This is a genomic window from Nitrobacter sp. CN101 (assembly GCF_055390255.1).
Genome location: NZ_AP038833.1, coordinates 2525553 through 2637662 on the forward strand (window position 1 = coordinate 2525553; position 112110 = coordinate 2637662).

Annotated in this window: 114 protein-coding genes, 3 tRNA genes and 2 pseudogenes (1 of these 119 cut by a window edge); 91 read left to right on the forward strand and 28 right to left on the reverse strand. The window is 59.4% G+C overall.

Annotated elements, in window-relative coordinates; genetic code table 11:
- On the reverse strand, positions 1-904 hold the 5' portion of the coding sequence (locus ACZ5IL_RS12750; RefSeq protein WP_464591943.1) for a FecR family protein. The gene continues 860 nt to the left of window position 1, outside the view; 904 of the gene's 1764 nt are visible here — the first part of the coding sequence; the start codon lies at positions 902-904; its stop codon lies beyond the left edge, outside the window.
- Between the two features lie 427 nt (positions 905-1331).
- On the opposite strand from ACZ5IL_RS12750, the gene ACZ5IL_RS12755 reads away from it, so the two are divergent.
- Both ACZ5IL_RS12755 and ACZ5IL_RS12760 read left to right on the forward strand, forming a co-directional pair.
- Entirely contained in the window at positions 1332-2273 is a 942-nt protein-coding gene (locus ACZ5IL_RS12755) for a DUF2155 domain-containing protein (RefSeq protein ID WP_464591945.1), read from the forward strand.
- Between the two features lie 194 nt (positions 2274-2467).
- Entirely contained in the window at positions 2468-4225 is a 1758-nt protein-coding gene (locus ACZ5IL_RS12760; protein ID WP_464591947.1) for a methyl-accepting chemotaxis protein, read from the forward strand.
- 66 nt (positions 4226-4291) lie between these two features.
- On the opposite strand, the gene aat is transcribed toward ACZ5IL_RS12760, so the two are convergent.
- The 9 genes from aat to ACZ5IL_RS12805 all read right to left on the reverse strand — a co-directional run bounded on the left by aat (position 4292) and on the right by ACZ5IL_RS12805 (position 13441).
- Entirely contained in the window at positions 4292-4966 is a 675-nt protein-coding gene (gene aat, locus ACZ5IL_RS12765; protein WP_464591948.1) for a leucyl/phenylalanyl-tRNA--protein transferase, read from the reverse strand.
- A 247-nt stretch (positions 4967-5213) separates the two neighbouring features.
- A complete protein-coding gene (locus ACZ5IL_RS12770; protein ID WP_464591950.1) occupies positions 5214-6302 on the reverse strand; it encodes a sensor histidine kinase in 1089 nt (362 codons plus the stop codon).
- Entirely contained in the window at positions 6299-6739 is a 441-nt protein-coding gene (locus ACZ5IL_RS12775; protein WP_464591952.1) for a response regulator, read from the reverse strand. The genes ACZ5IL_RS12770 and ACZ5IL_RS12775 overlap by 4 nt, the downstream gene beginning before the upstream one ends.
- Positions 6736-8274: a sensor histidine kinase gene (locus ACZ5IL_RS12780; RefSeq protein WP_464596903.1), complete on the reverse strand. Its 1539-nt coding sequence runs from the start codon at positions 8272-8274 to the stop codon at positions 6736-6738. The genes ACZ5IL_RS12775 and ACZ5IL_RS12780 overlap by 4 nt, the downstream gene beginning before the upstream one ends.
- 121 nt (positions 8275-8395) lie before the next feature.
- A complete protein-coding gene (accC, locus tag ACZ5IL_RS12785; protein WP_464591954.1) occupies positions 8396-9751 on the reverse strand; it encodes an acetyl-CoA carboxylase biotin carboxylase subunit in 1356 nt (451 codons plus the stop codon).
- Positions 9752-9776: 25 nt separating this feature from the next.
- Positions 9777-10262: an acetyl-CoA carboxylase biotin carboxyl carrier protein gene (accB, locus tag ACZ5IL_RS12790; RefSeq protein WP_464591956.1), complete on the reverse strand. Its 486-nt coding sequence runs from the start codon at positions 10260-10262 to the stop codon at positions 9777-9779.
- Between the two features lie 44 nt (positions 10263-10306).
- Positions 10307-10768, reverse strand: coding sequence for a type II 3-dehydroquinate dehydratase (aroQ, locus tag ACZ5IL_RS12795; protein WP_079446879.1), 462 nt, complete (start codon positions 10766-10768; stop codon positions 10307-10309).
- 466 nt (positions 10769-11234) lie between these two features.
- A complete protein-coding gene (locus ACZ5IL_RS12800; protein ID WP_464591958.1) occupies positions 11235-11999 on the reverse strand; it encodes a DsbA family protein in 765 nt (254 codons plus the stop codon).
- A 38-nt stretch (positions 12000-12037) separates the two neighbouring features.
- Entirely contained in the window at positions 12038-13441 is a 1404-nt protein-coding gene (locus tag ACZ5IL_RS12805) for a M48 family metalloprotease (RefSeq protein WP_464591960.1), read from the reverse strand.
- A 133-nt stretch (positions 13442-13574) separates the two neighbouring features.
- Between ACZ5IL_RS12805 and ACZ5IL_RS12810 the strand changes: the two genes are divergently transcribed.
- Together ACZ5IL_RS12810 and ACZ5IL_RS12815 are read left to right on the forward strand one after the other, a co-directional pair.
- Positions 13575-14762, forward strand: a complete 1188-nt coding sequence (locus ACZ5IL_RS12810) for a pyridoxal phosphate-dependent aminotransferase (protein ID WP_464591962.1) — start codon at positions 13575-13577, stop codon at positions 14760-14762.
- Positions 14763-15102: 340 nt separating this feature from the next.
- The gene (locus ACZ5IL_RS12815) at positions 15103-17223 is read left to right on the forward strand and encodes a sodium-translocating pyrophosphatase (RefSeq protein ID WP_464591964.1); all 2121 of its coding nucleotides are present in this window, start codon (positions 15103-15105) and stop codon (positions 17221-17223) included.
- Positions 17224-17491: 268 nt separating this feature from the next.
- Here ACZ5IL_RS12815 and ACZ5IL_RS12820 read toward each other — a convergent pair whose 3' ends face one another.
- Complete coding sequence (locus ACZ5IL_RS12820; protein ID WP_464591966.1) at positions 17492-17767, reverse strand: GCG_CRPN prefix-to-repeats domain-containing protein; 276 nt, start codon at positions 17765-17767, stop codon at positions 17492-17494.
- A 231-nt stretch (positions 17768-17998) separates the two neighbouring features.
- Here ACZ5IL_RS12820 and ACZ5IL_RS12825 point away from each other — a divergent pair, with 231 nt between their 5' ends.
- The 3 genes from ACZ5IL_RS12825 (at position 17999) to ACZ5IL_RS12835 (ending at position 25403) form a co-directional block, all read left to right on the forward strand.
- Positions 17999-18814: an isocitrate lyase/PEP mutase family protein gene (locus tag ACZ5IL_RS12825; protein WP_464591968.1), complete on the forward strand. Its 816-nt coding sequence runs from the start codon at positions 17999-18001 to the stop codon at positions 18812-18814.
- 281 nt (positions 18815-19095) lie between these two features.
- The gene (locus tag ACZ5IL_RS12830) at positions 19096-22590 is read left to right on the forward strand and encodes an indolepyruvate ferredoxin oxidoreductase family protein (protein ID WP_464591970.1); all 3495 of its coding nucleotides are present in this window, start codon (positions 19096-19098) and stop codon (positions 22588-22590) included.
- A 131-nt stretch (positions 22591-22721) separates the two neighbouring features.
- Positions 22722-25403, forward strand: coding sequence for a PAS domain S-box protein (locus ACZ5IL_RS12835; RefSeq protein ID WP_464591972.1), 2682 nt, complete (start codon positions 22722-22724; stop codon positions 25401-25403).
- 72 nt (positions 25404-25475) lie between these two features.
- Here ACZ5IL_RS12835 and ACZ5IL_RS12840 read toward each other — a convergent pair whose 3' ends face one another.
- Positions 25476-25826, reverse strand: coding sequence for a GrlR family regulatory protein (locus ACZ5IL_RS12840; protein WP_464591973.1), 351 nt, complete (start codon positions 25824-25826; stop codon positions 25476-25478).
- A 333-nt stretch (positions 25827-26159) separates the two neighbouring features.
- On the opposite strand from ACZ5IL_RS12840, the gene ACZ5IL_RS12845 reads away from it, so the two are divergent.
- The 3 genes from ACZ5IL_RS12845 (at position 26160) to ACZ5IL_RS12855 (ending at position 30576) form a co-directional block, all read left to right on the forward strand.
- Positions 26160-26236 (forward strand) — tRNA-Arg (locus ACZ5IL_RS12845).
- Positions 26237-26597: 361 nt separating this feature from the next.
- Positions 26598-27938: a tetratricopeptide repeat protein gene (locus ACZ5IL_RS12850; protein WP_464591975.1), complete on the forward strand. Its 1341-nt coding sequence runs from the start codon at positions 26598-26600 to the stop codon at positions 27936-27938.
- A gap of 376 nt (positions 27939-28314) precedes the next feature.
- On the forward strand, positions 28315-30576 hold the full coding sequence (locus tag ACZ5IL_RS12855; protein WP_464591977.1) for a CHASE2 domain-containing protein: 2262 nt from the start codon (positions 28315-28317) through the stop codon (positions 30574-30576).
- 63 nt (positions 30577-30639) lie between these two features.
- Here ACZ5IL_RS12855 and ACZ5IL_RS12860 read toward each other — a convergent pair whose 3' ends face one another.
- Together ACZ5IL_RS12860 and ACZ5IL_RS12865 are read right to left on the reverse strand one after the other, a co-directional pair.
- Positions 30640-31767, reverse strand: a complete 1128-nt coding sequence (locus ACZ5IL_RS12860; protein WP_464591979.1) for an S-(hydroxymethyl)glutathione dehydrogenase/class III alcohol dehydrogenase — start codon at positions 31765-31767, stop codon at positions 30640-30642.
- A 193-nt stretch (positions 31768-31960) separates the two neighbouring features.
- A complete protein-coding gene (locus ACZ5IL_RS12865; protein ID WP_464591981.1) occupies positions 31961-32620 on the reverse strand; it encodes a peroxiredoxin in 660 nt (219 codons plus the stop codon).
- Positions 32621-32984: 364 nt separating this feature from the next.
- On the opposite strand from ACZ5IL_RS12865, the gene ACZ5IL_RS12870 reads away from it, so the two are divergent.
- Positions 32985-33557 (forward strand): hypothetical protein, encoded by a 573-nt coding sequence (locus ACZ5IL_RS12870; RefSeq protein WP_464591983.1) that lies wholly within the window; start codon positions 32985-32987, stop codon positions 33555-33557.
- A gap of 15 nt (positions 33558-33572) precedes the next feature.
- Here the strand turns inward: ACZ5IL_RS12870 and ACZ5IL_RS12875 are convergent, their stop codons facing one another.
- Positions 33573-33719 (reverse strand): hypothetical protein, encoded by a 147-nt coding sequence (locus ACZ5IL_RS12875; RefSeq protein ID WP_464591985.1) that lies wholly within the window; start codon positions 33717-33719, stop codon positions 33573-33575.
- Positions 33720-33866: 147 nt separating this feature from the next.
- Here ACZ5IL_RS12875 and ACZ5IL_RS12880 point away from each other — a divergent pair, with 147 nt between their 5' ends.
- Both ACZ5IL_RS12880 and ACZ5IL_RS12885 read left to right on the forward strand, forming a co-directional pair.
- Positions 33867-35882, forward strand: coding sequence for an acetyl-CoA carboxylase biotin carboxylase subunit (locus ACZ5IL_RS12880; RefSeq protein ID WP_464591987.1), 2016 nt, complete (start codon positions 33867-33869; stop codon positions 35880-35882).
- A gap of 75 nt (positions 35883-35957) precedes the next feature.
- Positions 35958-36257, forward strand: coding sequence for an acylphosphatase (locus tag ACZ5IL_RS12885; protein WP_464591989.1), 300 nt, complete (start codon positions 35958-35960; stop codon positions 36255-36257).
- A gap of 71 nt (positions 36258-36328) precedes the next feature.
- Here the strand turns inward: ACZ5IL_RS12885 and lipB are convergent, their stop codons facing one another.
- Entirely contained in the window at positions 36329-37054 is a 726-nt protein-coding gene (gene lipB / locus ACZ5IL_RS12890) for a lipoyl(octanoyl) transferase LipB (RefSeq protein ID WP_464591991.1), read from the reverse strand.
- Positions 37055-37119: 65 nt separating this feature from the next.
- Here lipB and ACZ5IL_RS12895 point away from each other — a divergent pair, with 65 nt between their 5' ends.
- The 12 genes from ACZ5IL_RS12895 (at position 37120) to ACZ5IL_RS12950 (ending at position 52667) form a co-directional block, all read left to right on the forward strand.
- Entirely contained in the window at positions 37120-37362 is a 243-nt protein-coding gene (locus tag ACZ5IL_RS12895; RefSeq protein WP_464591993.1) for a FliM/FliN family flagellar motor switch protein, read from the forward strand.
- A gap of 246 nt (positions 37363-37608) precedes the next feature.
- Positions 37609-37693, forward strand: a tRNA-Leu gene (locus ACZ5IL_RS12900).
- Positions 37694-37761: 68 nt separating this feature from the next.
- Positions 37762-38784 (forward strand): IS110 family RNA-guided transposase, encoded by a 1023-nt coding sequence (locus ACZ5IL_RS12905; RefSeq protein ID WP_464591995.1) that lies wholly within the window; start codon positions 37762-37764, stop codon positions 38782-38784.
- Positions 38785-39397: 613 nt separating this feature from the next.
- Positions 39398-39589, forward strand: a complete 192-nt coding sequence (secE, locus tag ACZ5IL_RS12910) for a preprotein translocase subunit SecE (protein ID WP_079446310.1) — start codon at positions 39398-39400, stop codon at positions 39587-39589.
- A 33-nt stretch (positions 39590-39622) separates the two neighbouring features.
- Positions 39623-40153 carry a transcription termination/antitermination protein NusG gene (nusG, locus tag ACZ5IL_RS12915; protein ID WP_009797155.1) on the forward strand — a complete coding sequence of 177 codons (531 nt, stop codon included), beginning with the start codon at positions 39623-39625 and terminating at the stop codon, positions 40151-40153.
- Positions 40154-40329: 176 nt separating this feature from the next.
- A complete protein-coding gene (gene rplK, locus ACZ5IL_RS12920; protein ID WP_079446311.1) occupies positions 40330-40758 on the forward strand; it encodes a 50S ribosomal protein L11 in 429 nt (142 codons plus the stop codon).
- Between the two features lie 6 nt (positions 40759-40764).
- Entirely contained in the window at positions 40765-41457 is a 693-nt protein-coding gene (gene rplA, locus ACZ5IL_RS12925; protein ID WP_079446312.1) for a 50S ribosomal protein L1, read from the forward strand.
- A 707-nt stretch (positions 41458-42164) separates the two neighbouring features.
- Entirely contained in the window at positions 42165-42683 is a 519-nt protein-coding gene (rplJ, locus tag ACZ5IL_RS12930) for a 50S ribosomal protein L10 (protein WP_464591999.1), read from the forward strand.
- A 54-nt stretch (positions 42684-42737) separates the two neighbouring features.
- Complete coding sequence (gene rplL / locus ACZ5IL_RS12935; RefSeq protein WP_079446315.1) at positions 42738-43115, forward strand: 50S ribosomal protein L7/L12; 378 nt, start codon at positions 42738-42740, stop codon at positions 43113-43115.
- A 568-nt stretch (positions 43116-43683) separates the two neighbouring features.
- The gene (gene rpoB / locus ACZ5IL_RS12940; RefSeq protein WP_464592002.1) at positions 43684-47817 is read left to right on the forward strand and encodes a DNA-directed RNA polymerase subunit beta; all 4134 of its coding nucleotides are present in this window, start codon (positions 43684-43686) and stop codon (positions 47815-47817) included.
- A gap of 159 nt (positions 47818-47976) precedes the next feature.
- Complete coding sequence (gene rpoC / locus ACZ5IL_RS12945; RefSeq protein ID WP_464592004.1) at positions 47977-52176, forward strand: DNA-directed RNA polymerase subunit beta'; 4200 nt, start codon at positions 47977-47979, stop codon at positions 52174-52176.
- A gap of 233 nt (positions 52177-52409) precedes the next feature.
- Positions 52410-52667, forward strand: a complete 258-nt coding sequence (locus ACZ5IL_RS12950; protein WP_464592006.1) for a PilZ domain-containing protein — start codon at positions 52410-52412, stop codon at positions 52665-52667.
- Positions 52668-52817: 150 nt separating this feature from the next.
- On the opposite strand, the gene ACZ5IL_RS12955 is transcribed toward ACZ5IL_RS12950, so the two are convergent.
- Positions 52818-54014 carry an FAD-dependent oxidoreductase gene (locus ACZ5IL_RS12955; RefSeq protein WP_464592008.1) on the reverse strand — a complete coding sequence of 399 codons (1197 nt, stop codon included), beginning with the start codon at positions 54012-54014 and terminating at the stop codon, positions 52818-52820.
- Positions 54015-54185: 171 nt separating this feature from the next.
- Between ACZ5IL_RS12955 and ACZ5IL_RS12960 the strand changes: the two genes are divergently transcribed.
- From ACZ5IL_RS12960 to ACZ5IL_RS13170, 43 genes and pseudogenes are all read left to right on the forward strand, one after another.
- Complete coding sequence (locus tag ACZ5IL_RS12960) at positions 54186-55304, forward strand: GNAT family N-acetyltransferase (protein ID WP_464592010.1); 1119 nt, start codon at positions 54186-54188, stop codon at positions 55302-55304.
- Between the two features lie 155 nt (positions 55305-55459).
- Entirely contained in the window at positions 55460-56170 is a 711-nt protein-coding gene (locus ACZ5IL_RS12965; protein WP_464592012.1) for a Crp/Fnr family transcriptional regulator, read from the forward strand.
- 84 nt (positions 56171-56254) lie between these two features.
- Positions 56255-56500 (forward strand): hypothetical protein, encoded by a 246-nt coding sequence (locus ACZ5IL_RS12970; protein ID WP_079446322.1) that lies wholly within the window; start codon positions 56255-56257, stop codon positions 56498-56500.
- A gap of 1178 nt (positions 56501-57678) precedes the next feature.
- Positions 57679-58050: a 30S ribosomal protein S12 gene (rpsL, locus tag ACZ5IL_RS12975; protein WP_009797142.1), complete on the forward strand. Its 372-nt coding sequence runs from the start codon at positions 57679-57681 to the stop codon at positions 58048-58050.
- Positions 58051-58065: 15 nt separating this feature from the next.
- On the forward strand, positions 58066-58536 hold the full coding sequence (rpsG, locus tag ACZ5IL_RS12980; RefSeq protein WP_464592014.1) for a 30S ribosomal protein S7: 471 nt from the start codon (positions 58066-58068) through the stop codon (positions 58534-58536).
- A gap of 32 nt (positions 58537-58568) precedes the next feature.
- Positions 58569-60641 (forward strand): elongation factor G, encoded by a 2073-nt coding sequence (gene fusA / locus ACZ5IL_RS12985; protein ID WP_425909113.1) that lies wholly within the window; start codon positions 58569-58571, stop codon positions 60639-60641.
- A 39-nt stretch (positions 60642-60680) separates the two neighbouring features.
- The gene (gene tuf / locus ACZ5IL_RS12990) at positions 60681-61871 is read left to right on the forward strand and encodes an elongation factor Tu (RefSeq protein WP_425909092.1); all 1191 of its coding nucleotides are present in this window, start codon (positions 60681-60683) and stop codon (positions 61869-61871) included.
- Positions 61872-61973: 102 nt separating this feature from the next.
- Positions 61974-62282, forward strand: a complete 309-nt coding sequence (gene rpsJ, locus ACZ5IL_RS12995; RefSeq protein WP_002712302.1) for a 30S ribosomal protein S10 — start codon at positions 61974-61976, stop codon at positions 62280-62282.
- A 102-nt stretch (positions 62283-62384) separates the two neighbouring features.
- Positions 62385-63125, forward strand: coding sequence for a 50S ribosomal protein L3 (gene rplC / locus ACZ5IL_RS13000; protein WP_425909120.1), 741 nt, complete (start codon positions 62385-62387; stop codon positions 63123-63125).
- A 1-nt stretch (position 63126) separates the two neighbouring features.
- Positions 63127-63747, forward strand: coding sequence for a 50S ribosomal protein L4 (gene rplD, locus ACZ5IL_RS13005; RefSeq protein WP_464592018.1), 621 nt, complete (start codon positions 63127-63129; stop codon positions 63745-63747).
- Positions 63744-64040: a 50S ribosomal protein L23 gene (locus ACZ5IL_RS13010; RefSeq protein ID WP_464592020.1), complete on the forward strand. Its 297-nt coding sequence runs from the start codon at positions 63744-63746 to the stop codon at positions 64038-64040. The genes rplD and ACZ5IL_RS13010 overlap by 4 nt, the downstream gene beginning before the upstream one ends.
- A gap of 28 nt (positions 64041-64068) precedes the next feature.
- Complete coding sequence (gene rplB / locus ACZ5IL_RS13015; protein WP_079446330.1) at positions 64069-64902, forward strand: 50S ribosomal protein L2; 834 nt, start codon at positions 64069-64071, stop codon at positions 64900-64902.
- A 15-nt stretch (positions 64903-64917) separates the two neighbouring features.
- The gene (gene rpsS, locus ACZ5IL_RS13020) at positions 64918-65196 is read left to right on the forward strand and encodes a 30S ribosomal protein S19 (protein ID WP_309774077.1); all 279 of its coding nucleotides are present in this window, start codon (positions 64918-64920) and stop codon (positions 65194-65196) included.
- A 9-nt stretch (positions 65197-65205) separates the two neighbouring features.
- Positions 65206-65592, forward strand: a complete 387-nt coding sequence (rplV, locus tag ACZ5IL_RS13025) for a 50S ribosomal protein L22 (RefSeq protein WP_079446332.1) — start codon at positions 65206-65208, stop codon at positions 65590-65592.
- 19 nt (positions 65593-65611) lie between these two features.
- Positions 65612-66307, forward strand: coding sequence for a 30S ribosomal protein S3 (gene rpsC / locus ACZ5IL_RS13030; RefSeq protein WP_009797132.1), 696 nt, complete (start codon positions 65612-65614; stop codon positions 66305-66307).
- 27 nt (positions 66308-66334) lie between these two features.
- Positions 66335-66748 carry a 50S ribosomal protein L16 gene (rplP, locus tag ACZ5IL_RS13035; RefSeq protein WP_464592023.1) on the forward strand — a complete coding sequence of 138 codons (414 nt, stop codon included), beginning with the start codon at positions 66335-66337 and terminating at the stop codon, positions 66746-66748.
- A 5-nt stretch (positions 66749-66753) separates the two neighbouring features.
- Positions 66754-66960 carry a 50S ribosomal protein L29 gene (gene rpmC / locus ACZ5IL_RS13040; protein ID WP_464592025.1) on the forward strand — a complete coding sequence of 69 codons (207 nt, stop codon included), beginning with the start codon at positions 66754-66756 and terminating at the stop codon, positions 66958-66960.
- Between the two features lie 10 nt (positions 66961-66970).
- Entirely contained in the window at positions 66971-67219 is a 249-nt protein-coding gene (gene rpsQ, locus ACZ5IL_RS13045) for a 30S ribosomal protein S17 (RefSeq protein WP_009797129.1), read from the forward strand.
- Positions 67220-67258: 39 nt separating this feature from the next.
- The gene (rplN, locus tag ACZ5IL_RS13050) at positions 67259-67627 is read left to right on the forward strand and encodes a 50S ribosomal protein L14 (RefSeq protein ID WP_009797128.1); all 369 of its coding nucleotides are present in this window, start codon (positions 67259-67261) and stop codon (positions 67625-67627) included.
- The gene (gene rplX, locus ACZ5IL_RS13055; protein ID WP_079446335.1) at positions 67627-67941 is read left to right on the forward strand and encodes a 50S ribosomal protein L24; all 315 of its coding nucleotides are present in this window, start codon (positions 67627-67629) and stop codon (positions 67939-67941) included. The genes rplN and rplX overlap by 1 nt, the downstream gene beginning before the upstream one ends.
- Complete coding sequence (gene rplE / locus ACZ5IL_RS13060; protein ID WP_464592028.1) at positions 67934-68491, forward strand: 50S ribosomal protein L5; 558 nt, start codon at positions 67934-67936, stop codon at positions 68489-68491. The genes rplX and rplE overlap by 8 nt, the downstream gene beginning before the upstream one ends.
- Positions 68492-68534: 43 nt before the next feature.
- Positions 68535-68840 (forward strand): 30S ribosomal protein S14, encoded by a 306-nt coding sequence (rpsN, locus tag ACZ5IL_RS13065; RefSeq protein ID WP_079446337.1) that lies wholly within the window; start codon positions 68535-68537, stop codon positions 68838-68840.
- Positions 68841-68853: 13 nt separating this feature from the next.
- Positions 68854-69252 (forward strand): 30S ribosomal protein S8, encoded by a 399-nt coding sequence (rpsH, locus tag ACZ5IL_RS13070; protein ID WP_079446338.1) that lies wholly within the window; start codon positions 68854-68856, stop codon positions 69250-69252.
- Positions 69253-69267: 15 nt separating this feature from the next.
- Positions 69268-69801, forward strand: a complete 534-nt coding sequence (gene rplF, locus ACZ5IL_RS13075; RefSeq protein WP_464592031.1) for a 50S ribosomal protein L6 — start codon at positions 69268-69270, stop codon at positions 69799-69801.
- Positions 69802-69812: 11 nt separating this feature from the next.
- Complete coding sequence (gene rplR / locus ACZ5IL_RS13080) at positions 69813-70175, forward strand: 50S ribosomal protein L18 (protein ID WP_079446340.1); 363 nt, start codon at positions 69813-69815, stop codon at positions 70173-70175.
- A gap of 111 nt (positions 70176-70286) precedes the next feature.
- The gene (rpsE, locus tag ACZ5IL_RS13085; protein WP_079446341.1) at positions 70287-70862 is read left to right on the forward strand and encodes a 30S ribosomal protein S5; all 576 of its coding nucleotides are present in this window, start codon (positions 70287-70289) and stop codon (positions 70860-70862) included.
- A 78-nt stretch (positions 70863-70940) separates the two neighbouring features.
- Positions 70941-71135: a 50S ribosomal protein L30 gene (gene rpmD, locus ACZ5IL_RS13090; RefSeq protein WP_079446342.1), complete on the forward strand. Its 195-nt coding sequence runs from the start codon at positions 70941-70943 to the stop codon at positions 71133-71135.
- A gap of 120 nt (positions 71136-71255) precedes the next feature.
- Positions 71256-71741, forward strand: coding sequence for a 50S ribosomal protein L15 (gene rplO, locus ACZ5IL_RS13095; protein ID WP_464592034.1), 486 nt, complete (start codon positions 71256-71258; stop codon positions 71739-71741).
- A 150-nt stretch (positions 71742-71891) separates the two neighbouring features.
- Entirely contained in the window at positions 71892-73223 is a 1332-nt protein-coding gene (gene secY / locus ACZ5IL_RS13100; RefSeq protein WP_464592036.1) for a preprotein translocase subunit SecY, read from the forward strand.
- A 337-nt stretch (positions 73224-73560) separates the two neighbouring features.
- Positions 73561-74145: pseudogene (locus ACZ5IL_RS13105) on the forward strand (adenylate kinase); the annotation flags it as partial.
- A 356-nt stretch (positions 74146-74501) separates the two neighbouring features.
- The gene (gene rpsM, locus ACZ5IL_RS13110) at positions 74502-74870 is read left to right on the forward strand and encodes a 30S ribosomal protein S13 (RefSeq protein ID WP_079446346.1); all 369 of its coding nucleotides are present in this window, start codon (positions 74502-74504) and stop codon (positions 74868-74870) included.
- A 108-nt stretch (positions 74871-74978) separates the two neighbouring features.
- Positions 74979-75368 (forward strand): 30S ribosomal protein S11, encoded by a 390-nt coding sequence (gene rpsK / locus ACZ5IL_RS13115; RefSeq protein ID WP_006021048.1) that lies wholly within the window; start codon positions 74979-74981, stop codon positions 75366-75368.
- 82 nt (positions 75369-75450) lie between these two features.
- The gene (locus ACZ5IL_RS13120) at positions 75451-76482 is read left to right on the forward strand and encodes a DNA-directed RNA polymerase subunit alpha (protein ID WP_079446347.1); all 1032 of its coding nucleotides are present in this window, start codon (positions 75451-75453) and stop codon (positions 76480-76482) included.
- Positions 76483-76599: 117 nt separating this feature from the next.
- On the forward strand, positions 76600-77013 hold the full coding sequence (rplQ, locus tag ACZ5IL_RS13125) for a 50S ribosomal protein L17 (protein ID WP_079446348.1): 414 nt from the start codon (positions 76600-76602) through the stop codon (positions 77011-77013).
- Between the two features lie 462 nt (positions 77014-77475).
- Complete coding sequence (locus ACZ5IL_RS13130) at positions 77476-78870, forward strand: DegQ family serine endoprotease (RefSeq protein WP_464592039.1); 1395 nt, start codon at positions 77476-77478, stop codon at positions 78868-78870.
- On the forward strand, positions 78867-80198 hold the full coding sequence (locus ACZ5IL_RS13135; RefSeq protein WP_464592041.1) for a replication-associated recombination protein A: 1332 nt from the start codon (positions 78867-78869) through the stop codon (positions 80196-80198). Before ACZ5IL_RS13130 ends, ACZ5IL_RS13135 begins: the two co-directional genes overlap by 4 nt.
- A 66-nt stretch (positions 80199-80264) precedes the next feature.
- Positions 80265-81002 (forward strand): tetratricopeptide repeat protein, encoded by a 738-nt coding sequence (locus ACZ5IL_RS13140; RefSeq protein ID WP_464592043.1) that lies wholly within the window; start codon positions 80265-80267, stop codon positions 81000-81002.
- A 173-nt stretch (positions 81003-81175) separates the two neighbouring features.
- A complete protein-coding gene (locus tag ACZ5IL_RS13145) occupies positions 81176-82429 on the forward strand; it encodes an RluA family pseudouridine synthase (RefSeq protein ID WP_464592045.1) in 1254 nt (417 codons plus the stop codon).
- A gap of 50 nt (positions 82430-82479) precedes the next feature.
- Positions 82480-83265, forward strand: a complete 786-nt coding sequence (locus ACZ5IL_RS13150; RefSeq protein ID WP_464592047.1) for an ATP12 family chaperone protein — start codon at positions 82480-82482, stop codon at positions 83263-83265.
- A gap of 48 nt (positions 83266-83313) precedes the next feature.
- Positions 83314-84978 carry a flagellar hook-length control protein FliK gene (gene fliK, locus ACZ5IL_RS13155; protein WP_464592048.1) on the forward strand — a complete coding sequence of 555 codons (1665 nt, stop codon included), beginning with the start codon at positions 83314-83316 and terminating at the stop codon, positions 84976-84978.
- Positions 84975-85244, forward strand: coding sequence for an EscU/YscU/HrcU family type III secretion system export apparatus switch protein (locus tag ACZ5IL_RS13160; protein WP_464592050.1), 270 nt, complete (start codon positions 84975-84977; stop codon positions 85242-85244). Before fliK ends, ACZ5IL_RS13160 begins: the two co-directional genes overlap by 4 nt.
- A gap of 98 nt (positions 85245-85342) precedes the next feature.
- Positions 85343-86875, forward strand: coding sequence for an acyl-CoA carboxylase subunit beta (locus tag ACZ5IL_RS13165; RefSeq protein WP_464592052.1), 1533 nt, complete (start codon positions 85343-85345; stop codon positions 86873-86875).
- A gap of 203 nt (positions 86876-87078) precedes the next feature.
- Positions 87079-88506 (forward strand): DUF1254 domain-containing protein, encoded by a 1428-nt coding sequence (locus ACZ5IL_RS13170; protein ID WP_464592054.1) that lies wholly within the window; start codon positions 87079-87081, stop codon positions 88504-88506.
- A 45-nt stretch (positions 88507-88551) separates the two neighbouring features.
- On the opposite strand, the gene ACZ5IL_RS13175 is transcribed toward ACZ5IL_RS13170, so the two are convergent.
- The gene (locus tag ACZ5IL_RS13175) at positions 88552-89025 is read right to left on the reverse strand and encodes an outer membrane protein assembly factor BamE (protein WP_464592056.1); all 474 of its coding nucleotides are present in this window, start codon (positions 89023-89025) and stop codon (positions 88552-88554) included.
- Positions 89026-89130: 105 nt separating this feature from the next.
- Here ACZ5IL_RS13175 and ACZ5IL_RS13180 point away from each other — a divergent pair, with 105 nt between their 5' ends.
- The 8 genes from ACZ5IL_RS13180 to ACZ5IL_RS13215 all read left to right on the forward strand — a co-directional run bounded on the left by ACZ5IL_RS13180 (position 89131) and on the right by ACZ5IL_RS13215 (position 94174).
- Complete coding sequence (locus ACZ5IL_RS13180; RefSeq protein ID WP_464592058.1) at positions 89131-89670, forward strand: ubiquinol-cytochrome C chaperone family protein; 540 nt, start codon at positions 89131-89133, stop codon at positions 89668-89670.
- Positions 89671-89680: 10 nt separating this feature from the next.
- Positions 89681-90268, forward strand: a complete 588-nt coding sequence (locus ACZ5IL_RS13185) for a YceD family protein (protein WP_464592060.1) — start codon at positions 89681-89683, stop codon at positions 90266-90268.
- 242 nt (positions 90269-90510) lie between these two features.
- Positions 90511-91572, forward strand: a complete 1062-nt coding sequence (gene plsX / locus ACZ5IL_RS13190; RefSeq protein WP_464592062.1) for a phosphate acyltransferase PlsX — start codon at positions 90511-90513, stop codon at positions 91570-91572.
- On the forward strand, positions 91569-92546 hold the full coding sequence (locus ACZ5IL_RS13195; protein ID WP_464592063.1) for a beta-ketoacyl-ACP synthase III: 978 nt from the start codon (positions 91569-91571) through the stop codon (positions 92544-92546). Before plsX ends, ACZ5IL_RS13195 begins: the two co-directional genes overlap by 4 nt.
- A 128-nt stretch (positions 92547-92674) precedes the next feature.
- Positions 92675-92995, forward strand: a complete 321-nt coding sequence (locus ACZ5IL_RS13200) for an integration host factor subunit alpha (RefSeq protein ID WP_079446363.1) — start codon at positions 92675-92677, stop codon at positions 92993-92995.
- A gap of 38 nt (positions 92996-93033) precedes the next feature.
- On the forward strand, positions 93034-93630 hold the full coding sequence (locus ACZ5IL_RS13205; RefSeq protein ID WP_464592066.1) for a MerR family transcriptional regulator: 597 nt from the start codon (positions 93034-93036) through the stop codon (positions 93628-93630).
- A gap of 81 nt (positions 93631-93711) precedes the next feature.
- Positions 93712-93789, forward strand: a tRNA-Pro gene (locus ACZ5IL_RS13210).
- A gap of 172 nt (positions 93790-93961) precedes the next feature.
- The gene (locus ACZ5IL_RS13215) at positions 93962-94174 is read left to right on the forward strand and encodes a helix-turn-helix transcriptional regulator (RefSeq protein ID WP_464592068.1); all 213 of its coding nucleotides are present in this window, start codon (positions 93962-93964) and stop codon (positions 94172-94174) included.
- A 16-nt stretch (positions 94175-94190) separates the two neighbouring features.
- Here ACZ5IL_RS13215 and ACZ5IL_RS13220 read toward each other — a convergent pair whose 3' ends face one another.
- Positions 94191-94406, reverse strand: a complete 216-nt coding sequence (locus tag ACZ5IL_RS13220; protein WP_464592069.1) for a hypothetical protein — start codon at positions 94404-94406, stop codon at positions 94191-94193.
- Between the two features lie 267 nt (positions 94407-94673).
- On the opposite strand from ACZ5IL_RS13220, the gene ACZ5IL_RS13225 reads away from it, so the two are divergent.
- The 9 genes and pseudogenes from ACZ5IL_RS13225 to ACZ5IL_RS13265 all read left to right on the forward strand — a co-directional run bounded on the left by ACZ5IL_RS13225 (position 94674) and on the right by ACZ5IL_RS13265 (position 100430).
- Positions 94674-94820 carry a hypothetical protein gene (locus ACZ5IL_RS13225; protein WP_464592071.1) on the forward strand — a complete coding sequence of 49 codons (147 nt, stop codon included), beginning with the start codon at positions 94674-94676 and terminating at the stop codon, positions 94818-94820.
- Positions 94821-95145: 325 nt separating this feature from the next.
- Positions 95146-96485 (forward strand): annotated as a pseudogene (locus tag ACZ5IL_RS13230) (DUF3987 domain-containing protein).
- Positions 96486-96961: 476 nt separating this feature from the next.
- Positions 96962-97963, forward strand: a complete 1002-nt coding sequence (locus ACZ5IL_RS13235; protein ID WP_464592073.1) for a hypothetical protein — start codon at positions 96962-96964, stop codon at positions 97961-97963.
- Positions 97964-98060: 97 nt separating this feature from the next.
- A complete protein-coding gene (locus ACZ5IL_RS13240) occupies positions 98061-98285 on the forward strand; it encodes a hypothetical protein (RefSeq protein ID WP_464592074.1) in 225 nt (74 codons plus the stop codon).
- Positions 98286-98452: 167 nt separating this feature from the next.
- Entirely contained in the window at positions 98453-98986 is a 534-nt protein-coding gene (locus tag ACZ5IL_RS13245) for a hypothetical protein (protein WP_464592076.1), read from the forward strand.
- Complete coding sequence (locus ACZ5IL_RS13250; RefSeq protein ID WP_464592078.1) at positions 98986-99552, forward strand: hypothetical protein; 567 nt, start codon at positions 98986-98988, stop codon at positions 99550-99552. The genes ACZ5IL_RS13245 and ACZ5IL_RS13250 overlap by 1 nt, the downstream gene beginning before the upstream one ends.
- Positions 99545-99733 carry a hypothetical protein gene (locus ACZ5IL_RS13255; RefSeq protein WP_464592080.1) on the forward strand — a complete coding sequence of 63 codons (189 nt, stop codon included), beginning with the start codon at positions 99545-99547 and terminating at the stop codon, positions 99731-99733. Before ACZ5IL_RS13250 ends, ACZ5IL_RS13255 begins: the two co-directional genes overlap by 8 nt.
- Positions 99726-100217, forward strand: a complete 492-nt coding sequence (locus ACZ5IL_RS13260; protein WP_464592082.1) for an HK97 family phage prohead protease — start codon at positions 99726-99728, stop codon at positions 100215-100217. Before ACZ5IL_RS13255 ends, ACZ5IL_RS13260 begins: the two co-directional genes overlap by 8 nt.
- 3 nt (positions 100218-100220) lie before the next feature.
- The gene (locus ACZ5IL_RS13265; protein ID WP_464592084.1) at positions 100221-100430 is read left to right on the forward strand and encodes a hypothetical protein; all 210 of its coding nucleotides are present in this window, start codon (positions 100221-100223) and stop codon (positions 100428-100430) included.
- A gap of 779 nt (positions 100431-101209) precedes the next feature.
- On the opposite strand, the gene ACZ5IL_RS13270 is transcribed toward ACZ5IL_RS13265, so the two are convergent.
- The 3 genes from ACZ5IL_RS13270 to ACZ5IL_RS13280 all read right to left on the reverse strand — a co-directional run bounded on the left by ACZ5IL_RS13270 (position 101210) and on the right by ACZ5IL_RS13280 (position 102611).
- Positions 101210-101557: a hypothetical protein gene (locus ACZ5IL_RS13270; protein ID WP_464592086.1), complete on the reverse strand. Its 348-nt coding sequence runs from the start codon at positions 101555-101557 to the stop codon at positions 101210-101212.
- A gap of 331 nt (positions 101558-101888) precedes the next feature.
- A complete protein-coding gene (locus ACZ5IL_RS13275; RefSeq protein ID WP_464592088.1) occupies positions 101889-102125 on the reverse strand; it encodes a hypothetical protein in 237 nt (78 codons plus the stop codon).
- Between the two features lie 3 nt (positions 102126-102128).
- Entirely contained in the window at positions 102129-102611 is a 483-nt protein-coding gene (locus ACZ5IL_RS13280) for a hypothetical protein (RefSeq protein WP_464592090.1), read from the reverse strand.
- A 579-nt stretch (positions 102612-103190) separates the two neighbouring features.
- On the opposite strand from ACZ5IL_RS13280, the gene ACZ5IL_RS13285 reads away from it, so the two are divergent.
- Positions 103191-103352, forward strand: a complete 162-nt coding sequence (locus tag ACZ5IL_RS13285; protein ID WP_464592092.1) for a hypothetical protein — start codon at positions 103191-103193, stop codon at positions 103350-103352.
- Between the two features lie 358 nt (positions 103353-103710).
- Here ACZ5IL_RS13285 and ACZ5IL_RS13290 read toward each other — a convergent pair whose 3' ends face one another.
- The gene (locus tag ACZ5IL_RS13290; RefSeq protein ID WP_464592094.1) at positions 103711-103929 is read right to left on the reverse strand and encodes a hypothetical protein; all 219 of its coding nucleotides are present in this window, start codon (positions 103927-103929) and stop codon (positions 103711-103713) included.
- Positions 103926-104126 (reverse strand): hypothetical protein, encoded by a 201-nt coding sequence (locus tag ACZ5IL_RS13295; protein WP_464592096.1) that lies wholly within the window; start codon positions 104124-104126, stop codon positions 103926-103928. Before ACZ5IL_RS13295 ends, ACZ5IL_RS13290 begins: the two co-directional genes overlap by 4 nt.
- Here ACZ5IL_RS13295 and ACZ5IL_RS13300 point away from each other — a divergent pair.
- Positions 104125-104841 (forward strand): hypothetical protein, encoded by a 717-nt coding sequence (locus tag ACZ5IL_RS13300; protein WP_464592097.1) that lies wholly within the window; start codon positions 104125-104127, stop codon positions 104839-104841. The two genes, ACZ5IL_RS13295 and ACZ5IL_RS13300, sit on opposite strands and share 2 nt — an antisense overlap.
- 686 nt (positions 104842-105527) lie before the next feature.
- On the opposite strand, the gene ACZ5IL_RS13305 is transcribed toward ACZ5IL_RS13300, so the two are convergent.
- Together ACZ5IL_RS13305 and ACZ5IL_RS13310 are read right to left on the reverse strand one after the other, a co-directional pair.
- Complete coding sequence (locus tag ACZ5IL_RS13305) at positions 105528-106226, reverse strand: adenylate/guanylate cyclase domain-containing protein (protein WP_464592099.1); 699 nt, start codon at positions 106224-106226, stop codon at positions 105528-105530.
- 3 nt (positions 106227-106229) lie between these two features.
- Entirely contained in the window at positions 106230-106742 is a 513-nt protein-coding gene (locus ACZ5IL_RS13310; protein ID WP_464592101.1) for a Pycsar system effector family protein, read from the reverse strand.
- 367 nt (positions 106743-107109) lie between these two features.
- On the opposite strand from ACZ5IL_RS13310, the gene ACZ5IL_RS13315 reads away from it, so the two are divergent.
- The 3 genes from ACZ5IL_RS13315 (at position 107110) to ACZ5IL_RS13325 (ending at position 108537) form a co-directional block, all read left to right on the forward strand.
- A complete protein-coding gene (locus tag ACZ5IL_RS13315; RefSeq protein ID WP_464592102.1) occupies positions 107110-107397 on the forward strand; it encodes a hypothetical protein in 288 nt (95 codons plus the stop codon).
- Positions 107394-107687, forward strand: coding sequence for a hypothetical protein (locus ACZ5IL_RS13320; protein WP_464592104.1), 294 nt, complete (start codon positions 107394-107396; stop codon positions 107685-107687). The genes ACZ5IL_RS13315 and ACZ5IL_RS13320 overlap by 4 nt, the downstream gene beginning before the upstream one ends.
- Before the next feature lie 223 nt (positions 107688-107910).
- Positions 107911-108537 (forward strand): trypsin-like serine peptidase, encoded by a 627-nt coding sequence (locus tag ACZ5IL_RS13325; RefSeq protein ID WP_464596904.1) that lies wholly within the window; start codon positions 107911-107913, stop codon positions 108535-108537.
- A gap of 31 nt (positions 108538-108568) precedes the next feature.
- On the opposite strand, the gene ACZ5IL_RS13330 is transcribed toward ACZ5IL_RS13325, so the two are convergent.
- Entirely contained in the window at positions 108569-109822 is a 1254-nt protein-coding gene (locus ACZ5IL_RS13330) for a tyrosine-type recombinase/integrase (protein WP_464592106.1), read from the reverse strand.
- Between the two features lie 352 nt (positions 109823-110174).
- Between ACZ5IL_RS13330 and ACZ5IL_RS13335 the strand changes: the two genes are divergently transcribed.
- Complete coding sequence (locus tag ACZ5IL_RS13335) at positions 110175-111356, forward strand: saccharopine dehydrogenase family protein (protein ID WP_464592107.1); 1182 nt, start codon at positions 110175-110177, stop codon at positions 111354-111356.
- Positions 111357-111548: 192 nt separating this feature from the next.
- Here the strand turns inward: ACZ5IL_RS13335 and ACZ5IL_RS13340 are convergent, their stop codons facing one another.
- The gene (locus ACZ5IL_RS13340) at positions 111549-112043 is read right to left on the reverse strand and encodes a hypothetical protein (RefSeq protein WP_464592109.1); all 495 of its coding nucleotides are present in this window, start codon (positions 112041-112043) and stop codon (positions 111549-111551) included.
- Positions 112044-112110: the final 67 nt, after the last annotated feature.

Here is a 112110-nt window from a genome sequence, read left to right on the forward strand (position 1 = left end):
ACGGCCGCGCGTTGGGCGGGGGAGTGTTGTTGTCCGTCGGTAGAGGGTTGTGATTATCCGGCGGTGAATGGTCCGTAAGCTGGTCCTGTGCGATCTGCTGCACCGCCTCCGCCTGATTGGAAATCTGGATCGACTGGGTGAAGGCTGACGAGATTGCGCTGAGTTGCTCGACAATAGGGGGCGGAGCGGGAGTGGGAGGAGCACCCGATCCGGTCACCAGTCCATTGGGGGATCCTGTCGCTCTTTGCGCGGCCGTCGCAATATTCTTCGCCGATGCCGCGCCTGCGCGTACGCCGCCCGTTTGGCCGGACGCGCTCTGGAAGATAGCGATCTGCTGCTGCACGAACCCTGGCGGCGGCAGGTCGGGTGGCGTTGGGGGGGCTCCCGCTTGCGTCTGGGTGAACTCGCCGGCGCCCAGCGCGACGGACCGGCCGCCGGACGTGACGGTCATTGTGCCGTAGCCGGAATAGATGCCGCCTTTTCCGTCGGTCATCATCACGCCGCCACGAATGCCGATCAAAGCCGACGCGGTCTTGATCTCGGCATCGCCGTTGTGGCTGATCTGGCCACCTACGAAACGCAGCGCGCCCTTGCCGAGGGTTGCCGCCAGCTTGCCGGTGTTGGCTTTCGGGTCATAGACGTATTCATCGATTGTGAGGTCGCTGTTCGGACCGATGGTCATCGAGGTCTTGTCGAGGAACAGCAACTGCACCGAGCCGCTAGCCTTGGTCTGGATGTGTTCCTTGTGGGCGATCGATTGGCCGATGACGATGGTTTTCAGGTTGGCGGTTGCCGCAGGGTTGACTGCCGATGCAGTGCCGACCTGCTGAGCCTGCGCCGTTGCGCCCCCGAGCGCCAGCGCAGCCGCCGTCATCGCGATATAAAGCCCCTCCGTCCGGCTCATGGCAATTCCCGACACTCAAAACTGACAAACCCGGGGCAAGTATAACCTTGAATAATCGGAATGCGCCAACCCCCGATCCTCTCAAAAACCCTATACGAGCGATTGATCGCGTCTGTTGCTGTAAATCCACGCTGAGCACCTGCATCCTCAGAATCTGCGGAGTGGGGCGTGCTACCCGCCTTGCGGGTGGCGCCGATCCGGCACTAAAGGGGACAGCGGTTCGACCCTCGGTGTCGTCTGTATCTGCGTTCCGCGCGACCAGTTACTCGATGGGGAAAGCGCACTGCAGCAGCCGTCAGTGGACGCGGAGCAGGCCGCCCTTTCCCCGCCGCAATCGACGTGTTAACCGGATGCTGCGAGCGGCTCGGAGCCTTTAATCCCTGTACAATGGTCCGGCCCTGATTCGAGCCTCACAAAGCCGCGCATGATGTTTCGAACGATTGTTATAGCCGGTTGTGCAGCTTTTGCGAGCGCTGCTCTCGTCGTTGCCGCGCCTTCTGCGCGCGCCCAAATTGGTAATATTTTTTCAGACTCTCCGCCGCGTCCGCCCGGCGCAATTCCACAAGGTCAGGTCGCGCCTGAGGACGACGAGGAAGAAGTGCCCGACTTGCCGCAACAAGGACGGGTGCTGCCGGCGCCGATGCATCCTGCGCCGGGGCAAGGTGCTCCACCGCCGGGCCCGGTTCAGTCCCAGCCACTGCCGCCGCCGCCCGGCACCACCGTGGTTCCGCAGAATGCCCCAAGTGGCAATGCTCCAGGTGGCGTAGCCGTCGCGCCGCCTTCACCTCCTAAGGCTCCCGAACAGAGTTCCACGCGACCGGCGCCGCCAACACCGGCCACGCTGCAACCCGGCGACGAGGTCGTCATCGAGGCCCCGGCCGAGAAGGTTGTGAACAAGAAGGCGGCATTTTCCGGCCTCGACAAGATCACTGGCCGCATCATCCATTTCGATGAGGATGTCGGAGAAACGGTGCAGTTCGGCGCGCTGCGGGTGAAGACCAGCGCTTGCTACACGCGGCCTGCGACCGAGGCCGCTAATACCGACGCCTTTGTCGAAGTCGATGAGATCACGCTTCAGGGCGAGGTGAAGCGGATTTTCTCCGGCTGGATGTTCGCGTCAAGCCCAGGCCTGCATGGCGTCGAGCATCCGATCTATGACGTCTGGTTGACCGACTGCAAGGATCCGGAGACGACTGTTATCGCCGCGCAGCCGGATGAGCCGAAGCCCGCGCCGCCTTCGACCAAGCGCCCACGGCCATCCGCGCGCCAGTCGCGTCAGCCGGCACCGCCATCCCAACCGGCGGCGCCATCGCCTCCGCCACAACGGCAACCGCAGGGCAATCCTTCGTTCCCGCCGTTCGGGCGATAGTTCTGAAAGCCTCAACTACGGTTGGCCGGCCGGGAGGCAATTTTGGGTGGCGCTCTCGTGATACGTCCGTTGCTATAACGATTTATTCGGATCTTGGGCCTATTGCTCCGATCGGCCCGTTATCGTTGGCGATTCGAAACATTGCCAATCAGCCCATACGAGTGCCGCAGCCTAATTTTCTGGAGCTACTTACGATGCGTTTCATCGAGAATCTGCGAATCGGCACAAAGCTCGCGATCACATCGTTGCTCAGCGTCGTCATGGTTGTCGCACTGATCTATGCTCAGATGAGCGGTAGCGATGCGGTGCGCCAAGCCAACGAAAAAGCAGGAAATCAGAATCTGCTCGCAATGAAAGGCATCGAAGCGAAATCATCGACTCGCGGCATGATGATCGGGGTCCGTGATATTCGTCTCGCAAGCACGCGGGCGCAGCTGCTGGCCGCACAAGAAGATGTCGTTAATCATTACAAGGCTGCACGGGGATTCATCGGTGAAGCCCTTAAGCTTTCGAAGTCGGCTGAAAACCGTGCGAGACTTGAGAAGATGAATCAGCTTGCCGACCAGTATCTGAACAATGCGGCCAAGCCGATTGGCGCAGCTCGCGGCGAATTGCTGGAGATCGAAGCAAAACAGGGTGCCGACATGAAGGTGGATGTCGGCGCGGGGCTTGCCAAGCTTGAGAATGAGGCTTTCCGACTGACGAAGGAAGTCGCCCTGCCGACAGCGAAGGAGTTGGCCGAAGTCTCGGAAAAGGTCGTCGAGTTCGCCACGGGACGCGTTGAAGAGGAAAAAGCAGCGGCGGCACGCGAAGGAGCGGCGGCTGAACGGATCTCAATGATACTCGGTGTCGCGGTTGCACTGCTGCTAATCGGCGCCTGCGTCTTGTCGATCGTCACTATTGCTAGACCGATCTCGGCGCTGACCAAATCCATGCTGGAACTGGCCGAAGGCAATTTCTCGGTCGTGCTGCCAGGACTTGGCCGCAAGGACGAAGTTGGCGCCGTCGCTGCCGCCGTCGAGAGGTTCAAGGTCGTGTCCGAGCAGAAGGCTCGCGAGGAAGCCGAAGCGAAGAGGAATCAAGACGAGATTGCCACCCAGCAGCGAAAGGCCGACATGATCAAGCTGGCCGATTCGTTCGAAGCTGCCATAGGCGAGATCGTCGAAACAGTCGCGTCCGCCGCGACCGAACTGGAAGCCTCGGCCAGTACGTTGACTTCCACAGCCGAGCGGGCCCAGCACCTGACAACAACGGTTGCGGCTGCTTCCGAGGAAGCATCGACCAACGTTCATTCAGTTGCCGCCGCAACCGAAGAGTTGGCATCGTCCGTCACCGAGATCGGCCGTCAGGTGCAGGAATCAGCGCGCATTGCGAATGATGCAGTCGACCAAGCCCGCAAAACCAATGATCGCGTCGGTGAGCTGTCTCGTGCCGCGGGCCACATAGGAGAGGTCGTTGAGCTGATCAACACAATTGCAGGTCAGACAAACCTGCTTGCCCTCAACGCTACTATCGAGGCGGCTCGGGCGGGCGAGGCTGGCCGGGGTTTTGCGGTGGTTGCTTCCGAGGTGAAGGCTCTCGCCGAGCAGACCGCGAAAGCCACCGGCGAGATTGGCCAGCAAATTTCAGGCATCCAGGCCGCGACGCAGCATTCGGTCGATGCCATCAGGGAAATCGGCGGCACGATCGAGAAGCTCTCGGAGATTGCCTCGGTCATCGCGGCAGCGGTGGAAGAACAAGGGGCTGCGACGCAAGAAATCTCGCGGAACGTGCAGCAGGCCTCGCAAGGGACCCAGCAGGTATCTTCCAACATTACTGACGTACGGCGCGGCGCGGCGGAAACAGGCACAGCCTCGTCACAGGTGTTATCGGCGGCGCAGTCACTGTCCAGTGACGGAAACCGGCTTAAGCTCGAAGTCGGGAAATTCCTGAATTCAGTTCGAGCTGCGTAAAGACACTGCCACGCGCTGGGGGCGCCAAAGGCGTTCCAGTGCGGTCGATGGCAAGTGCCGAAGATGTCACCCGCGGCCGGCGATGATCCGGAGCGCTTCGGCGCCTGGCACCGGCCGGTCAAGCGGCAGCGTCCCGAAATCGGCTTCGCCTTCCAGCGCAACATCCAATAAGGCCCGGTAGCGCCGGCGCGGGATTTCAATTGCACCGAATCCGCGCAGATGGTCGGTCACAAATTGGGTGTCGAGCAAGACGAAGCCTCCCGCGATCAATCGGGCGACCAAATGCACGAGCGCGACCTTCGACGCGTCCCGCACGACATGGAACATGCTCTCCCCAAAAAACGCGCGGCCGAGCCTGACGCCATAGAGGCCTCCCGCGAGTTGGTCATTTTGCCAGACCTCGATACTGTGACAATGGCCGAGTTCGTGCAGACCTACATAGAGTTCGCGAATACGACGGTTGATCCAGGTATTGTCGCGTCCAGGTTGTGGCGCGGCGCAGCCGTCGATCACCGCGTCGAAGGCTGTATCGACGGTCACGGTGAAACTGTCTGATCGGACGGTGCGCGCGAGCCGCGACGGGACTCGGAAGCTCTCGAGCGGAATGACGCCGCGCATCTTCGGTTCGACCCAGAAGAGCGTCGGATCGTCGACACTTTCCGCCATCGGAAAAATACCGCAGGCATAAGCGCGCAGCAGCAGTTCGGGCGTGATCTCGGACGAGGCGGTCTCGCGGGACATCCAGAGTCTTATAGCAGAGCTCTAAGTCTACCGCGTCGATAATCTGCTAAAGCGCGTCCAAAAGTTCAGACTGTTTGCCAACAGATCCCGCTCGAACAAGCGGATACCGCACAGTGTTTTTGATCGCGCTATTTGCCTTGCCTGAATGAAAATATGCAGTTCGCTTCTAATTCTGTGGAAACGAATTGAGCGCCGTTTTGAATCAGACGCCAGGTGCAGGCGCGTTTGCGGTTTGGTGCTGCCGTGCTCAGGCCGCGGTCGCAGATAAGGGTTCTGTGGCTGGTGGAATTCCCCGGCGGAACCGCAACACGATACGCGTGCCTGCATGGGCGGGATCGCGTTCGGCTTGAGCATCGAGCTTTTGCGCCATTGCGGAGACGATCCGCTGGCCCATCCCGGTCGAGCGCGGATCGGTCTTGGCATTGAGGCCAACACCATCGTCGGCGATTGACAGCACGACATCATCCCCATTGGTCGCGAGTTCGACGTGGATGGGGCCGGGGCCATCGGGATAAGCGTATTTGACTGAATTCATCACCAGTTCGTTGACGATGATTCCGATGGCCACCGCACGATCGGGATCGATCTCGATCGGTTCGGCCTTCAGGTCGAGACGTGACAGCTGGTTGCCTTCGGTGGAACGTCGGAGATCCTCGAGCAGAGCTTCAAGATACTGGTTGAGCAGGACGCTCTTCAGGTCGTGCGAGGTATAAAGCCGACGATGCACCTGCGCCACTGCTGCCACCCGTCCCATTGCATTCGTAAGGGCGGCCTTGATGTCTTCCTCGGGGCTTGAACTGGCTTGCAGGTGAAGCAGCGACGCGATGATCTGGAGGCTGTTGCCGATGCGATGATTGACCTCGCGCAGCAGCATCTCGCGCTCGGCGGCTAACGCCGCATAGCGGTCGCGCGAGGCGCGGACCTCGGCTTCAGCCTCGTCGCGCGCTTTTCGAACGAGCGCTTGCCGGATCGCCACTTCAGCCGCGAGGTGCAACAGCGGAACGAATTCGCCGAGCGTATCTTTGACAAGATAGTCGGCAGCACCCGCTTTGAGCGCGGTCACTGCGATTTTTGAGTCTTGCGAGGCGGTGACGAACACCACGGGGGGCGCGTCGGGAATTGCCAGAATCCGTCTTAGTGTTTCCAACCCGTCGAGGCCAGGCATATATTGATCGAGCGCTATCACATCGATGCCGCCAAGCGCGATGCGTGCGAGCCCGGATTCGCCGTCGGGCGCGTGCTCCACGCAAAATCCGTGGCGCGTCAGGCCGCGCTCCACCAGGCGAGCGAGCGCCTTGTCGTCATCCACGTACAACAGGGTAGGCTTGACTTTCATGGAGTAGCCTGAGGTACCTGGATGATGGAGAAAAACAGGCCGAGTTGCCGGATCGCGTTGGCGAAACTGTCGTAGTTCACCGGCTTCGTAATGTAGACGCTGCATCCGAGTTCGTAGCAACGCTTGATTTCCTGAGAGTCGTCCGTTGTCGTCAGCACGATCACTGGTGCGCACTTTAGAACTTTGTTTTCCTTCACGCGCCGCAGGATATCGATTCCGGTCATGTCAGGCAGATTAAGGTCGAGCAGGATGAGCAGCGCCTCTCCCTTATGAGGCATACCGTTGCCATCCGCCCCAAACAGGTAGTTGACGGCTTCCGTACCGTTGCTGAACGGCTTGATCTCATTATTGACACCGGAACGCCGAATATTGCGCTCAATCAGCCGGGCGTGCCCTTCATCGTCTTCGATCATGATGATGGTGACTGGCGTGGTCATGATTGTTTGTCCCGGTTGGTGCCGATCCATGCGACAGGAAGCGTAACGGTAAATGTGCTGCCGGTATTAAGCTCTGACGAGACCGATATGGTTCCTCCGAGCCTTCGCACCAATGCACGGACGTGTGCGAGACCGATACCCTGGCCCGGCCGATCCTGCGGTCCCGCCCGGCGGAACAGATCGAAAATACGCTGGTGGTCCTTCGAATCGATGCCGCGGCCGTTATCTGTGATCTCGAAGATGGCAAAACCGAGCTTACGCCGACCGCGGATAGCAATATCACCGGGAACATTAGATTTGAGGTATTTCAAGGCATTGTCGATCAGATTGGAGAAAATCTGTTCGATCGCGATGCGGTCGCTGACAATATCCGGCAATGGTTCGACACGGATCTGAGCGTTGGCCTCGGCGGCCTGATGCGCCACGGTGGATGCAATGCTCTCGATCAGGTCGCGCATGGTGATCGCAGAGGGATGAAATTCGCGTCGGCCCTCGCGGGTGAGGCTGAGGATCGCGCTGATCAGCCGGTCCATCTTGGCGATCGACGACTTGATGAACCCGAGCGCCTCGGTGAAATCCTGTGACAATTGTTTGTCCGGTTCGTCGAGAACCGGTTCGATGGCAGCCGCTGAATCTTCCGTCGCCGGAGGCGGGAGGCCGTCGGGCCGGCTCAGGTCCGCGATCCGTTTGAAGAGGTCGCCGCGCAGTTCCTCGAGCTCGCTGGTGAAGCCCATGATGTTGACCAGCGGCGAGCGCAGGTCATGGCTGACGATATAGGCGAAGCGTTGGATTTCTTCATTGGCCTCTCGGAGGTCGCTGGTGCGTTCCTCGACGATGGACTCGAGATTGAGATTGTTATCGCGCAACTGGGCTTCGGCGACGTCGCGCGCCCGGCTTGAGCGTCGCACCAGGAAGATCGACAGCCCTGCGAACACCACGACCAGCCCCGAACCAATGCTGGTGATCGATGCCGCGAGCGACTGGCTGGCATCGGCCGATGTCACTCGCGCCGAGAACAGACGACTTTCCTCAGCCCGCATCTCGCTGGCGAGGTTACGGATATGCCCCATAGCGTCACGGCCGGCCTCCTGGCGCGCGATCTCGGCAGCTTCGTTCTGCCGGTTCGCCAGCGTCAGATCGATGCCCCGCCGCAACTGCTCGATCCGTTGATAGGTCTGCGGGATAATCTGCTGGAGCCGCTGCTGCTGATAGGGATTATCGATCGTCAGCGTTTTGAGCCGCTCGAAACTCGGCGAAATCTGGCTGCCCGCTTCCTCGAATGCGCTGCGGAATTCTGGCCTCTGCGTCAGCAGGAAGCCGCGCTGCGCGCTTTCGGCGCGCCGCATCTGTAACAGGGCCAGCGAGATTTCATTCTCAATTTGCATGCTGTGCAGAACCCAGCGTGCGTCGTGGCGTGCCTTGTTGACAAAATAGACGGACATCGCGCTGATCAGCGTCAGAACCACCAGACCTGCCGTCAGCAGGATCAGCTGGCCAAGCGCAGTGCGTGACGATCTGGTGGACGGCACCGTGATCGCATCATGTTCGGATCGAGACAGTCTGAATCGCCCCCGCGCGGTTACCGGCTATTTGCTAAACGTCTCAATCCGCAGTCGGTTCCGCACTTCTGCCCCAACATAGTCCGCACGGAGCGGTTCAAGCTCCTGTCAGGCCGCCGCTGGAAAGGTACTGCTCCAGCCAATGGATGTGGTAGTCGCCGTCGATAATGCTCGCCTCGCGAACCAGCGCCCGGAACAGGGGCAAGGTGGTTTCGACACCATCCACGACCATCTCGTCGAGTGCTCTGCGCAACCGCATCAAGCATTCGGCGCGCGTCTTGCCGTGAACGATCAGCTTGCCTACCAGCGAGTCGTAATAGGGCGGGATCACATACCCCTGGTAAACGGCGGAATCGATCCGGACGCCGAGTCCGCCCGGCGGATGAAATTGCATGATTTTGCCGGGGGAGGGACGGAAGGTGACGGGATTTTCTGCGTTGATGCGGCACTCGATCGCGTGGCCGTTCACGACGATTTCCTTCTGGGTGGCGGGAAGGTCGCCGCCGGCGGCGATACGAATCTGCTCCAGCACCAGATCGATGTCGGTGATCATCTCGGTGACCGGATGCTCGACCTGAATGCGGGTGTTCATTTCGATGAAATAAAACCTGCCGTCCTCGTACAGGAATTCGACCGTTCCAACGCCGAGATACCGTATCTCACTCATGGCGTTGGCAACGATTTCGCCGATCTTGTTTCGAGCCGCCGCCGTAAGCGCAGGCGAGGGACCTTCTTCCCAAACCTTCTGGTGACGCCGCTGGAGTGAGCAGTCGCGCTCTCCCAGATGAATGACCCCGCCGCGGCCGTCGCCAAGCACCTGGATTTCGATGTGACGCGGTTTCTGCAGATATTTCTCTAGATAGACAGAAGCATCGCCGAACGCCGCTCTGGCCTCGTTCCCCGCGGCCGAGATCGCTATCATCAGGTCGTCGGGTGTCTTGGCGATTTTCATACCGCGCCCGCCGCCGCCCGCCGCCGCCTTCACCAACACGGGAAAGCCGATCGCCTTGGCGATCGCCATGGCGTCGTCGTCGGGACCGATGCCGCCATCGGAGCCCGGGACCACCGGAATACCGAGCCGCTTCGCGGTCTTCTTGGCTTCGATCTTGTCGCCCATGAGCCGAATGTGCTCGGCCTTGGGGCCAATGAAATGCAGGTGATGGTCGGCGAGAATTTCGGCGAAACGGGCGTTCTCGGACAAAAAGCCGTACCCGGGATGTACGGCATCGGCGCCAGTGATCTCGCAGGCTGCCAGCAACGCCGGGATGTTGAGATAACTGTCCTTCGTTGGCGGCGGTCCGATGCAAACGCTTTCGTCCGCGAGCCGGACATGCATGGCGTCGGCATCGGCGGTAGAATGTACCGCCACGGTCGCTATACCGAGCTCCTTGCAGGCGCGCAGGATGCGCAGGGCGATCTCGCCGCGATTGGCTATCAGGATTTTGTCGAACATCACTGCGTCCGCGGTTCGAACGGCGTCATTCAATGATGACCAGCGGCTCGCCGAACTCGACGGGCTGGCCATCCTCGACCAGAATCTGCGTGACGGTGCCCGACCGCGGCGACGGAATCTGGTTCATGGTCTTCATGGCTTCGATAATCAGCAGCGTCTGACCCGCGGCGACCTTGGAGCCAACCTCGATGAAGGGCTTGGCGCCGGGTTCCGATGCCCAATAGACCGTTCCGACCATTGGCGAAGGAACCATGCCCGGATGCTTGCTGATGTCGGCGACGATCGCAGCCGGCGCGGCGGCAGGGGCGGGCGCAGCCTGATAGGCGGCCGGTAATGCCGCCCCGACGGTGACATTGCGTGCGACACGTACACGAAGTCCGTCGCGCTCGATTTCAATTTCCGTGAGCCTGGTCTCGTCGAGCAGCGCAGCGAGCTCGCGGATCACATCGCTCTCCTCGCGCGGTTCGTTGCCGGTTTTGATTTTTGTAGGTTCTCCGGGCTGGCGGGACATGATCTCGATCCGAAACTTTCTGGGAAAATGACTGATATGTCAGGTTACTTTTTCGACGAGCTCACCGCGCCGATTTTGGCGGCAAGGCCATTGATCGCGAGTCGGTAGCCATCAATCCCGAAGCCGGACAGACTTGCGAACGCGGCTTTTGCCGTGAAGGAATGATGTCGGAAGTCCTCGCGCGCATGGATGTTGCTGATATGAACTTCGACGGTCGGAATTTTGACGGCAACGAGCGCGTCATGAAGTGCAATAGAGGTGTGCGAGTAGCCGCCGGCGTTGATGACGATACCGGCCGCCTGTTTTGCATGAGCCTCGTGGATGAAATCGATCAGTTCGCCCTCACGATTTGACTGGCGGCAATCCGCAGCCAATCCAAAATCGGTGGCCGTTTCGGTACAAAGCTTTTCGACGTCAGCAAGGGTGGCGCGGCCATAGGTGTCCGGCTCTCTCGTCCCTAGCATATTAAGGTTCGGGCCGTTGAGCACGTAAATCGTTTTGGCCATCTGAATTCCCGAAACGGTCTCCGCCGCTGCGCGCCGGGGTTCGGGTCGTTATATGTAACAAGGGAGCCAAGGGGAAGCCTGAACACTCTCGGATTCGGCTTCAATATACCTCATGTTATTCGCGAGGAATCCTTTAGAACATACAGAAATTATTCGTTAACCAACGTGAACCTCGTACGGAGTGGGCGTCGCCCAGTTGCGCGGTCCCCCGCGGGGCGGGTCCAGGATGGAGGATCCGCGCCGCCAATAGGAACTTAGATCAGGCATCCAGAACCGCTACGATCTCCAGGGTGTGCGGGTCGATACGAGAAAGTGTTTCGTCAGCGCTGTCTCCTCAGTGTGTGGGATGCCTCCAACAACGGCGCGAGGAGAAGCGATGTTCCGGCGCAAACGTGGGTTTCCGGAGATTGTTTTCTGAATACCAGATGAACAGGCGACGGCGTGTAAACGAAGCAGGAGCAAGCAATCAGCAGGAGGCCTTGCCACAACGCGCCGTGTTTATTTTCTCCTTGAGGTTTTCGAGACCCACGGCGCCCACGACGACCTGCTTGCCGATGACGTAGCTTGGTGTGCCATTCATGCCCATGGACTCGGCAAGCTTGAAGTTCTCCTCGAGCGTGGCGCGCACCTCGGGGCTTGTCATATCCTTCTCGATCTTGGCGATGTCGAATCCGGCTTCCTTGGCGGCGGCTAGCGCTCGCGACTTGTCGGCCTGACCGCGGCCACCCAAAAGCTTCTGATGAAAGTCGAGATATTTTTTTCCGGTGGGATCCTGCATTCGCGCCGCCACGGCAACCTGCGCAGCCTCAACCGAACTCTGACCAAGCACGGGAAACTCCTTCAGCACGACCTTGAGCTTCTGATCCGACTTCAGAAGTTCAAGCATGTCGATCATCGCGCGCTTGCAGTAGCCACAGTTGTAATCGAAGAACTCGACGAAGGTGACGTCGCCGTTTTTGTTGCCGAGCGTCACGCCACGCTGCGAGTTGAAAATAGCGTCTCCGTTCTCCGTGACCGCGGCCTCATGCTTTAACGCTTCGGTAGCCGCTTGGCGCTTGCCGAGTTCGGTCGAAACCTCTTCCAGGACTTCGGGATGGGCGAGCAGATAGCGTTTGACGATCTGTTCAATCTCGCCGCGCTGGCTGTCGGAGAAGCTCTGAGCAGACGCGGCGGGCGCTGCGCCGAACGAGAGCGCAAGAAGTGCGGGAGCGAGAAAACGGAGAGAGGACATTGTCAAATCCTTTGAAAGGAGCAGCGTGGCGGAGCCGTCTAATCTTTCTTGTCCGGGAGCTTGGCTGAGACGATGTCATCCGCCTTGACCCATCCGGGAGTGCCGATTGCGAAACGGGTTTTTGCGCGTGATGCGAGTTCTCGCGCTGTCTTGTTGTCGCCGCGCAGAAACGCGGCTTGAGCCGATGCCAAATCAGCTTGTGCATAGTCGCTCTTGCGGCCGTAAGCTATTGCAAGCTGCATATAACCGAGCGGGGCCTCCGGCTCTCGTGCCAGCGCTGCTCGCAAAATTGCAATGGCTTCGTCGGCATTCGCCTTGTTATTCGAGGCCACGAGCGCCTGACCCAGCAACATTTCGATGAGCGGAGCGTTATGCGAGAGCTTTACGGCTAGCCGCAGCGGCGCGATGGCCTCTGCGGGACGACCTCCCTCGAGCAGGGCCTGTCCACGCACCTCGTGGAAATAGGGATTTTGGGGTTGCTGCTTGATCAGCGCATCGATTTGCTCGATGGCCGAGCGAAGATCGCCATGCAGATACGTGCTGATAGCATGTGCATAGCGGGCGGGCAGGCTGGTGTCGGACCGCGGATAGCGCCGGTATACCGTATCATCACGTTCCATGAACGCCGATATCTTGGCACGTACCATATCGTGGCGCATCTGCAGCGCCGGATCGTCCTTCTTGTCCCAGTTGGGACTTGTCTTGACGAGTTCCGCTAGCGCGGCGACGCGGTCAGCCGGCATCGGATGCGACTGCACGTACGGATCGGCGCCGTGCGCAGCAAACAGGCTTTCATCGGTGAATCGCTTGAAGGTTTCGTACATCCCCCGGGCGGATTGCCCGGTGGCGTTGAGGAATTTCACGCCAGCGCGGTCGGCGTTTTCCTCCTGCTGGCGCTGGTAGCCCAACAGGCTTCGGCGCGCGATCTCCTGAGGTGCGCTGATTGCGGCCGCGCCGATATTGCTGCCGGCGCTGTTGCTTCCGCGGCCGGCTCCGGCGGCGAGAGCACCGGCGCCGAGAAGCATTGCGATGATGAGTTGAGTCTGGGTCCGAGCAAGCTGCTCGCGAAACTTGGACAGATGGCCCCCGGCGAGATGTCCGGTCTCGTGCGCGAGCACGCCGATCAGCTGGTTCGGCGTGGTCGATTGCATGATCGCGCCATAGTTCACGAAGATGCGGCGGCCGTCGGCGACAAAGGCATTGAATGACTTGTCGTTGATGATGACCATCTGAATGTTGTGCTTCTGTAACCCAGCCGCGTTCAGGATCGGCCGCGTATAGTCGCGCAGCAGTTGCTCCGTCTCACTGTCCCGCAACATCGGCAGTCCGCTGGATTGCTGCGCATGGAGCGGAATAGAGGTGCTCGTGAGCGCGCAGGCGGTGACCAGCGTAATCAGCTTCGAGACACGACGACGTGCGGAGGTGAGGGGCCGCCGGGTCATCTCTTCTTTAGTCATTGCCTTCGGAATCATTGGCGCTGGTTCGAATACGTTGTATGTCCTAACAACCCGCCGAATACGGCGGTAACGCGGCCTTCGGTGATCGCCGCAGGCGAAAGCGCATTAACAGATTTCCATGGTCGATGCGACATCGAGAGAGCGGGCCGCCGGCGTGCTGACGGCATCTAGCCGCAGCCAGGTTCCACCCTTCATCGTCATGGACGTCATGGCGGCGGCGGCGCGGATCGAGGCTGGAGGCGGACACGTCATTCACATGGAGGTCGGGCAGCCGTCGGCGCCGGCGCCTCGAACCGCGCTGAACGCGGCTCGTGCCGCGCTGGAGCACGGCCGGATAGATTACACTTCTGCACTCGGTATCCCCTCGCTGCGACAACGGATCGCACGACACTACCACGAGTCTTACGGCTGCACGGTCAGCCCTGAGCGGATCGTCGTGACGACGGGATCATCGGGCGGCTTCATTCTCGCATTTCTTTCGATGTTCGAGCCGGGCGACCGCATCGCGGTGACGGTGCCGGGCTATCCGCCGTACCGGCACATCCTGACTGCGCTCGGCTGCGAGCCGGTGCTGATCGAGACGTCAAGTGAAAACCGTCACGCGCTGAGCGGAGAGACGCTGTTGTCGGTACACCGCAAGACGCCGCTGAAGGGGGCGCTGGTCGGAAGTCCGGCAAATCCGACGGGAACGATGATGTCGCGCGAGGCGCTGACGCATCTGATGACGGCCGCCGAAAGCGAAGGCATCCGCTTTATTTCCGATGAGATCTATCACGGTCTCGACTATGCGTTTCCCGCCGTAACCGCGGCTGAACTGTCACCGCGTGCGCTGGTCATCAACTCATTTTCGAAGTATTTCTGCATGACCGGCTGGCGCGTCGGCTGGATGGTCGTACCGGAACAACTGGTGCGGCCGATCGAACGGCTGCAACAGAACCTATCCATTTCGGTGCCAATGCTGTCGCAGATCGCGGCCGAGGCGGCCTTCGCAGGCCGCGAGGAAATGGAGATCGTGAAGCGCGGCTATGAGGAAAATCGCCAAATCCTGATTGCGGGTCTGCCGCAGGCCGGCCTGAGCGAATTCTTGCCTGCGGATGGCGCGTTCTACCTCTATGCCGACGTCTCGAAATTCACGACAGACAGCCATGATTTCGCGCGCAAGATGCTGGAGGAGGCACACGTTGCCGCGACGCCCGGCGTCGATTTCGATCCAGTCCGCGGCCGCTCGTTCTTACGATTTTCCTACGCCCGTTCGGCGGCCGAGATGCACGACGCGGTCGCGCGCATCAGGCGATGGCTGACTTAGGCTGCCCGAGGCCGCGCATCCTGTGGCAATCTGTGATGCTGGCTGACTCCGGTATCATTTGCGTTCGCCTGCATCATGGCAGTCGGCCGTTGATCCAATCCACTATCCGGCGACTATGCCAGGCAACGTTTGAAATCCTTCCGTAAGTCCCGGCATTTTATTGCAATTCCTTACGGAATTCGATCGTTTAGCAGCAAGCCGACGTTGCGCAGGGGGTTCGATTTTGGCATGGTCGCGCCCGATTTGATGTCGCCTTGCGACAAAGCGGACCTCCTTAATACGTCCGTTCGCGGGCTCGCGGCATTGTCGGGGCAACTTCCGGAATTCTGAGGCAAATTCAATGACAGCATTAGTAGTGATTGTGCTCTGCGGAGCGCTTTCGATCATTTATGCCATCTGGGCGACCTCGTCCGTATTGAAGGCGGATGCGGGAAATCCGCGGATGCAGGAAATCGCCGCGGCCGTGCGCGAGGGCGCCCAAGCCTATCTGCGCCGGCAGTACACGACGATCGGAATGGTCGGCGTCGTGATCTTCGCGCTGCTCGCCTACTTCCTCGGGGTGCTGGTGGCGGTCGGTTTTGCAATCGGTGCGATCCTGTCGGGCGCGGCCGGCTTCATCGGCATGAACGTTTCGGTCCGTGCCAACGTGCGCACCGCGCAGGCGGCGACCAAATCGCTGGCCGGTGGACTGGAGCTTGCCTTCAAGGCCGGCGCGATCACGGGGATGCTGGTCGCCGGTCTGGCGCTGCTCGGCGTGACCATCTATTTCGCCTATCTTACGCATGGCGCGGGTTACGCCGCAAACAGCCGCACGGTTGTCGACGCGATGGTCGCACTCGGATTTGGCGCCTCGCTGATTTCGATCTTCGCCCGTCTCGGCGGCGGCATCTTCACCAAGGGCGCTGACGTCGGCGGCGATCTCGTGGGCAAGGTCGAAGCCGGCATTCCGGAAGACGATCCGCGCAATCCGGCAACAATCGCCGATAACGTGGGCGACAACGTCGGTGACTGCGCAGGCATGGCCGCCGATCTCTTCGAAACCTACGCGGTGACCGCCGTCGCCACCATGGTGCTTGCCGCGATCTTTTTCGCAACCTCGCCGTTGCTGGTTAACATGATGACGCTACCGCTTGCTATCGGCGGCATCTGCATCATCACTTCGATCATCGGGACATTCTTCGTCAAGCTCGGCGCCAGCGAGTCGATCATGGGTGCGCTCTACAAGGGCTTGATCGCCACCGGCATCCTGTCCCTGATAGGCGTTGGCGGCGTCATCTATTGGCTGATCGGGTTCGGTCCTCTGGCGGGCGTCAGCTATACCGGCCTCGAACTGTTCGCGTGCGGCGTGGCCGGGCTTGTCGTCACCGGACTGATCATCTGGATCACCGAATACTACACCGGCACGGATTATCGTCCGGTGAAGTCAATTGCGCAGGCGTCGGTGACCGGGCACGGCACCAACGTTATCCAGGGGCTCGCAATCTCGATGGAATCGACCGCGATGCCTGCGATCGTCATCATTGCGGGCATACTGGTGACCTATAGCCTCGCAGGTCTGTTCGGCATCGCGATTGCCACCACCACCATGCTGGCGCTGGCCGGCATGGTCGTCGCGCTCGACGCGTTCGGTCCGGTAACCGACAATGCCGGCGGCATCGCCGAAATGGCGGGCCTACCGAAAGAAGTGCGCAAGTCGACCGACGCACTCGATGCTGTCGGTAACACCACGAAGGCAGTCACCAAAGGGTATGCGATCGGCTCCGCTGGGCTCGGCGCTCTCGTGCTGTTCGCGGCCTACAATCAGGATCTCAAGTTCTTCATTGGTGACGCCGCGAATCACGCCTATTTCCAGGGTGTTAACCCGGACTTCTCCCTGAACAATCCCTATGTCGTGGTCGGCTTGCTGTTCGGCGGCCTGCTACCGTACCTGTTCGGCGCGATGGGGATGACCGCGGTGGGACGTGCAGCGGGTGCGATTGTCGAGGAAGTCCGTCGCCAGTTCCGCGAGAAGCCCGGCATTATGCGGGGCACCGACAAACCGGACTACGGCAAGGCGGTGGACCTGCTGACAAAAGCGGCGATCAAGGAAATGATCATTCCGTCGCTGTTGCCGGTGTTGTCGCCGATCGTTGTCTACTTCCTGATCTACGCGCTCGCAGGCGGTGGTGCAGCCGGCAAGTCGGCAGCCTTCTCGGCGGTCGGCGCGATGCTGCTCGGCGTGATCGTGACGGGCTTGTTTGTTGCGATCTCGATGACCTCGGGCGGCGGCGCTTGGGATAACGCCAAGAAGTACATTGAGGATGGTCATCATGGCGGCAAGGGCTCCGACGCGCACAAGGCGGCGGTGACCGGCGACACCGTCGGCGATCCCTACAAGGATACGGCCGGACCTGCGGTCAATCCGATGATCAAGATCACCAACATCGTGGCTCTGTTGTTGCTGGCGGTTCTGGCGCACTGAGACATCACAATGCGAACCATAAAAACCCGCGGCGTGAGCCGCGGGTTTTTGTTGCGTACGAGGTGAGGATCGAGAGGGATGGACGTCGCTCGTAAGCTGATCATAGCAAGCGAGAAAACGGCAGAACGTCGGATCGCAAGTGCCAGCGGCCTCCGACTGAAATCCGGTCCGAAGCGGAGTCGTTAAGAAAAAAGGGCGGGATCGATCCCGCCCTTTTTGCGTCAACTACAAAACTCGAAGCCGCCAAATGCGGGATTGGTGTGGTCTCTTACCACCAGGTACGGCAGACGGTGTGGCCTGCACCCCAGTAACGGCATCGGCGGTGCACGGGGCGAACTGCCGGGCGGACCACAACCACGGAACCGCCACGGTTCACGCGGCAGCCACCGTTGGGGCCGCGATGGAAGCCACGACCGCAGCCGCCAGCGACCTGAATGACGTCAGCGTTCACGCCTGTCGCTGGCGGAGCCAACGGCATGGCGTCGGCGATACCGAAGGTTGCGGCAGTGGCGACTAGGAAGGCTGCTGCAAAAATTGATTTCATTAATCGTCCTCTGGTTCGGCCGCGACAGCGCGGCAGCTCTAGTGACTCGCACTGGGAACGTCGGCCATGACTCTGTCCAGAATCTGGCAAAGCTGATTCGCCCAAGTATGCCGGTCGGACAGTTTATTTTACTCAACCGTTAATCATAACCCAAGCATCAAGAAGTGAGTATCTACAGGTTCATGGTCGCTTACACCGGTCGGTCATGAACGACATGGGTAGGAGAGTTTGATGCTGTCGACCGAAGAAAAACGAGTCGCATTCCACAAACTGCATGACAGCGGCTGCTTCGTGTTACCCAATCCCTGGGATATCGGCAGCGCCAAGGCGTTGCAGGGATTGGGCTTCAAGGCACTCGCGTCGACCAGCGCCGGGTTTGCATGGTCGATCGGCAAAGCCGACAACCGGGTTACGCTGGACAATCTTTGTGGCCATCTGAGCGCCTTGTGCGCGGCGGTTGATCTGCCGATCAATGCCGATTTCGAAAATGGCTTTGCCGATGAACCGGAAGGAGTTGCAGCCCACGTGTCGCGCGCGGTGAAGACGGGCATCGCCGGCTTATCGATCGAGGATGCCACGGGCGACAAGGCGAAACCGCTTTACGACGTCAATCTGGCGATCGAGCGCATCCGCGCCGCACGCAAGGCCATCGATACCGATCGCAGCAACGTCCTGCTGGTCGGCCGTTGTGAGGCTTTCCTGTGGGGGATGCCAGATCTCAAGCTAACGATCGGGCGGTTGCAGGCCTATGCGGAGGCGGGGGCCGATTGCCTTTATGCACCAGGTTTGAAGTCGAAAGACGACATTGCGGCCACGGTAAAGGCCGTTCACCCTAAGCCGGTCAATCTGCTGATAGGCTGGCCGGGTCTCAGCGTTACCGAAGCGGCCGATCTCGGCGTGCGGCGTATCAGTGTCGGCGGGGCATTGGCGCGTGTGGCATGGGCAGGTTTTCTGCGCGCGGCAACGGATATTGCTGACAGCGGCACATTTGACGGACTCGGCTCGGGCTATCCGGCCGGCGAGCTGAACCGGATGTTCTCTGCATAGTCCCTTTTGCTCGGAGCACATTCCTCCGCGTGCCTCGGCCCAAGCCGCGGACGGTTTTCACTCGGCTTCTGGCTACAAAACGTCCTTGCGCCAGACAGCTCTGTAACGACACAAGCCGAAACTGTCCGGGAATTTCTCGTAACGAAATTACGACCCCTTTTTTTATGCTCGTTCCAGCGACCTGATTTTTCTTAAGTGCTTGATTCATGAGATGACAACACTGGTTCTAAAGGATTTGCATCATTAGCTTTAGGAAGGCGGCCAAGGACGAAGAGGGCGCAATGGGTATCAATCAGGGTTCGATCAGCCTCGATCAGAAATACACCCAGGGATCAGGCCACGTCTTCATGACCGGCCTTCAGGCGCTGGTTAGATTGCCGATGGCGCAAATCCGCCGCGACCGCGCCGCTGGTCTCAACACAGCAGGCTTCATTTCCGGTTATCGCGGTTCGCCCCTCGGCGGTTACGATCAGCAACTCCTTGCCGCTCGCAGCCATCTCGAACGACATGAGATCAAATTCCAGCCTGGTGTGAACGAGGATCTCGCGGCGACAGCGATCTGGGGCTCGCAACAGGTCAAGCTGTCCCCGGGTGCGCGCTATGACGGCGTCGTCGGGATTTGGTACGGCAAGGGGCCTGGCGTCGACCGCTGCGGCGACGTATTCCGTCATGGCAATGCTGCGGGTTCGGCGAGACACGGCGGCGTGCTGTGCCTGGCGGGCGATGATCATGGCGCGAAGTCCTCGACCTTGCCGCATCAGTCTGATCATGCGTTCATCGCTGCGCTGATGCCGTATCTCTATCCGTCCAGTCTCCACGAAATGATCGAGATGGGACTGCTCGGCATCGCGATGTCACGCTATTCGGGCTGCTGGGTCGGGATGAAGGTCATCACCGAGACGGTGGAAACGACGGCCGAAATCGATCTGACTGACGAGATGAAGCCGTTCGTCATTCCGCCCGATTTCGAGATGCCGCCAGGTGGACTGAACCTGCGCTGGCCCGACGACCGTTACGATCAGGACCGGCGTCTGCAGGATCACAAAGGTTTTGCCGCGGTCGCGTTTGCGCGCGCCAATAGGATCAATCGCGTTACCATGGATTCCCCGAACGCGCGGTTCGGTATCATGGCGTCGGGAAAAAGCTACGAGGATATCCGCCAGGCGTTGCGCGAGCTGGGCATTACCGAGCAGGTCGCCGCGAAAATTGGTCTGCGGCTTTACAAGATCGGAATGCCGTGGCCGCTGGAGCCGCAGGGCGTGCGCGAATTCGCCGTCGGTCTCGAGGAGATATTCATTGTCGAGGAGCGCCGTGAGATCGTCGAGAACCAGGTCAAGCAGGAGCTGTTCAACTGGCGCGACGACGTGCGGCCACGCATCATCGGCAAGATGGACGATCACGACAAGCGTTTCCTGCCGTTCGCACAGGAATTGGGCGTCGCTTCCCTGGCGACATTCCTGACTGAGCGTTTACTGCACTTGAACCTTAATCCCGAAATCGCCGAGATGCTTCGAACCAAGGCTGACTGGTTCAACGGTCGTCAGGCGTCGCAAATGCAGCCGGCGACCCCGGTCACGCGCGTACCGTATTTCTGCTCGGGATGTCCTCACAACACCTCGACCAAGGTGCCCGAAGGCAGCCGGGCCACAGCCGGTATCGGCTGTCACTTCATGGCGATATGGATGGATCGCAACACTGAAACGTATACCCATATGGGCGGCGAGGGTGGGCCCTGGGTCGGTACCGCGCCGTTCACCAACGAGAAGCACATCTTCGCCAATCTTGGCGACGGCACCTATTTCCATTCCGGGAGTCTGGCGATCCGGCAGGCGGTCGCTTCCGGGGCGAACATCACCTACAAGATCCTCTACAATGACGCCGTGGCCATGACGGGAGGCCAGCATGTCGACGGCGAGTTGTCGCCGCAACGGATAACCTTTCAGCTTCGCGCCGAAGGCATCCGCGACATCTATCTGGTGTCGGAGAACCCGAACAGCTATCCGGCTGCCGACATCGCGCCGGGTACCCGGACCGCGCATCGCGATGACCTCGATGCGGTCATGAAAACCTGTCGCGAGATCAAGGGAGCTTCGGCTATCGTGTTCGTGCAGACTTGCGCCGCCGAGAAGCGGCGGCGTCGCAAGCGCGGCACCATGGAAGATCCGCAACGCCGTGTGCTTATCAATCCCGCAGTTTGCGAAGGTTGCGGGGATTGTTCGGTGCAATCGAACTGCATTTCGGTGGAGCCGCTGGAGACTGAGATGGGGCGCAAGCGCACCATCAATCAGTCGTCCTGCAACAAGGATTATTCCTGCCTCAAGGGGTTCTGCCCTTCGTTCGTCACGATCGACGGCGGCCGCTTGCGAAAGCGCGCGCCGGCGGACCTCGGCGAGATCGGCGACTTGCCCGAACCGGTTACGCGCCCTTCGCTCGATCGGCCCTACAACATCGGGGTCGGAGGGGTAGGCGGCACCGGCGTGCTGACGATCGGCGCGCTGCTTGGTATGGCAGCCCATATCGAAGGCAAGGCCAGCATGATCCTCGACATGTCCGGTCTCGCCCAGAAGGGCGGCGCGGTTTTGAGCCACGTCCGGCTGTCACAAAACCCCGCGGAGGTGACTTGCTCGCGCATCGTCACCGGCACGGCAGATCTCGTCATCGCCGCTGATGAAGTGGTCGCGGCAGCCAAGGAAACGATCACACTCTGCGAATCGAGCCGCACTTACGGTCTTATCAACACTCACCTTATTCCGACCGCCGCTTTCATTCTTGATCGCGATTTCAATTTCCAGAGCGGCAAGGTTGGCCGCGTCCTAGAAACCGCCTTGCGCAAGGATTCGACCTTCTTCGACTTTACCAGGCCGGCGGAGACTCTGCTTGGAGACTCCATCGCCACCAATATGATGATGATGGGTTACGCCTATCAGAAGGGTTGGCTGCCGCTGACCGCGACGGCAATCGAGCAGGCGATCGAGGTGAACGGTGTTGCCGTGAAAATGAATGTGGAGGCCTTTCGGCTTGGACGGCTTGCAGTGGTGGACCCCTCGCGCCTTGTCACGATGATGAAGGGGACCGATGAGGCGGTCGCGCCGAAGGTGCTGGAAGACATGTCGCTGGACGAGATCGTTGTGCATCGCTCGGCGTACCTTGCCGGATATCAGAATGCGAGGCTTGCGGACAAATATCGGGCGATGGTGAGCCGGGTCCGGCAGGCAGCGAGGGACGGCGGTTACGGCGATGCCTTGCCGCGTGCGGTTGCGATCAATTACGCCAAATTGCTCGCCTACAAGGACGAGTACGAGGTGGCGCGACTCTACACTGATGGCCGGTTCAGAAAGCAGCTCGGCGATCAGTTCGAAGGCGGCTACAAGATCAGCTTCCATCTCGCGCCGCCGGTGTTCGACAGTAAGAAGGATGCGCTCGGGCGGCCTGCCAAGAGATCCTATAACGGGTCACGGATGATGCCGGTTTTTCGTTTGCTGGCGAAAATGAAGGGCTTACGTGGCACCGCCCTCGACATCTTCGGATACAGCGCCGAGCGCAGGTTGGAGCGAAACCTGATTGCGGAATACGAAAACGATGTGACTGCTGTCCTCGACAGACTTTCGCCGGCCAACGTCGAAACCGCAATCGAACTGCTGTCGCTGCCTGATCGTATCCGGGGTTACGGCCCGGTCAAGGAGAAGGCGGTGGCCGACACCAAGGCCCGGCATGCGGAGTTGCTGCGCGACCTCGCGAATCCTCCTCCGGTGCCACGGCAGATGGCGGCGGAATAGGCGGCTGAAACAGCGCTCCGGGCCAATGGGGTAACTCTGTTACAGAGCAACGTTGTCGCCAGGTCGATCCTCATGTTCCCCGAAGCGGCGATCCGGCCTATATAGGACCATCGGGAGCCGGTCTAAACGCCATGCCATCTGGGTTCGGAGCATTTTCTAAGCGGATACAATCGTCGTCGCTGTCGATCGGCCAGATTACTTTTGGCGGATTCTTTCTGGTGCTGACGATCATCGCGATAACGAGCGTGGCCAATGTCGTCGCGACGCGTCATCTCGACAACACCTTTGCCGAATTGCAGCGGCTGGACAGCGTCGGTGATCTCGCCGAAGAGCTCGACCGTCGCATGAACGATTTGCGGCTGGCGGCGCGTGACTACGTCACCGATCCAAAAGCGCAGTCCAGCCGGGTGTGGGACGCCACATCGTCATTGAACGAGCTGCTCAAGAAGACACGCATCAAGCTAGCTCCAGAGCAACAGGAGATGATCGATGGCGTCGCGCCGCGGCTGGAGACCTACCGCAAGGGTATAGAGCGGGCGATGAACCTGATTGCAGACCGTGCGAAGCTGGTCAAAACGCTGCCGCCGCTTCGTGAAAAACTCGAACTCGTCATCGAGCAGTCCGCGGATCAGTCTACATCAAGAACACTGTTTCGTGCGCAAAGCGATGTCGCCGCCGCACTGCTTGGGCATGATCCAACGACCGCAGAGCAGGCGGCTGAAAAGATGCGTGCCATTCATGTTGACGAGCCCAAGGTACGTGCAGCCGTTGAGGCGTACGCCGATGCCGTGATCGCGATATCCTTGCGGGAGCGGAAGATAGCAGATCTCGATAGGGATGTGCTGGGCGCGGAGGGGCGGCTGATCGGGCGAGTAACGGAACTATTGCGCGAGCTCAGCGCGGAGCGCAAGCGGGTGCTGTCGCGCGATTTTGCCCGGACGCTTGCCGAAACCAAATGGGAGAGCCTCGCCCTCGGCAGCGTGGGAATAGTGATTGGCTGGCTTGCTGCGGCATTCGTGGTTCGCCGGACGGTTCGGCCACTGAAGGCAATCGCGAGGGCGATCCGGAAACTGGCTGGAGGCCAGAAGGAAACATCGATCCCATCAACCGGTGTAAAAAACGAGATCGGGGATATCGCACGGGCCGCCGAGGTGTTTCGCCGAACGCTCGCTGAAGCGGACTCCGCGCGAGAAGCCGCTGTTCGAGCGCTTGCCGAGCAACGCCTCGCCGAGGAAAGCTATCGTAAGCTATTCGAAGGTTCGGTCGACGGAATCTATGTCATGACGCCGGCCGGTCAACTGCTTGATGCCAACCCGGCGTTGGCGCGAATGATGGGGTATGACACCCCCGACAATCTCATCCGTGGCATTGGTAACAGCGCGCAGACGGTTCACGTCGATCCCGAGGTGCCCGTCAAATACCAACTCCGAATGGAGCGCGATGGGACCGTTCGCGGGTTCGAATATCAGGTGCGTCAGTTCGATGGCGGCATCCTCTGGCTTTCCGATAGCGCGACTGCGATACGCGATGAAAGCGGTCGCATGATCCGTTATGAAGGCGTGGTTCGCGACATCACTGATCAGCGGAGAGCCGAGGAGACGATTGCAGAAGGGCGGCGGCTGCTGCAACTGGTGATCGACACCGTGCCCGCGGTGATTAACGTCAAGAATGCGGAGTTGCGTTACGTTCTGATGAATCGCTACATGGCAGGCATCTTCGGAATAGAACCCGCCGATGCGATCGGACGAACGACGCACGAGGTTATGTCGCGTTACGATGCGGCAAAGACGGATGAGACCGACAGGAAGGTTCTTGAGAGCGGTAAGGAACTCGGCTTTTACGAGGAAGAGTATAAGGATGCATCGGGTGAGCTGCGGCAATGGCTTGTAAATAAGCTGCCTATCCGCGACGCTGACGGTCACGCCGAAAATATCGTCACGGTCGCGCTCGATATCGGCGAACGCAAGCGGAGCGAACAGGAAATGCGGCGCGCCAAGGACGCGGCCGAGGCGGCGCTACGCAATCTGCGCGAAACACAGAACTCGCTGATCGAGGCGGAAAAACTCGCGGCGCTCGGTCGCCTGGTGGCAGGTGTCGCTCACGAGGTCAACAATCCGGTCGGCATCAGCTTGACGGTGGCCTCTTCACTGGAACGGAAAATTACCTTGTTCACCGAGGAGGTGGAGCGTGGGCAGTTGCGGCGCTCAAGCCTCAACGATTTCATCGCGGCGAACCGCGATGCCGCGTCTCAGCTTGTCGCAAATCTCAATCGCGCTGCCGAACTGGTCCAGTCATTCAAGCAGGTTGCCGCCGACCGCAATTATTCGGACAAGCGGACCTTCGACCTCGGCGAACTCACCGAACAGGTCGTGATGAGTTTACGTCCCGCCCTGCGCAAGCATCATGTAACGTTGACGGTCGATTGCGAACCAGATCTCACGATGAACAGCTACCCGGGGCCTTACGGCCAGGTGTTGACCAACCTTTTTCTCAATTCCGTCGCGCATGCCTTTCCCGACGGCAAGGGCGGCGCAGTCGATATTGTTGTGCGGCGAGTAGGCGGGGACAGTGTCCAGATCTTGGTTTCCGACAATGGTTGCGGCATGAGCCCCGATGTGCAGCGCAAGGCATTCGATCCGTTCTTCACGACGCGGCGCGATCAAGGAGGAACGGGGCTGGGTCTGCACATTGTCTACAATATCGTAACGAGCCGTTTGGGAGGGCGCCTCGAACTTGATTCCGGTTCCGGGCAAGGCACGCGCATCCACATCGTTTTACCGCAGGTTGCACCGATGGAACTCGCCGCGGAATAACTCGACTGCGCAGCAATGGCTCTAGCTAGGAGTTCCCCGGGTTTTCCGTGAAACGATGAAAGACTCTATCGGTTAATCTGCTTCCGCCAACTTTCGCAGCGTGGCCTCGAAAATCTGACTCGCCTTTCCGACCAACGCTGTGCCGTTCATCGTGCCGGTCGTATCAGTGAATGTTCCGGTAACGCCGATTCCCACCGATTCCGAATTGCCGAACAGTAGGTTCGCGTCGCGGCTTGGCGTATGGCGTTGAATCAGAACTTCGCCCCTGAAAGTGCCATCCTCTTTTGTGGAATAGCTGCCCGTATAGAACAGATAAGCATCACCGCCCAGAATTTTTCCATCGCGGAACATCAACACGCCACTGCCCTTGCCCACACGCCCATCAAGCAAGGCGATGTGAATCGAATACAGCCCATTTTTCATGGTGATCCGCTCGCAGCCGCAATTTTGTCTTGTCCCGGCCTCATTATGTCAAAAAGGGCGCAAGCGCGTCAATGCGACATCGCGCGGGACCGACCGCCGAAGCAGCCGCGACGGAAGTTGGGCAGGATTGGATTGTCGCCGATCTGTGCCTAGAACCTTGCAAGGGAGCGGAACGCGGCATCTCGCTTCGCTTATCCGCCGGACCCCGGAACTCTCTTGTTAGCGGCCGCCATGGTTCCTGCCGTGCCCGATCATGGCGACAATCGAACTGGAAGGGAAACGGCCCGCCAAATCGCGTGACATCGGGACCCCGCAGTTCCTATAAGGAGGCGTGCGCTCGTAGCTCAGCTGGATAGAGCATCGGATTTCGATTCCGAGGGTCGGGAGTTCGAATCTCTCCGAGCGCGCCAGCCCCTCGTGGAACCGGATGAAATCATGAGATAATTGGTCGATTTCGCTCTGAAATTCCATGAAAAAGAAGATCGTGCTTGCAACGCCTGTGCTGTTCTGCTGACCACTCCTTCCCATCGCCATCACGACTCGGGGTGACAGAAGCCGCCGCAGTTCGGCCTATGCCGCTAAGCTATTGATTTTATTGAATCAATGTGTGGTAAAAAGGAGACGTCGCTCTAAAATCGTGCCAGCCAGCGGCTATCGTTGTTCCAATCGGGGAGGCTGCCGCTAATCTGGCCACCATAACGTTGCGAAATTGCTCCATATTTCCACGGAGATGGAAGGGAGCCTCGCATCAAGTTAGTTTTGGTGGGTGGCGTGAAACTTATTCAGACCGCGAAGGTCGCGTTTGTCTTGTTTACGATGACTGCGTGCTGTTCTGGTGCCGCGGCGCAATCGACGACGTCTCCCATTTCCGCAGCATCCGTGGTTCAGCAGGATTACGATGCGCTGTTCCAGCAGATGTATAAAAACCCTTCCGATTTGGAAGCCAGTTTCAAGTTCGCCGAGCAAGCCGTCAAACGCGGCGACTATGAAGCCGCTATCGGCGCCCTTGAACGGATGCTGTTCTTCAATCCGAATTTGCCGCGCGTTAAACTCGAATTGGGCGTACTGTATTTCAAGCTCGGCTCATACGAACTGGCGCGCAGCTATTTTCAGGAGGCGATCAAGGCCGCCGACGCCCCTGATGACATTCGCGTCCAGGTCCGCGCCTATTTGACCGAGATCGACCGCCGGCTTGCGCGCTACGAGTTCAGCGTATTTACCACCGCCGGCTTGCGCTACCAGACCAACGCTAACCTCGGCCCCTCAAGCCTGATGGTGCGCGCTCTGGGTCAGGATGCAATCCTCAACAGCGCGTACGGCAAACGTCCGGACTGGAATATGTTCCAGACACTTACAGCCAACTACGCCTATAAGATCGGCACGCGGGGAGACGCCATCGAAGCGAGCTTCCTAGGCATCAATTCGCGCCAATACAAACTCAACCAATTCAACCTTGGTCTGGTCGAGCTCGTGGTCGGCCCACGCATCGCCATCGGACAGAACGCATCGTTCAAACTTTACGGCATCGGAGACCAGGCCTGGCTGGGAGACGCCAATTATTTCTCGGCTGGCGGCGGCGGCGTTTCCGCGCGCACGACGCTCGGCGATCGCGGCATTCTGGAGGCGTTCGTCGAGCAGCGGCATCGTGATTTTTCGAATTCGTCCAACTTTCCGACAGCCGCCCAACAGACCGGAGACCTGCTATCGGCGGTGGTGACCTCGGACGTGGGCTTCGGGCCAGTGCACTGGACGACGCGTGTAGCTTTCGAACAAAATCGTGCTGTCTTCGATTATTACTCATACAAGCGCTATTCGATCGACATGGCTTCTCCTTATGGGTTTGTCTTGTCGGTGTTCGGCACGCCGCATCAGTTTGTATTCGCGCCGACGATCGGCTTCAGCTGGGCCAATTTTGATGCGCCCAACCCGATCGTCGATCCGTTTCAAATACGGAACGACAAAGAGCAACGGTACGGTGCGATCTTCGATGCGCAAGTATACAAGAACGTGGGTTTGCGGACTCAAATTCTGTACACCAAGATCGACTCGTCGCTGCCGAATTACACAACCGACAACTTCTCGGTCTCGATCGGACCGGCCGCGCGGTTCTGAGCCGGAGGTCTATCCCGATACGTCTCGCGCCAAAGCCGCGCGGCGCGAAGGTGAACCGCCGAATTCGCCCGCGTTCTTCGCCGATGCATCAGGCGATTACCTAGTAGCTGTATCCAATCAACTGCTATTTTTGTAGGCCAAACGGAACGGATTCCGCTAATGTGCCGGAAACATTTCGCGATGCCGTTGTGTCCACGGATTGTCGAGCCGATCACAGAATCATTGAACCGGATTCAGACCCTTTGTCGTCGTCCCTTGAATGCGCCGATCTAAGCTTGCGCAGAAGGCCCGCAGAAACGGGCCGCGAGCTGACAAGCTTTTCAGACTGCATCGGCCATAATATTCGTCTGTTCGTATCCGAAGCCGAGACAGACCGATGAAGGCTGCAACGCGTTTGCGCAGCACCTTGCGCGTGCGGACGATGTTAGCGTGGGCGCGTCTGCGCCGGCTGACGCGTAACAAGAATCTTCGCGCGGTCGGTGCAGCGATAGCGACCCTTGTGCTGCTTACTTCGCTGCGCGCTTATGATCCGCGCATCGTCACCGAATTGAAGGAGCGTACGTTCGATACCTATCAGCGGCTCAAACCCCGCGCCTATACCGATCTGCCGGTGCGGATCGTCGATATCGATGAAGCCTCGATCTCGGAATACGGCCAGTGGCCTTGGCCGCGGACACGTCTTGCGGCGCTGACCCGTCGGCTTGCCGATCTCGGTGCGGGCGTGATCGCCTACGATGTCATTTTCTCCGAGCCGGATCGAACTACGCCGAGCCGGCTTGTCGACGATTTGCGGGATTCCAGCGCACCAGATCTCGACCAAACCATGAAGCTGCTCGCGAACCTGCCTGACCACGATCAGGCGTTCGCCGATGCTATCGGCAAGACGGGGGTCGTACTCGGCTTTGCCGCCGCCAGAGCCGCCAACGACAACCGCCCGCCGGGCCGGGCCGGGGTGGCCTTTGTCGGCGTCAATCCGACGAAGGTGCTTGCGCCCTTTCACGGCACGGTGTCGAGCCTGCCGATATTCAACGAAAAGGCGGCAGGTATCGGCGGCATCAATTTAAGTTCGCTCGATCGCGGCGGCATCGTCCGCCGGGTACCTATGGTGTTTTCTGACGGCGTGAGCATCTACCCCAGCCTTGCGATTGAGGCGCTGCGGGTCGCTCAGAACCAGAAAAGCATTATCGTGCGAGGCACGGGAGCGAGCGGGGACAGTGACACGGGCCACGACGCGCTGATCGATATGCGGGTAGGCGCGTTCAAGTTGCCGTTAACGAGCAACGGCGAATCCCGGATCTATTTCAGTCGCGACCGGCCGCAGCGTTACGTGTCGGTGAAAGACATTCTTGATCCCGCCAAAGAGGCTACGGTGAAGCCGCTGATCGACGGCGCGATTGTCCTCGTCGGCGCATCGGCTGCGGGTTTGATGGATTCACGAGCAACGCCTCTGGGCGGACCGGTTCCGGGCGTCGCCATCCAGGCACAGTTGATCGAGCAGATCCTCGCGCAGGACTTCATCGAGCGTCCGGACTGGACGAACGGATTGGAAATTGTCTTGACCGTATTGTTCGGCGCCTTAGTCGCCGGCCTGGTCCTGATGTTCGGCGCCCGGTTCTCGTTCTATGCCGGCGTGGTGGGATTTGTCGCGGGGCTTGCCGGATCGTGGATCGCTTTCTCGCAATTTCGCCTCTTGATTGATCCGATCTTCCCGTCGCTGGCGGCGCTGGCGGTCTATATCGCCGTGGAGCGCGTGCTTCACGTTGCCTCCGATCGAGAGAAGAAGTTCGTGCGGCAGGCCTTTGGTCAGTATCTCGCGCCGGAATTGCTGACCCAGCTTGAGAATTCACCGCAGGGGATGCGCCTCGGGGGGGAATCCCGCGATATTTCCGTGATGTTCATGGACGTGCGCGGTTTTACTCCGATCTCTGAAGCTCTGACCGCCACGGAACTTGTCGATTTCATCAATACGCTGCTGGCGCCGCTGTCGGACGCGATACAGGATGAACTGGGGACAATCGACAAGTATATCGGCGATTCGATCATGGCATTCTGGAACGCGCCGGTCGACGTGTCCGATCATGCGACTCGGGCCTGTCAGGCCGCGCTCAAGATGCGTGCGGCGCTCGGCGCGCTCAACGACGCTGATGTCTTTGGATTCTCTGCGCGCGGCTTCGACGACTCTCGCGTCAAGATCGGGGTTGGCATCAATGCCGGACTGGCTTGCGTCGGCAACATGGGATCGCAAAGACGATTTAATTATTCGGCTATGGGCGATGTTGTGAACGTGGCGGCTCGAATCGAGTCGGCAAGCAAGGCGCTTAATGTGGATCTTCTGGTTTCGGAAGACGTGGCCCGACGGGTCAAAGGAATTGCGCTGCTCGAGGCGGGCGAGATCTTGTTGAAAGGCAAGTCACGACCCACAAAAATTTATGCGATCGCTGGCGACGACACGATGGCGGGATCACCAGAGTTCGCCGAATTGAAGCGTCAGCACGGTGCGCTGCTGACCGCAATCAAAACAGGTGAGGGGCCTGAGGCGACAGTCGCCCTGGCCCGGTGTCGAGAGCTCGCCGGCGAGGACATGCAGGATTTCTATCGCCGCTTGGCCGAACAGATCGCACCGCTTCACGCAACGTGAAGAAAACGCGTCAGTTCCAAACCATGGAGCCGCGCTTCTGATCTTGCCAGAAGCGGAAAGGCTCTAGAAGGTCACAACACTGCGGATCGACTCGCCTTTGCGCATCAGGTCGAACGCTCTGTTGATGTCGTCGAGCGGCATGACGTGCGTGATCATCGGGTCGATCTGGATTTTGCCCTGCATGTACCAGTCGACGATCTTCGGCACATCGGTGCGGCCGCGTGCGCCGCCAAACGCTGTGCCTTTCCATACGCGACCCGTGACGAGCTGGAACGGCCGCGTCGCAATTTCCGCGCCGGCGGGTGCGACGCCGATAACGATCGACTGTCCCCAACCACGGTGGCAGGCTTCCAGCGCCTGGCGCATCACCTTCACGTTGCCGGTGCAGTCGAAGGTATAATCCGCGCCGCCGATCTGATCAGCACCGGACTTCGTCATATCGATCAGGTGAGGGACAAGATCCTTTCCGACGTCAGTCGGATTGACGAAATGCGTCATGCCAAAGCGTTCGCCCCACGCTTTACGGTCGTCGTTGATGTCCACGCCGATAATCATGTCGGCTCCGGCGAGCCGTAACCCTTGTAGAACGTTCAGACCGATACCGCCGAGGCCGAACACGATCGCCTTGGCTCCGGGTTCGACCTTCGCGGTGTTAATGACCGCGCCTACGCCGGTCGTGACGCCGCAGCCTATGTAACAGACCTTGTCGAAAGGGGCGTCTTCGCGGATCTTGGCAACCGCGATCTCCGGCAGCACCGTGTAATTGGCGAAGGTCGAAGTGCCCATGTAGTGATGGATCGGCTTGCCGTCCAAAGAGAAGCGCGACGTGCCATCCGGCATCAGTCCCTGGCCCTGGGTAGCGCGAATTGCCGTGCAGAGATTGGTCTTGCGCGACAGACATGACGGACATTGCCGGCATTCTGGCGTGTAGAGCGGGATAACGTGGTCGCCTTTCTTCACCGAGGTCACACCCTTGCCGACATCGACGACAATGCCGGCTCCCTCATGACCGAGGATCGCCGGAAACAATCCTTCCGGATCCGCGCCCGACAAGGTGAACTCGTCGGTGTGGCAGACGCCGGTCGCCTTGATCTCGACCATAACCTCTCCGTCACGCGGGCCATCGAGTTCCACCGTCGTGACTTCAAGTGGCTTGCTGGCGGCAATAGCAACTGCGGCGCGAACGTGCATAGTGACTTCTCTTCAACAGGCGTTCTGAAATTGCAAAAGCATTCCACGGGCATGCTAGTTAGCCCAGGATAAGGTCGTGTCTTCAAGGTCGCAATGACGGGCGGCGGACGGGCACGAAATGTCTCAGCACCAAAAAGAAGGGACGCCACTACGGCGTCCCTTCCTGCGTGTTCTCGATTGAATACAGCTCGCGTTACTTCGGCTGCTCGACAATCCGGAAATATGGCTTCGGCGACTTCCATCCCTTTGGGAATTTCTTGCGAGCTTCTTCCTCAGGAACCGCGGCCGAAAAGAACACATCGTCGCTTTGCTTCCAGTCCGACGGCGTCGAGACGCCGTGCTTGGCGGTGAGCTGCAAGGAGTCGATGACGCGCAGCACTTCCTGCCAGTTGCGGCCGGTGCTCATCGGATAAATGAGGACAATCTTGACCTGCTTGTCGGGACCGATCACAAAAATGTTGCGCACGGTCTGATTATCGACAGGCGTCCGCTTGTTGACGTCGCCGGACGTGCTGGCCGGCAACATGCCGTAGAGCTTGGCGACCTTGAAATCGACATCCGCAATCAGCGGATAGTTCGGCGCGACACCCTGCGTCTCTTCGATGTCCTTGGACCAAAGGTGATGCTTGTCGGTTGGGTCGACGCTGATGCCGATCAGCTTGACGCCCCGCTTGTCGAACTCCGGCTTGAGCCGGGCGACGGCGCCGAGTTCAGTGGTGCAGACCGGCGTGAAGTCCTTGGGGTGCGAGAAAAACAACCCCCAGCTATCGCCGAGCCACTTGTGAAAGCTGATGTTGCCTTCAGTACTCTCGGCTTCAAAATCAGGGGCGGTCGAACCAATCGATAAAGTCATAAGTTCACGTCCTCGTGTCACAGTTAAACGGGGGTGGCGGGACTATAGGCTCGGGCCAGGCGAAACGGAACCTTTAATGAAAAAGGGCAATATCTTTTCTCCTGGCGAGCGTTGCGGAGCATCTTCCTGTCGGCGACTGGCAGGTACAACGAATTAAAGCCTACGAGATTGTGATCGCAGACGTCCCGATGTTGCCCCATCCGCGTGGGAGGGTGTTGCCATCGTCTTGAACCGGGGTCGCCATGGGGGCGACAACCTCATTGACCATCAAACTCGAGACATGGCGACAGATTGTTCGAATTTTAACGAACGATTCACGCCCTCATGAAATTGCTGATCTGATCCAGAAAAGAGAACCATTCCCATGCTTTCCGACCTGTCCGCCGCCGTCGCCCCTATCGATATTTTTGCCATTGCGAGTCGGAAGGACGTGGTGGCGGCGCTTGCAAAGGTCCGTAACGGGGTCATCACCGGGGAGGGGCCGACCGCCGGAGGCCGCGTTCATTTCTCCAGAATGCTTGATTCCACTGATACGTCTTGGTGTGTGCACCTTTTGACAGCTGCTGCCGTAGACAACCAGCCGGTAAGCCGGGAAGAGGCTGAAGCGTTATTTGAAATCAATGATGCCGCCACCGAGCGAAGCGATGACGGACGGTTCGACGATCTGTTCGCCAAAGCCATCGTCCACCACGCGGCGTCCGCATCAGGGCTTCCGGTGCCGGCGCGCCGCATCGCTTTGGCTCCGCATACCGATATCGAAAGCTGGGCGCCGACCCGGGCAGTGGGCGTCAACATTGAAGTGCTGGAATGGATTGCGAACCAGATGCGTGGCAAACGCCGCAGTAATCGTCAGTTGATGGCACTGGTCGCCAGCCTGATCGGCGCGGCGACCCTGCCGCTGGCGCACCTTCCAAACGTGCTCGACCTCGGCATGTAAGGGACGCGGAATTTACTAAATCGACGAACGGCGGGCTACTTGCCCGCCTTTTTGTTGGCGCTCCGGATCGAGCAGCCACAACTGAAGCGGTTTAGCGAGGTCATAGGCGATCAGCGGAAAAGGCCCTTGCGCCGGGACGATGTGCAGCGGAATGGGTGACATATCGAGGCTCCTCGATGTTCGTTCCTGCTGAAAAGTCTTTGCTGCTGTTTGATTTTTCTGTACGAGGAAACATGACAGCATCGTAGGCTGAACCGCGTACGCCGTGCTGAAGATTGGACCGCGCCCGAAGGTTGCAGGTCGCCAGGCATGTTCAAACGAATTCTGATCGCCAATCGCGGCGAGATCGCCTGCCGGATCATCAGATCTGCCCGCCGGATGGGCATCGAAACCGTTGCCGTGTACTCGGAGGCGGATCGCGACGCACTTCACGTCGTGATGGCCGACGAGGCCGTGCCGATCGGCGCCCCGCCGGCCGCCGAGAGTTATCTCGTGATTGAGAAAATCGTGGAAGCCTGCCGCAAGAGCGGCGCGGAGGCCGTCCATCCCGGCTACGGGTTCCTGTCAGAGCGCGCGGAGTTTCCGCGAGCGCTTGCAGATGCCGGCGTCGTTTTCATTGGGCCGAATCCCGGCGCGATTGCCGCAATGGGCGACAAGATCGAATCCAAAAAGGCGGCGGCCAAAGCCGGGGTCTCGACGGTGCCGGGCTTCCTCGGCGTGATCGCGGACGACAGACACGCGGTGAAGATCGCCGGCGAGATCGGCTATCCGGTGATGATCAAGGCGTCGGCGGGCGGCGGGGGCAAGGGCATGCGCATTGCGCATTCAAGCGCCCAAGTCGTCGAGGGTTTTAATCTGGCGAAGGCAGAGGCAAAAGCCTCGTTCGGCGACGACCGCGTCTTCATCGAGAAGTTTATCGTCGATCCCCGACATATCGAAATCCAGGTGCTCGGCGACAAGCATGGCAACGTGATCCATCTTGGCGAGCGCGAGTGCTCGATCCAGCGGCGAAATCAGAAAGTCATCGAGGAGGCGCCGTCGCCGCTGCTTGACGAGATCACGCGGCGCAAGATGGGCGAGCAGGCCGTGGCGCTGGCCAAGGCGGTGAACTACGACTCGGCAGGCACGGTCGAGTTTGTCGCCGGGCAGGACAAGAGCTTTTACTTTCTCGAGATGAACACGCGGCTACAGGTCGAGCATCCGGTCACCGAGCTGATTACCGGCATCGATCTGGTCGAGCAGATGATCCGCATTGCCGCAGGAGAAAAACTGCCGATAGCGCAGAAGGACGTGACGCTGACGGGATGGGCAATTGAGTCACGCGTCTATGCCGAAGATCCCTTCCGCAATTTTCTTCCTTCAATCGGACGCCTCGTCAAATATCGGCCGCCGGCGGAAATCAGCCGAAACGATGTCACCGTGCGCAACGACACCGGCGTGTGCGAGGGCGGCGAGATATCAGTTCATTACGATCCGATGATCGCCAAGCTCGTGACTCATGGGCCGTCCCGCGTCGCCGCCATCGAAGCGCATGCCCATGCGCTGGACGCATTCTACATCGACGGTATCCGACACAACATTCCGTTTTTGTCGACCTTGATGGGTCACGCGCGCTGGCGCGCCGGTAATCTCTCGACCGGGTTCATCGCGGAGGAATTTCCGAAAGGCTTCACCGCGCGCGCGCCGGAAGGCAAGATCGCGCGCAGGCTTGCGGCGGTAGCAGCCGCGATCGATCACGTACTCGGCGAGCGCAAGCGACAGATTTCCGGCCAGTTGAACGGTCGCCCGGTGACGAGGGAAGGTCGCCGCGCCGTTTGGCTCGATCGCGATGAAATCCTGCTCGATGTCTCGCGTGACGGCGACGCCATAACGGTTTGCTTCGTAGACGCGGGTAAGGGTGCCGGCAAGGCGCATCGATTGCTCTCACGATGGGTGCCTGGCCAGCCGGTCTGGCAGGGCACGCTCGACGGGCATCCGATCGCAATACAGGTGAGGCCGATCACGAACGGATTCCGGCTTGCACATCAGGGCTGCGAAGTCGCGATCAATGTGTTTACCGAAACCGAGGCGACAGCTGCGCGGCTTATGCCGGTGGTGTCGGCCGCTGATAACGGCAAAAAGCTGCTGTGTCCGATGCCGGGCCTCGTCGTTTCGATCGCCGTCATCGAAGGGCAGGAGGTCAAGGCGGGCGAGACACTGGCGATTATCGAGGCGATGAAGATGCAGAACGTGCTGCGCGCCGAGCAAGACGGAACGGTCAAGACGATTGCGGCCGTACCCGGAGCGACGCTGGCGGTGGATGCGCTCATCCTTGAATTCGCCTGAGGTTTCCCATGACGTCTCCATGCACCGAAACTGCGTGCCGTGCTTGCGCCCGGCGGCGCCCGACCGGAGTTCTGGATGGATGAGGTAGTTCGCCAGGTCGTGATTCGCGGTCGCGTTCAGGGCGTTGGCTTCCGCTACTGGACGATGCGGGAAGCAATCCGTCTCGGTATTGGCGGCTGGGTACGTAACCGGCGTGACGGCAGCGTCGAGGCTTTGTTCGCGGGGTCAACCGAGGCCGTCGCGGAGATGACGGCGCGGTGCCAGAATGGCCCGGAATTTGCCCGCGTGGATGGGGTCGAAGATCAGGCTGTGACAGCGAAGGCCTTGAAGATGATCCGGCCCGGCGAACGCTTCTCACAACTTCCGACGGTGTAGCAAAGATCCGCAACGAAAGCCTGGCCTGTCCACAGGACGGACCGAAATCGCGCGGCTTCGTCGCGTGACGGTTAGGCCGTTGTCTCCGTGAGACGCAGTTCCGAGGACCCGAATACTTCGCCGAAGGTGCGCTTTAGAGCGTCATCGACATCGGTCAGCCTGATACGCAGACCAAGGTCGGCGAGGCTCGTCACGCTGTAACGGGGGTCGGTGACACCGCAGGGCACGATGTCGGCGAAATGACTGAGATCGGGATCGACATTGAGCGAGATGCCGTGGAACGATACCCAGCGGCGGATCCGCACGCCGATCGCTGCGATCTTGTCCTCGTGGCCCGGGCCTTTGTCCGGGCGCACCACCCAGACGCCGACCCGTTCCTCGCGCCTTTCTCCCTTGACGCCGAAGGCGGCGAGCGTGCGGATGATCCATTCCTCAAGCCGGGCTATGAAGTCCCGAACGTCCGGCCGGCGGCGCTTCAGATCCAGCATGACATAAGCGACGCGCTGACCGGGGCCATGATAGGTGATCTGGCCGCCACGGCCGGTCGCGAATAGCGGAAAGCGGGCTTTGACCAGATCGGCTTCGCGCCCGCTGGTGCCGGACGTGTAAAGCGGCGGGTGCTCCAGCAGCCAGACCTGCTCCGGAGCCTCGCCCGAGGCAATCGCCGCGGCCCGCCTTTCCATGGCCTCCACAGCCTCCAGATAGGGCACGGGATGATCGGACTGTCGCCACTCCACAGGCTCGCTGGGCGAGGCGCCAAACAGCTTCAAATCGAGGGTTTGACGGTCATTAACCATTGGCTAACCCTAACGTGGTGGTCTGGAGATGGTAGCAATCCGCACGGTTGGTGAGTCTGCATTTCGTGGCGACGCTCGATAAAGTATCTGTCGATCTCATGGTGGTGCTGGGGACCACGTCCATGCCCGTTCATCAGGTCATGCGGCTCAGCCGTGGCGCCATCATCGAGCTTGATGCCACCGAGCAGGACGAGGTCAAGATCCTGGCCAATAACTTGCCGATCGCCAGCGGTGTTGTGATCGTCAACCGGAACCGCATCGCAGTTGAAGTCAAACAGATGCTGCCTCGCACGCCAGACCGCCGATAAAGCTACTCCGATCAAAATTGAGCTCCGCTTTTCATTCTGTCAGAAGCGGAAGGGCTCGAAATCTGACATCTGGATCAAAAGAACGCAGAAACGTCCTGATTTCCGGTGTTAATTTCGCACGGGGGAATGCCGCGCTTTCGGGCCTCTATCGGAGAAGGAACGTCTCGCTGGGCCTTGTCCCTCCACCATTGTTTTGTTAAATCGGCGCCATTGATGGGTCGGGCGGTCAGCCTGAACCGACTTTAAGCGCTCGTGGCGGAATTGGTAGACGCGCTGCCTTGAGGTGGCAGTGAAGAAATTCGTGAAGGTTCGAGTCCTTTCGAGCGCACCACCTAATGGGATGGACGGCTCTCCCTCCACCATTCAGGCTGAGAGCCTGCAACGGGAAGGAGAGCTGCAATGGCCGTCGAGACGCTCGGTATCGATATCGCCAAGAACGTGTTTCAACTTCACGGGGTCAATCATCATGGCTGCGTCGTGCTGAAGCGGCGGGTGATGCGCGATCAGCTTCTCGACATTGTCGCGCAAGTCGAGCGCTGCACGATCGTGGTCGAAGCCTGCACCTGCACCGGCGCGTTCTGCTGGGCGCGCAAGTTCGAGGCGCTAGGCCACCAGGTCAAGATCATCAGCCCGCAATATGTGAAGCCCTTTGTGCGCCGGCAGAAGAACGACGGCAACGATGCCGAAGCCATCTGCACCGCCGCACGCCAACCGCACATTCCGCTCGTCCCAAAGAAGACGGTCGAGCAGCAGGACATCCAGGCCCTGCATCGCTCTCGCCAGCGCATGGTCAATCATCGCACCGCCGTGGTCAGCCAAATCCGAGGTCCCTTGCTCGATCGAGGCTTCGCCATTGCCAAGAGCATTACCCGCGCCCGGCGGTTGGTTCCGGAGATCCTGTCAGATCTGGAGAACGAACTGACGCCGCTGGCGCGGGAGGCAATCGCTGAACTGCATGACCTGTTCCGAGATCTCGACCGCCGCATCGCGATCTTCGACAAGAAGATCGATGCGGTTTTCCGCGGCAGCGAGCGTTGCCAGCGCATCGCGACGATCAAAGGTGTTGGACCTAAGACCGCCACGGCAATTGTCGCTGCCATCGGGGACGGCTCGGAATTCAAGAACGGCCGTCATCTTGCCGCCTGGATCGGTCTCGTGCCGCGGCAATTCTCCAGTGGCGATCGCACCACGTTAATGGGCATTTCCAAGCGCGGGAGCCAGCATCTGCGCAGCTTGCTCGTTCACGGCGCCAGAGCTGTGGTCCGGACGGCGCCATCCAAGACAGACCTCAATAACCAATGGGTCAATCAGCTTCGGGAGCGGCGCGGCTTCAACCGTGCCACGGTGGCAGTCGCCAACAAGAATGCACGAATTATCTGGGCTGTGCTTCAAACCGGCGAACCGTACCGCGCCGCTTTCTGAGGACCCGCCTGGAGATTGCGAGACGACGGAGAAATGAGATGCACAGGTCGGACCGGCGCGCCAAGAGCCTGACTTTTATCGAGGCCTTCGTGGCCTACCAGCTGTAAAGGCGGGCGCGAGCGGATTCCCCATTTGGGCGCCCTGGATCACTTCGGGTGACGCCGGATAGATGTTTGCAACGGGCCATGCAGATCAGTTCAAAATCGACTTGCAATGGGAGAGCCGTCCATAGAGATAATAGCGCAGCGTAGAAAGCTCGGCAAACAGGGACACTAAGCAACCAGACCAGATTAACGAGGACCCCCAGCACCGGTCTCCAAAACCGGGGGTCGCAGGTTCGAGCCCTGCCACTCCTGCCAGTCAATCGTGCATCTCCAATCACCCCCAAGCATTGTTGCTCAGCAGGACTGCTGACCATCCCTTGACCTTTCCAGCCGCCAGCAGTAGATAGCGGCACCTGCTGTCGGCCCGATTTTACGGACATCCGACGCGGCCTTGAATTTCCCGGACAGTCGAGCCCGCTGGGCGACTACCCTCAAAGGAGGGGTGGGCGCGCGAGAGAGTCTGTCCAGACATCCGAAATCAGATCGGCAACGAACGCGGATCATCAACGATGGCTTTCAGCCCGTTCAAATTCCTGCAGGAAGTGCGCACCGAGACTGCGAAGGTCACCTGGCCGTCCCGTCGCGAGACCACGGTCACGACGATCATGGTGTTCCTGATGGTGGCACTGGCGTCGATTTTCTTCTTCTTCACGGATCAGTTAATCCGTTTTTTCATTACGTTCGTCCTGAGTCTTCATTGAAGATACGAACGACTCGCGCAACGGAACTGAACCATGAGCATGCGCTGGTATATCGTCCACGCCTATTCGAATTTCGAAAAAAAGGTCTCGGAATCGATCCGGGAGCAGGCCAAGCAGCGGGGGCTTGAGGATCTGTTCGAGCAGGTGCTGGTGCCGACCGAGAAGGTCACGGAGGTCCGGCGCGGCCGCAAGGTCGACACCGAGCGCAAGTTCTTCCCGGGTTACGTCCTGGTAAAGATGAACCTCACCGACGAGGCGTTCCATCTCATCAAGAACACTCCGAAGGTCACAGGCTTCCTCGGCGCAGAAAACAAGCCGATGCCGATTTCGGAAGCCGAGGCCATGCGCATCATGCATCAGGTGCAGGAAGGCGTGGAGCGGCCCAAGGCGTCGGTATCGTTCGAGATTGGCGAGAACGTCCGCGTGGCCGATGGGCCGTTTGCATCGTTCTCCGGTGTGGTGGAGGAAATCGACGAGGCGCGCTCCCGCGTGAAGGTCGCGGTGTCGATTTTCGGTCGCGCGACGCCGGTCGAACTGGAATTCGGCCAGGTCGAGAAGGTTTAGCCGTCTGCCCGGCGTTCCGCCGGGCGTCCACGTCTTTCGTCGTGGAACGGTTGTGAAGACGTGGATGGTCGGGACGAACCCGGCCATGACGTGCGGGAAGGGATTTCCGCGGAAGCCGTGGGAGGTGAGGGCGGTTGCCAGCCGTCTCAAGCCGTAACCACCAACAGGAGTGACGCATGGCAAAGAAAGTGACCGGATACCTGAAATTGCAGGTACCGGCCGGTGCGGCGAATCCGTCGCCACCGATCGGTCCCGCGCTTGGTCAGCGCGGTCTCAACATCATGGAATTCTGCAAGGCGTTCAACGCCCAGACGCAGAAGGAAGAAAAGAACACGCCGATTCCGGTGGTGATCACGATCTATGCCGATCGTTCCTTCACCTTCGAGATGAAGACCCCGCCGATGTCCTACTTCCTCAAGCAGGCGGCGAAGATCCAGTCCGGTTCAAAGGCGCCGGGCCGCGATTCCGCCGGCAAGGTGACCAAGGCGCAGGTGCGCGAGATCGCCGAGAAGAAGATGAAGGACCTCAATTGCGACACCGTCGAATCGGCCATGAGCATGGTCGAGGGCTCTGCCCGCTCGATGGGCCTTCAGGTGGCGGAGTAACGAACCATGGCAACCGGAAAACGTTTGAAGAAGGCTCGCGAAGGCATTGATCGGGAAAAACTTTACCCGATCGCCGAGGCGATCAAGCTGATCAAGGAACGCGCCAAGTCAAAATTCGACGAGACGATCGAGATCGCCATGAATCTCGGCGTCGATCCACGTCACGCCGACCAGATGGTGCGCGGCGTCGTCAGTCTGCCGAACGGCACCGGCCGCACGCTGCGCGTCGGCGTGTTTGCGCGCGGTGCCAAGGCCGAGGAAGCCAAGGCGGCAGGCGCGGACGTCGTCGGTGCGGAAGATCTGGTTGAGACCGTGCAGGGCGGTACGATCGCATTCGATCGCTGCATCGCTACGCCGGACATGATGCCGCTGGTCGGGCGTCTCGGCAAGGTGCTCGGTCCGCGGGGCATGATGCCGAACCCGAAGATCGGCACGGTGACCATGGATGTCGTCGGCGCAGTGAAGGGTGCCAAGGGCGGTTCGGTGGAATTCCGCGTCGAGAAGGCCGGTATCGTGCAGGCCGGTGTCGGCAAGGCTTCGTTCTCGGAAGAGAAGCTCGTCGAGAACATCAAGGCGTTGGCGGATGCGGTAGCGAAGGCCAAGCCGGCTGGGGCCAAGGGCACCTACATCCAGCGCATTGCGGTGTCCTCGACCATGGGACCGGGCGTCAAGGTCGAGCCAGGAACTGTGCTCGGCTGAGGCCGAGAATCTGCGACCAGCAAGGCGGGATTGGAGTTTTCCGGGCCCGCCTTGATTTTTCTTGACCGCGCGGCAGGCGGTCCCGTTGACGTCGGTCGAGTGCGGAGCGAGCTTTTCTGAAGCTGGCCGGAAAATTGCATGATTTAGAACTTGGCAGCGTGGCAAATATTCGTTAAACACCACGCTCCGGACGTGCTGGCTCTCGCTGGCGCGGCGGTGTTCGCTTCCAAAAACCCAATGAGATTGGAGATCTTTCCTTTCCGTATGTCCATTCGGATGGTTCGGGGAGGACGGGATGCCAATTTGGCTGGGGCGACGGGTGCGAACAGGGGTCTTCGATCGTCCCGTCAGGGCCGGTGCTGTTGATCCCGTCCTGTCCGAGACTGCAGGCGCCGACGGCCGAACGCAAGTTTGTCCAATGGCTTAATTGCATGGCCTGCATAGACGGGTGAAGACCGGGTTTCGCTTTTCATCGCGGCAAGCGGTGGCTGCGAATTGGGTTCGAACCTCGACACCCCGTGCCATCCGGCCGCCAGGCCGTCAGGCTCGGGAGGGCAGGCTACTGAATTGTCGTCGCGCCCGGCGTGTGTCTTGAGGCAGGTGTCTTGTGGGACAAGTGCTTTGGGATCAGGTTTTGGGCGGGACGATGGGTATAACCCGGCGGCCTCAGCCTTGAGACAAAGGTCGCCAAACGGAAAGAGCTTGCTGTGGAACGAGCGGCAAAAAAAGAGGCGGTCGAGGCGCTGAACGAGGTCTTCAAGACCACGGGCGTTGCGGTCGTCGCTCATTATTCCGGCCTTACCGTGGCCCAGATGCAGAAGCTGCGTACGCAGATGAAGCAGGCGGGTGCGTCGGTGAAGGTCTCGAAGAACCGTCTCGCCAAAATTGCTCTTGAAGGCACAGACGTCGTTGCCATCGGCTCCCTGTTGAAGGGGCCGACCGTGATCGCGACTTCCAACGATCCGGTGGCGGCGCCGAAGATTGCCGTCGAATTCGCTAAGACGAATGAAAACTTCGTCATTCTCGGCGGTTCGATGGGTAAAACCGTTCTGAACGTCGACAGCGTCAAGGCCTTGGCCTCGCTGCCGTCCCTCGATGAACTGCGCGGCAAGCTGGTCGGCCTCCTGGTGGCGCCGGCGACCAAGATCGCTCAGCTCTCGACTGCGCCCGCGGCCAAGCTCGCGCGCGTCGTTCAGGCCTATGCCTCAAAGAGCGAAGCGGCGTGAGGCCCTTCGCAAGTTGAATCTGGTTCGAACCGAATACGTTAAAGGAACACATCGATGGCTGATCTGCAGAAGATTGTTGATGACCTCTCGGCGCTGACCGTGCTCGAGGCTGCCGAACTGGCGAAGCTGCTTGAAGAAAAGTGGGGCGTGTCGGCGGCTGCCGCGGTTGCGGTTGCGGCGGCGCCGGGTGCTGGCGGCGGTGCCGCTGCGGTTGAAGAGAAGACCGAGTTCTCGGTCGTGCTCGCGTCCGCCGGTGACAAGAAGATCGAGGTCATCAAGGAAGTTCGCGCCATCACGGGCCTCGGCCTCAAGGAAGCCAAGGACCTCGTCGAAGGTGCGCCGAAACCCGTCAAGGACGGCGTTGCCAAGGACGAAGCCGAGAAAATCAAGGCGCAGCTTGAGAAGGCCGGCGCCAAGGTTGAGCTTAAGTAACCGCAGTTCTTTGAGCGAGATCCGGTTTTCTTCGTCAGTTTGGCGAGCGTCAACGAGATCCGGGGATCGCTTCGCCAAAGGCGTGGATGGCCGGGACGGCCTCGCCACAACGGAGGCGGTAAGTTGTAACGAGATTTCCCGGATGGGCGGCGATCGGAATCGTGCTCCATCCGGGCGCAACTGCCAAGCTTTGCTCTGGCTGGTTGTACACAGAAAAGTGTGGAGATTCAGGGGAGCGTCCCTCGAATCTCCACGATTGCCATCCCATATCGGGACGGCAGCACGAAAGCGCAGCGTATGGCGGGAACGGCGGCGTTCTCTCATAAGCTGTTGGGAGAGCAGCGATTTTCGGGCTTTTTCGGTCCGTTTGGATATGATTTTGACGGGCGGGTGCACCCCTGCACCTCGCGCGTCGTTTTGCGTTCTGCGAGCCTGGCGTTCCAGTTCAGGATTTGAATCCTGACACATGCGTGCCGCTCTTGAGAGCGTTCCGAGATTCACCCTGGAGGCGATGTCAATCGCGCTTCGGAAGGTTCGCCCCTCACGGGCGACGACATGAGAGGCCACGATGGTGCAGCAGACGTTCACCGGTCGCAAGCGGGTTCGCAAGTTCTTCGGGCATATCCGGGAAGTCGCCGAGATGCCAAACCTGATCGAGGTTCAGAAGGCGTCCTACGACCAGTTCCTGATGGTCGCCGAACCGGAGGGTGGCCGGCTCGACGAGGGCTTGCAGGCGGTTTTCAAATCAGTGTTTCCGATTAACGACTTTTCGGGCACCTCGCAGCTCGAATTCGTGCGCTACGAATTCGAGGCGCCGAAGTATGACGTCGACGAGTGCCGCCAGCGCGGCATGACCTATGCCGCGCCGCTGAAGGTGACGCTCCGCCTCATCGTATTCGATATCGACGAGGAAACCGCCGCGAAGTCCGTGAAGGACATCAAGGAGCAGGACGTCTACATGGGCGACATTCCGCTCATGACGATGAACGGCACCTTCGTCGTCAACGGCACCGAGCGCGTCATCGTCTCGCAGATGCATCGGTCGCCCGGCGTGTTCTTCGATCACGACAAGGGCAAGACTCATTCGTCAGGCAAGTTGCTGTTCGCAGCGCGCGTCATTCCCTATCGCGGCTCGTGGCTTGACATCGAGTTCGATGCCAAGGACATCGTGTTCGCGCGCATCGACCGTCGCCGCAAAATTCCGGTGACGTCGCTGATGTTCGCCCTCGGCCTCGATGGCGAGGAAATCCTCAGCACGTTCTACAAGAAGATCATTTACAAGCGCGCGAAATCCGGCGGCAATTCAGACGGCTGGCGCGTGCCCTATGATCCGGTTCGCTTCCGCGGTTATTCGACGCTGAACGACCTGATCGACGCTGATACCGGCAAGGTCGTGCTCGAGGCCGGTAAGAAATTTACGGTTCGCGCCGCGCGCCAGCTCCAGGAGAAGGGGCTGAAGGCACTGCGCATGAGCGACGACGATTTGGTCGGCATGTATCTCGCCGAGGATCTCGTCAATCCCAAAACCGGTGAGATCTACGCCGAAGCCGGCGAGGAAATCACCGAGAAGTCGCTGAAGGGGCTGAACGAGCACGGCTACAAGGAATTGCCGCTGCTCGACATCGATCATGTCAACGTCGGTCCTTACATCCGCAACACGCTCAACGCTGACAAGAACATGACGCGGGAGGACGCGCTGTTCGACATCTACCGGGTGATGCGTCCGGGCGAGCCGCCGACGCTGGAGTCGGCGCAGAACATGTTCCAGTCGCTGTTCTTCGACGCCGAGCGCTACGATCTGTCCGCCGTGGGCCGCGTCAAGATGAACATGCGCCTCGATCTTGATGCGCCGGACACGTATCGCACGCTGCGCAAGGAAGACATCCTTGCGGTTATCAAGACGCTAGTCGACCTGCGCGACGGCAGGGGTGAGATCGACGATATCGACCACCTTGGCAACCGTCGCGTGCGCTCGGTCGGCGAACTGATGGAAAACCAGTATCGCGTCGGCCTGTTGCGCATGGAGCGAGCCATCAAGGAGCGGATGTCCTCCGTCGACATCGACACCGTGATGCCGCAGGATCTGATCAACGCGAAACCCGCGGCTGCTGCGGTGCGCGAGTTCTTCGGATCGTCGCAACTCTCGCAGTTCATGGATCAGACCAACCCGCTCTCGGAGATCACCCACAAGCGCCGCCTGTCGGCGCTCGGGCCGGGTGGTCTGACGCGCGAACGCGCAGGCTTCGAGGTGCGCGACGTGCATCCGACGCACTACGGCCGCATCTGCCCGATCGAAACGCCGGAAGGTCCGAACATCGGCCTTATTAACTCGCTCGCGACGTTCGCGCGCGTCAACAAATACGGTTTCGTCGAGACACCGTATCGCAAGGTGAAGGATGGCCGCGTCACCGACGAGGTGGTCTATCTCTCGGCGATGGAGGAGGGCCGCTATCACGTCGCGCAGGCTAACCTGCCGCTCGACAACCGCGGCCGTTTCACTGAAGACCTCGTGGTCTGCCGTCATGCCGGCGAGGTGCTGCCGGTGACGCCGGACAAGGTCGACTTCATGGACGTGTCGCCGAAGCAGCTCGTCTCGGTCGCCGCGGCGCTCATTCCGTTCCTTGAGAACGACGACGCCAACCGCGCGCTGATGGGCTCGAACATGCAGCGTCAGGCGGTGCCGCTGGTGCGCGCCGAGGCGCCGTTCGTCGGTACCGGCATGGAAGGCGTGGTCGCCCGCGACTCGGGCGCCGCGATCGCCGCGCGCCGCTCGGGCGTGATCGATCAGATCGACGCCACCCGCGTTGTTATCCGCGCGACGGAAGATCTCGACCCGACCAAGTCGGGTGTCGATATCTATCGTCTCATGAAGTACCAGCGTTCGAACCAATCGACCTGCATCAATCAGCGTCCATTGGTGAAGGTCGGCGATATCGTCAAAAAGGGCGACATCATCGCGGACGGCCCGTCCACCGATCTTGGCGAACTCGCGCTCGGCCGCAACGTGCTGGTCGCGTTCATGCCGTGGAATGGCTACAACTTCGAAGACTCGATCCTGCTCTCGGAGCGGATCGTCAAGGAAGACGTCTTCACCTCGATCCATATCGAGGAATTCGAAGTGATGGCCCGCGACACCAAGCTGGGTCCCGAGGAAATCACCCGCGACATTCCGAACGTTTCGGAAGAGGCGCTGAAGAACCTCGATGAAGCCGGCATCGTCTACATCGGTGCCGAGGTCCGCGCGGGCGACATCCTGGTCGGCAAGATCACGCCGAAGGGCGAAAGCCCGATGACCCCGGAAGAAAAGCTGTTGCGCGCGATCTTCGGCGAGAAGGCTTCCGACGTTCGCGATACCAGCTTGCGCGTGCCTCCGGGCGTGCAGGGCACGATTGTCGAGGTCCGCGTCTTTAACCGCCACGGTGTCGACAAGGATGAGCGTGCGCTGGCAATCGAGCGGGAAGAAATCGAACGTCTTGCCAAGGACCGCGACGACGAGCAGGCGATTCTCGACCGTAACGTCTACGGCCGCCTCGCTGATCTGCTTGAAAACCGTCAGGGCATTGCGGGCCCGAAGGGCTTCAAGAAGGATACCAAGATCACCAAGTCGGTGCTTGAGGAATATCCGAAGTCGCAGTGGTGGCTGTTCGCATCGCCAAACGACAAGCTGATGGCCGAGATCGAGGCCATGCGGAAGCAGTACGACGAGTCGAAAAAGGGCCTCGAGCAGCGCTTCCTCGACAAGGTCGAAAAGCTGCAGCGTGGTGACGAGTTGCCGCCCGGCGTGATGAAGATGGTCAAGGTCTTCGTCGCCGTGAAGCGCAAGATTCAGCCTGGCGACAAGATGGCTGGTCGTCATGGCAACAAGGGTGTGGTCTCGAAGATCGTTCCGATCGAGGACATGCCGTTCCTCGAGGACGGCACCCACGCCGACATCGTGCTTAACCCACTCGGCGTGCCCTCGCGCATGAACGTCGGTCAGATTCTCGAAACCCACCTCGGCTGGGCATGTGCCGGCCTTGGCAGGCGGATCGGACAGGCCGTCGATGCCTATCTCGCGAGCGCGAAGCAGGAAACCAAGCCGCTGAAGGAGACGCTCAAGAAGGTCTATGGCGACAACGAGACCATCAAATCGCTCAACGATCATGAACTCGTCGAGCTCGGCCGCAATCTGAGCCGCGGCGTTCCGATCGCAACGCCGGTGTTCGACGGCGCCAAGGAAACCGATATCGAGCAGATGCTCGAGCTCGCTGGCATGGACAGGTCAGGCCAATCGACCGTCTATGACGGGCGCACCGGTGACTCGTTCGATCGCAAGGTAACGGTGGGCTACATCTACATGCTCAAGTTGCACCACCTTGTTGATGACAAGATCCACGCGCGCTCGATCGGACCTTACTCGCTCGTCACCCAGCAGCCGCTGGGCGGCAAGGCGCAGTTCGGCGGCCAGCGTTTCGGCGAAATGGAGGTGTGGGCCCTCGAGGCTTACGGCGCGGCGTACACGCTCCAGGAAATGCTGACGGTGAAGTCGGACGACGTCGCGGGCCGCACCAAGGTCTATGAGGCCATCGTGCGAGGCGACGATACCTTCGAGGCAGGCATTCCGGAATCGTTCAACGTGCTGGTCAAGGAAATGCGCTCACTGGGTCTGAATGTCGATCTGCACAACTCCAAAGTCGGCGGCATGTCCGAAGCGGCCGAGTAGCAGTTTGAGAACGCCTGTTCCCGGCGCGGCGCATCGCATAGCGAGGCGCCGCAAAACCGGGACCGCAACGAATTCCGCGGACCGTGGAGGTTCCGGATCGGCAGCGCACCGGATCCCGGCTCGCGCAGCATCCGGAACGCGGCCGTCGAGGAGAAGACCATGAACCAAGAAATAATGAATTTATTCAATCCGACGACTCCGGCCCAGGTCTTCGACCAGATCCGGATTTCGATCGCGTCGCCGGAGAAAATTTTGTCGTGGTCCTACGGCGAGATCAAAAAGCCGGAAACGATCAACTACCGCACGTTCAAACCGGAGCGTGACGGCCTGTTCTGCGCGCGCATCTTCGGTCCGATCAAGGACTACGAGTGCCTGTGCGGTAAGTACAAGCGGATGAAATACAAGGGCATCATCTGCGAGAAGTGCTCGGTCGAAGTGACGCTATCGCGCGTGCGCCGCGAGCGCATGGGTCATATCGAGCTGGCTGCACCCGTTGCCCACATTTGGTTTTTGAAGTCGTTGCCCTCTCGCATCGGCCTTCTGCTCGACATGACGCTGAAGGACCTCGAGCGCATTCTCTACTTCGAATACTATGTCGTTCTGGAGCCTGGTCTTACTGCGCTCAAGGACCGTCAGTTGCTGTCGGAAGAGGAATACCTTCGCGCGCAGGACGAATACGGCCAGGACAGCTTCACCGCCATGATTGGCGCCGAAGCGATACGCGAACTGCTGAAGGGCCTTGAACTCGAGAGGCTTGAGGCGGAACTGCGCGCGGAGATGCAGGCGACTGAGTCAGATATCAAGCACAAGAAACTCGCCAAGCGCCTGAAGATCGTCGAAGCCTTCCGCTTCTCCGGCAACAAGCCGGAGTGGATGATTCTCACTGTGGTGCCGGTGATTCCACCGGACTTGCGTCCACTGGTGCCGCTCGACGGCGGCCGCTTCGCCACGTCCGACCTCAACGATCTGTATCGCCGCGTCATCAACCGCAACAACCGTCTGAAGCGGCTGATGGAACTGCGTGCGCCTGACATCATCATCCGTAACGAGAAGCGAATGCTTCAGGAAGCGGTTGATGCGCTGTTTGATAACGGCCGTCGCGGCCGCGTCATCACTGGCGCAAACAAGCGGCCGCTGAAGTCGCTCGCCGACATGCTGAAAGGCAAGCAGGGGCGCTTCCGCCAGAATCTGCTCGGCAAGCGTGTCGATTATTCCGGCCGCTCCGTCATTGTCGTCGGTCCCGAACTGAAGCTGCACCAGTGCGGCTTGCCGAAGAAGATGGCGCTGGAACTGTTCAAGCCGTTCATCTATTCGCGGCTTGATGCCAAGGGTCTGTCCACCACGGTGAAGCAGGCAAAGAAGCTCGTTGAAAAGGAACGTCCCGAGGTCTGGGATATTCTCGATGAGGTTATTCGCGAGCACCCCGTGCTGCTGAATCGCGCGCCGACCTTGCATCGTCTCGGCATCCAGGCGTTCGAGCCGGTTCTGATCGAGGGCAAGGCCATTCAGCTTCATCCGCTGGTTTGCGCCGCCTTCAACGCCGACTTCGATGGCGACCAGATGGCCGTCCACGTTCCGCTTTCGCTCGAGGCGCAACTCGAAGCGCGCGTGCTGATGATGTCGACCAACAACATCCTGCACCCGGCGAACGGTCAGCCGATCATCGTTCCCAGCCAGGACATCGTGCTCGGTCTTTACTATCTTTCGATCATGCGTGAGGGCTTGCCCGGTGAGGGCAAGGTGTTCGGCGATATGGCTGAGCTGGAGCACGCGCTGCATTCCCGCGTCATCCATCTTCACACCAAGATCAAGTATCGCTGGGATGTGATCGGCGAGGATGGCGAGTCCGTAAAGCGTCTGATCGAAACCACTGCCGGCCGCGTCATGCTCGGTCAGGTGCTGCCGAAGTCGCAGAAGATCTCGTTCGACGTCATCAACAAGCTGATGACCAAGCGCGAAATCTCCGGCGTGATCGATCAAGTCTATCGCCACTGTGGTCAGAAGGAGACGGTGATCTTCTGCGACCGGATCATGGCGCTCGGCTTCTACAATGCGTTCAAGGCCGGCATCTCCTTCGGTAAGGACGACATGGTGGTCCCGCATGGGAAGTGGAAGATCGTCGACACCACGCGTACGCTGGCGAAGGATTTCGAGCAGCAGTACAACGACGGTCTGATCACGCATGGTGAGAAGTATAACAAGGTCGTTGACGCATGGTCCAAGGCGACGGAGGAAATCGCCAAGGAGATGATGAAGGAAATTTCTTCGACCAAGAAGGATGCCAAGGGCGTCGAGGCCCAGATCAACTCGATCTACATGATGGCGCATTCCGGCGCGCGAGGTTCGCCCGCCCAGATGCGTCAGCTCGCCGGTATGCGCGGCCTGATGGCGAAGCCGTCGGGCGAGATCATCGAGACGCCGATCATCTCCAACTTTAAGGAGGGGTTGTCGGTTCTCGAATACTTCAACTCGACCCATGGCGCCCGCAAGGGTCTCGCAGACACCGCGTTGAAGACCGCAAACTCGGGCTATTTGACCCGCCGTCTGGTCGACGTCGCGCAGGACTGCATCATCACCCAGGACGACTGCGGCACCAAGCTCGGCATCAAGATGCGCGCTATCGTCGATGCCGGCACGGTGGTGGCGTCACTCGGATCTCGCATCCTGGGCCGCACGGCCTGCGATGACATCCGTGATGCCGCGAACAACAAGGTGGTAGTCAAGCGTAACACCTTGATGGAAGAAAGCCATGTCGATCAGATCTCCCGGGCCGGTATCCAGGAAGTCAAGATCCGCTCGGCCCTGACTTGCGAACTGGTCAACGGCATTTGCGGGAAGTGCTACGGTCGTGATCTGGCTCGCGGCACGCCCGTCAATCACGGCGAGGCTGTCGGCGTCATCGCGGCGCAGTCGATTGGCGAGCCTGGCACGCAGCTCACGATGCGCACGTTCCATATCGGTGGCGCTGCGCAGATCAACGAGCAGTCGGTGATCGAGTCGAACTTCGACGGCAAGATCACGTTCAGGAACAGGGCGATCGCAAGAAACGGCGAAGGTAATCTGGTTGCGATGGTGCGTAACATGGTTGTCGCCGTTGTCGATGCGGACGGCACTGAACGCGCAACTCACCGCATCCAATACGGCGCGCGCATGCACGTTGACGAAGGTGACATGGTCAAGCGCGGCCAGCGTATCGCCGAGTGGGATCCCTACACCCGGCCGATTTTGACAGAGCTTGAAGGTACTATCGGATTCGAGGATTTGGTCGAAGGTCAGTCGATCTCCGAAACGCTCGACGAATCCACTGGTATTGCCAAGCGCATCGTCATCGACTGGCGCGGCACACGCGGCGGCGCGGATCTTCGCCCGGCTATCGTGATCAAGGGCAAGGACGGCAAGGTGCTGAAGCTGCCCCGTGGCGGCGATGCCCGTTACATGTTGTCGGTCGACGCCATTCTGTCGGTCGATGTTGGCGCCAAGGTGAAACCCGGCGATATCCTGGCGCGTATCTCGACCGAGAGCGCCAAGACCCGCGACATCACCGGCGGTCTGCCGCGAGTGGCCGAACTGTTCGAGGCTCGCAGGCCGAAGGATGCGGCAATCATCGCGGAAATCGCCGGCACCATCCGGTTCGGCCGCGATTACAAGAACAAGCGCCGCATCTCGATAGAGCCGGTCGACAAGGACGAGGAGACCCGCGAGTACCTTATTCCGAAAGGCAAGCACATCCATCTGCAGGATGGTGACATCGTCGAAAAGGGCGATTTTATCGTCGATGGCAATCCCGCGCCGCACGACATTCTGGCGATCAAGGGCATCGAGGAACTCGCTGCCTATCTGGTCAACGAAATCCAGGAAGTCTACCGCTTGCAAGGCGTGCTCATCAACGACAAGCACATCGAGGTGATTGTCCGTCAGATGCTTCAAAAGGTCGAGATTACCGATCAGGGCGAGACCGACATGATCTCGGGCGAGCAAATCGACAAGATCGAGTTCGACCGGCTCAACCTCAAGGCCAAGGAAGAGGGTAAGAAGATCGCCACGGGAACGCCGGTTCTGCTCGGCATCACCAAGGCCAGCCTGCAAACACGTTCGTTCTTCTCGGCGGCGTCATTCCAGGAAACCACGCGCGTGCTCACCGAGGCTGCCGTCAACGGCAAGGTGGACCCGCTCGAGGGCTTGAAGGAAAACGTCATCGTGGGTCGACTCATTCCGGCAGGTACCGGCGCGTCGATGGCCAAGATCCGCGAAGTTGCGGTCAAGCGCGACAAGCTGATTCTCGACGAGCGCGAAAAACAGGCGACGATCGTGCCGTCCGCGCCGGAGGCCGAACCGCTGGCACTACCGCCGGCAGAGTAGGTATCGGCTGATCTCAGATGAAAAGGGCCGGCGCAAGCCGGCCTTTTTTTCGTTGTGCCGCATCAGGCAACCGTTCGCGCAATCTCGCTGCTTTCCGAAATGGAAACAGTTTATGCGGTCAGCGTGAGGAAAAATTAATTTCAAGTTTAGCTAATCGGTCTTTCCGCGAGGCATTTATCTCTCCGCCGAGGCGAAATGATATACTGCGCGCAGATGGTGCGCTGGAGTGCAGGATGATGATCGCCGCAAGAAAACGGGTAGCCCGCAAGTCGGTCCGGCAATCGGCCTGGATCACTCTGGACGGCGGTTTTGCCGCAAGGCCGTGCGTCGTGCTCGATCTCTCGGCTGCGGGCGCCAAGATTACTGTCGATGACGCTGGCGCTGTACCAAGCGTTTTCCGGTTGGCTTTCTCCCGCGACGCTAGAGAAGGGCACTCGTGCAAGGTGGTGTGGCGACGCCAGGGGACGCTTGGCGTCAGGTTCATTCGCTGAAATTTCGACGTCCCGCTCTCAAGGAGATGACCAGAGTCTGTCACCGCTTCATGGAAACGATGAAACACTCTATCTTCTGATTTGGGGCGTCTTCTTCACGCGAACCGGATTCCAGTTCGCTCGAAAACGCTATAGCCCGGTCTAAGGCCCCTACGCCAATCCCCCTTCATGCGATTCCGGGCGCGGCGGTGATGGGGATGGCCGCATGTTGGATCTGTTCATCGGTCTGGTCAGGCCCAGAGCCAGACGCCCAATGAAGCGCGCCCATCGGCGTGCGCGCCAGGTCGGGCCATTGTCGATAGATAGCGAACGAAGATGCCAGGCTTTCGCCGCCGACCATGCATCACACTCCATCTTGACGGGATCGTCGTAGAAGGTCTCGATCTTGGCGCGATCCATGCCTTCGGTCGAGAGCCAGTGCGGGATGTGGACATTGCAGAGTCGTTCGACGTCGGTAAACACCTTGTCGGTACCGGTGCCTGCGGCCGGGCACGAGGTCGCGAAAGCGTCGCCGACGAGAGCGACCCCGGCCTGCCGATGATTTTCCGTAACATACAAATCTGCCGGTCTGATCTTGATCGGTCCGCTAACTGTGAAACCTCCGGTCATACGGTCGAGGCCGGGCATGACCGCGCGCATCGTCGCCTCGGGGTTGTTGCGGAATTCGCGAAACCAGATGTCGTCGATTGGCCGATAGACCATCATGTTGGCCCGCATGGCATTGCCGATAGGAAACATGGAGAGATAGGCCATCCGCGCGCCAGAGCGTTTCGGCCAATATGTCAGGGCCGGGAAGGGAAACGCCGATCGATCGACCGGCACGACGTTGAAGCCGAGCGTCACGGAATGACATTCGCTGATGACGCGGCGCCTGAGGCCGAGCAGATGACGCAGGCTGACACTAAGACCGTTCGCAAGCACGATCAGGCGCGCGGAAATTATTTCTCCATCGGCCAGCACCAGGCGCTGGCGTTCGTCGCTCGTGGCGACCTCGACGACTTTCGTGTTTAGGATCTCGACGTTGGGCGAGATTTGTGCACGCATGGCATTGACGAGAGTGTCGTACATCACGCCGTGCTGGTCGCTTGGCTTTTTCGCCACCACAAAACCGAACCGCGCTTCCCAGATCTCGCCATCAATGGTCGTCGCCCGCAGTATTTCTTCCTCAAGCCCTGTCTTGCGTAGTCGTGGAAGTTGAGTGCCGCCGAGCTTTTCGCAGCGCAGGTCGGGCGGATACGTCACATGTGGATCAATCATGATCGCAGGGATGCCTGCACGGCCCAGCATCGCGGCGGTGGTCGAGCCGGCCAGTCCGCCGCCAACGATCGCAACATCCGTATAGCGCATGGATTGGTCCTCGTTCCGGAAGGGTTATTATTGCGCCGCAAAGGCAAATAAGATCTTGAAAGCGCCAAAGGATCGAAGGGCGACCGTCTCGATACAATTTAACTGAAAAGCAACGGGGGAGGACCAGTATCGCGGGCCGGGCGGGTCGCCGAGGATGATCCGAGGCGTCTGATGATTTCAGTAAACATTTGTTCACCAACACTGGACCTTGCGGCGCCCTGGGACGATCTCGTTCGGCGGGCGTCATCCAATGTGTTCATGAATCCGGCTGCCCTGACGGCCGCAAACGAGAGCGGGTTTGCGAGCATCCATGTTCTGTTGGCGTGGGACGACAGTACCGGACTCAAGAAGCTGGTTGGCGTATGGGCCTTTCAGGTTCGCAGAATTTCGCGGCTGTGGCCCGCGGTGCTTGAAGCATTGCCCTACAACTACGCTTTTCTTTCCAGTCCGGTCGTGGATCCTGCTTTCGTCCGAGATGTCATTCCAAGCTTTTTATCGGCGATCCGTGACAGTCGCTCACTGCCCAAGGTGATCATTCTGAAATCGCTCGATGCCGAGGCCCGGAGCTTCGAAACGCTTGTTGATGCGTTGACGGAGCAGGGCTGTGCCTACCTCAGATTGTCTGAGAATGCGCGGCCTTACGCGACTCCTGATATTGGCGTGAAACGGTCAGGCTCGACCCGGAAGAAGCTGCGGCAGGATTGGAACCGCCTTTCTGCCGCAGGCAGTGTCGATATCGTCAATCTCCGCGCTGCGGATACGAGAGAGGCGTTCGAGACGTTTCTGAAGCTGGAAGCCGCAAGCTGGAAAGGAGCGCGCGGCACGGCTTTGTTATGCAAGTCCGCGGATGCGGCCTTCGCCAGGCGGATGATCGCCGCGCTTGCCGAGCGGGGCAATGCTTCGGTTGCTTTGCTTCGTGTTGATGGGCAGGCTATCGCCGCGCAGGTGCTGATGTATTGCGGCGCCACGGCCTATACTTGGAAAACGGCCTTCAGTCATGACTACGCGAAATACTCACCCGGCGTGTTGCTGATCGACAAGATCACGGACGACCTGGTCTCCTCCGCGGGGATCGAAGCGATCGATTCCTGTTCCTACGAACGGAGCTTTATGGCTCAGCTCTGGGCGGGCCGCCGAAAGATGGTCGATCTGCTGGTCGATGTTGGGCCGGGTCGATCGCCGACTTTTTTGCTGGAAGCCATTCGCCAACGGGGCTACGGGCAACTCCGTCGGCTTCGCGACGGAGTTCGGAGTTGGTCGACGCCGGCCAACCCGAAAGCGACTAAATAAGTGACGTATCGCCTTCGGCTTACTTCGAAAGTGCAGCCGAGGAGCGATGCCGTATTTCGAGGTCGGCAATCCGGCATGGCTTGCCTTTGGTTGCGCAAAGAACCAAACTGCGGCCGCTGGTTTGATCTGCCGCAAGAACCGGTGATCGTGAGACAATGGTGCACGGACCAAAGAACAGCCTTCTGGCGAGCATACCGGACACGGAATGGATCGAAATTCAGAAGCTGTGTGAGTTTGTCCAACTTCCGCTTGGTTGCGTGCTGTACGAACCACGCGGCCCATTCGATTATGTGTACTTTCCCGAAACTGCGATCATCTCCAACCTCGCTCCGCTCAAGACCGACAAGACAGCCGAGACGTCGACCACGGGACGGGAGGGGATGATCAACGTCGGAGCCATCATGGGCGATGATCAATCCATGCATCGCGCCGTCGTCCAGGTTTCCGGCGACAGCATCCGGATTTCGTTTCGGGAATTTCAGGAGCTGCAAGCGCGTCTGCCAGTATTTCGGCGCAAGCTTAACGCCTACTCACGAGCGTTCCTTGCACAGGTGATGCAGTCCGTTGCGTGCAACGCCAGTCATACGCTTCTTCAGCGCTGCGCACGATGGCTGTTGAAGTCTCACGATCGCGTCGATGGTGACGAGCTTCGACTTACGCAACAGTTCCTGGCCGAAATGCTCGTGGTCAGCCGCGTGGCCGTTAATGCAGAGCTAAGAAAGTTTCAGCAATTGCAGGTTCTCACATATAGCCGCGGCATCATCACCATACTGGACCGTAGATTGTTGGAGCGCACATCCTGCGAATGCTATCGCGCGGTCCGGCGCGAGTACGACAGGCTACTGCCTGGTTCTTTCACCAAATAAAATGCCGACTATGTAAACTAGTTGGCTATACGGTCGCTGTTTCCATCAGTACACAAAGAAATCCAATAATGGAGGAGTGCACCGATGCCGCGACACATCTCTTTTTACGATGAATCTCTGGGTAAGCAGATCGACGGTTCATACACTTCGGATGGCAAGGTGATCCATGCCGGTTCGGGAGATCTGGGTGCCAAAAGCGCCACCATTGGCCATCTTGGTAACGCCACCACGTTTCCCGTCGATCAGGTAGGACAGGATCTTCTGGCACAGAAGCTGCTGAGCGAGCTGGCTCATCGCGAAGCGAAGAACGGCCACGGTCACGGCCACTAGGTCAAAGTCAAATAGATGATGTGAGCCGCTATTGCGGTTCACATGTCATCGTCGCTTTCTGCCGCGGAGGCCGCCGCTGTGTTGGCCCCGCTGCAGGCAGCAGCGGTTAAAAAAACCGCATCTCAAGCTCCATTCAGGCGTTCCTGGTTTCCGGCGCTTCGTTCGCTACAGCCTCAGCAGCTTGGGTTCGTCATTTCCAGACGCGTTAATCATTTTGAAGCGGTGAGCGGTGCGTTCGCTTGCCTCGATCGGGTAGTCTGCGGTCGCTGACGCACTTGAGAAGCGGCGCCTGTTGCTCAGCTTATTTTCTGCGCGTGGCGCGCGGTCATCCCATAGCGACGACTCATTCGACTTCACCCGCCGGCAGACATCATGCGATCGCGAATCCAGCCGTCGCAGGTCATCTGTCAGGACCAGTTCGGTCTGCGAGCCTGCGGATCCTAGCTCAATTTGCTTGGTTCCGTTTCGTGGCGGCCCCGTCAAAATCGACAGAAGATTCACAGGGGCGGGAAGGCGTTTGATTCGACGCGCTATTGGGATACTGGTCGACGAAAAATCGGGCAGGAGCTGGATTCGGTGGTGTCCCTATCTGGCGAGCTGGAGCGTCCGATGGTGCGGCGCCTGTCGCGCCGAAAAAGCCATTGTTACGAACGATATCCGGCCACCGGCGTGCCGACGGCCCTGCCAAAACCGGGTGAGGCGGAAGGTAGTGCGAAACGGTCAGAAGTGCTTCTGTTATGGCGTTTCAGCCTTGACTTGATGACTCGCCGTGGATAAAACCCGCGCACTTAACGGCAGGCGGTGAGCTCCACTAACGTCGGAACGGACCACCCTTTCTATCTGGTTTGATTGATAGAGACGGGCACCAACCTCGACGAATGCTGCTCAGACGCTGCCGAAATAGCTAGGCAATGCCAGGACGATGGTCATTCTCTTGAGCAAGATCTCTCGAGATTGATTTCGGATGCATGACCTCGGTGAAGGCTGGCCGGTTCGTTCCGGTTGGCGTTGGTCGCGGTCCTCTGTGGCGTCGAAGCGCTTCCCGTTCAGCAGTGAACGGTTGGCGCGATTTCGTTTTGCGTGAAACCATTCATGCATCGCGAGCGGGTGAGCGGTAGCTCCGGACGAAGTGCGAAGCCGATCGGGGCTTCGCGTAAATATAAGGGTGAAGGCGAACGATGCCGACGATCAACCAGCTGATCGCAAGTCCGCGCGTCATACAGAAGTCGCGCAAGAAGGTGCCTGCGTTGCAACAATCGCCGCAAAAGCGCGGCGTGTGCACGCGTGTTTACACCACGACTCCGAAGAAGCCCAATTCGGCGCTGCGCAAGGTCGCTAAGGTACGCCTGACCAATGGCTTCGAGGTCATTGGTTATATCCCAGGTGAGGGGCACAACCTTCAGGAACATTCCGTGGTCATGATCCGTGGTGGCCGCGTGAAGGACTTGCCGGGCGTGCGCTATCATATCCTCCGCGGCGTCCTCGACACCCAGGGTGTCAAGAACCGCAAGCAGCGTCGTTCGAAGTACGGCGCGAAGCGTCCGAAATAAGCGGGAACAGAAACGATGTCGCGTCGCCATTCTGCCGAAAAGCGTGAAGTGCTCCCCGACCCGAAGTTCGGAAACGTGGTCATTACGAAGTTCATGAACTCGGTCATGTATGCCGGGAAAAAGTCTGTCGCCGAGGGTATTGTCTACGGCGCGCTCGACCTGATCGAGGCCAAGACCAAGCAGGGTCCGCTGACCGTGTTCGAGCAGGCGCTCGAAAACGTCATGCCGACCATCGAAGTGCGGTCGCGTCGCGTCGGCGGCGCCACCTATCAGGTGCCGGTGGAAGTTCGCTCGACCCGCCGTCAGGCGCTCGGCATTCGCTGGCTGATCGCGGCTGCGCGGGGGCGCAATGAAAAGACGATGACCGAGCGGCTCTCGGCTGAGTTGCTCGATGCGTCGAACAATCGGGGCAGCGCGGTCAAGAAGCGGGAAGACGTGCACAAGATGGCGGAAGCCAACCGTGCGTTCTCGCACTATCGCTGGTAACGGCGACACCACAGGAATTTAAGGATAGCTCCATGCCCCGCCAACATGCCATCGAGGATTACCGCAATTTCGGTATCATGGCGCATATCGACGCCGGCAAGACCACCACGACCGAGCGTATCCTTTATTACACCGGCAAGAGCCACAAGATCGGCGAAGTGCACGAAGGTGCCGCGACGATGGACTGGATGGCCCAGGAGCAGGAGCGCGGCATTACAATTACGTCGGCCGCCACCACCGCATTCTGGGACGGCAAGCGTCTGAACATCATCGATACCCCCGGCCACGTCGACTTTACCATCGAGGTGGAGCGCTCCTTGCGAGTGCTCGACGGCGCAGTGTGCGTGCTCGATAGCAACCAGGGCGTTGAGCCGCAGACCGAAACGGTCTGGCGTCAGGGCGACAAGTACAAGGTGCCGCGCATCGTCTTCTGCAACAAGATGGATAAGACCGGCGCTGACTTCTACAAGTGTCTGGCCGACATCGTTGATCGGCTCGGCGCGCGCCCGGTGGCGTTGCAGCTTCCGATCGGCTCGGAGAACAACTTCAAGGGAATGATCGACCTCGTCCGCATGAAGGCGCTGGTCTGGAACAACGAAGCGCTTGGTGCGATGTACGACATCGCCGAGATCCCCGCAGATCTTGCAGACAAGGCCAAGGAGTATCGCGAGAAGCTGGTGGAAGCCGCCGTCGAACTCGATGATGACGCTATGGCCGCCTACCTCGACGGCACCGAGCCGGATGAAGCTACTCTGAAGGGGTTGATCCGTAAGGCCGTCATCACTGGCGCGTTCTATCCCGTCCTGTGCGGTACGGCGTTCAAGAACAAGGGTGTGCAACCGCTTCTTGATGCCGTGGTTGCCTATTTGCCGTCACCGCTCGACGTGCCCGCCATCAAGGGCACCGACGACAAGGGCAACGAGGTCGTTCGTCACGCCGATGACAAGGAACCGATGTCGTTGCTGGCGTTCAAGATCATGGACGACCCGTTCGTCGGTACCATCACGTTCTGCCGCATCTATTCCGGTATTCTTCAGAGCGGCACCGGCGTCGTTAATTCGACGCGGGAGAAAAAGGAGCGCATCGGCCGGATGCTGCTGATGCATGCGAACAATCGCGAGGACATCAAGGAAGCCTATGCCGGCGATATCGTCGCGCTGGCCGGCCTGAAGGAAGCACGCACCGGTGACACGCTGTGCGATTCAGCTCATCCGGTGATCCTTGAAAAGATGGAATTCCCTGATCCGGTCATCGAGATCGCGATCGAGCCCAAGTCCAAGGCTGACCAGGAAAAGCTCGGTGTCGCGCTGGCGAAACTCGCTGCGGAAGATCCGTCATTTCGTGTCTCCACCGATCAGGAGTCCGGCCAAACCATCCTCAAGGGCATGGGCGAACTCCATCTCGACATCAAGGTCGATATCCTCAAGCGCACCTACAAGGTCGATGCCAACATCGGCGCGCCGCAGGTGGCGTTCCGCGAGCGGGTCACTAAGCGTGTCGAGCACAGCTACACCCACAAGAAGCAGACCGGCGGTACCGGTCAGTTCGCGGCTGTTACGATCATTGTCGAGCCGAGCGAGCCTGGCAAAGGGTACGAGTTCGAGTCGAAGATCGTCGGCGGCGCGGTGCCGAAGGAATACATTCCCGGCGTTGAGAAGGGCATCGAGAGCGTGCTCGGCTCCGGCGTGGTTGCGGGCTTCCCGGTGGTCGATGTCAAGGTGCAACTCATCGACGGCAAATACCATGACGTCGACTCGTCGGCGCTGGCGTTTGAAATCGCGACCCGCGCCTGTTTCCGCGAAGCGCTGCAGAAGGGCAAGTCGGTGCTGCTCGAGCCGATCATGAAGGTCGAGGTGGTGACGCCGGAAGACTATACCGGATCGGTCATCGGCGATCTCAACTCGCGGCGCGGCCAGATCCAGGGTCAGGACATGCGCGGCAACGCCAACGTCATCAACGCGATGGTGCCGCTCATGAACATGTTCGGTTACGTGAATAACCTGCGCTCGATGAGCCAGGGGCGCGCCACCTTTACCATGCAGTTCGATCATTACGCTGAAGCGCCGGCGAATGTGTCGGCAGAAGTCCAGAAAAAGTTTGCCTGATTGTCGCTGGCGACAGTCAACGACTGAACGGAGAGTCAAATGGCCAAAGCGAAGTTTGAACGTAACAAGCCGCATTGCAACATTGGGACGATTGGTCATGTTGATCATGGCAAGACGTCATTGACGGCTGCGATTACGAAGGTTCTGGCGGAGACGGGCGGGGCGACGTTCACGGCGTACGACCAGATTGACAAGGCTCCGGAAGAGAAGGCGCGGGGCATCACGATTTCGACGGCGCATGTGGAGTACGAGACGGCGAACCGTCACTATGCGCATGTCGACTGTCCTGGCCATGCGGACTACGTGAAGAACATGATCACGGGTGCGGCGCAGATGGACGGCGCGATTTTGGTTGTTTCGGCGGCGGACGGCCCGATGCCGCAGACCCGCGAGCACATTCTTCTGGCGCGTCAGGTCGGCGTTCCGGCGCTGGTTGTGTTTTTGAACAAGTGCGACATGGTTGACGATCCGGAGCTGCTTGAGCTGGTTGAGATGGAAGTGCGGGAGCTTCTGTCGAAGTACGAATTTCCGGGCGACGACATTCCGATCGTGAAGGGGTCGGCGCTGGCGGCGCTTGAGAACTCGGACCAGAAGCTTGGCCATGACGCGATTCTGGAACTGATGAAGAATGTCGACGCCTACATTCCGCAGCCGGAGCGACCGATCGATCAGCCGTTCCTGATGCCGGTTGAGGACGTGTTCTCGATTTCGGGACGCGGCACGGTTGTGACGGGCCGGGTGGAGCGCGGGGTTGTCAAGGTCGGCGAGGAAATCGAGATTGTCGGCATCCGCGAGACGCAGAAGACGACGGTGACGGGCGTGGAGATGTTCCGCAAGCTTCTGGACCAGGGGCAGGCGGGCGACAACATCGGGGCGTTGTTGCGCGGCACCAAGCGCGAGGACGTGGAGCGCGGCCAGGTTCTGTGCAAGCCGGGTTCGGTGAAGCCGCACACCAAGTTCAAGGCCGAAGCCTATATCCTGACCAAGGAGGAGGGCGGTCGCCACACGCCGTTCTTCACCAACTACCGTCCGCAGTTTTATTTCCGCACCACCGACGTGACGGGTGTTGTGCATCTTCCGGCCGGCACCGAGATGGTGATGCCGGGCGACAACATCGCGATGGAAGTGCACCTGATCGTGCCGATCGCGATGGAGGAGAAGCTGCGCTTCGCCATCCGCGAGGGCGGACGTACCGTCGGAGCAGGCGTCGTCGCCAGCATTATTGAGTAAGGAACAAGAGAATTGCGAATAGCGAGTGGCGAATAGAACATCTTCTATTTCGCTATTCGCTACTCACTACTCACTATTCGCTTTTCAAAGAGAGACACGGCAATGAACGGCCAGAATATCCGCATCCGTCTCAAGGCGTTCGACCATCGGATTCTCGATACGTCGACCCGCGAGATCGTAAATACCGCGAAACGCACCGGCGCGCAGGTCCGTGGACCGATCCCGCTGCCGACGCGAATCGAGAAGTTTACGGTCAACCGTTCGCCGCATGTCGATAAGAAAAGCCGCGAGCAGTTCGAAATGCGGACGCACAAGCGCCTTCTCGATATCGTCGATCCAACTCCTCAGACTGTCGATGCCTTGATGAAGCTCGATCTGGCTGCAGGCGTCGACGTCGAGATCAAGCTCTGACTCGGCAGCCCGCCGTTATTTTCGGATCGGGCACGCGGAAGTCGAAACGAAGTTTGGGAAACGTTCGCACGTTAGCGGACAGAAAGAACAGGAAGCACGACGATGCGCTCCGGAGTGATCGCACAAAAGGTCGGGATGACGCGGGTCTTCACAGAGACCGGCGAGCATATCCCTGTAACCGTGCTGAAGCTGAGCAATTGTCAGGTGTTGGGACACCGGACCGGCGAGAAGAACGGCTACGTTGCGTTGCAGCTCGGCTCGGGCGTGCGCAAGACGGTCTACCTGCCGAAGGCGGAGCGCGGACAGTTCGCGGTCGCCAAGGTCGAGCCGAAGCGCAAGGTTGCGGAATTCCGTGTGTCCGAGGATGCGCTGATTCCTGTCGGCGCGGAAATTCAGGCGGACCATTTCGTGGTCGGCCAGTTCGTCGATGTCACCGGAACCTCGGTCGGTAAGGGGTTCGCCGGCGGCATGAAGCGCTGGAACTTCGGTGGTCTGCGCGCGACGCACGGCGTCTCGGTCTCGCATCGTTCGATCGGTTCGACTGGCGGACGTCAGGATCCAGGCAAGACCTTCAAGAACAAGAAGATGCCCGGTCACATGGGCGTCGACCGCATCACAACGCTGAATTTGCGCGTGGTGAAGACCGACGTCGAGCGCGGCCTGATCCTGGTGGAGGGGGCCGTTCCGGGTTCCAAGGGCGGCTGGATCGCGGTGCGCGACGCGGTGAAGAAGCCGTTGCCCAAGGAAGCACCGCAACCAGGCAAGTTCAAGGTTGCAGGCGGCGCGCAGGCTGCGGACGACAAAGTCACGGCGGATGTCCCGGCCGAGAAGGAGGGGGCATAACATGGAACTGAACATTACCACCCTCGAAGGCAAGGCTGCGGGTTCGGTTCAACTATCGGACGGCATCTTCGGGCTCGAGCCGCGCAAGGATCTGATTCAGCGCTGCGTGAACTGGCAGCTCGCCAAGCGTCAGGCGGGTACCCGCAAGACCAAGGGGCGTGCGGAAATCTGGCGTACCGGCAAGAAGCTGTTCAAGCAGAAGGGCACCGGCAACGCTCGTCACGGTTCAGCCCGCGCGCCCCAGTTCCGCGGCGGCGGCCGGGCGTTCGGGCCGGTCGTTCGTAGTCATGCGCATGATCTGCCCAAGAAGATGCGCGCGCTGGCGCTGCGCCATGCTCTATCGGCGAAGGCCAAGGACGGCGGTTTGATTGTCATCGATAGCGTCGAATTGAAGGACGCCAAGACCAAGGCTCTGATGGGTCACTTTTCCGGCCTCGGTCTGACCAGTGCGCTGATCGTCGACGGCGCGCAGGTTCATGCCGGGTTCGCAACCGCTGCGCGCAACATTCCGAACATCGACGTGCTGCCGATCCAGGGCATCAACGTCTACGACATTCTGCGCCGCCAGAAGCTGGTGTTGACCAAGGCGGCGGTTGATGCGTTGGAGGCGCGCTTCAAATGACAATCGATGCGAAGCATTACGACGTGATTGTCGCTCCGGTCATTACCGAAAAGGCGACGATGGCCTCCGAGTACAACAAGGTGGTGTTCAAGGTGGCTAGCAAGGCGTCCAAGCCGCAGATCAAGGAAGCGGTCGAGAAACTGTTCGACGTCAAGGTCAAGAGCGTGAATACGCTGGTGCGCAAGGGCAAGGTAAAGGTCTTCCGCGGCAACTTAGGCTCGCAGTCGGATGTCAAGCGCGCGGTTGTAACCCTCGAAGAGGGCCACCGCATTGACGTCACTACCGGACTCTGAGGCGGAAACGGCTTTAAGGCGATAGATTATGGCACTTAAGACATACAATCCCACGACGCCGGGCCAGCGCCAGTTGGTGATGGTCGATCGCTCGGCCCTTTACAAGGGCAAGCCGGTCAAGACGCTGACCGAGGGCAAGCGCGGCAAGGGCGGCCGCAACAACACCGGGCGCATCACCGTGCGGTTCCGCGGCGGCGGCCACAAGCAGGCCTATCGCAACGTCGATTTCAAGCGCGGCAAGACAGACGTGCCGGCGGTCGTCGAGCGGCTTGAGTATGATCCGAACCGCACTGCGTTCATCGCGCTGATCAAGTATCAGGACGGCGAGCAGGCTTATATCCTTGCGCCGCAGCGTCTGGCTGTCGGCGACACCGTCGTCGCGGGGAATTATGTTGACGTCAAGCCGGGCAATGTCATGCCGCTCGGCAACATGCCCGTCGGCACGATCGTCCACAATGTCGAGATGAAGATCGGCAAGGGTGGTCAGCTTGCACGTTCCGCCGGCACCTATGCTCAGATCGTCGGCCGCGATCAGGACTATGTCATCCTGCGTCTGAATTCGGGCGAGCAGCGCCTGGTGCACGGCCGCTGCCGCGGCGCCATCGGCGCGGTATCGAATCCGGATCATATGAACACCTCGATCGGCAAGGCGGGCCGCACGCGCTGGATGGGTCGCCGTCCGCATAACCGCGGCGTGGTCATGAACCCAATCGACCATCCGCATGGCGGCGGCGAAGGCCGTACCTCCGGTGGCCGTCATCCCGTGACACCGTGGGGCAAGCCGACCAAGGGCAAGAAGACCCGTTCAAACAAGTCGACCAACAAGTTCATTCTCATCAGCCGCCACAAGCGGAAGAAGTAGTAAGGAAAGCCGGACATGGTTCGTTCAGTCTGGAAAGGCCCGTTTGTTGAAGGCTCCCTGCTCAAGAAGGCAGATGCCGCGCGGGCGAGCGGCCGTCATGACGTCATCAAGATCTGGAGCCGCCGTTCAACCATTCTGCCGCAATTCGTCGGTCTGGTGTTCGGCGTCTACAACGGTCAGAAGCACGTGCCGGTGTCGGTCAACGAGGAGATGGTCGGTCACAAGTTCGGTGAGTTTTCGCCGACTCGTACCTTCCATGGCCACTCGGGCGACAAGAAAGCCAAGAGGGCTTGAGGTTAAGTCATGAGCAAACCAAAGCGCGAACGGAGCCTCCCGGAAAACGAGGCCAAGGCGATCGCCCGGATGCTTCGGGTGAGTCCGCAGAAGCTCAACCTGGTTGCGCAATTGATCCGGGGCCGCAAGGCGTCCGCGGCGCTCGCGGACCTGCAGTTTTCGCGCAAGCGGATCGCGGTCGACGTAAAGAAGTGTCTGGAATCGGCAATCGCCAATGCGGAGAACAACCACGACCTCGACGTCGACGAGTTGATCGTTTCGGAGGCGTTTGTCGGCAACGGCATGGTGATGAAGCGTTTCGCGCCGCGCGGCCGTGGCCGTTCGGGCCGTATTTATAAACCGTTCTCGCAACTGACAATCGTGGTGCGTCAGGTCGAGGCCGAGGCGAGCGCTTAAAGAGGCGCGGGAGAAAACGATGGGTCAGAAGATCAATCCAATCGGGCTGCGTCTGGGTATCAACCGGACCTGGGATTCCCGTTGGTATGCCGGCAAGAGCGAGTACGGCAGGCTGCTGCACGAGGATGTCAAGATCCGCGAACTCCTGCACAAGGAACTCAAGCAGGCGGCCGTTGCCCGCATCGTGATCGAGCGTCCGCATAAAAAGTGCCGCGTGACGATCCATTCGGCGCGCCCCGGTGTCGTGATCGGAAAGAAGGGCGCCGATATCGATAAGCTGCGCAAAAGGGTTGCCGACATCACCTCGTCCGACGTGGTCCTCAACATCGTCGAAATTCGCAAGCCGGAGCTCGATGCCACGCTGGTCGCCGAATCGATCGCGCAGCAGCTTGAACGCCGCGTCGCATTCCGACGCGCGATGAAGCGCGCCGTGCAGTCGGCGATGCGTCTCGGCGCCGAAGGCATTCGGATCAATTGCTCGGGCCGTCTCGGCGGCGCCGAAATCGCCCGCATGGAGTGGTATCGCGAAGGCCGTGTGCCGCTGCACACGCTGCGCGCCGACGTGGACTACGGCGTTGCTACCGCGTTCACGACGTTCGGCACCTGCGGCGTCAAGGTCTGGATATTCAAGGGTGAGATCCTCGAGCACGATCCGATGGCTCAGGACAAGCGCCTGGCCGGCGACGACAGCCGTCCGCGCCGCGACGCGGCTTGAACGAGAGAAGGTTTGAGGGCGTAAGCCATGATGCAACCGAAGAAGACCAAGTTCCGGAAGGCACACAAGGGCCGCATCCACGGCGTCGCGTCGTCGGGCGCGACACTTTCGTTCGGCCAGTTCGGCCTGAAGGCAATGGCGCCCGAGCGCATCACGGCGCGCCAGATCGAAGCCGCGCGGCGAGCGTTGACGCGCCACATGAAGCGCGCGGGACGAGTTTGGATCCGCGTTTTTCCGGATGTGCCCGTATCGAAGAAGCCGGCCGAGGTCCGCATGGGCTCAGGCAAGGGCGCGCCAGAATTGTGGGTGGTACGGGTCAAGCCGGGCCGGGTTCTTTTCGAGATCGATGGCGTGGCCGCGCAGACCGCCAAGGAAGCGCTGACTCTCGCCGCCGCCAAGCTGCCGATCAAAACGCGCTTCGTCGCGCGCATCGCGGAGTAACCGACATGGCAGGAATGAAGACCGCCGACATCCGCGCGATGACCCCCGACCAGATGGACGACGCCGTCGCCAATCTGAAGAAGGAGCGGTTCAATCTGCGCTTCCAGCGAGCCACCGGACAGCTTGAGAACACCTCGCGGTTGCGCGAAGCCCGCCGCGATATTGCACGGATCAAGACCATCGCCGTGCAAAAGCGCGACGCGAAGAAATAAGGGGTCCGAAATGCCGAAACGTACGCTGCAGGGCGTGGTCGTTAGCGACAAGCAAGCCAAGACGGTTGTGGTGCGCGTCGATCGCCGCTTTACCCATCCGATCTACAAGAAGACCATTCGCCGCTCGAAAAACTATCACGCGCACGACGAGAACAATGAGTTCAAGCCGGGTGACATGGTGTGGATCGAGGAAAGCAAGCCGATCTCGAAATTGAAGCGCTGGACCGTGGTTCGGGGCGAACAGAAGAAAACTGCTTAAGCGCGATTTTGCGCATCAGAAAGAGGACAAGGTGCATCAATGATTCAGATGCAGACCAACCTCGACGTGGCCGATAATTCAGGCGCACGCCGTGTCATGTGCATCAAAGTGCTTGGAGGCTCCAAGCGCCGCTATGCAACGGTGGGCGACATCATCGTCGTGTCGATCAAGGAAGCCATCCCGCGCGGGAAGGTGAAGAAGGGCGACGTCATGAAGGCGGTGGTGGTGCGGGTATCCAAGGATATCCGCCGCGCGGACGGTTCGGTGATCCGTTTTGACCGCAATGCGGCCGTTCTGATCAACAACCAGTCCGAGCCTGTCGGTACCCGCATTTTTGGGCCGGTACCGCGCGAGCTGCGTGCCAAAAACCACATGAAAATCATATCGCTGGCGCCGGAGGTGCTGTGATGGCTGCCAAGATCCGGAAGGGCGACAAGGTTATCGTATTGTCGGGCCGCGACAAGGGTCGCACCGGCGAGGTGTTCGAGGTGCGCCCCGCGGAGGGCAGGGCGCTGGTGCGCGGCGTCAACATGGTGAAGCGCCACCAGAAGCAGAGCCAGAACCAGGAGGGCGGCATCATTTCGAAGGAGTCGCCGGTCCATCTGTCAAACATCGCGATCGTCGGTAAGGACGGAAAGCCGACCCGCGTCGGTTTCAAGATTCAGGCAGACGGCACCAAGGTGCGTGTCGCCAAGCGTTCGGGAGCGGAGATCGATGGCTGAAACAGCTTACGTGCCGCGCCTGCGCGCGGAATATGACAAGAGCATCCGCGCCAGACTCACCGAGGAGTTCGGCTACGCCAACGTCATGCAGGTGCCGCGTCTCGACAAGGTGGTTCTCAATATGGGAATCGGCGAGGCCGTGAACGACCGCAAAAAGGCCGAGACGGCGGCTGGTGACCTGGCGCTGATCGCCGGCCAGAAGGCGGTCGTGACCTATTCGCGTGTCGCGATCGCGACCTACAAGCTGCGTGAAAACCAGCCGATCGGCTGCAAGGTGACGCTGCGCAAGGCGAAGATGTACGAGTTCATCGACCGCCTGGTAAACGTCGCGCTGCCGCGCGTGCGCGACTTCCGCGGTCTCAATCCGAAGAGCTTCGACGGTCGCGGCAATTACTCGCTCGGCATCAAGGAACACATCATTTTCCCCGAAATCGACTTCGACAAGGTCGGGGAGAGCTGGGGCATGGACGTCACGGTCTGCACGACGGCGCAGACGGACGACGAGGCCCGGGCGCTGCTGACTGCATTCAATTTTCCGTTCCGGCAGTGAGACGCTGAGAAGCGCTCAGACGCGGAAAGGCAAGGAGCCAAGCATGGCAAAGAAGAGTTCGATCGAGAAGAACAACCGGCGCAGGCGGATGGCTGGGAACGCGGCTGCGAAACGCGCGCGGCTGAAGGCCATCATCTCCGACAAGACCAAGCCGATGGAGGAACGGTTCGCAGCCACTCTGAAGCTCGCCGAAATGCCGCGCAATTCGTCGGCGACGCGTATCCGCAACCGCTGCGAACTGACCGGACGCCCCCGTTCGAACTACCGCAAGAACAAGCTGAGTCGCATCGCGCTGCGCGAGCTTGGCTCCAGAGGCCTGGTTCCCGGCCTCGTGAAGTCGAGCTGGTAAGGAGGGTCGCCAGATGTCCACGCACGATCCGATCAGCGATCTCATCACCCGCATCCGCAATGCGCAGATGCGCAACAAGCCCAAGGTTTCGACCCCGGGCTCCAAGATGCGAGCTAACGTGCTCGAAGTCCTCAAGAGCGAGGGCTACATCCGCGGCTACGCCAGCGTCGAGCATTCCTCGGGCCGCAGCGAGCTTGAGATCGAGTTGAAGTATTTCGACGGCGAACCCGTGATCCGCGAGATCGAGCGGGTTTCCAAGCCGGGGCGGCGTGTTTACGCCTCCGTGAAAAATCTACCGCGCGTCAACAACGGGCTGGGGATTTCGGTGCTGTCGACGCCGAAGGGAATCATGGCCGACCACGACGCGCGTGACGCGAATGTGGGCGGCGAAGTTCTCTTCACGGTGTTCTGAGGAAGGAATTAAGCCATGTCACGCATCGGCAAGAGGCCAGTCACGGTGCCATCCGGTGTCACCGCGAACGTCGAAGGGCAGACCGTCAAGATGAAGGGGCCGAAAGGCCAGCTTCAATTCGTCGTCCATGATGATGTCGAGGTGAAGCTCGAGGATGGCGCGGTGAAGGTCGCGCCGCGATACGAGACCAAGCGGGCGCAGGCGCTGTATGGTACAGCGCGCGCGCAAGTCGCAAATCTTGTCGACGGCGTCACAAAGGGATTCGAGAAGAAGCTCGAGATCGTCGGCGTCGGCTATCGCGCCGCGTTGCAAGGCAAGTCATTGCAGCTCGCGCTCGGCTATAGCCATGATGTCAATTACGCGATCCCCGAGGGGATTACGATTGCTGTGCCGAAGCCGACTGAAATCACGATCACGGGTAATGACGCGCAGCGCGTTGGTCAGGTCGCGGCCGAAATCCGTGGCTATCGTCCGCCGGAGCCTTACAAGGGCAAGGGCGTGAAGTACGCCAACGAAACGATCTTCCGCAAGGAAGGAAAGAAGAAGTAACGGAGCCGGTCATGTCGAAACTGAAGATTACGAATGCCCGGCGCAAGCAACGCGTGAGGCTGTCGTTGCGTCGCACCGCAAATGGCAGACCGCGGCTGTCGGTGTTCCGCTCGTCGAAGCACATCTATGCCCAAGTTATTGACGACCTGAAGGGCGAGACGCTGGCCTCGGCGTCCTCGCTTGAAAAGGTGATGCGCGGTACGGGCAACACGGGCGCCAATATCGAAGCGGCCAAGGCGGTCGGCAAACTGTTGGCGGAGCGGGCGGTGAAGAACGGCGTCAAGGAAGTGGTCTTCGATCGCGGCGGCTATCTCTATCACGGTCGCGTCAAGGCGCTGGCCGATGCCGCTCGCGAAAGCGGTTTGAGCTTCTAAGCGCGTATTCTGCAAAAGCGGGATCCGGTTTTGCGACAAGAATGCGTGTCTTGAAATTGATATCGAACGAATAGGACAGGGGCGAAGCCTCACAAGGATCGGAAAAACACCATGGCAGGTGAACGCGAACGCGGCGGACGCGAACGGAGCAGAGATCGCGAGGAGCGCGACAGCGAGTTCGTCGACAAGCTTGTCCACATCAATCGTGTGGCGAAGGTCGTCAAGGGCGGCAAGCGCTTCGGTTTCGCGGCGTTGGTCGTGATCGGCGACCAGAAGGGTCGGGTTGGCTTCGGTCACGGCAAGGCGCGCGAAGTTCCGGAGGCAATCCGCAAGGCGACGGAGTCGGCAAAGCGCAATCTGACGCGCGTGGCGCTGCGCGAGGGCCGGACGCTGCATCACGACATCGCAGGCCGCCACGGCGCAGGCCGCGTTTATCTGCGCGCAGCACCGGCCGGCACCGGCATCATCGCCGGCGGCCCGATGCGCGCGGTGTTCGAGACGCTCGGCATCCAGGACGTGGTGGCGAAGTCGATTGGCTCGTCCAATCCCTACAATATGATTCGCGCGACGTTCGACGCGCTGAAGCACCAGGATTCACCGCGCTCGGTTTCCGCACGTCGCAATATCAAGGTTTCCACGCTGCAATCGCGCCGTGTGGGCGGTGATGCGGAGGCTGTTGCCGAATAAGCGGAGTCCGGGCTGGGGCCGGCGGTTGCCACCTGCCCAATCCGACCGCCGGGCAAGACAGGATTTGGAGTGACGACGATGGCCAAGGCCGCAAAGACAATCAAGGTCGAGCAGACCGGCAGCGCAATCCGCCGCCACCACTCACAGCGCTCGACGTTGGTCGGGCTTAAGCTCAACAAGATCGGTCGGACCGCGGAGTTGCAGGATACGCCTGAAATTCGCGGCATGATCGAGAAGGTTCGACACATCGTCCGTGTAATCGACGAGACGTAACAATTTGCTATTTATGCCCGGCTTGTGCCGGGGGTCCACGGCTTAGAATGCGCCGGGTTCGGCAAAAGACGTGGAAGGCCGGGACGATCCTGGCACGACGAACACGATGAGGACGCGACCATGAAACTTTGCGATATCGCCGACAACGCAGGCTCGCGCAAGAAGCGCATGCGGATCGGCCGGGGTATCGGCTCCGGTAAGGGCAAGACCGGCGGCCGGGGTGGCAAGGGACAGACGGCGCGCTCGGGTGTGCGCATCAAAGGCTTCGAGGGAGGCCAAATGCCGCTGCACCGGCGTTTGCCGAAGCGCGGCTTCAACAATATCTTCCGGGTGGAATTCGCCGAAATCAATCTTGACCGGCTCCAGGCCGCGATTGATGCCGGGTCGATCAATGCCAAGGAGACCGTTAACGCCGAGTCGCTGGTGAAATCCGGCGTGGTGCGTCGCGCCAAGGGTGGCATCCGCCTGCTTGGCCGCGGCGAGATCAAGGCGAAACTGACTATCGAGGTTCACGGCGCCTCGAAGTCCGCGATCACGGCGGTCGAGAAGGCCGGCGGCACAGTGAAAATCCTTGCGCCGAAGAAGGACGAAGGTGAGGCAGCCTAACGTCTGCGTCATCGCCCGCTTTGGCGCACGACAGGAACTTGCGGATGTTAGATTTTATCAGAAATCGAGCACCATGAGAGATCTGGCGTCTGCCGGCTGGCCCGTTCTGGCGGAGCGTGACGGCACCATTGGCGCGGGAGAAGGCTGAATATGGTCTCAGCAGCGGAACAACTGGCGGCTAACCTAAACTTCTCGGCGTTCGCGAAAGCCGATGAGCTGAAGAAGCGCATCTGGTTCACGCTCGGCGCGTTGCTTGTCTATCGGCTGGGCACCTACATCCCGCTGCCGGGCATCGACCCGACGGTCTGGCAAAAGGTGTTCAATTCCCAGGCCGGCGGCATCCTCGGGATGTTCAATATGTTCTCCGGCGGTGGCATCGACCGCATGGCGATTTTCGCCTTGAACATCATGCCGTACATTTCGGCCTCGATCATCCTGCAACTGTTGACCTCGGTGTCGCCTAAGCTCGAGGCCCTCAAGAAGGAGGGCGAAGCCGGCCGCAAGATTATCAATCAATACACGCGTTATCTTACGGTGGTGCTGGCGTTCTTCCAGTCCTACGGCATTGCCGTCGGCCTTCAGGGTGCAGGCAATGTCGTCACCAATCCCGGCATGTTTTTCCTGGTCTCCACCGCGATCACATTGACCGGGGGCACCATGTTTCTGATGTGGCTCGGCGAGCAGATCACATCGCGAGGCATCGGCAACGGCATTTCCCTCATCATCATGGCCGGTATCGTCGCCGAGCTACCGTCCGCGCTCGCCAACATGCTGGAGCTCGGCCGGCAAGGCGCGCTGTCCACGGGGATCATCCTGATCGTTCTGATCATGGTCGTCGCGGTGATCGCCTTCATCGTGTTTATGGAGCGCGCCCAGCGCAGGTTGCTGATCCAGTATCCGAAGCGTCAGGTTGGCAATAAGATGTTTGATGGGCAGTCGTCCCATCTGCCGCTGAAGCTCAATACTTCGGGTGTGATCCCGCCGATTTTCGCTTCGTCGCTGCTGCTGTTGCCGACGACCGTCGCGAATTTCAACGCGGGTAGCGGACCGGAATGGTTCCAGTGGATCAATACCCAACTCGGTCACGGCCGGCCGATGTTTCTGGTCCTGTACATCGCCCTGATCGTGTTCTTCACTTTCTTCTACACCGCGATCGTCTTCAATCCGACCGAGACAGCCGATAATCTCAAGAAGCATGGCGGCTTCATTCCGGGCATCAGGCCAGGCGAGCGGACCGCCGAGTATATCGACTACGTGCTCTCGCGCATCACGGTGCCAGGGGCGGTTTATCTCGCTGTTGTCTGCCTGATTCCCGAGATTTTGATTTCTTACGCAGCGGTACCTTTCTATTTCGGCGGTACGTCGCTTCTGATCGTGGTCAGCGTCACGATGGATACAGTGTCGCAGGTGCAGGGATATCTGCTGGCCCACCAATATGAAGGCCTGATAAAAAAATCCAAATTGAGAGGCCGTCGTCGATGACGTGAAGCGTTTCTTGCTCATCGGAATCGATCAGTGAGAAGAAATGCTTTCAGTCAATAACTTGCGCGTATTCTGCTTGCGATGATGGTATCCACTTTTACGGAATGCGTGTCAGATCCGCCAAACGCATCGCTTTCATGCCCCGGCGTTCTCCGTTTGGGATCGTATACGATGGCCGCGACATATCTGCCGCCTGCGATTCTTGTCCGAGGCATTGATCGCCTGCGCCGGACTGCCGTATTAGTTGCCGGAAGGGCGCAGGTCGTATTTTGCGGCGTGCCCGATATCGAAGCGCAGGTGCGCGGCTGCCGTTCACCCGGCGATGGGGCAATTCTCTATGAGACTGATTCTTCTCGGGCCGCCGGGGGCGGGAAAAGGAACGCAGGCGCAACGTCTGGTTCATCACTACGGAATCATTCAGCTTTCTACGGGCGACATGCTGCGCGCCGCCGTCGCCGCCGGCACGCCGGTTGGCCTCAAGGCCAAGGACATCATGGCGAGCGGGGGGCTGGTCCCGGACGATGTCGTCATCGGCATCATTTCCGACCGGCTGGAACAGGCGGACGCGAAGACGGGATTCATCCTCGACGGCTTTCCGCGCACTGTCCCACAGGCCGAGGCGCTGGATCGTCTGCTCCAATCCAAAAATCTCGCACTCGATGCCGTGGTTGAACTTCGCGTCGACGAAAGTGCGCTGCTGCAGCGCGTTGAAAGCCGTGTCGCGGAAATGACGGCGCAGGGGGAACAGGTGCGGGCCGATGATAGGCCAGAGGTGCTCTCGAAGCGACTCGTCAGCTATCGCACGTTGACCGAGCCGCTCATTCGCTACTATTCGGAGCGCGGCAAGCTGCTGACCGTTGACGGCATGATGGCTATCGATGACGTCACACGGGATATCCGCCGCGTCCTGAGACGGTCGGGAGTTCCGATGTCAAAGTTCGGCATCCGTAGATGGTAAGCGGGCCAGAATTGACCTAAAGGCGAGAAAAACCAGTAAATGATGGCCCTTGGCGGCTCTCCCATGGGGATGGGGAACGAGCACGGTGAGGTGAGCAAAAATTGGTGGCCCAAAAATCACGAAAGAGCGAGCAAAAGTGGCGGGACGGTTGACGAAATGCCACCAAGTCCTTAATAAACAAGCATCCAGCGGATCGTTTCAGACGATGCCGGACCCTAAGATAACTGAGGGTCAGGCGTCGTGTTTGTGTTTGAGGATACCCGCCTGAAATATCGAAGGAAAGGCCGGCTCACCGCGAGTCGGCAACAGGAGAGAAATCTGTGGCCCGTATTGCCGGCGTGAATATCCCAACCAACAAGCGCGTCGTCATCGCGCTTCAATATATCCATGGCATTGGTCAGAAGAATGCCGCCGAGATCGTCGAGAAGGTCAAGATTCCGGTCGATCGCCGGGTCTCGCAACTGACCGATCAGGAAGTGCTTCAGATTCGGGAAGTTATTGATCGCGACTATCTCGTCGAAGGCGATCTTCGCCGTGAGGTTGGCATCAACATCAAGCGGCTGATGGATCTCGGTTGTTATCGCGGCTTGCGCCATCGTCGCGGACTGCCGGTGCGCGGTCAGCGCACCCATACCAACGCGCGTACCCGCAAGGGGCCGGCCAAGTCGATTGCCGGCAAGAAAAAGTAAGAGCGCGGATAGAAAATGGCGAACAGCGAATAGATTCTGATCGCTATTCGCTTCGTCGGTGGAGCCGCTGGCATTACGGCGGCGTTGAGATCACAGGAAAGGCTGACAATGGGTAAGGAAGCTACACGCGTTCGCCGCCGCGAGCGCAAGAACATCGCGTCCGGCATCGCGCATGTCAATTCGTCGTTCAACAACACCACCATCACCATCACCGATGCGCAGGGCAATACGATCGCCTGGTCATCGGCTGGAACGATGGGTTTTAAGGGATCACGTAAGTCGACCCCTTACGCGGCGCAGGTGGCGGCGGAAGATGTTTCCAAGAAGGCGCAGGAGCACGGCATGCGCACCCTTGAGGTCGAGGTGGCTGGTCCGGGTTCGGGTCGCGAATCGGCACTGCGCGCGCTGCAAGCTGCGGGCTTCACCGTTACCTCGATCCGCGATGTGACCACGATTCCTCATAATGGTTGCCGTCCGCGCAAGCGCCGGCGCGTTTGATATTCGACAGCGGCGGTTTGTTGTTCCGCCAATTTATTGCGCGGATTGATCCGCGTCCTCCAACGCCAGCGATGTTGATGGCATGGGTGAAACAGTGACGATCCAGAAAAATTGGCAAGAACTCATTCGGCCGAACAAGCTGCAGGTCGTTCCCGGCAGCGATCCCTCGCGCTTTGCGACCCTGATTGCCGAGCCGCTTGAGCGCGGTTTCGGCCAGACCCTCGGTAACGCGCTGCGCCGAATCCTGCTCTCCTCGCTGCAAGGCGCCGCGGTGCAGTCGGTGCACATCGATGGCGTTCTGCACGAATTCTCCTCGATTGCGGGCGTTCGCGAGGATGTCACCGACATCGTGCTGAATATCAAGGATATCGCGATCAAGATGCAGGGCGAAGGCCCCAAGCGCATGGTCGTGAAGAAGCAGGGTCCCGGCAGCGTCACCGCAGGTGACATCCAGACCGTCGGCGACATTGTGGTGCTTAATCCCGACCTTCAGATCTGCACCCTCGACGACGGCGCCGAGATTCGCATGGAATTCACGGTTGCCTCCGGCAAGGGTTATGTCGCCGCCGAGCGTAATCGGCCCGAGGATGCGCCGATCGGACTGATACCGGTTGATAGCCTGTATTCGCCGGTGCGCAAGGTATCCTACAAGGTCGAAAACACTCGCGAGGGTCAGATTCTCGACTACGACAAACTGACCATGACCATCGAAACGAATGGTGGGGTGACGCCCGAGGATGCCGTGGCCTTCGCCGCGCGTATTCTGCAAGATCAACTCAACGTCTTCGTCAACTTCGAGGAGCCGCGCAAGGAAGTCGCCACCGAGATCATTCCGGATCTGGCGTTCAATCCTGCCTTCCTCAAGAAAGTGGACGAACTGGAGCTGTCGGTACGTTCCGCAAATTGCTTGAAGAACGACAACATCGTTTACATCGGCGATCTGGTGCAGAAGTCGGAAGCGGAGATGCTGCGCACTCCGAACTTCGGGCGCAAGTCGCTGAACGAGATCAAAGAAGTGTTGGCCCAGATGGGTCTGCATCTCGGCATGGAAGTGCCGGGCTGGCCGCCGGAAAATATTGACGAACTGGCAAAACGCTTCGAGGACCATTACTGAGTGATCTCTTCCCCGGAGTGGGGGGAGAGAAACCCAAAATAGGGCGAACGCAGGCAGCCCACCTGAGCAGCGCGACCGCCGAGCAGTCGCAACCGGACAAGACTGAGGATCACATCAATGCGTCATGGTAAGGTTCACCGGAAGCTCAATCGCACCGCGGAGCATCGCAAGGCGATGTTCGCCAATATGGCGGCGGCGCTTATCAAGCACGAGCAGATTGTCACAACGCTACCGAAGGCAAAAGAACTACGTCCGATCGTCGAAAAACTGGTGACCCTCGGCAAGAAGGGTGGCCTCGACAAGCGCCGTCAGGCGATCAGCGAGATGCGCGACGTCGATCAGGTGAAGAAGCTGTTCGACGTGTTGGCGCCGCGCTACAAGGATCGTCATGGTGGGTATACCCGCATTATCAAGGCCGGCTTCCGATACGGCGATAACGCGCCGATGGCAGTGATCGAGTTCGTCGATCGCGACGTCGATGCCAAGGGCCAGGACTCCGGGCCGGTACAGGAAGCTTCGGAAGCCGCGTAAGCTCGATATCTTTTTAAAACTTAGAAAGGCGGCGCATCGTGGAGCGCCGCTTTTTTGTTGGTTCGAGCCTGCCCTATGAGCGTTTTCGAGCGAAGTGGACACCGGTTCGCGTAGGTGCGCGTGCTAAAAGGCTTCCATTGCGGGGATGCGACAGGTGGTTCCGATTTGTACGGCACTTCGCGGCGTCTGTGATGGATTCGCGATGTGTGTGGTTGTGCTGTCGCGACGATCATGTGCGTGCAGACGATGACATGGAATCCTGTCCTGGCATCCGCGGGACGATCGGTCCTGATTGCGAACTTTGAACATGAAACGCGCGAGCAACAGGCTATGCCGTGCGCGCATGGGCCGAAACGGCGCGGGAAAACCCGCAAGCAACTGCGGACGTGAAAAGAGCGTCTTTTGCTTCTCTTGAAGGTTCGCGAAGCCTATATCTGCGGTCCTGACCCCGGGAGTGAATTCATGACGCCGTTCCGCCTGTTCGCCCCGCTATTCCTCGCTCTGACAATGCTGGCGCCTGGTCACGCTCAGGACCGCCACGTTCCGGCCTCCCAGGCCGAATTGCGGCTTTCCTATGCACCGATCGTGCAGCGGGTGACGCCGGCTGTGGTCAATGTCTATGCCGCCAAGGTGATCCAGCATCGCCATCCGTTGCTCGAGGATCCGGTCTTCCGCCGTTTCTTTGGCGTTCCGGGCGGGCAGCCGGAACAGATGCAGCGCTCGCTCGGCTCAGGCGTGATGGTCGATCCGTCCGGCCTTGTCGTGACAAACAATCACGTGATCGAGGGTGCCGACCAGGTCAAGATCGCGCTGCCGGACAAGCGCGAGTTCGAGGCCGAGATCGTGCTTAAGGATACGCGGACCGACCTTGCGGTCCTGCGGCTGAAGGATGTGCATGAGAAATTTCCGACGCTCGATTTCGCGAATTCGGATGAGTTGCAGGTCGGAGACCTCGTCATGGCAATTGGGAACCCATTCGGCGTCGGGCAGACTGTGACGCACGGCATTGTTTCGGCGTTGGCGCGCACGCAGGTGGGAATTACAGACTATCAGTTCTTCATCCAGACCGATGCGGCGATCAATCCGGGAAACTCAGGTGGGGCGCTGGTTGACATCACGGGCCGTCTCGCAGGTATCAACACCGCAATTTTCTCGCGCTCCGGAGGGTCGCAGGGCATCGGCTTCGCTATTCCGGCAAACATGGTGCGGGTTGTTGTGGCGTCCGCCAAGAATGGTGGCAAGGCGGTGCAGCGGCCCTGGCTCGGGGCGCGGCTGCAGACGATAACCCCGGAGATTGCCGAAACCATCGGCCTCAAGGCGCCGGCCGGTGCGCTGGTGGCCAGCGTTGCGGTTGGAAGTCCGGCGGCGCGTGCCGGTCTCAAACTATCCGACCTGATCGTCTTGATCGACGGACAGCCTGTCGAGGACCCCAATGCGTTTGACTATCGGTTTGCGACGCGTCCGCTCGGCGGTACATCGCAATTGGAAGTCCAACGCAATGGGAGGCCGATCAAGCTCACCGTTCCGCTCGAGGCGGCGCCGGACACCGGTCGCGACGAGTTAGCGATCACCGCGCCATCACCATTTCAGGGCGCCAAGGTTGCGAATGTCTCGCCGGCGCTGGCCGACGAACTTCATCTCGATTACGGTGCCGAAGGGGTCGTGGTCATCGCATTGGCGGACAATGGAATGGCCGCGAATGTCGGCTTCAGGAAAGGCGACATCATCCTTGCGGTCAACAACAAGAAGATCGTTAAGACGGCCGATCTCGAACAGGCCGTTCGTGACGCGAGGCGGCTCTGGCGTATCACGCTGATGCGTGGAGGCCAGCAGATTCAAGTCATGCTAGGCGGATGAGCCCGAACCGCCAGCGCGCTTCCAAGAGCCTGTTCTCCGCGGCGGGTCTGGAACGTGATGCGCCGCATCCACTGCCGGACAAGCTGCGACCGCAGACCCTGTCGGACGTGGTCGGGCAGGATCACATTCTAGGATCGGACGGCGCGCTGTCCCGGATGCTGGAAACCCGCACGCTAGGCTCGCTCATCTTCTGGGGACCGCCGGGGACCGGCAAGACTACAGTGGCGCGACTGCTGGCGAATGCGACCGCGCTGCATTTCGAGCAACTGTCGGCGGTGTTCTCCGGTGTCGCCGATCTGAAGAAGGCGTTCGACGCCGCCCGCGCGCGCCGCGAGTCGGGGACGGGAACGCTTTTGTTCGTCGACGAGGTGCATCGTTTCAATCGCGCGCAACAGGATTCGTTTCTGCCTGTCATGGAGGACGGAACCGTCATTTTGGTCGGTGCGACCACTGAGAATCCATCGTTCGAACTGAACGCGGCGTTGTTGTCGCGGGCTCGTGTGCTTGTGTTCCGTTCGCTCGACTGGGAGGCGATCGAGAAATTGTTCGCTCGCGCCGAACAGGTCGAGGGCAAGCCGTTGCCGCTCGATGCTGAGGCGCGCTCGGCGCTGGTGCGCATGGCAGACGGCGACGGCCGCGCGGCGCTGACCCTGGTCGAGGAGGTCTGGCGGTCGGCGCGCGAGGGTGAGGTCTTCAATGCCGAGCAGTTGCAGGGCGTGCTGCAGCGCCGCGCGCCGATCTACGACAAATCCGCCGACGGTCACTACAACCTGATTTCTGCCTTGCACAAGTCGGTGCGCGGCTCCGATCCCGATGCGGCGCTGTACTATCTGGCGCGGATGCTCGAGGCCGGCGAGGACCCGCTATTTCTCGCGCGCCGTGTGGTGCGAATGGCAGTCGAGGATATCGGGCTGGCGGATCCGCAGGCGCTGGTGATCTGCAACGCGGCCAAGGATGCCTATGATTTTCTCGGCTCACCGGAAGGCGAACTCGCGATCGCGCAGGCGGTGATCTATCTCGCCACCGCGCCGAAGTCCAACGCCGCCTACAAAGCGTTCGGCGCGGCGATGCGCGTCGCGAAGGACGCCGGCTCTCTCTTGCCGCCGAAGCACATCCTCAATGCGCCGACCGGTCTGATGAAATCTGAAGGTTACGGCGGCGGCTACCAATACGAACACGACATGCCCGATGCGTTTTCCGGACAGGATTACTTCCCGGAGATGCTCGGCCGCCAGACTTTCTATGATCCGCCGGATCGGGGGTTCGAGCGCGAAATCCGCAAGCGCATGGACTACTGGGCGAAACTGCGACGGGAGCGCTCGTCGTGACGACTTCATCGACGTCAACACGCTGTCGATCCACGGTCGTAAGGCTGTTTCAAAACGGAGTGGCTTATGACGCTCCGACAAGGTGCGAGGCGTAAACAGGTGCAGGCGATGCAAAGACATATTACCCGATGGCTGTTGACGCTGGTGCTGCTTGGCATCACGAATGCGGCGCGCGCCGAGATGGTCGAAGTTGCTCCGGGCGTGACGGTGACGAAGAAGACGTTCTCGGCGCGGATTGACGAACAGCCGTTCTATGGTTTCTCCGAGAAAACTCCCGAACAGCAAAAGACCGATGCCGACTTTCTGGCGGCGTCGGATGAGATGGGTTCGCGCGAGGCGGTTTCCGCTGCAGCTATTGAGCGGGGCTGGGCTCATATGGATCGCGGTGACTTGTCGGAAGCGGCCAAGCGATTCAATCAGGCTTGGCTGCTTGCTCCTGAGCGGAGCGAGATCTACCAAGGCTTTGCGGTGATCACGGCGGCGCGCTTCGGCGATCTCGAATACGCCGAAGAGCTGTTCAAGATTGCGTTGCGACAACCGAAGCCGCGGCGAACGCTGAAAGCTGATTACGGGCGCTTGCTGCTGAAGGCCAAGCGTCCGGCTGAGGCAAAAACGATCCTGGAGGAAGGCGTGCGCGACGCGCCGGAATTCGCCGATGGATGGGTCAGCCTTGGACTTGCGCGGTTGCAGACGGACGATGCCGCGGGCGCATGTGCGGCCGCAGGCGAAGCCAACAAACTCAAGCTTTCGCGCGGGGCGATGATCGACCTCGTGTTGCTGAAGAGGCAGGGGACCTGCCCATAGCGGTCGGATGCTTGGCGATTTCACCGTGACGCTGCCGGGCTTCTGCGCTACCCACCTTGTGGGTGAACAGAGCGTGATCTGAAAAGTGGAGCCGTTTTCGAAGCTCGATCAGACGAATATGATTAAGGCTTAAAGTTGAGTCCACGTAGAAGACCTAAATTCTAGAGGAACCGATGAGCCGGCGAGTCAGGCGACCGTTAGCGAAGTCCGGCGGTCGCGGGAGCGAACGCCTTAAAGGCGCTTCGGCCAAAAGCGCTTCGGCCAAAGTTGCTCGTCCAGAAAAAGGGACGAGCCGGAAAGGCCGTGGCCTCGCTGAGCGATCATCGGGCGAGCGGTGGCAGGGGGCTCGGCCGGATAGGCTGCAGCGCGCAGGTACGCCGGCCGACACTGCATGTTTCGCCGAAAAGCCGACTAAACCCGAACCAGCGCCTCTGCCGACAAAGGTCCAGACTGTTGCGGTGACGGCCGATGAAGCCAACATGCGCGTCGACCGCTTTCTTGAAGCACGCTTTCCCGGCCTGTCATTCTCTCACATTCAGCGCATCGTCCGCAAAGGCGAGTTGCGCGTGAACGGCAAGCGCGCCGACAGCAAGGATCGCGTGGGCGAAGGCGACAAGGTCCGCATTCCGCCGCTCAAGCTTGATACGCCGAAGGCCGCACTTCACTTGTCCGAGGCCGACACAAAGATTCGCGACGAACTGCGGAAGATGGTGCTGTTCGAGGATGCGGACGTCATGGTGCTGAACAAGCCGGCGGGCCTAGCGGTGCAGGGCGGCTCCGGCCTGTCCCGGCATATCGACGGGATGCTGGAAACGATGCGCGACGCAAAAGGGCAGCGACCGCGCCTCGTGCACCGGCTCGATCGCGAGACGGCCGGCTGTCTGCTGGTGGCCAAGACGCGTTTCGCGGCCACGGCGCTGACCGGCGCGTTCCGCCAGCGTTCAGCGCGCAAGATTTACTGGGCGCTGGTCGCGGGCGTGCCAAAGCCGAAGCAGGGCCGTATCTCGACCTATCTCGCCAAGGAAGAGAATGAGGAGGAGTCGATCATGCGGGTCGCCGCGCATGGCGACGAGGGCGCGAGCCACGCGGTGACCTACTACGCGGTGGTGGAAACCTCGGCGCAGAAGCTCGCCTGGGTGTCGCTGAAGCCTGTCACGGGCCGGACCCATCAACTCCGCGCGCACATGGCGCATATCAATCACGCCATCGTCGGCGATCCAAAGTATTTCAACAAGGAAAACTGGCAATTGCCTGGAGGTCTTCAGAAACGGCTGCACCTGCTGGCGCGCCGCATCGTGATTCCGCATCCGCGGGGCGGCGTCATAGATGTCACGGCGCCGCTGCCGCCACACATGTTGCAATCCTGGAATCTGCTCGGTCTTGAAGCCGACCGGTTCGATCCGATCGAGCACGCGCCGGAGGAGTAGGTCCGTGCCGTTGCGTCGGGGCCGACCTCAGGGCGATATGAGAGTATGCCATGCGTGAATTGTTTGACGAAGATCTTGGCTCCTCGTCGCTCGACCCGGAAGAATCGGTGCGCAACTCTGCGCGAGCCGGGCAGCGCAAGCGTTTCTATACCGCCGCGAGCGTGAGGGAGACGCCGGAAGGGTTCGCCGTCCTGCTCGACGACAGGCCGGTTCGCACGCCGTCACGTAACGTGCTGGCGGCGCCTGCACGCGAGATTGCCGAGACCATGGCCGCGGAATGGGAGGCGCAAAGGGACGTCATCAACCCCGTGACCATGCCGCTAACGCGGCTCGTCAACAGCATCATCGACGGCGTGACCGGTCGTGTCGACGTGGTGATTGAGGATATTGCCAAGTATCTCGAAACGGACCTTCTGTTCTATCGGGCCGGCCATCCCGATGCGCTGGTGGCTCGCGAAGCCGCACATTGGGACCGCGTCCTTTTCTGGGCCGCCGAAACATTGGAAGCACGTTTCATCCTGACCGAGGGCATCGTGCATGTCCGTCAACCCGCTCAGGCGGTCGCAGCCGCGCGCAAGGCGCTACCGTCAGACCCTTGGGTGGTTGGGGCGCTGCATGTCGTGACGACGTTGACCGGCTCCGTGCTGCTCGCTCTCGCTTTAATGGCCGGGCGGCTGGATGCGGACGAGGTCTGGGCCGCCGCCCACGTCGACGAGGACTGGAACAGCGAGCAATGGGGGGTCGATGAGGAGGCGGCCGTCCAGAGGGCGTCGCGTTTGGTCGATTTTCGGGCCGCCGCTGCCGTCCTTCGGGCGCGGGCTGGACCAATCGGTTAAGGAGAGGTTTAGACACAGAAGTTAGCCTGACGGGTAAAACGAGGCTTCATGGCGATCTCGATCAACCCGATTTTCCCGGTCATTGCGGCGCAAGGCGCGGCAACCGAAGCTGTGCTGCAGCCCGGCAGGGTGGTTGACGCGAAGGTCCAGGGAATCCTGGCCAACAATCTCGTCCGTATTGCCATCGCCGATCTGGCGATCGAAGTGCTGTCGGAAATTCCGCTTCAAGTCGGCCAGACCCTGCGGTTGGCGGTTTCGCAGACCGCGCAAGGGCTTCGGCTTGCGGTTGTGGATCAGGGCTCATCGGGTACGCATGCTGCCGGACCGGCGGATGCGTTGACGCTGACGTCGGATGCTGCGGCTGCAACGACAAGCGCCAAGGCCCCTCCGGCGCCCCTCCTGACGGCGCTGGAAGCCGTCTCGGTATCGTCCGCGGCGCAAGCGGCGGCGGCGCGACAAGGTAGCCTCTCGCCGCTCTACGCCAATCTGCTGGTAGCCGCCGGCACCGGCAGTCTGCCCCCTAACGTGCGACAGGTTCTGGACCGGCTGCTCGCTTTGCGGCCCGGTCTCGATCCGGGTCTTACGGGGAGCGATATCAAGACCGCGTTCCGTAACTCCGGCCTTTTTCTCGAAGCCTCGCTGGCGGCCGGCTTGAAGACGGGGCAGCCTGCCGCCTTGGCCAATACGCTACCCGATATGAAGGCTGCGTTGCTTGTGCTCCGCGAGGCGCTTTCGATCTCGGTCGGGGACATGTCTCGCGGTGCGCCGCCCGCCGTGGGCGCAGGATCTCAACAAGCGCAGCAGGCAGCTTCGCCGATGGCATCGGGAGCGCCGCCGCTGTCGCCGGATATCGACGCACAGGATGTGTATCTGCCGCAGGCGCGCCTGGCTGTAGCTGATGATCCGGATACGCCTGCGAACCAGACATTATTTTCCCGAGTATCGGATGCAGGGCTTCGCGCCGCTGCGGCGGGTGCAGCCCTGAACGTTCTGCAGGAGGTGCTTCAGAATCGAGGGACCAGCAACGATCCCGGCGCGGCGCTTGGACCCGACGGCGATCCGGCGGCCGCTACGCAGCCGTTCAGGAATGGGCCAGCGAACGGCCCCACCGAGAACCATGTCTTTGTCGTGCGCACCAGCACGCCGTCGCCGCCCTTTGGCGGCGCATTGCCAACTGCGCAACCCGTCGCGTTGCCGGGACTGTCATCGGCTGCATCGTCGGAAGAGATCGCGCGACGACTGCTTGATGATACTGATGCTGCGATTTCCCGTCAGGTGTTGTTGCAGATCGCCTCGCTTCCGGATCGCGTCGATACAGCGGGAGCGCGGCTCGATCAGACCGCGCCGCGCTGGAATTTCGAGATTCCATTTGCCGTCGCAACCGGCACGGCCATTGCGCAGTTTGAGGTTTCGCGCGACGCCGCCGGTCACAATACAGAAACAGCGACGCGGGTCTGGCGCGCACGATTTTCAGTCGACGTTGAACCCGCAGGGCCGGTTCACGCGCTGGTGTCGCTGGCCGGGGAAACCACGACGGTGCGGCTCTGGGCCGAGCGTCCTTCCACTGCGAGCCGGTTGCGCGCCGGCGCCTCGCAACTCACTCAGGCATTGAGCGGCGCCGAATTGCAGCCGGGGGATATCATCATCCGCGAGGGCGCGCCGCCGCAGCCGAAGCCCGCGCCGGCCGGCCACTTTCTGGATCGCGCCCTATGAGTGTGGAGACCAAGGATCAAGTCGCTATTGCCCTCCACTATGACAAAGGCAGTGGTGCGCCGCGTGTGGTCGCCAAGGGCAGGGGAACGCTCGGCACGAAGATCATCGAGGTGGCCAAGGAGAACGACATCCCGATCGAGGAAAACGAAGTGCTGGCCGGCGCGCTGTCGCATGTCGAACTCGGCGACGAGATTCCAGCCGAATTGTATAAGGCTGTTGCGGAGGTATTGGTGTTCGTGCTGCGGATGTCGGCGCGCGCGCCGTGATAGGTGGGGGTGTCTCCGCGCCGCGCCTGTTGGTGACAGCCTCAAAAACGGCAGTTAGGGTCTAGTCCAAGTTTATTGAACCAGACCCAGGCAGGGCCATGAAAGACATCCTCCAAACGCTCGACGCCCGGCGGGCGGCCGCAAAGCGTGGCGGTGGCGAGAAGCGCATCGAAGCCCAGCACAAACGCGGCAAGCTGACGGCTCGTGAGCGCATCGAGATTTTGCTCGACAAAGGCTCGTTCGAAGAATTCGACATGTTCGTCGAGCATCGTTCGATCGAATTTGGCATGGAGAAATCGAAAGTGCCGGGCGACGGCGTGGTGACCGGATGGGGTACCATCAATGGCCGCAAGATTTTCATGTTCGCGAAAGACTTCACCGTGTTCGGCGGCTCGCTGTCGGAGACACATGCGTTGAAGATCACAAAAATCCAGGACATGGCATTGAAGGCCAAGGCACCGATCATCGGTCTTTATGATGCCGGTGGCGCGCGCATTCAGGAGGGCGTCGCAGCGCTGGCCGGTTACTCCTATGTCTTTCGCCGCAATGTGCAGGCCTCGGGAGTGATCCCGCAGATCAGCGTCATCATGGGGCCGTGCGCGGGCGGCGATGTCTATTCGCCTGCCATGACCGACTTCATCTTCATGGTGAAGAACACGAGTTACATGTTCGTCACTGGCCCCGATGTGGTGAAGACAGTCACCAACGAGGTGGTGTCCGCGGAAGAACTCGGCGGCGCCAGCGTGCATGCCACGAAGTCGTCGATTGCCGACGGTGCGTTCGAGAACGATGTCGAGGCGCTCTTGCAGATGCGACGCCTGATCGATTTCCTGCCGAGCAACAACACCGACGGTGTTCCGGAATGGCCGAGTTTCGATGATATCGAGCGCACTGACGACTCGCTCAATACGCTGGTGCCGGACAATCCCAACAAGCCTTACGATATCAAGGAACTAATCCTGAAGGTCGTGGACGAGGGCGACTTCTTCGAGATCGCGGAAACGTTCGCGAAAAACATTGTCACCGGCTTCGGCCGCATTGCCGGGCGCACGGTGGGCTTCGTCGCCAACCAGCCGATGGTGCTGGCCGGCGTGCTCGACTCGGATGCGTCACGCAAGGCCGCGCGCTTTGTTCGCTTTTGCGATGCCTTCAATATTCCGATCGTGACCTTTGTGGACGTGCCGGGCTTTTTGCCGGGCACCGCGCAGGAATACGGCGGACTGATCAAGCACGGCGCGAAGCTCCTGTTCGCCTATTCGCAATGTACGGTGCCGCTTGTCACAGTCATCACGCGAAAGGCCTACGGCGGTGCGTTCGACGTGATGGCATCAAAAGAGATCGGTGCCGACGTGAACTACGCTTGGCCGACGGCGCAGATCGCGGTGATGGGCGCCAAGGGTGCGGTTGAGATCATCTTCCGCAGCGATATCGGCGATGCGGAAAAGATCGCCGCGCGCACCAAGGAATATGAGGATCGTTTCCTGTCGCCGTTCATCGCAGCTGAGCGAGGCTACATCGACGACGTCATCATGCCGCACTCGACCCGCAAGCGCATCGCTCGCGCGCTGGCGATGCTGAGGGACAAGCACGTCGACGCGCCCATGAAGAAGCATGACAATATTCCGTTGTGAACAATCTCGCTCAACGCTTCCGCGTAACGCCGGCCCTGGTTGCTTTCAGGGCAAGCGGACGTCAACCATTCCACAACCCTCGCCGATACCGTCAAAAATGGCCTATAGTGGACTTCTTTGATCCAGATCAATCAAAACGCTGCGGTCGCTGATTGTCTGGCCACGCCATCCGTTGCCGTCCTGGGATATTGAGGAGGAACTCCATGAAGTGTCTATCGTCGCTTGCTGCGGTGTTGTCGGGTTTAACTCTCATGGTCTCGACATTGGCCCCGAGCGCTGCCCAATCGATTTCCGCGGACGAGGCACACGCTATCGCTGCTGAGGCGTATGTCTACTTCTATCCGCTCGTGACGATGGATGTGACGCGCAAGCAGCTCAACAATTCCGATCCGAAGACCGGAGGTATCGGCGGTCCTCCCAACGCTTTCGATAATGTCCAGGCCTACCCCACTGCGGATATGAGGGCAGTGGTGCGACCCAACTTTGACACGTTGTACTCGAGCGCCTGGCTGGATCTAACCAGCGAGCCCATGATCGTTTCGGTTCCGGATACCGGCGGCCGCTACTACCTGCTGCCGATGCTCGACATGTGGACCGATGTGTTTGCGTCGCCAGGATCGCGCACGACAGGCACCAAGGCGGCCAATTTCCTGGTTGCGCCTCCGGGCTGGAATGGAAGCGTGCCGGAGGGTGTCACGCGCATCAATGCGCCGACGCCTCATGTCTGGATAATCGGCCGCACCAGGACGGATGGTCCCGCCGACTATGCTTCCGTCCACGAAGTGCAGAAGGGCTACAAGATCACGCCGCTGTCGGGATGGGGAAAGCCCCCGGTCGCCGTCGCGCAAACCATCGACCCCAGCGTCGATGTCAAGACTCCGCCGAAGAAGCAGGTTGATACGATGGCGGGCGATAAGTTCTTTGCGTATGCAGCCGAACTGCTCAAAGTCAACCCGCCGCACATCACCGATGAACCGATCGTCGCGCGCATGAAGCGGATCGGCCTCGAACCGGGCAAGAGCTTCGATATTACCAAAGTTGATGCGACCTCACGCAAAGCCATCGAAGATGCCCCGGCACAGGGTCTAAAGCTGATGGCATGGAAGCTCCCGACATTGGCGCGCGTAGCAAACCACTGGTCCATGAATACTGATACGATGGGTGTCTACGGGACTTATTATCTGAAGCGTGCAATCGTGGCTCAGGCTGGACTTGGTGCCAATCTGCCGGAAGATGCGATCTATCCGCTCAGCGTTGGCGATGAAAACGGCAAGCCGCTCGACGGTGCAAACAAGTACACCATCCACTTCGCCAAAGACGCGGTGCCGCCGGTCGACGCATTCTGGTCAGTCACCCTGTACGATAACGAAGGCTTCCAGGTTGAGAATCCGGCTAATCGCTTTGCGGTGAGTAGCTGGATGCCGTTCAAGCGCAACGCCGACGGGTCGCTGACGCTCTACATCCAGAACGCAAATCCCGGCAGCGATCACGAAGTCAACTGGCTGCCTGCGCCTAAAGGCCCGTTCAACCTCACCATGCGTCTCTATGCGCCGAAATCGGAGGCGTTGACCGGCGTATGGAATCCGCCGGCCATCAAGTCGGTGGATGGTGACGTCATGGGCCGGCGGTGACGGCAGATACTGGAGCGGACGTGGTCCGAATTAATTAAGGATGTGCTACTTCGCGCTCAGCAGTTTAAACAGCGGCGCGAGGTAGCTGATCTCCTGGCCCGATGTTGGCGTGGTGCGGCTGATGAAGTCGAAGATCTTGCCGTCCTTCAGGCCGTAATTGGCGAGCCGGGTTACCTGGCGGTTCTTGTCGAAATAGATCGCGATCACGCGCTGATCGATGACGCTCTGCTGCATGAAGGTGACCTTCCGCTCGGCGCGCTGCGAGATGTAATAAAACACCTCGCCGTTCAGCGTCGCGACCGTGGATGGGGTTCCCATTACGATCAGCACCTGATCCTGGCTTGCGCCGATCTGGATTTGCTCGAGCGCGCCGGGGGGGAGGATATAGCCCTTCTGAAAGGTCTCGCCGGTGCAGCCGGCCATGACCGCACACACCAGCGTGGCAGCGAGTGTCGCGCGCAGACGAGGCCGTCGCGTCGCGGCGTATCCGGGTGCTTTCTTCGGGACTGACACTGTCATTCCGGGATGACCTCATCCTCTTGCATCGCGCGCGCGGTTGACGTACCCGGCAACGGTCCCTGATTGCAACAACGGACCCCCTGCGGGCAGTCTTTCGGTACCCACATGCGCTGGCCGTTCAATCGCTTCAAAAAACAGTTCCCCGCGCCGCCGCGGCGCACCATTGAAGCGATCTATGGCACGATCGTGGCGCAAGCGCGAGAGCCCGTGTTTTATCAGGTGTATGGAGTGCCGGACTCCGTGAATGGCCGCTTCGATCTGGTCCTGCTGCATTTGTGGATGGTCCTTCGGCAACTGAGGTCGGGGCCTGACGAGGCTTTTCCGCAGGCCCTGTTCGATCATTTCTGCAGCGACATGGACGCCAACCTGCGCGAGATGGGCGTTGGCGATCTAAGCGTTCCGAAGCGCATGCAAGCCTTCGGAGAGGCCTTTTATGGTCGCTCGGCCGCCTACGATCGAGCCCTGGCCGAGGGTCCCGAGCCGTTGGCGCAAGCGCTCGACAAGAATATCTATAGTGGCGGGAACATCGAAAGCGCGCGACGGCTTGCCGCCTATACGGCGGACGCGATCGCCGCGCTCGCTTGTGGTGATTACGCGACGCCGACGGGAGACTTGCGGTTTCCGGACCTCGCACAACGGAAATGAAAGAGCAGGCATGATCGCCAAGGACAGGTCGGATATGGCTCCAAACCCCTGGAGCTCGCGGATCGCGGTTGCGCAGATTCCGGAAACCGGCCTTCATCGTGATATCGAGGCCGATCAGGATGTGCGTATGGCATTGGCGAAGACTGCCGGCTTGCGCGACATCGAGTTTGCCCGGGCGTCGTTCGATCTGACTCCGGGGCGCGACGACAGCGTGCATGTGCAGGGCAGGGTATCGGCGCGTGTCGGACAGACCTGCGTGGTGTCCCTCGATCAGATTGAGAACGATATCGTCGAGGAGGTCGACCTCATCTTTGTACCGGAAAGCCAGATTCGCGAGTTCGCCGCGCCCGTCAATGATGACGACGGTGTCAGGGAGATTCCGGATTCCCCCGACCCCATCATCAATGGTGTCATTGACCTCGGGCGCCTCGCGACCGACGTCCTGTTTCTAGGAATCGATCCGTATCCGCGGAAATCCGATGCCGTTTTCGTCGCGCCTGCGAGCGCGGCGGATCCTGAGGATCATCCCTTCGCTGCTCTGAAGAAGCTGAAAATCGATCCGAGCCTGCCCGGAAAGAAGAAACCGGAGCGCGATTAAGGACGGAATTCTGGATGTAATTTATAGAAAATCAAAGCAACAACATTGAAAATAAGTAGTTTTATCTAATTCCTGATGTCTCGTTTTAACTTGCAAAACTGCAGGAATCGGGGGTTTCGGATATTGTATCGAGGCGGGGACACGTTATTGTCGCGGCCGCGCCGGATAAAGCACCGCGCACTGCCGTCCGTGTTTGGCCGCGCGTCTCAAGACTTCAAAAGATCAGGGTTTCCGGGACTTCCATGCCGAAAAAGGTTCGAATCGCGCTTGACGCCATGGGGGGCGACATCGGCGCATCGGTGGTCATTCCGGGCGCTGCTATTTTCCTGAACCGTCATGCCGACACCGAGTTTCTGCTTTACGGCGACAACGCTCTGATCGAAGCGCAACTCGCTGCATATCCGGCGGTGAGGGCGGTATCCCGGGTCATCCACACCAATGTCGCCGTCGGCATGCACGAAAAGCCGAGCCAGGCGCTGCGTCGCGGCCGCAAGACTTCATCGATGTGGCTCGCGATCGATGCGGTGAAGAAAGGCGACGCCGACGTTGCGGTGTCCGCCGGCAATACTGGCGCGTTGATGGCGATGGCGCGATTCAATCTGCGGACGCTGCCCGGCATCGATCGCCCCGCGATCGCGGCGATATGGCCAACCATGCGCGGCGATTCCGTGGTGCTTGATCTCGGCGCCACGATCGGAGGCGATGCGCACCATCTGATGACGCTTGCGATCATGGGCAGCGCCATGGCACGCGTTCTATTCGACCTGGAACGGCCGACGGTCGGCCTCCTCAATATCGGCGTCGAAGAAATTAAGGGCGGGGAGGAGATTCGGGAAGCTGCAGAACTGCTGCGGGCGATGGAACTGCCGCAGCTCGAATTCATCGGCTTTGTTGAAGGCGACGGGATCGGCAAGGGGGTGGCGGACGTTATCGTGACGGAGGGCTTCAGCGGCAATATCGCGCTGAAGGCTGCCGAGGGAACGGCGCGGCAGATCAGCGAATTCTTGCGGGCGGCTCTGTCGCGAACATGGGCTTCAAAGCTCGGCTATCTTCTTGCCCGGGGCGCGTTCAAGGCGCTCAAGGAAAAGCTGGATCCGAACAGATCCAATGGCGGCGTGTTCCTCGGACTTAACGGAATCGTGGTCAAGAGTCATGGTGGAACCGACGCCGAGGGCTTTGCTTACGCGGTCGACGTTGGCTATGAGATGGTCCGTTACGATCTCCTGACCAAGATCAATCAAACGCTCAATCGCCACGGCCATCCCCTTGCTTCGGCGTCGGCAGTGCAGGAGGCTATCTCTTGACTGCGATACGTTCGGTCGTGCTCGGCTGCGGCTCCTATCTGCCGCAAAGGGTGCTGACCAATGCCGAACTGGCCAGCAAGGTTGATACCTCGGACGAGTGGATCGTCCAGCGGACCGGTATCCGCGAGCGCCACATTGCCGCGGAGAGAGAGTTCACGTCACATCTCGCCATCCATGCGGCGAATGCTGCGCTGGCTCATGCCGGCATCGATGCGCAGTCGATCGACCTGATCGTGTTGGCGACGTCGACGCCGGACCATACGTTTCCGGCGACGGCGGTCGCGGTTCAGAACGGGCTCGGCATTACTCACGGTGCCGCCTTTGACCTTCAGGCCGTCTGTTCCGGGTTCGTGTTTGCGTTGGCCACCGCCGACAATTTCCTTCGTTCTGGCGCGTTCAAGCGCGCGCTGGTGATCGGCGCGGAAACTTTCTCGCGAATTCTGGATTGGACCGATCGTGGGACCTGCGTTCTGTTCGGCGACGGGGCCGGCGCGGTCGTGCTGGAAGCCCAGGAGCAGCCGGGCAAGCCCTCGGATCGCGGTATTTTGACGACGCATCTGCGCTCGGACGGCCGCCATCAATCAAAACTGTATGTCGACGGCGGACCATCCTCGACCCGGACCGTGGGCTATCTGCGGATGGAAGGCCGTGAGGTGTTCAAACACGCCGTCGGCATGATTACAGACGTTATCGTCGACGCATTCAATGCGTCCGGAACGAGCGCGGACGATATCAATTGGTTCGTTCCACATCAGGCCAACAAGCGAATCATCGATGCGTCAGCTCATAAGCTGCATATCGCGCCGGAAAAAGTCGTCCTGACCGTCGATCGCCACGGCAACACCTCCGCTGCATCTATTCCGCTGGCATTGTCGGTCGCGGTCGCAGACGGACGCATCAAAAGCGGCGATCTGGTTTTGCTCGAGGCGATGGGAGGTGGCTTTACCTGGGGCTCGGCCCTCGTGCGATGGTAGGACTTGAATCGAAGCCGTCGCCCAATCCCGTCATCTATCATGCGAAAGCATTATGTGATAGGTTGACCCTGGGCCGTTAAACTCTTAATTTCAGTTACAAATTGTTCGCCGGGAGCTTGGGGCAGGCGATGACCGAAACCGGAAAAACAGTCACGCGCGTCGACCTCTGCGAAGCAGTCTACAAAAAAGTAGGACTGTCTCGCACCGAGTCGTCTGCGTTTGTCGAACTCGTTCTCAAGGAGATCACCGACTGCCTGGAGAAGGGCGAGACGGTGAAGTTGTCATCCTTTGGATCGTTCATGGTGCGCAAGAAAGGCCAGCGTATCGGCCGCAATCCCAAGACCGGCACCGAGGTGCCGATCTCTCCGCGTCGCGTGATGGTTTTCAAGCCGTCGGCTATTCTGAAGCAGCGGATCAACAGCAACGGCGCCGGCGCCAAGACCGACTAAACCGGCGTTCGGGGCACGATTGGCAGAGGAGCGAGCCTTTGAACAAGGCACCGGATGCTTTTCGGACGATTAGCGAGGTCGCCGACGATCTCGATATCCCCCAGCATGTCCTGCGGTTCTGGGAAACCCGGTTCTCGCAGATCAAGCCGATGAAGCGCAGTGGCGGCCGGCGCTACTATCGTCCGGACGATGTCGATCTGCTTCGCGGCATTCGCCATCTGTTGTACAGCGAGGGTTACACCATCCGCGGCGTGCAACGGATTCTGAAAGAGCACGGCATCAAATCAGTGCAGGGTCTGACCGAAGGGTCGTCTGCCGCGGCTTTCGGCGCGATCGAGGACGATATCCGCAACACTCTCGGCGCAGTCGATGAGGAGGACGAGTCCGGCTACGAGACCGAGGACGCAGACGACGACGAGGATGTCGACGACAGTTCGTCGCGCGCGCGCGAGCCGGGTGTGCATAAGCCGCTACGGCACGATCTCGACGACGTGCTCTGGTCCGGTCCCGACAGTGGTGCGATTCCGGGCGTGGGCGCCACCACGATCGAGCTTACGAAACTAAAGGATGTGTTGGCTGAACTTGTTGCCTGCAGGCAACTATTGGACGACGCACTCAGCGAGGGCGAGCCGTAGCTTGTGTTGACGCATTTTCTTTATAAGACCCCGTATCACTTCGCTTGAAAACGCTATAATGGAAACGTGGCCGTAACGGCACGGAGCGTAGCGCAGCCCGGTTAGCGCACTAGTCTGGGAGACTAGGGGTCGGAGGTTCAAATCCTCTCGCTCCGACCAATAAAATCAAAGACTTACATGGATATCGGTTTGGTGGCTATAAATTTTATAGCCACACTGTAGCCAGCATGCCGACCGGCTCGTCGGGCTGAGCAATCCGCCACATGTTGTTTACCTGAATTGCGCGTGGACCCCTAGTTAAGGGGGTAACGCCAGCAAACGGGAGGCGCTGATGGCAAACGTAAGGGTAATAGAGGCGGCCCAGTACTTGGGCGTGTCGAAGAGTTTTCTCGACAAGGCCAGAATTTATGGCGGCGGGCCACGGTTCATGCGGTTTGGCCGCGCGATTGTGTATTCCACCACCGATCTCGATGTTTGGGCGCGAGGCTGCACGGTCGCCAACGACAACGACGACCGCCCCTCCAGCAAGCAGGTTGCGGCGTGAGCACCGCAGCCACTGACTATGCCGCGCGTTCGCGAAATGTAGCCTCCGCCTCGGCGTCCAGGTCGTCGAGAACAGCTTCAAGGGCAGTGATTGCATTTTGGAGGGAGGCTATTTCCGCTATCTCCCGTTCCGACACCGGGCCATGTCGCCCCATAAGCGCAACGATCAAATCGCGACGCCGCTCTTTTAACTGAACGAGCGGCAACCCGTGGTCTTCAAGTAAGACGGGCATGAAGAGATTCTCTCTAACCGACGTCGGCACTTTAGCTCGTAATCGCTGAGACAATTTTTCGCAGATAGCTAAAATTGTTTGATTGCGAGACTTTAGCTCTGACCCAGCACGACCGGCCTTTAGGCCGCGGGTGCATCTGACCACCAACCAGGATCCACCACATTACGAATACTCAGCATCCGGCCCACAGCCGGGGCGAGGGTTGTTGCCTATTTCGACGTTGAGGTCGATCGGCACCTTCGCATTTTTAATCTGGAACTACGACGGATGCCCGACGGACAACTTCGAAGCTATGCACCGAAGACCTGCGGCAAGCACGCAGCATCGTTCCATCCCCATCTCGCTACCGAAATCACATGCGCTGCGGCAGCGGCGCTGAAAGGCCTGCAGCCCAATGCCGAATTCGAAGTCTAGTCCTCTTCTTGACGCGGTCGTCGAGCATTTCGGCGGCGCGATCGACTATCCTTATGTCAAAGGTTGTGCCGTCGCAGGTCAGTGTTGCGATGTTTATTTGACGGCCTCTGGTGGGTTGGCCGTTCAGACAGGCGCCGACCAGACGTACTCATTCCGGGATTTGGGCCGCTTTGTACGCATGACGGTAGGCTTGCCTTCTAGGACCGCTGGTCCGGCCAACGATAACACTCCGATTGATCTCTGGGCTGAGCGTCTTCGCCCATCGCTTCCGCGCGGTGTTCTCCCGCCTGTCATCGAATCTTTTGCACGCGAGCGAGCCGAGCAGATGGGCGTTGATCCGGGCGGCATCGCCGTCGCGGCATTGGCTGTGGCTGCCGCGGCAATTCCAGACAGAATCAAGCTCCGGGTCAAGCAGCACGATGAGCACTGGCTAGAATCCGCACGCCTGTGGTTCGCTTTGATCGGCAATCCGAGCACCAAGAAAACACCCATCATCTCAAATGCAGTTCGGCCTCTTCGCCAAATCGATGGCGAATTGGTCCGCCGGTTTCTTGATGAAATGTCGGTCTATATGACGCTCGAAAAGAAGGAGCGAGCAAAAACACCAACACCGAAACAGCGGCGAGCTATCATTGAAGACGTAACCGTCGAGTCCGTGCAGGAAGTGCTCAAGGACAGCCAAGACGGCGTTCTTCTGTTACGTGATGAGCTTGCCGGATGGTTCGCCTCGATGGATCGCTACGGCGGCACAAAGTCCGGAGGGTCTGATAGAGCCTTTTGGCTTGAAAGCTTCAACGGCGGCCCTACGACGACCAATCGTATCGGACGAGGTGTGTCCATATTCCGAACCTTTCCGTGTGCTTGCTCGGGGGCATCCAGCCAGAGCCCATTCGGGCTATTGCTGCCGATATGCATGACGACGGCCTGCTACAGCGCATCCTGCCGGTAGTCCTTGGTGGTTCTGAAGTTGGACTCGACGAGCCTGTAACGGCTGCAGCCAATAACTATAACGGTCTCATCGAGCGACTTCACGCAATGGAGGCGCCAATGGCTGGCCTCCTGGCTGTTCCGCTTCGTTTTTCCGAAGAGGCGCAAGCCATTCGCATGGAGATGGAAGAGCGCCATCATACGATGGTCCAGACTTGGGAAACGATCAGCAAAAAGCTATCGGCCCATATCGGGAAATACGACGCGTTCTTCGCCCGCCTTGTCGTGACCTTTCATTGCATCGAGTCGGATAGCGTTCATCCAGCGCGGGAGGTTTCTGCGGATACTGCGCGGCGAACTGCTTCCTTCCTGCACGGTTATCTGTTCAAGCACGCACTTGCATTCTACGACATGCTCGGCCTTTCCGATCACCACGATGCCGTCATGGCCGTTGCTGGCTATATCCTGGCCCACAGGATGGAGACGATCTCGGTAAGTGATGCACGTCGGGGCGATCGCATTATGCGGCGTATGGACGAACGCCAGGCCGCTGAGGTGTTGAGCCAACTCGATGCCTTTGGATGGCTTGATCCGTTGCCGTTGCAGCGAAACGAAACGTCGCCGAGGTACGAGGTAAGAAAGTATGTTCACACGTTGTTCGAAGATCGGGCTGAAGCCGAGGCTGACCGCAGACAGACGGTGCGCGAGGCTATTAGAGAAGCCGCAACTAGTAGGTGATCGTAGTTGAAATGCAACTTTGTGCCACTTTGTCCTTGCGTGCGAGACGTAGTTACAAAAATGAATCTCTCTCTCTTAAACTACGGAATCGAGCCACGTACGCGCCCAAGGACAAAGTGGTGCAAGCCAGGATACCGGGGTGTCCGCGATCTCTCCAGCCATCCGGTAGGTGACCGGCGGCCCAAGGAAAACATTTCCGCGTGCAAAACCGAAACCTAAACATGGGCGGAGGGGCGGGAGCAATCTCTACAGAATTATCGCCTGCTTGCCGGCGGCCCAGTCAAACACGCGACGCCGCAAGTTTTCAAAAAGTGCACCGGCAAAAAAACCTACGGATTCTGCGGCGTCGCGTCTTCCTCTGCCACGCCGGTGTCAGGCGCGGATTGCAGAACAGAGTTTGACCACCCCAGGCGGCGCAGACGGCCGGCAGCAACGAAGCCTAATGGGCAAATCATCACGTCACGTCGAGAACCAATATGCATCATCACAACGACAACGTCCCGCGCAAGACCACCGCGGCGCTTCCGCTTGCAATCCGGCTCGCTCGCGCCGGTCGGGAAGAGGACCTTAAACGCATCATCAAGCACGGCATGGTCACGGTCGTGCCGACTTGGCTTTCCGCGGATGGCAACCTGCCCGAGGTGGAAGGCAAGCCACTTGCGGACCGCGTTACAGAAATTCGGCCGTCGCCCGACGAAATGGTGCGGCTCGCAGCACAGGACGCTATCAGCGCCCGCGATGGCTACGGCCCGATAGCACCGCAGGAGCTTGATGCGCCAATGTGCGCCCGCCTGCGGTTCGACGCCAACGGTGTTATCACAGAGTGGCGCGGCTCCGATAATCGCTGGCATGACACCGCGGAGCTATTCCGGCAACCTAAAGGCAGGCGGCGGAAATCGGAACAGGAGCGGCAGGATGATAATGCGCGGCATCTAGCCATTCGCGGAAGCGGCGGCCTCCCGGAGCGTTGTCAGCGTAGTACGGTACCGTCTTGGGGCGAGGATTATCGTCGGCTCCGCGCCGCGCATTGGGTCCAAGCGATGGGTGTGACGAATGACAACGCCAGGATTGGTATAGATCGGGCTGGTGTCGGAGGGCGCCATTCGTTCGACGAAGCATGGCGCAATGCCGGCCTCGGTCCAGCATGCCGAATTCCACGCCACATCACCGCGATTGCGAAGGGCGCCGAGTTTATGGCCTACCGCGTTCACTCTTATCCGCGTGCGATGCAGGGTGGCGTTGAAGGCGGTCACGACTTGGTTGAACGGCAAATCGTTGAGACGATCGACGCACCGCGCCTTGATGTAGCGTTAGGCGAACACGCCAAGATTCTGGACCAGAGCATTGCTGGCATGACGGCGAGAGAAATCGCAGCGACAATGGGTTGGGGTAATACGAAGCAGGGAGAGCGGAAGGCTGTGGCTGCACAAGATGCAGCACTAGCTGCGTTGGCAGAAGTTGAGAAGTTGGCGGCTTGACATCTGAGATGGAATTGGGCGTTGGCCTGATTATCACATTTACTGCGCGAATCTCACAACACAGTGATAATGTGACGCGCTATTGTGGGGGGCGGATATGACCAAGGAACGGCTCAGCATTCATCAAGGGCAGATCCTTCTGGATGGAGCTCCCATGCGCTGCAAAGTCCGTCACTTAACGACCACGTCGGCGACGATACAAACGCTGGAAGCGCCTTCGATGCCAGCAATGTTTGCTTTGCGCGTCCCAAGTGCAGATATCGATGCGACGTGTCAAGTCATCTGGCGGGACGAACGCCGCCTCGGCGTAACATTCATCTAAAGAGTTCTTGCCAAGTCCCTCGTCCGAGGGCTTGGACCGTATTATTGTGAAGGTCATAGCGATGTGGCCCGACGTGACGTGCAAAACCTCAGCGCCGGTTCGATCCCGGCGTCTCCTTTTGCCGCACTACTCGCAAAATCTAAATTTTAAATAGGAGATCGGCCAAGATGGCCACACTGAGCAATGCGCTCGACGCAATCGAGCGCCGCATTGGATTCCCGCGGTCCAGGAGTTCCGGGATTGCGCGCCGCCTTCAGGAAGCTAGGCTTCTGCCATCCGGTGCCCCCAGCGCCCCTCCGAATCTAGATGAAGACGAAGTTCTCGACTTGATTGTTACTCTGTCGGCCGACACGGAGCTGCACACCGCAGCTGACGCACTCCGAGCCTACCATGGCATGACTCCAGGCGGAGCTAGCCTAGTCGGCGCACCAGATTCAATCCCGAACGCGCCGATCGCCGTTTCAATCCTAATCGAGGACGCACGTTCTGACGTTGCTGAGGCCCGATCAAGCAAGATCGAGGTGTCCTGCAACTGGCGGGCTATCGCAATTCAAAAGCCGGACGGCACGGTCAATCGGTTCGTCGAAGTCGGCACCGATCCATCACGTTGGCAGTCGATCGGTCATCACAAGTCAATCGAACTCAACGCTGCCGCTGTAGCGGATACGCTTGATGATATTTTTGGAAAGGTCTCCGCCTGATGGCAAAGAAATCAATTGATCCGTTCGAGGTGCCCAGCCTGGAATCAATGTCGCCAGAGTACGCGACACTTGTTGCAAAGCGAGCCGATCTGCTGGAGCGTCAATATAACTTGCGTGATGAGCGCCGTAAAGTTGATCGTCAAATAAAAGCGTTTCCCGAGCCAACGCACCGAACGCCTCAAAGAGTTGCGGAACTTCTGGGCGACGATCCCGAGACAGAAGCGCCATTGCGTAGGCGACTTGCAGAAATTCGCGGGTTGGAAAGCGACATAGAGTCAGCTCTGGATATCGTGCGCCGCAGATTGGCTGATGCGCGCGGGCCGGCATCTGTCGCAGTTTGTAACGCGGTGAAGCCCGAATACACCAAACGGGTCAAAGCAATGGTTGCGGCTGTGACAGCGCTGCGGGTGGCACGAGAGGATTACGAATCGCTGCTCGACGACTTTGTCGTGAATGATATTGCGTGGACTTCTTTAATCCCTATGCAGCCAAACTTTTGTGGCGATCGGCACGATGGTCATCTGTCGAGGTATCTGCGGGCCGCGAAGGAGGCAGGTTATGTTTGAAACTGCCGAGAACACCAGAGAGAAACGTCAGAAAAGCAAACGTCACATCAAAATGCCAGGCAAGCCAGCAAAATACGCGAACACTGATCCTGTCGACATCGCACGCGAACTACGGTCGAAGTCGAAGCTCGGAAAGCGCGAAGCGCGGCTCGACGCCGCGGAGGCAAAATCTCGTGGCTGACAATGTAATATCGGGCTTTGCTGTCCGATTTAACGATCAGACCGTTATCCTCAACGAGTGGCGCGAGAGGATTGCCCCCGGTTCGTTCACGCGCACGCTGAAGGAAAATCCAGATGTGGTGATGTTACTTGCTCATGACTCTGGCCGGGTCTTAGGTCGCGTATCGGCTGGCACGTTATCCCTACGTGAGGACCGCGCGGGTCTCTACTTCTACCTGGAGGTTGATCCAACGACACCGGAAGGGCAGACCGCGCTCGGCACCGTTGGCCGACAAGACGTGAAGGGATGTTCGTTCGGATTCCGAGTCCGAGCAGAAGAATGGGACGATGGTGGAGATCGGCTGCCGTTGCGGACCATCACGGATGTTGATCTCTCAGAGATAACCTTGACCGGATTCCCAGCCTACCCAACGACATCCGCCTCGCTCCGCAGCGACAACGCCGCGTCCGCAGCGCGTCGACGTTGCGAAGCCAAGATGAATTAAACATTGAGCGACTACAGTGGCAAGGTTCACCGCGACATCGGTGGCGATAGCATTACGCTAGATCCGAGCGGCAAGATCGTTTTCGGAAACATTACTTTCTCGATCAACGCGGCTGGCAAACTCGTTATCAGTGGTTTGCCAACGTCAAATCCAGGCGCAGGCCAGCTTTGGTCGAACGGCGGCGCGTTGACGCTCAGTACTGGTGAGGCATGATCCCCATCGCGAGCTACCCCGCTGAATTCCAGTGCGGGAAAGTGTGGCACCCCTGCACAGTTGTCGGTGTGTGCGGCGATCCGAACGATTTGCGTTTCGTGGTCATCTCGCGCGGCCCCACCGAATATGTCGACACCGTCGCGGAGGTGCGGCGACCGGAACCATCACCGGAGCCGTTCGGCTAGGTGGAGGGCTGGGTCAAATCCCTCCGACCATTCGTCTTACAGACCGGCGGCCCCCACTTTTACACGCATCTGCAAATGGAGCCCCCAGGGCAATCATGTCACGTTTACGAATGCCTTCAGCGAGAGCGCTTGTGGAAGGTCGGCATCTAATCAATGCTGGCCGCTACAAGCGCAATGAGCCGAGTGCAGACGCCCTCGGTGCCCCTCCGAGTTGGCTGACTGAACCGCAGGCGATAGCTTGGCGGGAGTTCGCCGCTGATTTGCCGTGCTGATTTGCCGTGGCTCAATCACAGCCACCGCGCTTTGCTAGAAATCGCCAGCATCGTGCGCGCTCGCCTCCAAAGCGGGCAGGAGGTTGGAACGAAGGCATTGTCGCTTTTGCGACTGTGCCTTTCGAGCATGGGCGCCACTCCAGCGGATGCATCGAAAGTGGTTTGGGTGCCGGAAGAAGAGCCTGACGATCTACTTGATTAGCGTGTCGTCGCATTAGCAGCGCGCCGTGTGCGCAACCCCACCATCACAACCGCGAAGCCACGGACGTACTGGTGCGCGGCGGATGTGCGACGACGCCGATCCGCTCTCGCCGGTACGAAATTAGGTAGCCTTTGTGAAGAGGGTCAAAACGCCTTCCTTGTCGATATTGATGGCTACGACCTGAGCCGAGTTACGACCTTTTGCCTTGAGTGCGGATAGCGCCTCGGGTGTTGCGTCAACGGTCTTCCGCAAAGAGTCCATATCCTCCTGCTTCGTACTTGCGACGATGGCGTCAACTTTAGAGCGCAGGTCCGCCTTCAACTCTTGAACGTCAACAACCTGGATACTTCGAATCGCTACACCTTCCTCGGACTTCGTCTGGGACTGTGAAGGCGCAGGCGCTGCCGCCAAGGGCGATCCAGCTAGAAGCAAGGCGAGTACTGTTGAGAAAAATGTGGATGTTCGCATGATCGCTCCCGTTTTAGGTGAAGATGCGTACGAAGTTTATCGTCGAAAATTGTCGAACGCCGGAGATTTATGCGTTCATTCGGTGGATCTGATGTGACCGCAATGTGCAAGCTCGATGGGTCGAAGATGACCTCAAAGCGGTATCCCGACAGAAATGACGACGATCGCGCCGCCGCCCTGGCTCTCTGATTCTTAGATCAGTTCTCGCGTCCGTTGTGATCTTTTTACGTGCACCGGTATACGTACGATCCAACTCCGACCGTCGTCATTAACGACGATAATTGCGAGATGGCCGTTTGAGCGGATCCTGCCCGCTCAAACTAGAGCGTGCTCAAATCATCCGCACATTACCGAACGCCTTCAACACCACGGCGTCGGTGAACTCACCTACGGCCGGATCTCCGGTGCGACTGATGGCTCCGGCGCCGATATGTCTCTCAGTGCGCGCCATTCGCTCAGCGCTTCTTATCGCAGCGCTCGCGCTAATGCACTCGACAGCCTCACGAGGTTCTGGACCGTCGTCGGCAGCGCCGAAGGGCAATGCCACGTAGTACGTTACATCGGGCATCAATCAGTCAGGGCATAAATCTATGCCCGCCTCTTTGTAGGTTCGTAATGGATCAACTCGTCTCGAGCGAGCACTCATTCTGTTGAGTGTGCTATTTTCAGCTTTTGTGATCCAAGCCACATCGGCTTTTGCAATGATCGCCTTCACCGACTCGATAGATGGCGGCGATAATTCGCTAAGCGCTTCAACCATTGATGAGACGGTAACAACATGCTCGAAATAAAATATGCTGGCTTTTCCTCCCATCGTCGTTTTTGTTCGATCCGAGTATTTCAGCTTTGCCAGGTCTTCAATCCCCAATCGATTGGCCTCTGTTTGCGCGGCGACTGATTTCCGAAGAATCAAAAAATTCTCAAGCTCTCTGCACATGCAAGTGAGAACCTTTTTGCGGTAACCGGGCATTCTCTCCAAGCTTAGAGGAAGTTCTAAAATTGCGAGGACAGCTTTGGCGACTGAATCGATTACTTGCTCGTCTTTGAACCTCATTTGCGCGACCTTACGCCGAATGGCTTTTGAACTGACCGACGTGGCGCGTCTACGAATTCGCTGTGCAGTTAGACGCGATTCAATTTTGGGAGCGCTTCGACGAGCGCTGGCTACGCGGCGAAGAGTTTATCTATCCGGATCGGCCGAAGGGGTTGCCACAGTTACGGGAGCCGGTTGCTGTGTTTAAGTTTGGGAGAAGGCCGGCGGGGCGGTGATCTCAGTCCCGAAGCCGTGAATGGCGTGAGCTAGAACATTCGAGTAGTATCTAATGGGGACCGATCCGATCTCGGGAGGCCCTAATGATGTTGCTTAATCGAGTTCTCGTTGCTGGAGGCTTACTCACGGTCTTTCTGGTTTTCACCTTAAGCATGGCTTACCGGTGAAAGTCCCACGGCTATTAGTCTAAAAGCATCGTCGAGCGACGCTCCGTCCGTTGCTGGCGGTCGTCATCTAACAATCGCTGTCCGACGTCCTTCCATTTAGAACGCAGGCCATATCGGCGCTCGGCGCCGGCGTGGCTGGCGGAACGTTTCTGGGCCGCGTGGTTTATCCAGCCGATGCAATTCAAGGAATGGTATCATGAAAAAGCGGGAACCATTTCCGGACGACGTGTTGGAGCGCGAAACGCGAGCTATCCAGGCCATTGATGCAGCCCACAAACTGCCTAGCGGTCCGGCGCGGATCGAGGCTCTTAAGGCGGCGGCAAAACTTCGCCCTAATGACAACGACGTGAGGTCGTAGAGTGGATTAAGCTAATTTATTAGTGGCGATCGCGACGCGATCTTTTCTGCCATTTTCAGATTTCCTTCGCGTTAGCGTCAAGCCAAACCACCTCAACTGAGCGCCCACCGCTCGCCTGCGTATGCAACCCGCTCAAGGGCGGCCCAATAAAAACCCCGCCAACTACCGAAGTAATTGACGGGGCTTGAAATGATATTTTTGAAGATCTCTCCTCATTGTATCATCCGGATTGGTAACGCGCTGGACGCAAACATGTTCCAGCAGAAGCAACATTTCTGTCGAATTGCTTGAAACTAGCGCGGATGTTGGCTGACGTGGCGGGGAAGGGACGCACGGGCGGGCGGCTGCTCCGTGAGGCTTACCCATCGGGAGACCTCCGCAGCGCGTGCTCGGCGAGCGCGGTCCAGTCGGCGGCGAGCTTCAGCCATGCCTGCTTATCGAGCTCATACCGGGCATGCTCGGCGCAGGCGCGGCACTCGTGTGCCATCGCGCGGTATCTCTCAACGCTCTGCTCGGACATCCATCTGGGAGTGTCCGCGCCGCGGAGCATGATCGGGGCCTCGGAAGGGTCCGTCATGTCGGCCGCCGCAGTTCGGGCGACGCGACCCATCTCTCCTTGCGCGAAGCCACTTCGATCTGGCTGACGCGGCGCATGAGGAGGTCTCGGTACACTTCGGAAGGGGTTTTCTCGGCCTCCTCTAGGAGGCGATGCGCCTCTTCGTCGAGGCGCTCTTGGAACGTCTTATCGTGCTTGACGCGGAGATGCTGGCTCATGACGGCTGTTCCTTTCCGTGCGAGGAAGGCTGAGCGCGACAAAGCGTTTCGTCGTATGCGAAGGGATGGCGCGCGAGTGTGCGCCCAAAATTGGCAAAGCGCGAATCATTTTTTGCGGCCGCCGGATTTTTTTGCGCCTGCGCGGGCGAGAGGGTTTAAGTCCAAGTGCTTCGAAGCGATTGAAATCTATGCCAGTGGTTGCAAAAATGTTGCCGGAGAAGTTTCAGGTTTTGTGGAAGGCATTGGGCCGATAACATTTGAAACGAAACGGCATCACCACGAATGGTTGCGCTGGGACATCATTGATTCGATTGCCGGTCCCGCTTCTGAAGGTCTTTTTACGTTAATCGAGAAACTTGATCTTGAGCAGGGCGAAGAGGCAGCGGACATTCTTTTCGCACTCCGTGTAAATTTAACTGAATGGTTGGAGAGCAGCACCTATGCGGGCAACTGCGATTCTCATCAAGCCATTAAGCAGCTAGCGGAGTTGCAACGGTTTGGCTGTGACGTTCCTTCTAGAGAATCGCTGATCGAAGAAGCGTTGTCGACGGTTGCAAATAATTGGTGCGCGGTAAGCAATCTCGCCGAAGCCCTTTTGGAATATCGACGGTTGGACTATGAGGCTGCGTTGCCAATCATACTGGCCGGCCTAGGCCACGGTTTGGCAGGGCGTTCAACGTATCCTGCAAACATCTTCACTAAGACGCGGGAATGAAGGTCCACTCGCGAAGGGCAGGGCAACATGATAAGTGACGTCAGCCATGATCGCGTCACCCAGAGTTCGCGCAGACAAAAAGCGCAAATAGAAGAGCGAGCACAGCCGACCAATACGCGTCGCGCGCTAGATGCTTGAAGCGATCATGCCGGTGCCTGCGCTTGAGTTCGCGCCCTTTCTTTAGGTCGCGTTGAAAGTCCCACGGCTAATCTTTCCTCGGTGCTGAATTTCCTCCTCCAGATTGTTAATGCAACTTTTCAGGAGGGACGTGAGATGCTTGCATTATTCACCAAAGTCTCTGCCTGTATCCTGGCCATAATGACTGCCGGCGCGACAGGGTATGTTTAGTATCATGGTGGGATGGCGGACGCCTTCCAGGGAGGATCACCACTCGCTTGGACGCATGGAGGCGTTCATGGAGCTCCAGGGCCGTTGATGGGTGCCGCTGGGCTTCCCATGCTCGTTGCCTATGGGGTTTATCGCCTTGTCCAACGTCGTCGCAAAGCTGACTGAGGCTGTTTAGCGATCTCGCGCCAGCTTCCGCTACGGCCCAAGGGCTCAGCCGGACAGTCGGCTCCGGATGCAGGCGCGCCGCATCGTCCGGTTAGGCGGGAGCGCAGTAGCCGAGGCAAGGCCCCGGCAGTGAAAGGAAGCCCCGTCAAAGGCGCACTGGCGCCGTATTTATTCTAAAGGGGTTTCCACCAAGTGGAGTTATGGATTCTGCGATTGCCCATGGCAGGCCAATTCCACTGAGTCCACATATCTGAACCACCGCTAGATACCTTTACCTGCTGGTGAACGCAATCATAAATCGTATCCGTTATCCATATAGGACCAGCATCACTTAGGGATGTTAATTTCGCTGCAGCATTGGCTGCGCTACCTATCCAGACTAGATCATTATCACCGCGGACTCCGGTCCGGCAGCAATGCGTCTCGCTAGCATCTATCCCAACGGTGTGATTGATCGTGAATTGGCTGAGGTATTGCTTCTGGAAAGCTGGGCGTATGACGTGAATGACCGCCCAATTTATTCGCAAGGAGCATCTCACTGCATTTGTCGATTGCGAATTTCCGAGAAAGACGCCCATGACGCGATCGCCATCAAAGGATACAATCTGGCCCTCGTGATGCCGGATCAAACGAGATGCGCAGTATAGGTAGGTTTTATATATTTCCGCCGATTGCGCCCAGTTCAGACTTTCGACCATGCTTGTGGACCGGTCCAGATCTGCATAGAGGAAAGTTACAAGTGGGAAATGCCTTGCAGTGTTGTGGAGCGGAAGATCTTTTGTAATCGGCACCACTTGGCCTTGCTGCACCTGCCAGGTTTGGATTGAAAAGGTTTGTTTAACGTACGCTTGCAACTCTTCCTTGCTGGCCATCTTCTACTTGACCAACTGAGCCACGGGGGCGTGTGTGACCGAAGCCCCGATCAAAAATGCAGACCAAGGAATGAGCGCCAGGCCAGTTGCTATGAAGGCGATTCTAATAGCTCGAAATTTTTCGGTTAGAATTTGAGAATTTCTCCACGCTTGCCCCAAGATATCCTCAACGTAGGCCTCGTCGGACAGTGATCTGAACGCTTTTATATATTCGGTCTCTCTCAGTTTTCCGATTTCCTTGAAATAAACTAGGGAAGCGTGACCGCCCTTCAAATCGGGAAACGAACATCGGTAGATATAGTAATAGCTGACCGCCAACGCGAACGCGAAAAATGCTAACGCGATCATTTGAAGCGGTTGATCGAAATCACCCCGATCTAGGTGAACGGCCACGACGCCGAGCAGTGCAGAATTAACAGCGAAGGCAAAAGATGCTTTGGCTTCAACCCTTGGAAAAAAGCTAAGTACGCGTTCAAGCTGCTTCGGCGCCAAATCCGCGATATCTTTGTTTTCCATTTCCCGCCGTCTTTATCCGATCGCCTCTCCTGAGGCAGGGTTGTTCTTCGCTCACGCGGAAGAAACGCAAGAGCTATTTCTTCGCCTTCAACCCGATCTCCACAAGGCGGCGAATCGCCTCTGAGCGCGAAGGTTTATCGGACTGGCGCGTGGCCCATGCGTCGACCATCTCTATGAAGTCGTCGGACAGACGAATCGTGCGTGATGGGTCTTTACCGGTTGCCGGCCGGCCTCGCTTTTTAGGTATCGCCTTTTTTGTTGACATTGCCATATTAATGCAATACCCAAATCACGCTTGCTACGCAAGCGGCTCACCACGGTGCTCGTAACACCATGGCAAGCCTAACCAACAGCAGGACGTGCATCCATGCCGCAGGCTACCCAAACCGATACCACACCCACCACCGCCGTTCGCGAGTCATTCAATGACAGAATGGTCGAACTGACTACTGGGATCGATTTACTTATCGATCGACTCCACCACGCCCTCGATATCGGATCCAGTCTTGGTGCCGATTATGGCGAGGACGGAGCCTATGTAGTGGAGGCGATTACCGAGACGCAATGGGTCGCCAAGCGCCTTAGCGCTGACATTTCCGCGGTAGGGCGCGAATTTAAAGGGAGCCGCTCCGATGCGGCGGAGGCATCCCGATGAGCGACACCACCGAAATTAGCACACCGCTTCCGCCTCGCGCCAAATTTGGCCACGCTTGCACCATCGTTTCGCAGCAAGTCGAAAACGTCCTTTCAGCGGCAATCTTAGCCCATAGTCTCCTAGAGGATTGGACGGACCTACCTGATGGCGTTCGCTACTTAATCGATCGGATAATTGACCACGCGAATGATACCGAGGCAGCCTTCGACAACCTCAAGGGGGTTATTGATCGCCACTTCGGCGACGCTGTGACATCGTACGGCATGACCACCACCGCACAGCCTGCCTAGCACAACAGGGAGGCTCACCTCCGTGGCCCCGCCACCAATGCAGCGGCGGGCTCACTTCTGCGGGGGCGTTGGAGAAAAGACCTGCCTCATGATGCAAGCGAGAAGATTGCCCTTTCACCAGTGGAAGCTGCTCATCTTTGTGGTCGCTGCCATTCTGCAACTTCCTACCGCTGCGATCAGCCAGGGCAAATGGCTTGATCCCTCCGAATGGCCGTTTACGTCGATGGGGCGTGTCAACGTCATAACCGGAGCAGGAAGCCGGTCTCAATGTACCGGAACCCTAATTGGCTCTCATCACGTTCTCACAGCGGCTCATTGTCTCTTCAATGCCGCAAGAGGCACGTGGGCTCACCCGACCTCCATTCACTTTGTGGCCGGTTACGCGAAGGGTGAATTTAAGGCTCACTCGCTAGCAGCCTCTTATGTGAAGAGTGAGGAGTTTGAGGTGACCACGCCGCTACAGCCCGCGATGGCGTCTCGGGACTGGGCGGTTATTGAGCTTGCTGAGCCGATCGACCTCAAGCCCATCAGAGTTCAGCCCGCGAGCGAAGGTGGCGTCGCATCGTCCGGGATCGTCAGAGCTGGTTATCGAGGAGATCGCGCCCACATTCTGACCGTTCAGCAGGACTGCTCGGTCAGGCCCATCTCTACTCCCGCTGCCCTCCTGCTTCATACGTGCAGCTCGGTTTCGGGTGAGTCTGGGTCGGCTCTCTTGAGGGTGGGGAGCGACGGTGAGCCGGAGATTGTTGGGATCCTAGTCGCCAGCTCTAAAAGCGAAAGCGCGACACCGTCATTGGCAGTACCGTCCAGCACCTTCGCGGCTGCCGTCAAAACGGCGCTCAGCCGGTAAAGGCGCGGCCTCGGCAACGCAGCGTGCCAGTTTACTTCCCACCGATAGCCTTTGCTATTTCCGATCCGATTGCCTCAGCGGCGCGGCGAGCCGCTTCGTCCGCTAGATGCGCGTAGCGTTTCGTAGTGCTGGGATCAGCGTGGCCGAGGAGGGCGCCTATGATTGGCAGCCCGAGACTACCACCAACGCCGACAGACGCGAACGTATGCCTAAGGTCATGGACTCTGACACCGCTAACGCCTGCTCGCTTGCATATTGCAGCCCATGGCCGTTTCAAATCTGCACGCGGCTTCTCTTTTTTCGTGCCGGCGCTTTCGCCGGCAATGACGTAAGCGCCAAGGCGAGTTAGACCCTTGATGATATCTATGGCCGCGGTCGGCAAATATATGTCCTTTGCGCCGGTCTTGGAGTTGGGCAAACGCAACACACCGCGATCCAGATCAACCTCGTCCCAGCGCAAGTGCAGGATCTCGCGCAGTCTGGCGCCGGTCAGCATGAGGAGCCTTATCGCCGCGGTGGCGTATGGCGACATGACGATCAACTGCCCTTTGGGCGCGTGCTTGGCGCCACCGGCATCTACTGGCAGGCCAACGGTCTCAGCCTCGATCATAGCGTTGCCGATTGCGAGTAGTTCGGCGGCGGTCAGATAGCGCTTGCGCTCTTCCTCCTTGTTGAGATCGATCCTTGCCGCCGGGTTCGTGCTTTCCGGCACATAGGTTTCGCCCTTCTTATCGGGTGGGCCATTCTGCGCGCCCCATCCATAGGCCGCCGAGATCAGCTTAATGGCTCGATTAGCGCTCACGGGAGCGTCTTGCGAAATGAGCGAATGTGCGCGGTTAACGTCGGGCCGCGTCAGCAACACGGCTCTCGTCGATCCCAGCCGCGGCTTGATGTGCTTCTTCAGGAGCATCCGGTAGAGGTTGGCGGTGGAAGCCTTGGTCCTCGTCTGGATGTACTTTGCGACTAATTCTTCAACCGTCAGGCTCCCCCGTTCGTCGCTCCGGCTTTGGGCCAGATCTTTTCCCAACGCGGCGTTTGCAATCGCTTTGCGGGCCGCCTCCCGAGCCTCGCTGGCCCTAAGAGTTCCAACGCGGCCGAGTTTCAGTCGCTTTTTGCTGCCGCCCGCCACGGGTCGGAATTCGGCGAAATACGTCCCAGTTCCGGTGGTGGTGCGGTAGAGCCCGAATCCGGCTAGGCTGTCGTCGAAATAGAACGTAGTGCGGTTCGGTTTAACCGACTTCATGAGCGCAGAAACGGATTCTGCCGTAATCTTCAGCCGCGCCATGCGTCACCGAATTTATAGCCACTATGTAGCCAGAATATTGACCTTGACACAAAAAAAGACAAGTGGACATTGGTTAGATAGCGTTGTATTTATCGATAGTTCTCCTGCATTATCCAACGGTAGGAATGGCTATAAAAATGGTACTTTATAACTGGGAGACTAGGGGTCGGAGGTTCAAATCCTCTCGCTCCGACCACCATTTATAGCGTTTTCTTCACGCGAATCGGCATCGTCCTCGGGTTACACTTGAAGACAGGCTTTCGTTCGAACCGCTATATCGAGCATGATCTTAGCCGAATCCGGTTTTCACCCTTTAGAATCATGCTTTAAGCAGGACATTTTCGGGAAGGCCATGACATCGTCGTCAGCGGAGTTCGATATCATTGTCTACGGCGCAAGCGGGTTCACCGGCCGGCTCGTCGCGGAATACCTTGCTGCCAAATATGGCGGTAGCGATCTGAAGTGGGCCATCGCGGGACGCGACCTCGACAAGCTGGCGTCGGTACGCGAAGCCATCGGCGCGCCCCGCGATCTCCCGCTGATCGCCGCGGACGCCGAAAATCCCGCGTCGCTCAGGACCATGGCTGGCCGGACGGCCTCGGTGCTGAGTACAGTCGGACCTTATCAGCTCTACGGCTCCGGTCTCGTCGCCGCCTGCGCGGCGAGCGGCACAGACTATCTTGACCTCTGCGGCGAGCCGATCTGGATGCGGCAGATGATCGACGCGCACGAGGCGGAGACGCGCAGGAGCGGTGCGCGGATTGTGTTCTCCTGCGGGTACGATTCGCTGCCGTTCGAACTCGGCGTGTTCTTTCTTCAGCAGGCTGCAAAGCAGAGGTTCGGATCGAGCGTCGCGCGCGTCAAGGGCCGCGTACGTAAGATGAAGGGCACGTTTTCCGGCGGTACCGCGGCGAGCATGAAGGCGATCTTCGCCGCGGCTGCCAACGATCCAAGTCTGTTGCCGAAACTGCGCGATCCTTTCGTGCTGACGCCAGGGTTTGAGGGGCCGAAGCAGCCGCCGGGTAACAAGCCGTTGTTCGATGAGGATCTGGGGGTGTGGGTGGCGCCGTTCGTGATGGCCAACATCAACACCCGCAACGTGCATCGGTCGAATTTCCTGCTCGGGTTCCCGTACGGCAAGGATTTCGTCTACGACGAAATGGTGGTCGCGGGGCCGAAGGAGACCGGCGAGGCGACCGCAAAAGCCATCATTGCCGCCAACAACAAACTCGGCGCGCAGGGTGGCCCCAAACCGGGCGAGGGACCGTCGAAGGATGAACGCGAGAGCGGCCATTACGATCTTCTCTTCCTCGGCATCGGCTCCGACGGGCGGCAATTGAAGGCGGTCGTGACCGGTGATCGCGATCCCGGCTACGGATCGACTTCCAAGATGATCGCGGAATGCGCAATCTGTCTGCGAAGCGACGCAGCGGACATCGCCGGCGGCTTTTGGACGCCGGGTGCTGCGATGAAGGAGGCCTTGATTAAACGGCTCGTCGACCGTGCGGGGCTGACGTTCGCGGTCGAGCCGTAACCTCACATCGCTCTGGCACTCGGGACGCTCCGAGCCACAAATTTTGTGGTCGCAGAGCGTAGGACCGAAAACCAGCAACAAAGTCCTGCTCGCGAACACATAAAACAGTTTGAGTCAGTAAGCGAACCCAGCCTTTTCGACCAACACCATGATGACCGCGCCAGGGTTTCCGGTGGCGTCTGGATCAGGTTTTCAAACCAGCGCGTCCTCAACGACGGCCTTGAAGCGGATCACGGCAAGCACCGTGACAATGCCAAAGAACAGCAGCACACCCGCCTGCGCGGCAAGGAAAGCAGGCTCCGTTTGCGTCGGTGCGTAGGCGTTGACGAATGGTATCTTGAGGAACGCCTGCACCACTCCGACGAAGGCAAGTAGGTAGACCGATAGTACCATCGCCGCCGCATACACCCAGCGCCATCCGCCTCGATAATGAAAGACGAAACGTGCGAGGAGAAGCGCAGCGAGGATAATCGCGGCAACGATGCCTGTGGCGAACGCCGGTGTGACAACGCTGAACGGGAACATGAAACCCGTAACGGTGGTTAGAACCGCGGTGATGATGAACCAATTCGTCCAAGTCGATGTCCGCCGACCGTCGAACAGATTGAGAATGGTCGGAATTCCTAGGAACAGCGCGATGAGACTGATAGCCGTATGAATGAAGGTGAGCGCAACGACATACGACATGGATTACCTCCAGTGTGACGTTACCTGACCAAGGATAACACCACATTTTATGTGGTGGCTAGGCTGG

Excerpts from the sequence above, each read along its gene's own strand:
- ACZ5IL_RS13175 (WP_464592056.1), bottom strand. The coding sequence starts at position 89,025 with ATGACAGTGTCAGTCCCGAAGAAAGCACCCGGATACGCCGCGACGCGA.
- ACZ5IL_RS12880 (WP_464591987.1), top strand. The coding sequence starts at position 33,867 with ATGTTCAAACGAATTCTGATCGCCAATCGCGGCGAGATCGCCTGCCGG.
- aat (WP_464591948.1), bottom strand. The coding sequence starts at position 4,966 with ATGTCCCGCGAGACCGCCTCGTCCGAGATCACGCCCGAACTGCTGCTG.
- ACZ5IL_RS13325 (WP_464596904.1), top strand. The coding sequence starts at position 107,911 with ATGGGGCGTGTCAACGTCATAACCGGAGCAGGAAGCCGGTCTCAATGT.
- ACZ5IL_RS13280 (WP_464592090.1), bottom strand. The coding sequence starts at position 102,611 with ATGAGGTTCAAAGACGAGCAAGTAATCGATTCAGTCGCCAAAGCTGTC.
- ACZ5IL_RS12875 (WP_464591985.1), bottom strand. The coding sequence starts at position 33,719 with ATGTCACCCATTCCGCTGCACATCGTCCCGGCGCAAGGGCCTTTTCCG.
- ACZ5IL_RS13275 (WP_464592088.1), bottom strand. The coding sequence starts at position 102,125 with ATGCCCGATGTAACGTACTACGTGGCATTGCCCTTCGGCGCTGCCGAC.
- ACZ5IL_RS12865 (WP_464591981.1), bottom strand. The coding sequence starts at position 32,620 with ATGACTTTATCGATTGGTTCGACCGCCCCTGATTTTGAAGCCGAGAGT.
- plsX (WP_464592062.1), top strand. The coding sequence starts at position 90,511 with ATGCCGAAAAAGGTTCGAATCGCGCTTGACGCCATGGGGGGCGACATC.
- ACZ5IL_RS13120 (WP_079446347.1), top strand. The coding sequence starts at position 75,451 with ATGGGTGAAACAGTGACGATCCAGAAAAATTGGCAAGAACTCATTCGG.
- ACZ5IL_RS12970 (WP_079446322.1), top strand. The coding sequence starts at position 56,255 with ATGCCGCGACACATCTCTTTTTACGATGAATCTCTGGGTAAGCAGATC.
- rpsK (WP_006021048.1), top strand. The coding sequence starts at position 74,979 with ATGGGTAAGGAAGCTACACGCGTTCGCCGCCGCGAGCGCAAGAACATC.
- ACZ5IL_RS13130 (WP_464592039.1), top strand. The coding sequence starts at position 77,476 with ATGACGCCGTTCCGCCTGTTCGCCCCGCTATTCCTCGCTCTGACAATG.
- ACZ5IL_RS12855 (WP_464591977.1), top strand. The coding sequence starts at position 28,315 with ATGAAGGCTGCAACGCGTTTGCGCAGCACCTTGCGCGTGCGGACGATG.
- rpsL (WP_009797142.1), top strand. The coding sequence starts at position 57,679 with ATGCCGACGATCAACCAGCTGATCGCAAGTCCGCGCGTCATACAGAAG.
- aroQ (WP_079446879.1), bottom strand. The coding sequence starts at position 10,768 with ATGGCCAAAACGATTTACGTGCTCAACGGCCCGAACCTTAATATGCTA.
- rpsG (WP_464592014.1), top strand. The coding sequence starts at position 58,066 with ATGTCGCGTCGCCATTCTGCCGAAAAGCGTGAAGTGCTCCCCGACCCG.
- ACZ5IL_RS13235 (WP_464592073.1), top strand. The coding sequence starts at position 96,962 with ATGCATCATCACAACGACAACGTCCCGCGCAAGACCACCGCGGCGCTT.
- ACZ5IL_RS12905 (WP_464591995.1), top strand. The coding sequence starts at position 37,762 with ATGGCCGTCGAGACGCTCGGTATCGATATCGCCAAGAACGTGTTTCAA.
- rplX (WP_079446335.1), top strand. The coding sequence starts at position 67,627 with ATGGCTGCCAAGATCCGGAAGGGCGACAAGGTTATCGTATTGTCGGGC.
- rplF (WP_464592031.1), top strand. The coding sequence starts at position 69,268 with ATGTCACGCATCGGCAAGAGGCCAGTCACGGTGCCATCCGGTGTCACC.
- rpsH (WP_079446338.1), top strand. The coding sequence starts at position 68,854 with ATGTCCACGCACGATCCGATCAGCGATCTCATCACCCGCATCCGCAAT.
- ACZ5IL_RS13315 (WP_464592102.1), top strand. The coding sequence starts at position 107,110 with ATGCCGCAGGCTACCCAAACCGATACCACACCCACCACCGCCGTTCGC.
- ACZ5IL_RS13300 (WP_464592097.1), top strand. The coding sequence starts at position 104,125 with ATGACGGCTGTTCCTTTCCGTGCGAGGAAGGCTGAGCGCGACAAAGCG.
- rplD (WP_464592018.1), top strand. The coding sequence starts at position 63,127 with ATGGAACTGAACATTACCACCCTCGAAGGCAAGGCTGCGGGTTCGGTT.
- ACZ5IL_RS12835 (WP_464591972.1), top strand. The coding sequence starts at position 22,722 with ATGCCATCTGGGTTCGGAGCATTTTCTAAGCGGATACAATCGTCGTCG.
- ACZ5IL_RS13250 (WP_464592078.1), top strand. The coding sequence starts at position 98,986 with ATGGCAAAGAAATCAATTGATCCGTTCGAGGTGCCCAGCCTGGAATCA.
- rpmC (WP_464592025.1), top strand. The coding sequence starts at position 66,754 with ATGGCAGGAATGAAGACCGCCGACATCCGCGCGATGACCCCCGACCAG.
- rpoC (WP_464592004.1), top strand. The coding sequence starts at position 47,977 with ATGAACCAAGAAATAATGAATTTATTCAATCCGACGACTCCGGCCCAG.
- rplK (WP_079446311.1), top strand. The coding sequence starts at position 40,330 with ATGGCAAAGAAAGTGACCGGATACCTGAAATTGCAGGTACCGGCCGGT.
- rplV (WP_079446332.1), top strand. The coding sequence starts at position 65,206 with ATGAGCAAACCAAAGCGCGAACGGAGCCTCCCGGAAAACGAGGCCAAG.
- ACZ5IL_RS12960 (WP_464592010.1), top strand. The coding sequence starts at position 54,186 with ATGATTTCAGTAAACATTTGTTCACCAACACTGGACCTTGCGGCGCCC.
- secE (WP_079446310.1), top strand. The coding sequence starts at position 39,398 with ATGGCTTTCAGCCCGTTCAAATTCCTGCAGGAAGTGCGCACCGAGACT.
- ACZ5IL_RS13160 (WP_464592050.1), top strand. The coding sequence starts at position 84,975 with ATGAGTGTGGAGACCAAGGATCAAGTCGCTATTGCCCTCCACTATGAC.
- ACZ5IL_RS12755 (WP_464591945.1), top strand. The coding sequence starts at position 1,332 with ATGTTTCGAACGATTGTTATAGCCGGTTGTGCAGCTTTTGCGAGCGCT.
- rplQ (WP_079446348.1), top strand. The coding sequence starts at position 76,600 with ATGCGTCATGGTAAGGTTCACCGGAAGCTCAATCGCACCGCGGAGCAT.
- rplO (WP_464592034.1), top strand. The coding sequence starts at position 71,256 with ATGAAACTTTGCGATATCGCCGACAACGCAGGCTCGCGCAAGAAGCGC.
- ACZ5IL_RS12810 (WP_464591962.1), top strand. The coding sequence starts at position 13,575 with ATGGTCGATGCGACATCGAGAGAGCGGGCCGCCGGCGTGCTGACGGCA.
- rpoB (WP_464592002.1), top strand. The coding sequence starts at position 43,684 with ATGGTGCAGCAGACGTTCACCGGTCGCAAGCGGGTTCGCAAGTTCTTC.
- rplA (WP_079446312.1), top strand. The coding sequence starts at position 40,765 with ATGGCAACCGGAAAACGTTTGAAGAAGGCTCGCGAAGGCATTGATCGG.
- ACZ5IL_RS13320 (WP_464592104.1), top strand. The coding sequence starts at position 107,394 with ATGAGCGACACCACCGAAATTAGCACACCGCTTCCGCCTCGCGCCAAA.
- rpsE (WP_079446341.1), top strand. The coding sequence starts at position 70,287 with ATGGCAGGTGAACGCGAACGCGGCGGACGCGAACGGAGCAGAGATCGC.
- ACZ5IL_RS12840 (WP_464591973.1), bottom strand. The coding sequence starts at position 25,826 with ATGAAAAATGGGCTGTATTCGATTCACATCGCCTTGCTTGATGGGCGT.
- lipB (WP_464591991.1), bottom strand. The coding sequence starts at position 37,054 with ATGGTTAATGACCGTCAAACCCTCGATTTGAAGCTGTTTGGCGCCTCG.
- ACZ5IL_RS13215 (WP_464592068.1), top strand. The coding sequence starts at position 93,962 with ATGGCAAACGTAAGGGTAATAGAGGCGGCCCAGTACTTGGGCGTGTCG.
- rplR (WP_079446340.1), top strand. The coding sequence starts at position 69,813 with ATGTCGAAACTGAAGATTACGAATGCCCGGCGCAAGCAACGCGTGAGG.
- rplP (WP_464592023.1), top strand. The coding sequence starts at position 66,335 with ATGATGCAACCGAAGAAGACCAAGTTCCGGAAGGCACACAAGGGCCGC.
- accB (WP_464591956.1), bottom strand. The coding sequence starts at position 10,262 with ATGTCCCGCCAGCCCGGAGAACCTACAAAAATCAAAACCGGCAACGAA.
- ACZ5IL_RS12770 (WP_464591950.1), bottom strand. The coding sequence starts at position 6,302 with ATGAAAGTCAAGCCTACCCTGTTGTACGTGGATGACGACAAGGCGCTC.
- rpsQ (WP_009797129.1), top strand. The coding sequence starts at position 66,971 with ATGCCGAAACGTACGCTGCAGGGCGTGGTCGTTAGCGACAAGCAAGCC.
- ACZ5IL_RS13225 (WP_464592071.1), top strand. The coding sequence starts at position 94,674 with ATGCCCGACGGACAACTTCGAAGCTATGCACCGAAGACCTGCGGCAAG.
- ACZ5IL_RS12805 (WP_464591960.1), bottom strand. The coding sequence starts at position 13,441 with ATGACCCGGCGGCCCCTCACCTCCGCACGTCGTCGTGTCTCGAAGCTG.
- ACZ5IL_RS13135 (WP_464592041.1), top strand. The coding sequence starts at position 78,867 with ATGAGCCCGAACCGCCAGCGCGCTTCCAAGAGCCTGTTCTCCGCGGCG.
- ACZ5IL_RS13255 (WP_464592080.1), top strand. The coding sequence starts at position 99,545 with ATGTTTGAAACTGCCGAGAACACCAGAGAGAAACGTCAGAAAAGCAAA.
- ACZ5IL_RS13150 (WP_464592047.1), top strand. The coding sequence starts at position 82,480 with ATGCGTGAATTGTTTGACGAAGATCTTGGCTCCTCGTCGCTCGACCCG.
- ACZ5IL_RS13340 (WP_464592109.1), bottom strand. The coding sequence starts at position 112,043 with ATGTCGTATGTCGTTGCGCTCACCTTCATTCATACGGCTATCAGTCTC.
- rplC (WP_425909120.1), top strand. The coding sequence starts at position 62,385 with ATGCGCTCCGGAGTGATCGCACAAAAGGTCGGGATGACGCGGGTCTTC.
- rplE (WP_464592028.1), top strand. The coding sequence starts at position 67,934 with ATGGCTGAAACAGCTTACGTGCCGCGCCTGCGCGCGGAATATGACAAG.
- ACZ5IL_RS13185 (WP_464592060.1), top strand. The coding sequence starts at position 89,681 with ATGATCGCCAAGGACAGGTCGGATATGGCTCCAAACCCCTGGAGCTCG.
- ACZ5IL_RS13270 (WP_464592086.1), bottom strand. The coding sequence starts at position 101,557 with ATGCGAACATCCACATTTTTCTCAACAGTACTCGCCTTGCTTCTAGCT.
- rpsS (WP_309774077.1), top strand. The coding sequence starts at position 64,918 with ATGGTTCGTTCAGTCTGGAAAGGCCCGTTTGTTGAAGGCTCCCTGCTC.
- ACZ5IL_RS13245 (WP_464592076.1), top strand. The coding sequence starts at position 98,453 with ATGGCCACACTGAGCAATGCGCTCGACGCAATCGAGCGCCGCATTGGA.
- ACZ5IL_RS13290 (WP_464592094.1), bottom strand. The coding sequence starts at position 103,929 with ATGACGGACCCTTCCGAGGCCCCGATCATGCTCCGCGGCGCGGACACT.
- ACZ5IL_RS13180 (WP_464592058.1), top strand. The coding sequence starts at position 89,131 with ATGCGCTGGCCGTTCAATCGCTTCAAAAAACAGTTCCCCGCGCCGCCG.
- ACZ5IL_RS13240 (WP_464592074.1), top strand. The coding sequence starts at position 98,061 with ATGACCAAGGAACGGCTCAGCATTCATCAAGGGCAGATCCTTCTGGAT.
- rplB (WP_079446330.1), top strand. The coding sequence starts at position 64,069 with ATGGCACTTAAGACATACAATCCCACGACGCCGGGCCAGCGCCAGTTG.
- rplL (WP_079446315.1), top strand. The coding sequence starts at position 42,738 with ATGGCTGATCTGCAGAAGATTGTTGATGACCTCTCGGCGCTGACCGTG.
- ACZ5IL_RS12870 (WP_464591983.1), top strand. The coding sequence starts at position 32,985 with ATGCTTTCCGACCTGTCCGCCGCCGTCGCCCCTATCGATATTTTTGCC.
- ACZ5IL_RS13330 (WP_464592106.1), bottom strand. The coding sequence starts at position 109,822 with ATGGCGCGGCTGAAGATTACGGCAGAATCCGTTTCTGCGCTCATGAAG.
- ACZ5IL_RS13335 (WP_464592107.1), top strand. The coding sequence starts at position 110,175 with ATGACATCGTCGTCAGCGGAGTTCGATATCATTGTCTACGGCGCAAGC.
- ACZ5IL_RS12800 (WP_464591958.1), bottom strand. The coding sequence starts at position 11,999 with ATGTCCTCTCTCCGTTTTCTCGCTCCCGCACTTCTTGCGCTCTCGTTC.
- ACZ5IL_RS12885 (WP_464591989.1), top strand. The coding sequence starts at position 35,958 with ATGGATGAGGTAGTTCGCCAGGTCGTGATTCGCGGTCGCGTTCAGGGC.
- ACZ5IL_RS12815 (WP_464591964.1), top strand. The coding sequence starts at position 15,103 with ATGACAGCATTAGTAGTGATTGTGCTCTGCGGAGCGCTTTCGATCATT.
- ACZ5IL_RS13220 (WP_464592069.1), bottom strand. The coding sequence starts at position 94,406 with ATGCCCGTCTTACTTGAAGACCACGGGTTGCCGCTCGTTCAGTTAAAA.
- ACZ5IL_RS13140 (WP_464592043.1), top strand. The coding sequence starts at position 80,265 with ATGACGCTCCGACAAGGTGCGAGGCGTAAACAGGTGCAGGCGATGCAA.
- ACZ5IL_RS13295 (WP_464592096.1), bottom strand. The coding sequence starts at position 104,126 with ATGAGCCAGCATCTCCGCGTCAAGCACGATAAGACGTTCCAAGAGCGC.
- rpsC (WP_009797132.1), top strand. The coding sequence starts at position 65,612 with ATGGGTCAGAAGATCAATCCAATCGGGCTGCGTCTGGGTATCAACCGG.
- ACZ5IL_RS12955 (WP_464592008.1), bottom strand. The coding sequence starts at position 54,014 with ATGCGCTATACGGATGTTGCGATCGTTGGCGGCGGACTGGCCGGCTCG.
- ACZ5IL_RS13305 (WP_464592099.1), bottom strand. The coding sequence starts at position 106,226 with ATGGCCAGCAAGGAAGAGTTGCAAGCGTACGTTAAACAAACCTTTTCA.
- tuf (WP_425909092.1), top strand. The coding sequence starts at position 60,681 with ATGGCCAAAGCGAAGTTTGAACGTAACAAGCCGCATTGCAACATTGGG.
- ACZ5IL_RS13165 (WP_464592052.1), top strand. The coding sequence starts at position 85,343 with ATGAAAGACATCCTCCAAACGCTCGACGCCCGGCGGGCGGCCGCAAAG.
- ACZ5IL_RS13170 (WP_464592054.1), top strand. The coding sequence starts at position 87,079 with ATGAAGTGTCTATCGTCGCTTGCTGCGGTGTTGTCGGGTTTAACTCTC.
- ACZ5IL_RS12820 (WP_464591966.1), bottom strand. The coding sequence starts at position 17,767 with ATGAAATCAATTTTTGCAGCAGCCTTCCTAGTCGCCACTGCCGCAACC.
- ACZ5IL_RS12825 (WP_464591968.1), top strand. The coding sequence starts at position 17,999 with ATGCTGTCGACCGAAGAAAAACGAGTCGCATTCCACAAACTGCATGAC.
- ACZ5IL_RS13285 (WP_464592092.1), top strand. The coding sequence starts at position 103,191 with ATGAAAAAGCGGGAACCATTTCCGGACGACGTGTTGGAGCGCGAAACG.
- rpmD (WP_079446342.1), top strand. The coding sequence starts at position 70,941 with ATGGCCAAGGCCGCAAAGACAATCAAGGTCGAGCAGACCGGCAGCGCA.
- secY (WP_464592036.1), top strand. The coding sequence starts at position 71,892 with ATGGTCTCAGCAGCGGAACAACTGGCGGCTAACCTAAACTTCTCGGCG.
- ACZ5IL_RS13310 (WP_464592101.1), bottom strand. The coding sequence starts at position 106,742 with ATGGAAAACAAAGATATCGCGGATTTGGCGCCGAAGCAGCTTGAACGC.
- rplN (WP_009797128.1), top strand. The coding sequence starts at position 67,259 with ATGATTCAGATGCAGACCAACCTCGACGTGGCCGATAATTCAGGCGCA.
- fusA (WP_425909113.1), top strand. The coding sequence starts at position 58,569 with ATGCCCCGCCAACATGCCATCGAGGATTACCGCAATTTCGGTATCATG.
- accC (WP_464591954.1), bottom strand. The coding sequence starts at position 9,751 with ATGTTCGACAAAATCCTGATAGCCAATCGCGGCGAGATCGCCCTGCGC.
- ACZ5IL_RS13010 (WP_464592020.1), top strand. The coding sequence starts at position 63,744 with ATGACAATCGATGCGAAGCATTACGACGTGATTGTCGCTCCGGTCATT.
- ACZ5IL_RS12950 (WP_464592006.1), top strand. The coding sequence starts at position 52,410 with ATGATGATCGCCGCAAGAAAACGGGTAGCCCGCAAGTCGGTCCGGCAA.
- ACZ5IL_RS12965 (WP_464592012.1), top strand. The coding sequence starts at position 55,460 with ATGGTGCACGGACCAAAGAACAGCCTTCTGGCGAGCATACCGGACACG.
- ACZ5IL_RS13145 (WP_464592045.1), top strand. The coding sequence starts at position 81,176 with ATGAGCCGGCGAGTCAGGCGACCGTTAGCGAAGTCCGGCGGTCGCGGG.
- ACZ5IL_RS12775 (WP_464591952.1), bottom strand. The coding sequence starts at position 6,739 with ATGACCACGCCAGTCACCATCATCATGATCGAAGACGATGAAGGGCAC.
- rpsN (WP_079446337.1), top strand. The coding sequence starts at position 68,535 with ATGGCAAAGAAGAGTTCGATCGAGAAGAACAACCGGCGCAGGCGGATG.
- ACZ5IL_RS13200 (WP_079446363.1), top strand. The coding sequence starts at position 92,675 with ATGACCGAAACCGGAAAAACAGTCACGCGCGTCGACCTCTGCGAAGCA.
- ACZ5IL_RS12830 (WP_464591970.1), top strand. The coding sequence starts at position 19,096 with ATGGGTATCAATCAGGGTTCGATCAGCCTCGATCAGAAATACACCCAG.
- fliK (WP_464592048.1), top strand. The coding sequence starts at position 83,314 with ATGGCGATCTCGATCAACCCGATTTTCCCGGTCATTGCGGCGCAAGGC.
- ACZ5IL_RS12760 (WP_464591947.1), top strand. The coding sequence starts at position 2,468 with ATGCGTTTCATCGAGAATCTGCGAATCGGCACAAAGCTCGCGATCACA.
- rpsJ (WP_002712302.1), top strand. The coding sequence starts at position 61,974 with ATGAACGGCCAGAATATCCGCATCCGTCTCAAGGCGTTCGACCATCGG.
- nusG (WP_009797155.1), top strand. The coding sequence starts at position 39,623 with ATGAGCATGCGCTGGTATATCGTCCACGCCTATTCGAATTTCGAAAAA.
- ACZ5IL_RS12860 (WP_464591979.1), bottom strand. The coding sequence starts at position 31,767 with ATGCACGTTCGCGCCGCAGTTGCTATTGCCGCCAGCAAGCCACTTGAA.